General features: G+C 38.5%; 82 protein-coding genes, 2 pseudogenes and 1 riboswitch. Of the genes and pseudogenes, 12 read left to right on the top strand and 72 right to left on the bottom strand.

The genetic code is table 11. From position 1 onward, the window contains the following. Positions 1-301 precede the first annotated feature (301 nt). From LI954_RS13165 to LI954_RS13125, 9 genes are all read right to left on the bottom strand, one after another. Positions 302-907: an ECF transporter S component gene (locus LI954_RS13165; RefSeq protein WP_202066163.1), complete on the bottom strand. Its 606-nt coding sequence runs from the start codon at positions 905-907 to the stop codon at positions 302-304. A 179-nt stretch (positions 908-1,086) separates the two neighbouring features. Next, a riboswitch (FMN riboswitch) is annotated at positions 1,087-1,210 on the bottom strand. 253 nt (positions 1,211-1,463) lie between these two features. Next, positions 1,464-2,180, bottom strand: a complete 717-nt coding sequence (locus LI954_RS13160) for a pseudouridine synthase (protein ID WP_202066155.1) — start codon at positions 2,178-2,180, stop codon at positions 1,464-1,466. Between the two features lies 1 nt (position 2,181). Further along, complete coding sequence (gene scpB / locus LI954_RS13155; RefSeq protein WP_202066153.1) at positions 2,182-2,799, bottom strand: SMC-Scp complex subunit ScpB; 618 nt, start codon at positions 2,797-2,799, stop codon at positions 2,182-2,184. Continuing rightward, positions 2,796-3,578, bottom strand: coding sequence for a segregation/condensation protein A (locus LI954_RS13150; protein ID WP_202066144.1), 783 nt, complete (start codon positions 3,576-3,578; stop codon positions 2,796-2,798). The genes scpB and LI954_RS13150 overlap by 4 nt, the downstream gene beginning before the upstream one ends. 23 nt (positions 3,579-3,601) lie before the next feature. Then, positions 3,602-3,967 carry an N-acetyltransferase gene (locus LI954_RS13145; RefSeq protein ID WP_202066143.1) on the bottom strand — a complete coding sequence of 122 codons (366 nt, stop codon included), beginning with the start codon at positions 3,965-3,967 and terminating at the stop codon, positions 3,602-3,604. An 18-nt stretch (positions 3,968-3,985) separates the two neighbouring features. Continuing rightward, entirely contained in the window at positions 3,986-4,879 is an 894-nt protein-coding gene (xerD, locus tag LI954_RS13140; protein ID WP_202066141.1) for a site-specific tyrosine recombinase XerD, read from the bottom strand. A gap of 247 nt (positions 4,880-5,126) precedes the next feature. Next, positions 5,127-6,050: an alpha/beta hydrolase gene (locus tag LI954_RS13135; protein ID WP_229444691.1), complete on the bottom strand. Its 924-nt coding sequence runs from the start codon at positions 6,048-6,050 to the stop codon at positions 5,127-5,129. A 34-nt stretch (positions 6,051-6,084) separates the two neighbouring features. Continuing rightward, the gene (locus LI954_RS13130; RefSeq protein WP_229444690.1) at positions 6,085-6,237 is read right to left on the bottom strand and encodes a hypothetical protein; all 153 of its coding nucleotides are present in this window, start codon (positions 6,235-6,237) and stop codon (positions 6,085-6,087) included. 179 nt (positions 6,238-6,416) lie between these two features. Further along, positions 6,417-7,511: a DUF871 domain-containing protein gene (locus LI954_RS13125; RefSeq protein ID WP_202066138.1), complete on the bottom strand. Its 1,095-nt coding sequence runs from the start codon at positions 7,509-7,511 to the stop codon at positions 6,417-6,419. A gap of 731 nt (positions 7,512-8,242) precedes the next feature. On the opposite strand from LI954_RS13125, the gene LI954_RS13120 reads away from it, so the two are divergent. Beyond that, on the top strand, positions 8,243-8,986 hold the full coding sequence (locus LI954_RS13120; protein WP_202066137.1) for a peptidylprolyl isomerase: 744 nt from the start codon (positions 8,243-8,245) through the stop codon (positions 8,984-8,986). A 188-nt stretch (positions 8,987-9,174) separates the two neighbouring features. Here the strand turns inward: LI954_RS13120 and LI954_RS13115 are convergent, their stop codons facing one another. After that, positions 9,175-9,723, bottom strand: a complete 549-nt coding sequence (locus LI954_RS13115; RefSeq protein ID WP_229440960.1) for a TetR/AcrR family transcriptional regulator — start codon at positions 9,721-9,723, stop codon at positions 9,175-9,177. Positions 9,724-9,920: 197 nt separating this feature from the next. Between LI954_RS13115 and LI954_RS13110 the strand changes: the two genes are divergently transcribed. Together LI954_RS13110 and LI954_RS13105 are read left to right on the top strand one after the other, a co-directional pair. After that, entirely contained in the window at positions 9,921-11,261 is a 1,341-nt protein-coding gene (locus LI954_RS13110) for a DUF1576 domain-containing protein (protein WP_229444689.1), read from the top strand. Further along, positions 11,227-11,565: a hypothetical protein gene (locus LI954_RS13105; protein WP_229444688.1), complete on the top strand. Its 339-nt coding sequence runs from the start codon at positions 11,227-11,229 to the stop codon at positions 11,563-11,565. Before LI954_RS13110 ends, LI954_RS13105 begins: the two co-directional genes overlap by 35 nt. 57 nt (positions 11,566-11,622) lie before the next feature. Here LI954_RS13105 and LI954_RS13100 read toward each other — a convergent pair whose 3' ends face one another. From LI954_RS13100 to LI954_RS13085, 4 genes are all read right to left on the bottom strand, one after another. Continuing rightward, a complete protein-coding gene (locus tag LI954_RS13100) occupies positions 11,623-12,171 on the bottom strand; it encodes a TIGR01440 family protein (RefSeq protein ID WP_202066134.1) in 549 nt (182 codons plus the stop codon). 80 nt (positions 12,172-12,251) lie between these two features. After that, positions 12,252-12,497, bottom strand: a complete 246-nt coding sequence (locus LI954_RS13095; protein WP_202066133.1) for a KH domain-containing protein — start codon at positions 12,495-12,497, stop codon at positions 12,252-12,254. Positions 12,498-12,508: 11 nt separating this feature from the next. Then, positions 12,509-12,784 carry a 30S ribosomal protein S16 gene (rpsP, locus tag LI954_RS13090; protein WP_202066131.1) on the bottom strand — a complete coding sequence of 92 codons (276 nt, stop codon included), beginning with the start codon at positions 12,782-12,784 and terminating at the stop codon, positions 12,509-12,511. A 458-nt stretch (positions 12,785-13,242) separates the two neighbouring features. Further along, on the bottom strand, positions 13,243-14,052 hold the full coding sequence (locus LI954_RS13085) for a GNAT family N-acetyltransferase (protein ID WP_229444687.1): 810 nt from the start codon (positions 14,050-14,052) through the stop codon (positions 13,243-13,245). 145 nt (positions 14,053-14,197) lie between these two features. Between LI954_RS13085 and LI954_RS13080 the strand changes: the two genes are divergently transcribed. Beyond that, complete coding sequence (locus LI954_RS13080) at positions 14,198-14,749, top strand: NADPH-dependent FMN reductase (protein ID WP_229440957.1); 552 nt, start codon at positions 14,198-14,200, stop codon at positions 14,747-14,749. A 77-nt stretch (positions 14,750-14,826) separates the two neighbouring features. On the opposite strand, the gene LI954_RS13075 is transcribed toward LI954_RS13080, so the two are convergent. From LI954_RS13075 to LI954_RS13050, 6 genes are all read right to left on the bottom strand, one after another. Next, positions 14,827-14,976: a hypothetical protein gene (locus tag LI954_RS13075; protein WP_229444686.1), complete on the bottom strand. Its 150-nt coding sequence runs from the start codon at positions 14,974-14,976 to the stop codon at positions 14,827-14,829. 93 nt (positions 14,977-15,069) lie between these two features. Then, complete coding sequence (locus tag LI954_RS13070; RefSeq protein ID WP_202066119.1) at positions 15,070-15,645, bottom strand: DNA-3-methyladenine glycosylase I; 576 nt, start codon at positions 15,643-15,645, stop codon at positions 15,070-15,072. 104 nt (positions 15,646-15,749) lie between these two features. Further along, positions 15,750-17,171, bottom strand: coding sequence for a signal recognition particle protein (gene ffh, locus LI954_RS13065; RefSeq protein ID WP_202066117.1), 1,422 nt, complete (start codon positions 17,169-17,171; stop codon positions 15,750-15,752). Between the two features lie 4 nt (positions 17,172-17,175). Then, positions 17,176-17,514, bottom strand: a complete 339-nt coding sequence (locus LI954_RS13060) for a putative DNA-binding protein (RefSeq protein WP_202066115.1) — start codon at positions 17,512-17,514, stop codon at positions 17,176-17,178. Between the two features lie 50 nt (positions 17,515-17,564). Continuing rightward, positions 17,565-18,209, bottom strand: coding sequence for an NUDIX hydrolase (locus LI954_RS13055; protein ID WP_202066113.1), 645 nt, complete (start codon positions 18,207-18,209; stop codon positions 17,565-17,567). Beyond that, on the bottom strand, positions 18,202-18,678 hold the full coding sequence (locus tag LI954_RS13050; protein WP_202066111.1) for a DUF523 domain-containing protein: 477 nt from the start codon (positions 18,676-18,678) through the stop codon (positions 18,202-18,204). The genes LI954_RS13055 and LI954_RS13050 overlap by 8 nt, the downstream gene beginning before the upstream one ends. Positions 18,679-19,504: 826 nt before the next feature. Between LI954_RS13050 and LI954_RS13045 the strand changes: the two genes are divergently transcribed. Together LI954_RS13045 and LI954_RS13040 are read left to right on the top strand one after the other, a co-directional pair. Then, entirely contained in the window at positions 19,505-20,218 is a 714-nt protein-coding gene (locus LI954_RS13045) for a response regulator transcription factor (protein ID WP_229444685.1), read from the top strand. Then, the gene (locus tag LI954_RS13040) at positions 20,215-21,972 is read left to right on the top strand and encodes a sensor histidine kinase (protein ID WP_229444684.1); all 1,758 of its coding nucleotides are present in this window, start codon (positions 20,215-20,217) and stop codon (positions 21,970-21,972) included. The genes LI954_RS13045 and LI954_RS13040 overlap by 4 nt, the downstream gene beginning before the upstream one ends. Positions 21,973-22,124: 152 nt before the next feature. On the opposite strand, the gene LI954_RS13035 is transcribed toward LI954_RS13040, so the two are convergent. From LI954_RS13035 to LI954_RS13010, 6 genes and pseudogenes are all read right to left on the bottom strand, one after another. Then, positions 22,125-22,946, bottom strand: a complete 822-nt coding sequence (locus LI954_RS13035) for a YwqG family protein (RefSeq protein ID WP_202066105.1) — start codon at positions 22,944-22,946, stop codon at positions 22,125-22,127. 188 nt (positions 22,947-23,134) lie between these two features. Beyond that, positions 23,135-23,305, bottom strand: a pseudogene (locus tag LI954_RS13030) (DUF4368 domain-containing protein); the annotation flags it as partial. Between the two features lie 807 nt (positions 23,306-24,112). Then, positions 24,113-25,318, bottom strand: a complete 1,206-nt coding sequence (locus tag LI954_RS13025; protein ID WP_229444682.1) for a hypothetical protein — start codon at positions 25,316-25,318, stop codon at positions 24,113-24,115. A gap of 14 nt (positions 25,319-25,332) precedes the next feature. After that, positions 25,333-25,644, bottom strand: coding sequence for a hypothetical protein (locus tag LI954_RS13020; protein WP_229440949.1), 312 nt, complete (start codon positions 25,642-25,644; stop codon positions 25,333-25,335). Positions 25,645-26,220: 576 nt separating this feature from the next. Then, a complete protein-coding gene (locus tag LI954_RS13015) occupies positions 26,221-27,111 on the bottom strand; it encodes a phosphate ABC transporter substrate-binding protein PstS family protein (RefSeq protein ID WP_229444681.1) in 891 nt (296 codons plus the stop codon). 300 nt (positions 27,112-27,411) lie between these two features. Next, positions 27,412-28,575: a pyridoxal phosphate-dependent aminotransferase gene (locus LI954_RS13010; RefSeq protein ID WP_202066088.1), complete on the bottom strand. Its 1,164-nt coding sequence runs from the start codon at positions 28,573-28,575 to the stop codon at positions 27,412-27,414. Positions 28,576-28,749: 174 nt separating this feature from the next. Here LI954_RS13010 and hisC point away from each other — a divergent pair, with 174 nt between their 5' ends. Beyond that, positions 28,750-29,799: a histidinol-phosphate transaminase gene (gene hisC / locus LI954_RS13005; RefSeq protein ID WP_229444680.1), complete on the top strand. Its 1,050-nt coding sequence runs from the start codon at positions 28,750-28,752 to the stop codon at positions 29,797-29,799. A 107-nt stretch (positions 29,800-29,906) separates the two neighbouring features. Here the strand turns inward: hisC and LI954_RS13000 are convergent, their stop codons facing one another. The 23 genes from LI954_RS13000 to LI954_RS12890 form a co-directional block, all read right to left on the bottom strand. After that, on the bottom strand, positions 29,907-31,502 hold the full coding sequence (locus LI954_RS13000; RefSeq protein ID WP_229444679.1) for an Mbeg1-like protein: 1,596 nt from the start codon (positions 31,500-31,502) through the stop codon (positions 29,907-29,909). After that, positions 31,502-32,179, bottom strand: a complete 678-nt coding sequence (locus tag LI954_RS12995; protein WP_229440945.1) for a hypothetical protein — start codon at positions 32,177-32,179, stop codon at positions 31,502-31,504. The genes LI954_RS13000 and LI954_RS12995 overlap by 1 nt, the downstream gene beginning before the upstream one ends. Positions 32,180-32,427: 248 nt before the next feature. After that, the gene (locus LI954_RS12990; protein ID WP_202066079.1) at positions 32,428-32,718 is read right to left on the bottom strand and encodes a hypothetical protein; all 291 of its coding nucleotides are present in this window, start codon (positions 32,716-32,718) and stop codon (positions 32,428-32,430) included. A 10-nt stretch (positions 32,719-32,728) separates the two neighbouring features. Then, positions 32,729-33,016: a hypothetical protein gene (locus LI954_RS12985; RefSeq protein ID WP_202066077.1), complete on the bottom strand. Its 288-nt coding sequence runs from the start codon at positions 33,014-33,016 to the stop codon at positions 32,729-32,731. After that, positions 33,009-33,416 carry a hypothetical protein gene (locus LI954_RS12980; protein WP_202066069.1) on the bottom strand — a complete coding sequence of 136 codons (408 nt, stop codon included), beginning with the start codon at positions 33,414-33,416 and terminating at the stop codon, positions 33,009-33,011. Before LI954_RS12980 ends, LI954_RS12985 begins: the two co-directional genes overlap by 8 nt. A gap of 48 nt (positions 33,417-33,464) precedes the next feature. After that, the gene (locus tag LI954_RS12975; RefSeq protein ID WP_202066061.1) at positions 33,465-33,761 is read right to left on the bottom strand and encodes a WXG100 family type VII secretion target; all 297 of its coding nucleotides are present in this window, start codon (positions 33,759-33,761) and stop codon (positions 33,465-33,467) included. Positions 33,762-33,892: 131 nt separating this feature from the next. Further along, positions 33,893-34,789 carry a LysR family transcriptional regulator gene (locus LI954_RS12970; RefSeq protein WP_229444678.1) on the bottom strand — a complete coding sequence of 299 codons (897 nt, stop codon included), beginning with the start codon at positions 34,787-34,789 and terminating at the stop codon, positions 33,893-33,895. Positions 34,790-34,801: 12 nt separating this feature from the next. Continuing rightward, positions 34,802-35,506, bottom strand: coding sequence for a carbonic anhydrase family protein (locus LI954_RS12965; protein WP_229444677.1), 705 nt, complete (start codon positions 35,504-35,506; stop codon positions 34,802-34,804). Between the two features lie 1,173 nt (positions 35,507-36,679). Further along, positions 36,680-37,318 carry an orotate phosphoribosyltransferase gene (gene pyrE, locus LI954_RS12960; RefSeq protein WP_202066055.1) on the bottom strand — a complete coding sequence of 213 codons (639 nt, stop codon included), beginning with the start codon at positions 37,316-37,318 and terminating at the stop codon, positions 36,680-36,682. Further along, positions 37,319-38,035, bottom strand: a complete 717-nt coding sequence (gene pyrF / locus LI954_RS12955; RefSeq protein ID WP_202066052.1) for an orotidine-5'-phosphate decarboxylase — start codon at positions 38,033-38,035, stop codon at positions 37,319-37,321. Beyond that, on the bottom strand, positions 38,032-38,961 hold the full coding sequence (locus tag LI954_RS12950) for a dihydroorotate dehydrogenase (RefSeq protein ID WP_202066050.1): 930 nt from the start codon (positions 38,959-38,961) through the stop codon (positions 38,032-38,034). The genes pyrF and LI954_RS12950 overlap by 4 nt, the downstream gene beginning before the upstream one ends. Continuing rightward, entirely contained in the window at positions 38,958-39,740 is a 783-nt protein-coding gene (locus LI954_RS12945; RefSeq protein WP_202066041.1) for a dihydroorotate dehydrogenase electron transfer subunit, read from the bottom strand. The genes LI954_RS12950 and LI954_RS12945 overlap by 4 nt, the downstream gene beginning before the upstream one ends. A gap of 107 nt (positions 39,741-39,847) precedes the next feature. After that, positions 39,848-43,036: a carbamoyl-phosphate synthase large subunit gene (carB, locus tag LI954_RS12940; protein ID WP_229444676.1), complete on the bottom strand. Its 3,189-nt coding sequence runs from the start codon at positions 43,034-43,036 to the stop codon at positions 39,848-39,850. After that, a complete protein-coding gene (locus LI954_RS12935) occupies positions 43,029-44,114 on the bottom strand; it encodes a carbamoyl phosphate synthase small subunit (protein WP_202066033.1) in 1,086 nt (361 codons plus the stop codon). Before LI954_RS12935 ends, carB begins: the two co-directional genes overlap by 8 nt. Positions 44,115-44,116: 2 nt before the next feature. Then, on the bottom strand, positions 44,117-45,400 hold the full coding sequence (locus LI954_RS12930; RefSeq protein WP_229444675.1) for a dihydroorotase: 1,284 nt from the start codon (positions 45,398-45,400) through the stop codon (positions 44,117-44,119). A gap of 9 nt (positions 45,401-45,409) precedes the next feature. Next, entirely contained in the window at positions 45,410-46,336 is a 927-nt protein-coding gene (locus LI954_RS12925) for an aspartate carbamoyltransferase catalytic subunit (RefSeq protein ID WP_229440940.1), read from the bottom strand. Positions 46,337-46,479: 143 nt separating this feature from the next. Continuing rightward, complete coding sequence (gene uraA, locus LI954_RS12920) at positions 46,480-47,775, bottom strand: uracil permease (protein WP_202066023.1); 1,296 nt, start codon at positions 47,773-47,775, stop codon at positions 46,480-46,482. Between the two features lie 28 nt (positions 47,776-47,803). Beyond that, the gene (pyrR, locus tag LI954_RS12915; protein WP_229444674.1) at positions 47,804-48,346 is read right to left on the bottom strand and encodes a bifunctional pyr operon transcriptional regulator/uracil phosphoribosyltransferase PyrR; all 543 of its coding nucleotides are present in this window, start codon (positions 48,344-48,346) and stop codon (positions 47,804-47,806) included. A 327-nt stretch (positions 48,347-48,673) separates the two neighbouring features. After that, positions 48,674-49,576 carry an RluA family pseudouridine synthase gene (locus tag LI954_RS12910; protein WP_202066018.1) on the bottom strand — a complete coding sequence of 301 codons (903 nt, stop codon included), beginning with the start codon at positions 49,574-49,576 and terminating at the stop codon, positions 48,674-48,676. Positions 49,577-49,647: 71 nt separating this feature from the next. Then, the gene (lspA, locus tag LI954_RS12905) at positions 49,648-50,118 is read right to left on the bottom strand and encodes a signal peptidase II (RefSeq protein ID WP_324254761.1); all 471 of its coding nucleotides are present in this window, start codon (positions 50,116-50,118) and stop codon (positions 49,648-49,650) included. Positions 50,119-50,123: 5 nt separating this feature from the next. Then, positions 50,124-50,825, bottom strand: a complete 702-nt coding sequence (locus LI954_RS12900; protein WP_229444673.1) for a CBS domain-containing protein — start codon at positions 50,823-50,825, stop codon at positions 50,124-50,126. After that, positions 50,815-51,198 (bottom strand): hypothetical protein, encoded by a 384-nt coding sequence (locus tag LI954_RS12895; RefSeq protein ID WP_202066010.1) that lies wholly within the window; start codon positions 51,196-51,198, stop codon positions 50,815-50,817. Before LI954_RS12895 ends, LI954_RS12900 begins: the two co-directional genes overlap by 11 nt. Positions 51,199-51,794: 596 nt before the next feature. Then, positions 51,795-53,465 carry a formate--tetrahydrofolate ligase gene (locus tag LI954_RS12890; protein WP_229444672.1) on the bottom strand — a complete coding sequence of 557 codons (1,671 nt, stop codon included), beginning with the start codon at positions 53,463-53,465 and terminating at the stop codon, positions 51,795-51,797. Between the two features lie 180 nt (positions 53,466-53,645). Here LI954_RS12890 and LI954_RS12885 point away from each other — a divergent pair, with 180 nt between their 5' ends. Further along, positions 53,646-53,846, top strand: a complete 201-nt coding sequence (locus LI954_RS12885; protein ID WP_202066002.1) for a cold-shock protein — start codon at positions 53,646-53,648, stop codon at positions 53,844-53,846. 140 nt (positions 53,847-53,986) lie between these two features. Here the strand turns inward: LI954_RS12885 and LI954_RS12880 are convergent, their stop codons facing one another. The 3 genes from LI954_RS12880 to gdhA all read right to left on the bottom strand — a co-directional run bounded on the left by LI954_RS12880 (position 53,987) and on the right by gdhA (position 57,569). Further along, positions 53,987-54,124 carry a hypothetical protein gene (locus LI954_RS12880; protein ID WP_229444671.1) on the bottom strand — a complete coding sequence of 46 codons (138 nt, stop codon included), beginning with the start codon at positions 54,122-54,124 and terminating at the stop codon, positions 53,987-53,989. A gap of 349 nt (positions 54,125-54,473) precedes the next feature. Next, on the bottom strand, positions 54,474-55,823 hold the full coding sequence (locus LI954_RS12875; RefSeq protein WP_229444670.1) for a glucose-6-phosphate isomerase: 1,350 nt from the start codon (positions 55,821-55,823) through the stop codon (positions 54,474-54,476). 399 nt (positions 55,824-56,222) lie between these two features. Further along, positions 56,223-57,569, bottom strand: a complete 1,347-nt coding sequence (gdhA, locus tag LI954_RS12870) for an NADP-specific glutamate dehydrogenase (protein ID WP_229444669.1) — start codon at positions 57,567-57,569, stop codon at positions 56,223-56,225. A 135-nt stretch (positions 57,570-57,704) separates the two neighbouring features. On the opposite strand from gdhA, the gene LI954_RS12865 reads away from it, so the two are divergent. Both LI954_RS12865 and LI954_RS12860 read left to right on the top strand, forming a co-directional pair. Next, a complete protein-coding gene (locus LI954_RS12865; RefSeq protein WP_229444668.1) occupies positions 57,705-58,991 on the top strand; it encodes an NAD(P)/FAD-dependent oxidoreductase in 1,287 nt (428 codons plus the stop codon). Positions 58,992-59,422: 431 nt separating this feature from the next. Continuing rightward, a complete protein-coding gene (locus LI954_RS12860; protein WP_229444667.1) occupies positions 59,423-59,854 on the top strand; it encodes a hypothetical protein in 432 nt (143 codons plus the stop codon). Positions 59,855-59,939: 85 nt separating this feature from the next. Here the strand turns inward: LI954_RS12860 and LI954_RS12855 are convergent, their stop codons facing one another. Further along, entirely contained in the window at positions 59,940-61,685 is a 1,746-nt protein-coding gene (locus LI954_RS12855; RefSeq protein ID WP_229444666.1) for a 1-deoxy-D-xylulose-5-phosphate synthase, read from the bottom strand. A 715-nt stretch (positions 61,686-62,400) separates the two neighbouring features. Further along, positions 62,401-63,795 (bottom strand): 6-phospho-beta-glucosidase, encoded by a 1,395-nt coding sequence (locus LI954_RS12850; protein WP_202065987.1) that lies wholly within the window; start codon positions 63,793-63,795, stop codon positions 62,401-62,403. Between the two features lie 215 nt (positions 63,796-64,010). Between LI954_RS12850 and LI954_RS12845 the strand changes: the two genes are divergently transcribed. Further along, positions 64,011-65,018 (top strand): LacI family DNA-binding transcriptional regulator, encoded by a 1,008-nt coding sequence (locus LI954_RS12845; RefSeq protein WP_229444665.1) that lies wholly within the window; start codon positions 64,011-64,013, stop codon positions 65,016-65,018. 145 nt (positions 65,019-65,163) lie between these two features. On the opposite strand, the gene LI954_RS12840 is transcribed toward LI954_RS12845, so the two are convergent. The 18 genes from LI954_RS12840 to LI954_RS12760 all read right to left on the bottom strand — a co-directional run bounded on the left by LI954_RS12840 (position 65,164) and on the right by LI954_RS12760 (position 88,008). Next, positions 65,164-66,426, bottom strand: a complete 1,263-nt coding sequence (locus tag LI954_RS12840) for an ABC transporter permease (protein ID WP_202065983.1) — start codon at positions 66,424-66,426, stop codon at positions 65,164-65,166. After that, entirely contained in the window at positions 66,419-67,318 is a 900-nt protein-coding gene (locus LI954_RS12835) for an ABC transporter ATP-binding protein (protein ID WP_202065981.1), read from the bottom strand. Before LI954_RS12835 ends, LI954_RS12840 begins: the two co-directional genes overlap by 8 nt. 186 nt (positions 67,319-67,504) lie before the next feature. Then, positions 67,505-68,194: a DUF2812 domain-containing protein gene (locus LI954_RS12830; RefSeq protein WP_202065979.1), complete on the bottom strand. Its 690-nt coding sequence runs from the start codon at positions 68,192-68,194 to the stop codon at positions 67,505-67,507. After that, positions 68,184-68,507, bottom strand: coding sequence for a PadR family transcriptional regulator (locus LI954_RS12825; RefSeq protein WP_202065977.1), 324 nt, complete (start codon positions 68,505-68,507; stop codon positions 68,184-68,186). The genes LI954_RS12830 and LI954_RS12825 overlap by 11 nt, the downstream gene beginning before the upstream one ends. A gap of 98 nt (positions 68,508-68,605) precedes the next feature. After that, positions 68,606-69,067, bottom strand: a complete 462-nt coding sequence (locus tag LI954_RS12820; protein ID WP_229444664.1) for a DUF6442 family protein — start codon at positions 69,065-69,067, stop codon at positions 68,606-68,608. Continuing rightward, on the bottom strand, positions 69,064-69,273 hold the full coding sequence (locus LI954_RS12815) for a helix-turn-helix transcriptional regulator (protein WP_202065964.1): 210 nt from the start codon (positions 69,271-69,273) through the stop codon (positions 69,064-69,066). The genes LI954_RS12820 and LI954_RS12815 overlap by 4 nt, the downstream gene beginning before the upstream one ends. Positions 69,274-70,059: 786 nt before the next feature. After that, positions 70,060-71,853 (bottom strand): excinuclease ABC subunit UvrC, encoded by a 1,794-nt coding sequence (gene uvrC / locus LI954_RS12810; RefSeq protein WP_229444663.1) that lies wholly within the window; start codon positions 71,851-71,853, stop codon positions 70,060-70,062. Positions 71,854-72,065: 212 nt separating this feature from the next. Beyond that, entirely contained in the window at positions 72,066-72,377 is a 312-nt protein-coding gene (trxA, locus tag LI954_RS12805; RefSeq protein ID WP_202065958.1) for a thioredoxin, read from the bottom strand. A gap of 225 nt (positions 72,378-72,602) precedes the next feature. Beyond that, positions 72,603-74,969: an endonuclease MutS2 gene (locus tag LI954_RS12800; RefSeq protein WP_229444662.1), complete on the bottom strand. Its 2,367-nt coding sequence runs from the start codon at positions 74,967-74,969 to the stop codon at positions 72,603-72,605. Between the two features lie 105 nt (positions 74,970-75,074). Then, positions 75,075-75,623 (bottom strand): CvpA family protein, encoded by a 549-nt coding sequence (locus LI954_RS12795; RefSeq protein WP_202065941.1) that lies wholly within the window; start codon positions 75,621-75,623, stop codon positions 75,075-75,077. A gap of 18 nt (positions 75,624-75,641) precedes the next feature. Next, positions 75,642-76,094, bottom strand: coding sequence for a cell division protein ZapA (zapA, locus tag LI954_RS12790; protein ID WP_202065938.1), 453 nt, complete (start codon positions 76,092-76,094; stop codon positions 75,642-75,644). Between the two features lie 542 nt (positions 76,095-76,636). Beyond that, positions 76,637-80,989, bottom strand: a complete 4,353-nt coding sequence (locus LI954_RS12785) for a PolC-type DNA polymerase III (RefSeq protein WP_229444661.1) — start codon at positions 80,987-80,989, stop codon at positions 76,637-76,639. A 587-nt stretch (positions 80,990-81,576) separates the two neighbouring features. Then, positions 81,577-81,705: a hypothetical protein gene (locus LI954_RS16135; protein ID WP_267491498.1), complete on the bottom strand. Its 129-nt coding sequence runs from the start codon at positions 81,703-81,705 to the stop codon at positions 81,577-81,579. Positions 81,706-81,968: 263 nt separating this feature from the next. Further along, positions 81,969-83,678, bottom strand: coding sequence for a proline--tRNA ligase (locus tag LI954_RS12780; RefSeq protein WP_229444660.1), 1,710 nt, complete (start codon positions 83,676-83,678; stop codon positions 81,969-81,971). 252 nt (positions 83,679-83,930) lie between these two features. Then, positions 83,931-85,190 (bottom strand): RIP metalloprotease RseP, encoded by a 1,260-nt coding sequence (gene rseP, locus LI954_RS12775; RefSeq protein ID WP_229444659.1) that lies wholly within the window; start codon positions 85,188-85,190, stop codon positions 83,931-83,933. Further along, positions 85,187-86,350 carry a 1-deoxy-D-xylulose-5-phosphate reductoisomerase gene (locus LI954_RS12770; protein ID WP_229444658.1) on the bottom strand — a complete coding sequence of 388 codons (1,164 nt, stop codon included), beginning with the start codon at positions 86,348-86,350 and terminating at the stop codon, positions 85,187-85,189. Before LI954_RS12770 ends, rseP begins: the two co-directional genes overlap by 4 nt. A 57-nt stretch (positions 86,351-86,407) precedes the next feature. After that, positions 86,408-87,208: a phosphatidate cytidylyltransferase gene (locus LI954_RS12765; protein WP_202065895.1), complete on the bottom strand. Its 801-nt coding sequence runs from the start codon at positions 87,206-87,208 to the stop codon at positions 86,408-86,410. After that, the gene (locus LI954_RS12760; RefSeq protein WP_229440925.1) at positions 87,205-88,008 is read right to left on the bottom strand and encodes an isoprenyl transferase; all 804 of its coding nucleotides are present in this window, start codon (positions 88,006-88,008) and stop codon (positions 87,205-87,207) included. Before LI954_RS12760 ends, LI954_RS12765 begins: the two co-directional genes overlap by 4 nt. A 285-nt stretch (positions 88,009-88,293) precedes the next feature. Between LI954_RS12760 and LI954_RS12755 the strand changes: the two are divergent. Then, positions 88,294-88,505 (top strand): annotated as a pseudogene (locus LI954_RS12755) (IS30 family transposase); the annotation flags it as partial.

Here is an 88,505-nt window from a genome sequence, read left to right as displayed (position 1 = left end):
TACCAGACTGTCCTGATCAGACTACCACACACCAACTCACAATCAAATCAACAACGGAACGTAGAGATAACAGACATTTTTCACTTATTTCGAAAAGTGGCTAACTTGTTCTTGAAATTTGGGTCTTTATAAAATCACTCATCAGTCCAAATTTATACGAAAAATTATCAATAACTTTCAGTATTCAGGATAAACGAATAGTATGGCTCATGACTGTTTGACAAAGTATCTAAAAAAGACCTTCACTGCCCAAAAGAGCAGGAAGGTCTTTCTTTTACAATTTTTAATGGAGATGCTTCGCTTATTTTGCGGTTGTTTGATTGCCCAGCTGATTTTGCTTTCTGCTTAACCAAGGGAGTATCTTCACATAGAACAGCATAAACACACTGCTGATAATAACTCCTTTAATTAAGTTGAATGGAACAATTGCAGCAGCGATGTAGCTTTCCATTGATCTTCCCAAAAATTCCTGTGCACTGACTCCGTAAAGTCTCAAATACAATGGCGTAATCACAAAATAATTTGCTATGCTCATAAATACAGTCATCATCAGAATACCGGTTACAATTCCGGCTGCTTTGTTTACCAGCTTATGCGAGCCTTTATTGAAGAAATAATACATCGGCAACGTGAACATTGTAGAAGCCAGGAAGCTGGCAATATCTCCGACCATGTTCTGCGGTGACGGTCCTGTCATCAACAAATGCAGCATAGAACGAATAAATGCTGTAACGATCCCAGCAAATGGACCGAATAAAAACATGCCCACCATCACCGGTATGTCACTGAAATCAATCTTTAAAAAAGGAACCGACGGCAACAATGGAAAATCAATAAATTGCAATGCTGCACCAAGAGCAGCTAACATTGCCACGCCAACCATTTTTTGTACCTTACTGTTTCTCATGAAATCCTCCTGACAAGGATCCATCTTCAAACGAACCATTCAAAAAGCGAACTTTCTTTAGATGTTCCGCATTTAAACATCCTCTTACAAATCTTTCAACTGCAGAAAAAAACTCTATTTTTCTGCAGGGAAAAATAGAGTTAGAGTCATCTTATCTGAAAGAAAGCTATTCAAATAAGCCCTATCTTCTTTATCCAGACTTTACTGTCGGTATTGGAATTACACCAATTCGGCTACTTGCAATAAGTAGGTCGTGGACTATAACCACCGGTCGGGAATTACACCCTGCCCCTGAAGACGAACCTTTATTTAATTTTTAATACATCCCAATTATACATCACTTCTGCAAAAAAGCAATAGTTTAGCATCTCACAATCACGACAAAAGCATGAAGAAATATTTTATGAAGCGATAGAAAGTACATGGGCCTTGATCATAAAATTTGCAATTGATACATAATAACCATCTATTTTTTTACTAACTATCCGCTATCAATAAAAGTGAATAGGAAACAGGCTGGCAAAATTCGAGCACAGATTAATTATTCATTGTGCTGCTATTTTGCCTCATTAAGCAGACTGCTGATTTCTTTTTTATTCAAACTGCGATATTCCCCAGGTCTAAGTCCCTGTAATGTCAGATTTCCAAATTTTTCTCTTTTTAATTTTTGCACCGGATAACCTACAGCCTGAAACATGTCTTTGACCTGATGATTTTTCCCTTCATGGATCGTCAGTTCAACAATACCGGTGTTTGTTTTCAAGTCCACTGACAGAATTTGAAAATCTGCCGGAGCCGTTCTGTAACCTTTAACGCGAACACCTTTTTTCAAAGGCTGCAAGTCATGTTTTTTAGGAAGTCCTTTTACCTTAGCCACATACACCTTATTTACTTCGTGGCTTGGATGAATCAGCTTTTGCGAAAATTCTCCGTCATTTGTTAAAAGAATGATCCCTGATGTATCATAATCTAAACGACCAACAGGATAAATTCGCTCTTTAACACTTGGGAAAAAATCCGTAACAACTTTTCTGCCCTTATCATCAGATACAGAGGAAATAACCCCTTTTGGTTTATAAAAAAGATAATAAACATTTTCTTCCTGATAAATCGGCACATCGTCTACCTCAATCAGATCATTTCTGCTGACTTTTGTTCCCAGCTCTTTAACAATTTTTCCGTTGACCTTTACTCTTCCCCGCTCAATATATTCTTCTGCTTTTCGGCGTGAAGCAATCCCGGCATGAGCAATTACTTTTTGCAGTCTTTCCATGTTATTCTTTCTCCTCACTCTCCGGCTCTTCTAGCATCTCTGTTTCAGCAAGTTCATTCTTGTATCGATCAAAAAAGAGATCCAAAGGCAGCTCTTCGTTAATTTCCTCTTCCATATCCTGAATATCTGGAAGTTCATCCAAAGTTTTCAATCCAAAATAATCCATAAAATAATCAGTCGTACCATATAATATTGCCCGACCAGGCCCATCAACCCGACCTTTTTCCACTATTAACTGTTTAGCAGCCAGCTTTTGAATAGAGCCGGCAGACTGCACTCCACGAATTTCGTCCACTTCAACTCTTGAAATAGGCTGCTTATAAGCAATAATTGACAGTGTCTCCAACGCTGCCTGGGAAAGATTATTGGCGATTGGCGACTGAGCATATTTTTTCAGCAAAGGAGCATATTTTTTCTTTGTAGAAAGAACAAACTGATTCCCCACTTCTAATATATTTAATGCCGAACACTCATCCTGTTCATATCTTTTCATCAATTCAGATACAATTTCAAATGTTTTTGCAGTAGGTAGATTTAATAGATATGCCAGCTCTTCCAAGCTGATCCCCTCATCCCCCACTACAAAAAGAACTGCTTCGACTTGACTCATCATCGTCACGTTGTTTCCTCCAAATCATTTGTTGTTTCATTGTTGCTCTGAGCATTATACAGAAAAATCGAACCATAATTTGACTCCTGTTCAACGCGGACCAGATGTTTTTTCATCAACTCGAGTAAAGCCATAAACGTTGTTACAATTTCCTGTTTAGAATAGCTTTCAAAAAAAGAATCCAGTTCGACCGGCTCATTTGAATGCAGCGACCCGATCTTTTCTGTCAGCTCCGCAAGTTTCATCTCAATCGAAACATCCTCACCTGTCACAGTTGTCTGAACCGGCTGACGTTTTTTCCTTTTTTCAAGCATGGAATGAAAAGCCAAAAATAAATCAATGGTATTTAGTTGATTCGGTTTAAGCAATGGCTGTACTTCCCTGTATTCTTCAATATCCATCGGTTCCTTTGTATAGTACAAGCTGCGTTCCGCTTCTTTTTCATGAAGTAATCCGGCAGCATACTTAAATTTTCGGTATTCAAGAAGCTGAGTAACCAGAGCTTCTCTCGGATCTTCTCCTTCGAGTTCTTCTTCATCAGTGACTTCCAGTTCTTGTTTCGGCAGCAGCATTTTACTTTTAATCGCCATCAATGTAGCAGCCATAACAAGATATTCTCCGGCAATTTCCAGCTCCAGCGACTGCATGGCATGTATATAGCCCATATACTGTTCTGTTACAGCAGTAATTGGGATATCATAGATATCGATCTCCAGCTTTTTGATTAAGTGAAGCAATAAATCCAGCGGGCCTTCAAAGATATCTAATTTTATATTGATTTCCTGCAAAATATATCCAACTTTCTACTTTATCAATTCCCTTGTTTCTGCTTCCATTTATCCAGGTATGCCACAGTGGCATTTGTTCCGCTAATCATACAATCACTGTAATTTTCCTGAAGCTCATTTAATAAAAGAAACCCTGCCCCTTCTCCACGTAAAGACGGATTTATACTTATATCATGAAGCACCAGCATTCTTGCAGACTCCTGTTCGATTCCCAGAAGCCCCTGAATATTTTTCTCCTGAGTAGGAATCCACAGCAGCAAACTCAGATTATTGCTTTGCTCATAAATTTCTATTTCATTCAGCAGCGAATGATACTTTTCCATTTTATCATGAAAACTCAGCAGCCCTGCTGCAATCTTTTGATGTTCCTTTCGATAAGGGATCAACATAGGTGTTTCGCCTCCTCTTTAGGCTCTTGGAAAGTGTTTTTTATAGACATCAGCCATTCTTTTCTTGGTGATGTGCGTATAAATTTGTGTCGTTGAAATATCTGCATGTCCCAACAGCTCCTGAACAATTCTTAAATCTGCACCATTTTCCAACAAATGAGTGGCAAAGCTGTGCCTCAATGTATGCGGGGTGATATTTTTTTTAATTCCGGCTTCCTGAACAATTTGCTTAAGATTTTTCCAAATCCCCTGTCTCGACAATGATTTTCCATGGTGATTGACAAACAGCTGCGGTACATTCGAAGGAGACTTAATCAGATTCGGCCTGCCTTCTTCCAAATACTTTTCAATCCAGTAAATGGCATGATCTCCCAAAGGGATAATTCGTTCCTTGTCGCCCTTCCCAATCGTTTGAAGCAATCCGATCGCCAAATGAAGATCTGCCAGCTTCAGTTCAATTAATTCAGTAACGCGCAGTCCTGTGGCATACATAACTTCTAGTATTGCCCGATTTCGAATCCCCAGCGGCTTAGAAACATCCGGTGTTTCAATAAGTTGAGTGACTTCTTCCACCGAAAGAGTATCAGGAAGTTTCTGAGCTTTTTTAGGCGAATCGATATGCTGCATGGGATCATGGTCTGTGACTCTTTCCTGACGCAAAAACTGATGAAAACCTCTCAGTGTTGATATCATACGAATAACCGAGGCAGGAGAATTTTTATCATTGTGAAGTTCCTGAAGAAAATCCAAAACAGTGTAACGGTCAACCGCCTCCCAAGAAGGGATTGCTGCCTTTTCTTTTAAAAAAGTAAAATACTTTTCCAAATCCCGTTCATAACTTTTTCGAGTATTCAGAGATAGCCCTCGTTCTATCTGTAAGTAGTGCAAATACGTATTGATTGTTTCTTCCATTAGGTTATTTTACCTCATTTCACTGTACTATCATAACAATTCACCGAGACAAAGTATAGTTAATTCCATTGATTTTCTCCTGCATCTGCAAAGCCTTGGTGAAAATATCAAAATAAACACAACAGAATCAGAAAAGTGATTACACTAATTCTGCTGCTCAAATTATTCTGTCGCTTATTGCTAAAAAGCTGCTAAAATATCCATTTCTTTATCGGCTTAAGATCGGTTTAAGCAAAATGACTCATTTTCAATCAATATACTGTTCAAGAAAGTTTGAAACCCGCCTTTTATACGTTTCCGAATCTGTCGACATGGCAGTCGCATGCTTGGCGCCTTCAACAACATATTTTTCCTTCGGTGCATCTGTCGCATCATAAACCTGATCAAGCATGGAATAAGGAACAAAATCATCTTTTGTTCCATGGATAAACATTATGGGTGTTTTATTCTTTTTCAGCTGCTTCACTGAACTGGCTTCTCCCAAAAAGTAGCCTGCTCTGATTTTAGTGATACCGCTGGTTACTTCAATTAGAGGGAAGCCCGGTAAATTGTACATTTCTTTTAACTGATACGTGAGCTCATCTTTCGCTGAAGTATAGCCGCAATCCTCCACAATAGCCTTCACATTCTTAGGAAGCTTTTCTCCACTGATCATCATGACTGTCGCTCCGCCCATACTGATTCCATAAAGAGCCAGCTGACTGTCTGCTCCGTTTGCTGCAATCACTTTATCAATCCATTGAAGATAATCTTTTCTTTCAGGCCATCCAAAGCCAATGTAATGCCCTTCGCTTTTCCCATGTCCGCGTGCATCAGGAACAAGAACATTATAGCCCCAATCATAATACATTTTAGCAAATTTACCCATCGTTTCTGCATTTCCCATATAGCCGTGAGCCAGAATGGCATTTTTTGTCGTCTTTTCTTTCGCAGGTAAATAGATTGCCTGAAGTTTCAGACCGTCATTGGATGTTATATTCCAATATTCTCTGTTCGCCTCTTCCTTAAACCATGTTTTTTCGGGAGAGCCAATTTCATCTGTTCCAGGGGTATCATCCTTAATAAAATTCTTTTTTGAAGGAACAACAGCATACTGATAAAAATAAAACCCAGCTCCCGCCAAAGCAATTATCCCCATAATAATAGTAATGATAATCAGCTTTTTCCACATAATTCTAATCTCCAATTTTCCATTTCATTTTTAATTACAGAAGACTGATCTCTTTAAATAGCATCCCAATATCTTCTGCTGCATTGCGTTCTCCTGAGAGTTCCGGTTGCTCTGTTTCTTCAAATATCTTTCCTGTTTGAGCAATTCCTTGAAGTTTTGAGAATAACATTCCGAGTTCTTCTCTCAATGTTATTTCCCTCCGTGCCTCCTTTATTTTATCATTAGATGGAAAAAAATGCTTTTTTACTTTACAGGAAATTTGAAAAAGTATAGTTAAAAATGAAAAGAGCAGAACAAGGTTTTAGTTCACCTTTGTTCCACTCCAGTAATAGAAAGCTCATTTTCTTCCATAAAGCTTTAAATGTTCTATTCTTTATTTTCAATTAGTTTAAAGCTTGACCAAGGACGTAAGAAGTTTAGAAGGAAAAGCTCATCTTCTGATATCCTTCCAACAACGTTAACTCGTCCGTCATTCTTCATTTCTTTTAAAGCAATCTGTGTTTCACCCTTGTATTGCCCATACCCCTCATTATCTATCAGAATATCTCCTCTGATCATGTCTTTTGTGTTATGTGCAGGAAATTCTTTGTCCTTGTAATATATACGTGTCCTTGTTGAACGCAGGATATACTCAGAACGATCTCCCCGGTAGCTGTGCAAATTGTCAAACAGACAAATTCGTTCATTTTCAGTAATATCTGATGCCGCATCAACTTTTAATGTCGGAAAATCAGCATTGAAAGCTTCTGACATTGCTTTTAACTCCGCTTCTGATGCATAGGCATTTCCAATTGAAATATCATCAATCAAGCCAGTTAAAATTAAATGTTTTACCTGAGTGGCAATTTCCAGATCGCGGTGCTCTTCCAGTGAACACAGTCCATCTGAAGTAGGCCATGGACCAAAAGTGGCATCATGTGAATTGACAAAAGCCATTGTATTAATGTTATATTTTCTGAACTGTTCTGAGCAATATACAAAATGATCATAGCTAAGACCTGAGTAGCGATGAGGATAGAAATTGTGAGAGCCCATCAAATTTGCTGTATTTGGTGAGTAATTCATAATATTGTCAACATAACTGGTTCCTGTACTCATATTGATCTCAATTTTGATACCATATGGATTTCTGGTCATTTTTGCTTCTTCACTGCCTGTAAATCCAATATCTAAACGTACACCGTATGCACCCATTTCGTGGAAAAATGACAGGTCATCATAGGAAATATTCAATTGTGCAAATAGTTCAGGATTAATATCAACCATTACTTCCATACCCAAACTGTTGGCATAATCAACTACTTTTTTAAACTCAGCGAGAACTTTTTCTTTATCGTCTTTAATTTGAAGCAAACTGGTAAACACACGTTTAAACCCGTATTTGTGAGCGAGTTCCAAATATTCTTTGTCCTTTTCAAAAGTTGAGCGTTCTGGATAAATCGAAAGCCCTAATTTTCCCATTGTTGCTGCCTCCTAAGTTTTCTTCTTTATTGACATTGATTGTCACTGTTGATTATAACAGAAGCTAAAAAAATGGTCTACACCTTTCCTGTTATTCTCCAGGACAAAAGTATGAAGAAGACACTAGTGAAAATCATACCATTTATTTTCTGAATCCCAAATTTCTCTGGTATTTCCCATTCGCTTTTTTTGATAGCAAATAGTGAGTCAAAAAATACATAGTTACTACGTATCAATTGTAAATTTTCTGATCAATAATCATGTATTTTAGAAAACTTTCTGCAGTTTCTGAAAAATATTTCTTCATGCTTTTGTTGGAGGGCATTCACAGTCTGAAACCACCACTCAATATTATGAATACTTTATTAAGACGGAATAAAATCTGGAGTCTGCAGAAATGAAGCACGTACGCCAACCGAAAGCCCCTTGAAAAGAGCGATCTCTTTTTTTCAAGAGTTCTTCAGACCTATATAGTTCTTCCTATAAGGTTGGAAAGACTTAACTTCTCTCTATCAGTTACCTAAGATAGCTGCTTCGATTACACTTATCAACTATCTATGATTTTGAAGGGATATACATTCAGCAAGCAATTATCTGAATAATGGATGAGTTTAAACTATAAATGAAATTTTTTATGATTTTGTTCTGTTTTTTTAAAATAGTCTGGTAGTCAGGTAGATGTTTTGTTATTATATTTAGGATGACTATATTAAAGGGGATGTATTTTACACATGAAGATCAATAAACTTTTTACAGCAACAGTTTCAATTGCTGCTTCAGTTCTGCTTTTAGCTGCCTGCGGCAATGGTAATGACAGTTCAAGTTCAGCTGACAGTAATTCAAGCACTACAACTGAAAGTTCATCTGAATCAATAGATTTAAATGCGTTGGATCTTCCTCAGCTTTCAGAAGAAGTTGCAGACAACGAAGCCCTGATTGAAATGGTGACTTCAGAAGGTTCCATTGAAATTAAACTGTTTCCTGAAATTGCACCAAAAACAGTTGAAAATTTCATCACACATGCTAAAGACGGCTACTATGACGGACTTATCTTTCACCGTGTGATCGAAAACTTTATGATTCAAGGCGGCGATCCTAACGGAGACGGAACAGGCGGCGAAAGTATTTGGGGAGAACCTTTCGAGGATGAAATCAGCAATCAACTGTACAATTTAAGAGGGGCTCTTTCAATGGCGAATGCCGGACCTGGAACAAACGGCAGCCAATTCTTTATCGTACAAAACTCAGATGATATGTCTGACGGGCTTTTAAGAACAGACAAGCCTGACAAAATTATCGAAGCATACAAAAATGGTGGTACACCTCATTTGGATGGTGCACACACCGTCTTTGGTCAAGTAATCAAAGGGATGGATGTCGTTGATAAAATCGCTGCCAGCGAAACTGACAGCAATGATAAGCCTAAAAACGAAGTAACAATTGAAAAAATCAATATTTTGCAGGAAGCAAAATAAAAAAAATTGATTAGTTGGACGCATCGGGGAATTCACTGTTTGGGTGAATTCTTCCCAGATGCTTTTTTTGTAGTAAAAAGAAAGGCTGAGACAAACATCCCGGCAGCGTTCTTTGCTAACGAATGTTTGTCTCAGTCTTTCAGTATTCATACAGTTATTTATTTGAGAATACGCTTGCCATAATGAAATCATGCTGACGAATACTTTTGAATAGATTCCTCAAGCAATTGGCATACTTCATTCTCTGTTATCCCAGCTGTATTCGTAGTGTACAAAGTAGCAATTCCAGCAGCTGTTATCCATATTTTTTCATGAATCCGCTTTATTAATTCTTCCGCCAACTTCTGATATTTTAGGGATGTCTGAATTTGTTTCTCAAAGTGCTGATAAGACAATTCCTTCAGCATCTTGCCGTATCCATGATGATCAATGTATAAATACATAAAAAGTCGACGATCCTTCTTGGCAAATTCAATGATATTTATCCCAAGATCGATTACCGGGTCTCCTTTTGTTTTATTATAAAAATACTGTTTTTCCAATTGTCCATGAATCATTGTCAGCAAAGTAACTTTCAAATCTTCCATATTTGTAAATTCTAGATAGATCGGCTGTGTTGAGATTCCCATTTTTTCAGCGACATTTCTGGCAGTAATTCCTGAAAACCCTTCCTTTAAAATAATGTTATAGGAAGCATTTAAAATCTGATCTTTTGTATAGACTTTTTTTCTTACCATACTGTCTCCTTTCTATTTTTAACCCTAAAAACACTTCTCTCCACTACCCTCATCCTCATTTTACACTGTTCTTTATATTTTTTTTCTCAATAATTACCAAAAATATGGAAAATGCTGATAATTTGTTTGTTCTATATTGACTATTACTGCTCTTTATAGGTATATTAACTATAGATATTGGTTTAAGGGGGGATTTTTTGATCAAAAAAACTGACAGATTTACATTACTACATACAGAGAAATCAAAATTTCAGAAAAAAAATACGAAACAATCTTATTTTTTTATGCTCTCCTATTCATTCTTTCTAATTTTTATCGGTCTTTTCAGCGGTTCCCTGCCGCTATTATTTGACGGGACATTAAATATACTTACATCACCTAGTCATTTATTGACAGATTACATTGCATTGGGATCAATCAACAGTGCATTTTTAAATAGCGGTATTTTAACCCTGGTCAGTGTTTTATTAACCAGGCGAAACAACATACCGATCACAGGACCGCTTATAGCCGCCCTCTTTACAGTTTCAGGCTGTTCTTTCTTTGGTAAAAATCTTTACAACTCGATTCCAATTATTATTGGAGGATATATTTACAGCAAAATTGTCAAGAAGCCTTTTTCTTCAGTGATTGTTGTCAGTTTATTTGGAAGTGCCCTTTCTCCGATTATCAGCTATATCACATTTGGATTATCTTTACCCCTAATCCTTTCTATTCCTTTGAGTTATATAATCGGAATCTTTCTTGGTATTATTTTACCGCCTCTAGCTTCTCACGTACTAAATTTCCACCAAGGTTTCTCTCTTTACAATGTCGGTTTCACTTCGGGCTTGATTGCTATGCTGTTTACTAGTACACTGAAAATATTTGATAGACAAGTAGATGTTAAAAATCTGGTTTCAACTTCATTTCATGATGAAATGCTCTTATTTTTACTCGTATTATTCAGTTTAATGTTTTGTTCCGGTTTCCTCTTGAATCATTGTTCCATCAAGGGGTTGAAAACAATCAGCCAAACCTCGGGTAAATTAATTACAGATTTCATCACCATTGCAACGGTTGGGCCTACGTTGATGAATATGGCTTTAATGGGATTTCTTCTTACCGGTTTTACTGTGATTTGTCATGGAACAATGAATGGACCGATTATAGGAGCTATTCTATCTGCTGTCGGATTTAGTGCATTCGGTAATCATCCGTTAAACAGTTTACCATTACTTGTTGGCGTTTTCCTGACTGCTCAGTTCACTCCAGCATTCCAAATAGATCAGACGGTGGTTGTCATGGCTGGCATCTTCGGTACCAGCCTGGCACCTATTGCCGGTTACTATGGTCCCATTTATGGCTTAGTTGCAGGCTACCTGCATTTGTCTCTCGTCACGAATGTGAACTTTCTTCATGGGGGATTAAATCTCTATAACAATGGCTTTTCAACAGGCTTTGTGGCAGCAGTGATGGTGCCTCTGCTTGATAATATTTTACAGATTAAAAAGGAGAAAATGAATGCAGGAAAGAGAAAAAGCAAAAAGAATTATTGATGAACTGCTCACTTATTTCTTTTCTAATAATATTGATGATATTCGGATTGGATTGGATTTTACTGAGGAGGGCTTCTATATTGAAATGCAAGGTAAAATTGATGAAGAGCCGGATGGAGTCATGGACTTGCTTGAGCTCTTAAATACACCGAGAGATACAAGCATTGAATCCTATTATGATGAGCTGCTGGGAATCTCTCATCATGAAGAAAAAGATTACCGCTTGCTGGGACTGATGATCGATGAGGCAGAGATTACTTTTGATTCTTCTATTTTTGATATTAAAGTATTTCGAAAAAGATAAAAGAAAACATTCAGATGAATTTTTGTGAAAAACTGAATGTTTTCTTTTTTATCGTTTTTAGTTGTAAACAGCACGCGGACCACCGATAAGCTTAGGTCGGGAAGCCAGATAAGTGGTATGCGCTTTACCGATTTCTTTAACAGAAGTACGAACTGGAATCTGCACATGCTTTACGTGCATGCCGATAAATGTATCACCAATATCAATTCCGCCGTTGCTGACAACCTTTTCGACTATTACAGGCTTTTCAAAAGAATGATACGCCGCTGCTGTTGCAGCACCGCCTGCCTGAAGGGAAGGAATTACTGTTACTATTTCAAAATCAAATTTTTCAGCAACTGCTTTTTCAACAACCAGTGCACGATTGATATGTTCACACCCTTGAACTGCAAGGTTGAGTCCTCGTTCTGTTAATATTGATTTTAGTGTTTCAACAACAACTTGACCCACTGCCAATGTGGAATGTTTGCCGATTCGTTCACCAAGTATTTCGCTCGTACTGCAGCCTAAAACAAATATCTTTCCTTCTTCCATCGGATACTGGGCAAAATATTCGTTCATCCCGGTTTCCAGCTGCCTCTGATAAGTATAAAGCTCTTTTTCCATAACAATGCCTCCTTGTACTTATTATCCTTCAGCAAAATAGAAAAAACCAGTAAAACAATGGATGTTTTACTGGCATAAAATTACTGTCCATCTAAAATATTTAAACGAACTTTCTTTGGTCCATCTGTACGAACGCTGTAAACAATTGTACGAATCGCTTTAGCAACGCGTCCCTGTTTACCAATTACTCGCCCAATATCTTCTTGTGACACAGTCAAATTATATTCAAAAAAATTATCTGACTCTTTGATTTCCAAAGAAACAGCTTCTGGATGACTTACTAACGGACGAACAATCGTTAATACTAACTCTTTCACATCAGTCATTTTTAGTCACCTTATTTCTTTTCAAGTTTAGCTTCATGATGTTTTTTCATCACGCCTTCTTTTGAAAGGATGTTACGAACAGTATCTGAAGGTTGAGCACCTTTAGACAACCAATCCAACACTAAATCTTCTTTTAAAACTACTTCCGCAGGATCTTTTAAAGGATTGTAAGTTCCTACAGTTTCGATGAAACGTCCGTCACGAGGAGAACGTGAATCTGCTACTACAATACGGTAAAAAGGACTCTTTTTAGAACCCATGCGTTTTAAACGAATTTTAACTGCCATTTTCTATTACACCTCCATTAACTTAATCACAAATGCTAGTTTAACAGATTTACCATTAGCTGTAAAGAGTTTTTTCTTGACACCTTTATTTTTGTTGTTTTTCATGGTATTGCCATGGTATAGTGGACTCACCTTGGCAGGGGCATCTTTTTGCCTTAGCTGAATACAGGCTGAACAGGAATTGGGCTGCAATACAAAATTCCAATACATTCTGTATTCAGCTTTTTTATTCCAGATCGTGACTGAAAATTATCGGGGTCTACAAGTTGCCTGTCCCATTGTTGCAGAAACAGCTAGTGGAATGATATGTGTGCAGACATTCAATCTCCGCACTATTTAATCAACTCGATCTCCAGTCTCTGAACATAACCTAGTGCCTGTTCTGCTGAACCGTTAATCGTCTAGAGGCTCTGTGAATTGGATTAGAAACATAACTTATTTTTAATTCGGTCAACATACTAATACTTTAACACATAATAATTATATTGATTTCTCACCTGAAATCCCTCTGATAAATACAATTGGTAGGCAGGAACATTTTTAGTCTCAACTTCTAAATAAATACCAGCAGGATTTTTTTCCTTAATTGAATGAAGGACAGCAGACAGAACTTTTCTGCCTATTCCTTTGCCTCGATAATTCGCATTTACTACAAAGCCGTAAATTCCCCACAAACCAGAAGCTTCCTCCAAACGAATGCAAGCCAACAGTTCCCCTTCTTCTTTATAAATCAATGTATTGATAAGGTCTTCTTCTAAAGGTTCCCTTTCTAGCAAAAGCTCTAAATCAGGCAAATTCACCGATTTTGGTTGAACCAGAGAAACAGCTGCAGACAAGCTGTCAACCAAAGTATCCATTTGAAATTTCATATAATATTCCGAGAAAAGCAGTTTACACTGATTATTAATCAGATATTTAGTCAAAAACAAATGTGAGGAATCTGCAATAAAAAGAATTTCTTTAATGTTATTCTTCTCTGAATACAGCTTAACCTCTTTTAGCAAAACGCTAAGTACAACCTTGGAATCTGGAACAATCATTGTTGCCTCAAGTGATGATGCATCGAAGCTTGTGCACCAGACATACCCCTTCAGTTGATCCCCTTCCCAATAAAGAAGATGTGTTGCATAGGATTTTTCTTCTTCTGAAAAATTAGGATCCAACTTATGATAAACACTTTGTGTGTTTTCAACCTGCTTCAGCAATTCTGACACTTGGCGTCTTTCTTCTTTCGTCAGTTTCCTCTTCCAGATAATTTCATTTTTCAACCAGCAATCCCTCCTCACCTGTTATATCGATTATACGTGACTGAAATTCAGAATACAATCGCCTTGTAAAGCCCTTTTGCTTGCAATAATATAGCATCAGTCCTAGTATGAAGATAGAATCTTTTTCAGAATGGAGGAATTAGGTATGGTAAAAAAAATCGGATTTTTTGTAGGAAGTTTAAGAAAAGGATCTTATACTAGAAAGGTCGCAAATGCACTGGCTGGTCTGCTGCCAGATGGTTATGAAGCTGAATTTATCGATTTGGCGCCTTTAGAAATATACAATCAGGATCTAGATGATGAAAAAAGACCAACAGAGGCTTGGAAAACTTTTAGAAATCAGGTGAAACAGCTGGATGCGGTGGCCTTCTTTACGCCTGAATATAATCGTTCTGTTCCAGGAGTTTTAAAAAATGCTTTGGATGTCGGCTCGCGTCCTTATGGTCAAAATGTCTGGGATAAAAAACCTGGGCTGGTTGTCAGCGTTTCCCCCGGTGCTCTGAGTGCTTTTGGAGCAAACCATCATTTAAGACAGTCACTTGTCTTCCTTAATGTTCCGACATTGCAACAGCCGGAAGCGTATATAGGAAATGTCACTCAATTAATCACTGATGATGGAACGCTTGTTGAAGGAACGATGAGTTTCCTTCAGGTAATTGTAGATGCCTTCATTTCATTTACTGAAGCAAACAGCTAAAATTTATTCTCTCCTTTACCCGTTGTTTACATGATGATAGATAAAGGAGAGTTCTTTTCATATTTTACAAATGATTATCATATCCTAAGAAGAAATTCATTTTCATTCCAATCCTTAGCCAGCATTTTTTTATAAAATACATCCATTCCGACAGCTTCCATCGGTGCGGTAATAAGAATTGAGAGAACCACAACTGTCAACATCATTTCTCCGTTATGAATTCCCATAGTTAATGGAATACTGCCGATTGCTGCCTGAACTGTAGCTTTCGGAAGATAATAGTAATTAAGTGAAAGAATTCTGTCACGATACCTTTCATTTCAGCTGTTATTTTTAGACTGCAACTCATCATGTCGATAACATTCCACAACGTGATCATTGATTATTCCAACCGCCTGAAAATAAGCATAAATAATTGTGCTTCCAATGAACTTAAATCCCTGTTTTTTCATATCCTGACTCGCTGCATCTGATAATTCACTGGTTGCAGGAATCGGTACATTCTTATATTGTTGTGTATCCAGAGGCTTATAATCAACAAACTTCCACAGGTAATCAGAAAAGCTGCCGAACTCTTTCTGGATTTTTTTAACTATCTGAGCATTGTGAATTGCAGCTTCAATTTTTCTGCGATTACGAATAATTTCTTTATTTTTCAAAAGCTCCTCTATTTTATTCTGATCATATTCTGCAACCGTGTCGATATCAAATGAGTCAAAGGCCAGATCAAAAGCATCTGACTTATTCAGTATTGTCTGCCAGCTTAATCCTGCCTGATTGATGTCAAGAACCAGTTTGCGAAACAATAGACGGTCATCATAAATCGGCACTCCCCACACCTGATCATGGTAGAGCTCCATAGTTGAACTGACTTTTGCCCAGTCACATTTTTCCATTTGAATTCCTCCATATAAAATCCATAACCAAACCCACTTTTCTCTAAAAAAGAGGAAAGACCACTTTTTATATCGCTGTCTTTCCCCTCTATTATTAAATTTGCTTATTTTTTCTTCTTCTTTTTTTTCTTCTTGTTTTTCTTGACCATACGATTCATAGCCATTTTTCCAAGTTTTCCTTTGACACCGCCGCCGAACATTTGATCCATTCCCGGAATGTTCATATTGCCGTTGGACATCTGCTGCATCATTTTTTTTGATTCCTTGAACTGTTTAATCATTTTATTGACTTCAACAACTGAATTTCCAGACCCCGCAGCGATTCGGCGGCGTCTGCTTGGATTCAACAAATCAGGATCTTCACGTTCTGCCGGTGTCATGGATTGGACCATCGCTTTTTTGCGTGCCATATCTTTAGGATCTACCTGTATATTTTCCAGCCCAGGCATCCCGCTCATTCCCGGAATCATTTTCAACAGGTCCTCAATAGGTCCCATCCCCATAACCTGATCCATCTGCTCAATAAAGTCATTAAAATCAAAACTGTTTTCCTTCATTTTCTGAGCAAGCTCTTCAGCCTTTTTCTCATCATAGTCCTGCTGTGCTTTTTCAATCAGCGTGAGCATATCACCCATCCCCAAAATCCGACTGGACATTCTATCGGGATGGAAAATTTCCAAATCAGTCAGCTTTTCACCTGAACCGATAAATTTAATCGGCGCACCAGTCACTGCACGAATAGATAATGCAGCACCGCCTCGAGTATCTCCGTCAAGTTTTGTAATAACCACACCGGTGATACCTAGCTGCTGATTGAAACTGTCGGCTACATTAACAGCATCCTGACCAGTCATTGCATCAACAACCAGAAGAATGTCATTTGGTTTGGCAACTTCTTTAATCTGTTGCAGTTCGCCCATCAAAGCTTCATCAATATGGAGTCGTCCAGCTGTATCTATTAGAACATAATCGTTTTTCTTTTCAGCAGCTAGCGCCATCCCCTGTTTTACAATCTCAACAGGATTTGTATCTGTGCCCATATCAAAGACCGGCACATCCAACTGCTGTCCCAAAACTTTCAACTGATCAATCGCAGCAGGGCGATATACATCGGCCGCAATCATCAGCGGGCGGGCATTTTCATTTTTAATCAGCTGATTTGCCAATTTTCCGGCAAAGGTTGTTTTACCTGCCCCCTGCAGCCCCACCATCATTATTACTGTTGGGATTTTAGGCGATTTATTTAATCCAACCGTTTCAGAGCCCAGAGTTGCCGTTAATTCTTCGTCAACTATCTTAACGATCTGTTGAGCTGGCGACAAGCTTTCAAGCACTTCGACACCAACCGCACGCTCTCTGACACGCTTTGTAAAATCTTTTACTACTTGGAGATTGACATCGGCTTCCAGTAAAGCCAGTCGGATTTCTCTCATCATTTCCTTTACGTCAGCTTCGGAAACCTTTCCTTTACGACGCAGTTTGCTCATCGCCTGTTGCAGGCGTTCTGTTAAGCTTTCAAAAGCCATAGTATCATTCCTCTATTTCCTGAATTTGTTCGATCAAAGTGACTAGTGTTTCATCTTTGGGATACGTCTCTGCAGAGTATCTTTTTAGTTTATCGAGTATTTCTCCTCTTACGATATAATCAGAGTATAAATGCAGCTTTCTTTCATATTCCTCAATAATCTTTTCGGTACGTTTAATATTATCATATACTGCCTGTCGGCTGACCTGATATTCTTCAGCAATTTCGCCCAGAGAAAAGTCATCTGCATAATACAGTTCCATGTAATTCATCTGCTTTTCTGTCAGCAAAGTGGAGTAAAATTCAAACAGGGCATTCATACGGTTCGTCTTTTCGATTTCCATGCTTCTCTTCCTCCATCATAATCCCTTTTAGGTTACCGATTTCACTTCGATTAGTCAAGAGTCTTCGTTTGATTTTCAAGAATTTTTTCAAACGAGAGTATCAGCTGATCATAGTAGCTCAGAGCATTCGCACAGAAATCCTTTATTGCGAATGTCTTTCGATCAGAAAATTGCCTTCCCTCTTTTTGAGAGATTCCATCTATTGTGATAGCTGTACGTTTCCCGTAGAAGATTTCTTTGAATTGTTTTAGTCTTATCGGGTATAGTCCAGACACTTCTTCTTCCTGAAGATAAAAAGAGCCTGGTGATAATGCTTTGTTAACGACAAATACATTGGTAAACTCATTATCAACAAAATCACCTAAATCAATTTCTACAATAAATACCCCAAGCTTTTCCGGTTCATCCTGTGTTAATTTTACACCCAACTCTTCTTCTACCTCACGAAATCCGTCCAAAACAGATTCATTTGACAACAAATGTCCTGCAGCAGTAATATCCAGTTGATTGGGAAAATCTTTCTTTTGAAGGGAACGCTGCTGAAAATAAATAATCAGATCTCCCTGATCCATCGTATAGAACCAGCAATGAAACGTTTCATGCCACAATCCTTTTTCATGTGCTTCAGCACGACTTGCTGTTCCAATTTGTTCATATTTTTGATTAAATATTTTCAATTGTTCATTTTCAGCCATGTAAATTTGCTTCCTCCAAAAATTTTTTCCAGTCATTTTCCGGAACAACTTTGATTCCCTTCTGTTCAAAATATGCCGCTGCAACCCCTATCCCGTTCTTGGTTATACCAGAAAAACTGCCATCATAAATTCTCAGCTTGCCGCAAGATGGGCTGTTTTCTTTCATAAGAATACTGATTACGCCTTTTTCCTTCAGCTTTTTATAGGCCTCTATTGCTCCCTGCTTAAAAGCTTCTGTAATATCAATTCCGGAAGCTGTAATCACACGTGCATTTCCCGACCAGACATCTCGGCCGTCTCCAGTACTGATTTCTGAGGGCTCTCGAGGTGTTGATAAGCCGCCCATCACTTCTGGACAGACAAGCACTGCCTTCTTACTATCAATCAGTTTTCTCAACTCAACGATTGGTTTAGCATTTCCGTCATATCTGCAGGAGACTCCTCCCAAACAGGCACTGATTCCAATCAAGCCGCTTCTCTCCTTTTCATGTTTCCTTTATTTTCCTGTCACCAAAAACATAAGAACAGTTTCCATTTGCTGAAAAATAGTCCAGTTGATTTTTCATGAACATTGTTTTTTCTATTCAGTCTATTATACCATCAACTTAAGGTTTCCTACAGAGATAATCCTATTCTGATCCGTTAAAACTATGATAGAATAAAGAAAGACAGAAAGATTATTTTGAATGAGATTGATGCAGGTATCATCAATCGATCCTAAAAGGAGAACCGCAGTCCTTGCCGATTCATCGGCTTAGGAATGGGGCTATCGGACCAATAAAATGACAGTAACCGACTGTTGAGTATTGAAAGGCGGTTGCTTCAATAATTAAAAGGAGAACCGCAGTCCTTGCCGACTTATCGGCTTAAGAATGGGGCTATCGGACCAACAAAATGACAGTAACCGACTGTTGAGTATGGAAAGACGGTTGCTTCAATAATTAAAAGGAGAACCGCAGTCCTTGCCGACTTATCGGCTTAGGAATGGGGCTATCGGACCAACAAAATGGCAGTAACCGACTGTCGAGTATGGAAAGACGGTTGCTTCAATAATTAAAAGGAGAACCGCAGTCCTTGCCGATTCATCGGCTTAGGAATGGGGCTATCGGACCAACAAAATGACAGTAACCGATTGTTGAGTATGGAAAGGCGGTTGCTTTCAATAATTAAAAGGAGAACCGCAGTCCTTGCTGATTCATCGGCTTAGGAATGGGGCTATCGGACCAACAAAATGACAGTAACCGACTGTCGAGTATGGAAAGGCGGTTGCTTCAATAATTAAAAGGAGAACATTCATGAAACACATATTAGTTGTAGATGACGAACCATCCATTTTAACTTTATTGCAATTTACTTTGGAAAAAGACGGATATAAAGTATCCACAGCAGAAACTGGAACTAAAGCTTATGAAATGGCTTTGGCCAATGTCTATGATTTTATTATACTGGATGTCATGCTTCCCGGGATGGATGGTCTGGAGATTACAAAAGCTCTTCGCAGAGAGCGGATCGAAACCCCAATTCTAATTCTTACAGCCAAAGATGATCAGGTAGATAAAATTATTGGACTGGAAATTGGAGCAGATGATTATCTGACCAAGCCGTTCAGCCCACGGGAAGTATTGGCGCGGATGAAAGCAATTTTCCGCAGAATACAGAAACCTATATCTTCAGCTGATACGCCTTCAGAAAACCCTAAAACACAGCTTGTTGTTGGTGAAATTGAAGTTGATGAAGAAAACTATGAAGTAGTGGTGCGAGGACAAAAAATTGAACTGACACCGAAAGAATTTGAACTGCTTGTTTACTTTATGAAGAGAAAGGATCGCGTCATCAATCGGGATACCCTGCTTGAACGAATTTGGCAGTATGATTTTTCCGGTCAAAGTCGGATTGTGGATGTTCATATCAGTCATCTGCGGGATAAGATTGAAAGAGATCCAAAGCGTCCAGCGTATTTATTGACTGTTCGAGGATTTGGCTACCGTTTTCAGGAGCCTAAAAAATGAATAAAAGACAGCGTTTGGAGTATTTTCTGGCCGTTTCATTGATGCTGATTCTGTTTTTTGCCAGCATTTTTACGATTAACTCTTTTTTCAAAAGAGAATTAATGTCTCAACAAGTATCCTATCTTCAAAAGAAAACAACATTTCTAAGTAAACAGCTTACAGACAACGTATTTTTGCAGGAAAGCCTGACCGCACAGGAAAGTAATCTGCTGAAAGAGTATACAGAAAGCAATGAAGAACGAATCAGCCTGCTAAACAGCGAAGGGGAATTGTTCTATGACACAACGGATAAAAACTTGGATGAGACCAGAGCGCAACGACCGGAAATAAAAGCTGTTATTGCAGGTGCTGATTTTGGCTCATCTCATCGTATCAGTACAACCTTAAATGTTGATCTGCTCTATCTTGCATTACCAATAAAATCCGATGGTAAATTAATTGGCATCATTCGAGTTTCTGAAGAAGCAAGTAAATTCTCAGGAAGCATTCGAACCTTTCGTAATTTTCTCATCAGTATTTTTAGTTTGCTGTTTTTAATCCTCACTATTTTTATTTTATTGATGATCCGTCAGAAAAACAAACCATTATTAACGGTACTCCCTTTTTTAAAACGAATGATTAAAGATCCTGAAAAAAATAGATCTATTATTCAGGAATCTTCGGAGTGGAATGAACTTTATGAGACTGCGAATGAACTTAGCCATCAAATGAGCGAAACCTATCGAGCATATACTTCTACAGAAGAACAGCTGCATAGTTTGCTGAACGGGTTAATGATCGGGGTCTTTATCATTGATAAAAATGGTAACTTGGAATTGATCAATGCAGTTATGCGTGACTTTCTAATGTTTACCGGAAAGCCAGCGGAAAAAGAAAGTTACTTAAAAACGATTAACGATCCTACTATGATTCATTTAATTAATCAGGCAATTACTGAAGAAAAAAATGTTCAGCAGGAAATTAGTTTAGCCGGCAGTAATGAAGAAAGAATAATCGATCTGTCACTGCACTATTTTGATAATGATTTTAACAACCATCAAATTTTTGGTGTGGCTTATGATTTATCTCAAGTACGCAGATTGGAAAAAATCCAAAAGGATTTTGTAGGAAATGTTTCTCACGAACTGAAAACACCGGTCACTTCTCTAATCGGTTTTACTGAAACGCTTCTGGATGGTGCCAAAGAAGATCCGGAGACACTAAATCAGTTTCTTGAAATAATTCAAAAAGATGCGTATCGTTTGGAGCGCCTGATTCAGGAAATTATTCTTCTCTCCAGAGATTCAAAAAATTCGTATGAAAAGCAAGCGATTCATCTCTATCCGTTTACAAACGAAATCATTCAATCTTATCAAAAATCGATTGCAGAGAAAAAAATCCAAATTGAAATTGTAGGGGATCAAACGCTGTCCTTCACTACTGTTTATGAGCTGTTCCAGCCTATCATTAAGAATTTGATTGAAAATGCAATTCAATATTCTACTATAGAGGGACACATTACAGTGACTTTTGATACTATAGATCAGCACCTGAATTTCTCTGTACAGGATACTGGTTTAGGCATACCTTTAGAGGATCAAAAACGGATTTTTGAGCGATTTTATCGAGTTGATAAGGCGAGAACCCGTAATTCTGGCGGTACAGGTTTAGGATTGGCGATTGTTCAAAATTATAGTGAACTTCTTGGCGGTACAGTGACCGTTGAAAGCTATCCTGGCATTGGCTCACTTTTTACACTCTCTCTTCCACTATAAAAAAGGTTCTATATTAAAAAATATTGGCAGATTTTCCACCAACACAAAATATTATAGAACCTAAAAAGCAAAGCAGTTAGAAGGAGCGCATAAAAATGCTTCTCCCTCAACTGCTTGTTTATTTACAAATAATTTTTTATTTTCTGATAACTTCAACTGCAATCCCAGTTGTATAGGACATTGGAAAAATTTTTCTCTTTTAATTCTTGATAATTGATAAAGAAATTGCCAATACCAACATCTCCCCAGATAATTGGCCAGCTCCCATTTTTTGATTCACTATCCAATTGAAACAACAGCACATCATGGGTATCATCTGTTCTTGGATCTTGTTGTGTAAAGTATGAATAGCCGCCGATTTTACTGCCGGAAGCTCCTTTAGTCAATTTATTATAGATTTTTTCTTTCTGTTCCTCATTTTCAGCCACATCTGCCAGCCAGTCAAACAGATCTTTCCCAAATTTGTTTTCAAAATCAAAATTATCTCCGCATTGATATTGACTTTCTTTTGTTCCTTCCATTTTGAATTCTCCACTAACCACTTTATAGAGTTCGCCTGCCTCTTCTGCTTCTACCAAAATAGCAAGCTGCTGTTCTCTTGTATATGAACCTTTTGAGCAGTCTTCAAAATACAAAACTCTGAAACCGATCTGATTTGTTTGATCAGAGAAATCTAAACCCATTAAATCATCTGTGTAATCCACATAAAAGCTGAGAATTCCTTTTTGAGGAAATCCATCCAGTTTAGGCAGCTCTTCAAAGTTAATCTGAGCCAACAAAAACAAAGGTACCCCTGTATCTCTGTTTCTTGGATAGTCCTGGTCAACTGGTAAATACCCCACACCGCCAGCCTTGCTTGCAGCCAGATCAAGTGACCCCCTATCACTGATTTTCAGCTTAATAAACTCACGCTTCGTTTCTTTATAACGCTCCCACCAAATCTCAGGCAACAAATCCTTTAATTCATTTTCCAAATCTTCACGTCCCTTCCTCTCTATTGTAACTTTTTCACAAACCTCTGTAAACACTGACTTTATCAAGGGTTCAGATTGTGAATATCGTTTCCGGCTCTCTGTACTCAAAAAAGAGCAGCTTTAGCTGTCCAGTCACGTAGCAGTCGTTAATATTCAGATAAGTGAGTAACCGTAACACTACTCACTTTTTAGTCTTTCAGATTGCCGATAAAGATGTCAATAGTCAAGATGCGGTTTCGCTTTGTCCCTTCGGGCTTGTGAATCACATTCTTATCTAGTAACTCGTTAACACTCTCCACGTTTAGAGCTTCCAGTTGAGTATATTTTTTTACTCTATCCATAAACCGTGAAACATCTAAGCTTTGATTTTCCTACGTAGAAAGGCTCTCTTTGACTATTGAAATGGTTTAGCTAATTGATTCTGTTCTTTTTCTCGTAAGTCTGGCTCATCTTCATAAGGCATTCATCAGTCAGTTTTCCAGATAAATGATCTTCATACAAACGCTGGATAATTCGATCAATTTCTTCATGGCGCCGTTCATCAGAGGTTGTGACAAAGCTTCTCCATGCGACGAGTAACCGCAGGAGCAGAAGTATTCTATCTCAAGAACCAGGTAGGTATCATCTACTCTGACAGGTCAATCGTAGTGATTTATGTCAATAAGTCGGAATATACGAAAATTGTCAAGGAACACTAGTCATAAAATGACTAGCTGTGAATTGATACCTCCCTGGAGCTACTCATATTTTCAGTATCGTTCGACTTATTTCCAGAACTGCTGTCTCTACGCGTCTAACGATTCTCGAGACAAAACATTACGCTGTATCCATTTTTCTGCGTCTACGGTTTTCACTACACTTCGTTTCGATCTCATCAATTTCTAAACGGCAAATTTTTTCATCGAAAGTCTATCTGTCTATTAAAATGGACAGAACAGACTGTAGACAAAAAGGAGCTGGTTTGATTACCAACTCCTTTTTGTCTACAGTCTGTATAGCGGAAAAATAATAATAAGTCGATAAAGGATTCAACTTTCTATTTATAATCGCACACAGTGTATTTTGTTGCAACACAAGGCTATTTATTTATAATAAAGAAAAACAACTGACGGTGATGGTCAGTTGTTTTGGGTTATAGGTTATTTATTCTGACTGCTTTTACATTGCTAATAGAATAATTTTTTTCCTTTCCAAATAGCAGCTTCATATGAATACAAAGTGGACGGAACTGTTGAATAATTCATATATGTGGCAGAAGCCGTCCAACCATTTGATAATATAATGAAATTATTCATTGTTTGCCCTCGTTTACCAGTCATTGTTCCCTGAACAAATACTGTGTGACCTGAAACTCCACCACCATTTGTTTTATTATAAAAGACACTAAGTGCTACAGGATAACTCTGAGCAATAGCATTTTGAATTAACACAAAGCTTGGGGAAGGCGTTGTAGTCTGTGTTAATGTTACACCTTTCTCCCTTGCATAATTAACTAGTGCTGGTCCGATATAACGAGTTTGTGTCAAACCTTCATTACTTGTATAGGCAAGAGTCCATAATCTATCATAAGCAGCTTTATATTGACTTTCTACAGCTGTACTATAAAAATTGTAAGAACTTGCAATTGTAGCTAATGCAACTACCGCACAGGCATACTTTTTGTTAACTTTCAGCGTATAATCCTGAGTAATAGAATTAAACTGTCTAAGGTAGTATACTGAAGACATCTGAAAATCAGAAGGATAATCTATGAAAAACTCAGATGAATGACCATACATTGCTGAAGTAGCGTATTTTTGAGATTCTTCAACAACATTTAAAGCATCCTCAGCTACAGAATCTTGATAGTTCTCAAATTCTTGTAAGGTTAACTCTTCACCATCGGACCTAAATACTTCGTCTTCAACTACTACATTATACTCTGTAGGCATCGTCTCTAAAATTTCAGCATTCGTATCATCACTAACTTCATTTGAAAGCTGTTTTGTCATTTGAGTATAATAATCAGGAACTCCTCGCTCTATACTAAACTGAGAAATATAATCATCTTGCAATCTAAAATCAATGATTACATAGCCATATTGCTCTGTATCTAAATTAAAGGCAATATCATAACCAACCGTTACACCCTCAACATCCCGAATAGGAGTCGTCGAACCGATAGTTAAATCTAGCGTTGGTTCAATAGTTTTAGCAAAATCTAAAGCCAGCCTAGACGCTACCTCTTCATTTCCAACAACTTCCGCTCCTTCTTCAATTTTTGAAACATTATCATCAGAAAACGAAACAGTTTCTGCACGGGCAACATCTAAATTTATAAAAAAAGGTGCTATAACAAAAAAAATACTGAATAAAATTTTTGACCTTTTCATAAAAAATCCCCTATCTAATTTACTTTTTTTATGCTACTTAACGAGTTTATTTTATAAACTCTTGTATCAGAATCAATTGTCCCTTTTCCATATGTTAATTCTATCTGATCATTTACTGTAAACATACTAACGAATTTATTCACACTGTCTAGAGAAGCCGACTCACCATTTTTATCAAAGATAACATCAGAAAAATCTAAAACTAAAGTAGAAAGTTCCTTAGTTTTATTATTCAAAATTAAAATTTCCATCTCATTCTTTTCGGATATATATGTTATTCTACCTTCTAAAATTTCTGGAGGCTGTTCGTCAACATATGAATTCATTTGATAATTTCCTTTCTTGTTAGTACACCCTGCTAAGAATACTAGAATCAACACAACAAATATGAATAGTTTAAAAACCGTTTTCATTTATTTGTATCAACAGCTCCTCACTTATTAATAAATATAAGTTTTACTTTATTATGAGTATATTATTTTGTAAATGACATAAATGTCTTGTTAGAAACATACATATTATATCAAGGGTATTGAAATCCACTTAAAGCGACTGAAAACATCTCCAAAGAGACAATTTCAAATGTTTTGCCTATTAAAAACATTGTATGTAGGAAATAGGATAGCAAGGGAGTAATTAAGATTATGAGCGAAAAATGAATACTGTCAATTTTTTGACGAGAAAATATATTTTTAGATATTTTTGATAAGCTTGGTGCGACAAGTCATTTCAATAACTATTAGTCTGTGTAGAAGCAAAAAAGGTAGCGAAATTGACACTCGCTACCTTTTTTGGGGTTATAGGTTATTTCCGGCTCTCTGTACTCAAAAAAGAGCAGCTTTTCAGCCGCTCTTTTAATTAGGAGTTAGTTATCATTTCAAACAGTTTATTATTTGCTGCCTTTAGTTTTTGGTTACTTCACCATCAACACTTCTTTCTACTTTCATATCTGTAATCGGCAGATAGCCCAACTCTTTAACAATGGTTTGCTGAACATCGTCACTGACCATGTAATCAAGGAATTTCTTTACTCCAGCATCCGGCTCGCCATTCGTATACATATGCTCATAGGACCAGATTGGCCAAGAATTGTCAGCCACATTTTCTTCTTTTGGTTCTACTCCATCCAAGCTTAATGCCAAGGTGGTATCATCCATGTATGAAAATGCCAGATAGCTGATTGCTCCAGGTGTTTGAGCAACAATTTGTCGGACAGTTCCTGAAGAATCCTGTTCTTGCGATTTTACTGCTTGTGCTCCATCAAGTCCCCATTTTTCAAATGTTGCTCGGGTACCACTTCCTGAAGGTCGATTAATCACTGCGATTTCCTGATCTTTACCGCCAACCTCTTTCCAATTAGTTACTTTTCCTGTAAAAATTTCAATCAGCTGCTCTTTTGTCAGCTCAGTTACACCAACATCTTTGTTGGCAACCGGTCCCATACCAACAACAGCCACTTTGTGGTCCACCAGTTTAGAAGCATCGATCCCTGATTTTTCCTCTGCAAATACATCTGAATTTCCAATTGTAACAGCTCCGTCAGCAATTTGAGAAAGTCCTGTTCCGCTTCCTCCCCCTTGAACCGAAATGGAATAATTTGGTTCATCTTCAACAAACTGATCCTTAGCCGTATCAACAAGTGGCTGCAAAGCAGTTGAACCAACAGCTACAATTTTTATCGGATCGCTTGATGTCGAGCCGGAATTAGAAGCTTCACTTCCGTTAGAACTGTTACAGCCTGCTAAAAGCACCCCAGCAGTAATCACTAAAGTCGTTAATAATCCTTTTTTCATTTCGACACTTCCTTCATAATTAGTTACAAGCACAGTCTAACAGGTGATTGTTAATCCTCATCCAACTTTCTGTAAATATCACGTAAAGAATGTAAAAATTAAGTGTAGTCTACTGACTTTAGTCGACTAAAAACAAGAAAGCTCAATAAATCCATGCTGTTCTTATCTTTTGAACAGCTTCGAAAGACAGCTTTCTCTCACCTTGAACTTTCAAAAATGGTTAGCATGTAAATCAGCTGCTTCGATTACATAAGCAAAAAAATGCTGTTTCTTTTTTAGTGAGAAACAGCATTTTATCAATTATCGATTCATATAGACAGCCATACGCTTCATTGCTTCTTCCAGACGTTCCATATCAGCAGCATAGCTGATGCGGATGTATCCTTCGCCTTCCGGACCAAAGGCGATCCCGGGGATAAGTGCGAGTGCGCATTTGTTCGCCAGATCCAAACAGAATGCCATTGAATCTTGTTCATAGCCGTCTGGAATTTTAGCAAAAATATAAAAAGCTCCATTTGGCCGTGCAATCTCAAATCCCAAAGATGACATCCTATCATAGACAAAGTCTCGTCGTTTTCGATACTCTTCCTTCATAATCAGTCCATCATTCATTCCTTCAACAAGTGCTCTGACAGCTGCTTTTTGAGAAATAGTTGATGCAGCTGTAACTAAATACTGATGGACTTTAATGATTTCAGCAGTAAATTCTTTACTGGCGAAGATAAAGCCAATACGCCAGCCAGTCATTGCATGCGATTTAGAAAGACCGTTGATAACAACTGTTTGCTGTGGAATATACTCCGCAATAGACACATGAGAATTATCATAAGTCAGTTCGCTGTATATCTCATCACTAATTACAAATACCGGATATTTCTTTAAAACTTCTGCCAGAGCCTGAACTTCGGCCCGATTATACGTAACTCCAGTTGGATTACTTGGATAATTTAATATGACCGCTTTTACGGACTCCCCATGAACCGCCATCGCCTGATCAACCATTTCCGGTGTTAGCACAAAGCCATTAGAGGTTGTATCAATATAAACAGGGTCAGCCCCAGCCAACGTAATAACCGGTTCGTAGCCAGGATAGATGGGGGCAGGCAACAGTACTTTGTCCCCAGGTTCAAGAATAGCCAGCAAACTTGCTGAGATAGCTTCAGTTGCCCCAATAGTTACTAATATCTCAGAAAAAGGATCATATGAAAGTCCATATTTTTCCTTCATAAAACAGGCTGCTGCTTCTCGAACATCTGAAAGTCCGGCCATACCCGAATAGTGAGAAAAATTATTTTCGATTGCCTGCTGCCCCGCTGTTTTCACATGTTCGGGTGTATTGAAATCAGGTTCTCCCAGGGTCAGCTTCAATATATCAGGAATTGATGAAACTTGCTCATCAAATTGTCGAATAGTTGAGACAGAAATTTTATAAACCTGTGAGTTAAACTTTTGTGTTAAATCCATCATTATCGCTCCTTTTCACTTGCACATTATAGTACCATATTCTTTTTGAAAATGAAAATCCTATTTAAAATCCGAATCATTTACTATCCGTATTCTCATTTTCAGCTTGCAATTAAAGATTCTTTTCTTTATAGTAGAGAAAATTGAACCTTATAGTAGAGAGGCAGTGGACAAATGAAAGGCATTCGAAAAATAGCTCCTTATATACCGGGAACCCAGCCGAATATTTCCGGCATGATAAAAATAAACACAAACGAGAATCCCTATCCGCCATCACCTAAAGTTTCCGAAATCCTTAAGAACTTTAAAGCGGATAAGCTAAAACTTTACAGCTCACTGGATAACCAACCTTTGAAAGAGGCTCTTGCAGCAAAACACAATGTTCTTCCTGAACAGCTGATGATTGGCAATGGTTCTGATGAGGTGCTGGCTTTTTGTTTTCTGGCTTTTTTTAACAGTGGTGATCCGATTCTCTTCCCTGACATTACCTATGGTTTCTATAAAGTCTGGGCAGATTTATTCTCTATTCCTTTTAAAGAGATTCCTTTGAATGAAAACTTTGAAATTGATTTTTCCGATTACAATCAAATAAATGGCGGTCTTATAATCACCAATCCCAATGCACCGACAGGTTTATTTAAAACAAAAAATGAAATCAGAGAATTGTTAAAAAACCATTCTGATGTAATTGTTATTCTTGATGAAGCTTATATAGAATTTGCGGAAGATTCGATGACTTCTTTACTAGATGAATTTCCTAATCTGATTATTATTCATACACTCTCAAAATCCCAGTCACTTGCCGGTCTCCGAATTGGATATGCAATGGGAAATCCTGAATATATTGCTATTTTGGAAAGTGTAAAATCTTCGTTTAATCCCTATTCAGTTGACATGCTTGCTGAAGCACTGGCAACTGCTGCAATTCAAGATAGTGAGTATTATCAAAAAATAACGGGCAAGATTTGCCAAACCAGAGACTGGTTTTCTCAGAAAATTGAGGAGAGCGGCTTCCGTTCTTTACCTTCTCAAACAAATTTTGTCCTTATTTCACACGATAAAGTCAAAATGAATGAGCTCTTCCAATATCTCGAAGAAAAAAATATCTTTGTCCGCTACTTCACCAAGCCGGAACGCCTGAAAAAATTTCTTCGGATTTCTATCGGTACAGAGGAAGAAATGAAAAGAGTAGCAGCTGTATTGGCAAACTTTGTCAGTAAATAACCAAGATTGAGACAGAGAAGCTAGGTCTAATCTTAAGTATTGGATGGAAACTGAAGCAGTTCCATCAGTACAAAATTTAGATCTTTGTTCTGTCTCTTTTGTCTTTTTTAAGTAATCCTTCCGGAAATTTCTTTTAAAGACGATAAAATTTCCTCCGCGCTATTTTTAACCTCTTCCATTTCTTGAGCAAATTTTGCTTCTGTTTCATATACCTCATCAAAAATCCGATGAATCTCCATTGCAGAAATTTCCTGAATATCTATGATTTTCTGATAATAGTTCATCAGTTCCTTGCTGTTTCCCGGAAAATCTATCCCACCTAAAAAATATTGGTCAATACGATAAAAGACATCCCATTTCGTGATATCCCAAAATGGTTCGTCTTCTACTTCTTCCACTAATGTCAGCAGCTGATCTTTGGTACGGTGAGTGAAATCCCGTGTCAAGTCTGTAAAGCTTGTTCCAGTTAATCCATCATAACCATATCCTGCGATGCTGCTGATCATTAGGCTGCCAATGTTTAATCCAAGTATAGAGTTTAGAAACAAAAATACTTCGGAACTGTCGATCCCCTTTTGCTTCTGCAAATATCCTTTTGTTAAAGTCATTGCTCTCTCTATAAATCCGTCAGGCATTTTTGAATAATCTTCTCCATACGCTTTATCTCCACTCTGAACCGCAGACATTACCGAATAGCAAACGTAGCACCAATCCTCTTCACGCATATATTTATTAAAATACAGCAGTAATCTCTGTACTTCTTTCATGGCTGTGCTTTGTTCTGTGACATCATTTAGAATCAACGTATCCTGTTTCGTGACTACAAACATTGAATAGGGAGAATGCCAGGCACCTGCTTTGTGTGCAGCTATATTTCCGCCTACAATTTTTGCCCATTCCAACACAGCCTTTCCTTGGCCAAGCCTCTCCTCCCTTAACTTCTCAATAGTTACATGTTCACTGTTGCTTAGAGCGAAGGAGCTTTTGTCCATGATTCCCAGACTTGTGGTTGAAGAAATATATTTGCGATTGCCGGCTATAGGAAACAATAAAATATTTACAAAGTCATATTCGTTACTAATATTGGTGATTTTATTTTTATTTACTTCAATTTGCTGCTTATATTTTAGTAAAAAGCTCTGATTAAATCCCTGACCGTCAAACGAGTAAACATGTTCTAGCTGCTCACCTCTTAATACACCTATATATTGGGCTTTATTCCCACCTTTTGAGTGCCCGGATACATAGATTTTATCTCTTCCATGTTGAATTCTCATCTTGTCAAAATAATCTAATGCCAGTTTTTGCTGCTCTGTATCTGTTATTTTTGTATAGCCGCCAATCCCATTATCACGCCACTCCAAATCTCCAGCTGTTCCTTTATATAGGATGATTAAATCCTCCCCATACGCAACGGCCGCATTCGTTACCCTCTGAGAACCGCTTTCATTTGCGTATTGTTCATTATTTATATCTCTTACAATCATCTGATGATATATAGATTTATTTTCTTTAATTGTGTGAATGACTTTTTGAAATTCAGTTTTAGACATTTCAGCCGGTTTTCTACTGTCATCCAGATTATCTGAATCAAATTGTACCGCCCATTCATAAATACTCATGTTTTCTGCCTGATTAACAAAATCATTTGTATAAATTATGGCATTCAGAATTAGTAATTCACTTTCTGTCGGCTGTGCCACTACTTATCTTCCCTGCCTTCAGTTCTATCTACTTTTCCCCAAGATTCTCTTAACTCAAAAAGCAGGCTTTCGGTAGGATAGTTATCACCGTTCTTCTTTGTTTCAAATCTGTCATTTTCTATATCCTTCTGGTAATCTGCTTCAAGATACGCATTAATACTGATTATTCCAATAGCAACGTTTTCTTTTTTTATTTTTTCTACTATTTCAAAAAGTTTATTTTCCAGCTTCTCTTTATCCTTTTCTGATGTCACAGGAACATAAAGTACCCCCATAATTGTTGTGCTTTTGTTTGCATACTTCTGAAACTCCGGAAAGGTCGTCTCTTTTGTAAAAAAATTGGGGTAAACCTGGTTATAATGAATAACCAGCTGATATTTATCAAAATAATCTTTTATTATGTCATCAAATAATTCATAATAGAACGGCTTCATCAAATAACCGATATATCCATCTTCATAATGCTGCCCATCTTCATAACGGTAAACAACAAAAGACTCTTCAGGATCGCCTTCTTTTGGATAGGCAAGCATGCTCTCATGGTTCGGTTGAGACCATGAACGATATTCGATTGAATGAGAAATAAATTCTTCTTTATACTTTTCTTCTAAATACTGTAATATTTCTGTCTTAACTTCCTCACGCGATGGCAATTTCTGGTTGATTGTTTCGTTCATCCGTTTACATCCCCCCATTAAAAGTATGTGTACTAAAACAATGGTCACAAAAAATCTTTGCATTTTCGTCTCATCCCTAAATAGTTAAAATTGAATATATCACTCATTTTATAAAACTGCTGACATTCAAAAAGGGTCCTCTTTTCTTATCTTTTTCAGAATAGGCTTACATGTTGTGTTGTCTACATTCTGATTCCATTCATTCCAAACCCATTCCAGTTATTAGCTGCCTTTTACTTTTCTTCTATTTATTCTCCAGTTATTTTTTTAGCCTGTACCTGATCTGTTTCCGTAAATCCTTCAATGATTTCTTCTAAAAATCTGATTGATTTGTCGGTAATTAGTTGAAGCTCATCTGCACCTTTAACAAGAATAGCCAAACACTGGTTTAGCATCTCTGTTGCCTGTCCCTGACTTTGTGTAAACAAATGTTCGGTAACATATCCTCCACAGGAAATTTCATTTACTTTTACACTGATGCTCATCAAGCGATTTTTAAGCAAAGCCATTTCATCAGTCTCTAAACTTATTTTCTCCATCTCATCCTCCTTAATAAATGAATTGATCCTTTTGATCGATTTCTTCAATAAATAAATAGCTTTTTCCGTTTAATGTTTCCGCAAGATTTTCAGCTTTTCCCGCGATACAGGCTATCTGATCAGCAAACTGTTTAAGTCTTGCAGAAATCTGCTGATCCTCTAAAGCCTGCGTGGTGACAGATATAAGAATTTCCTGAACTTCATTGCATATTTCACTGATCGCTATTAAATAGGTGATTAAAGATTTTTCAGCGAAAATAAATTCGGCATCAGCAATGAGCAATTCTTTATTAGCCATATCCCTCAGCCCTTTCCAGCTTCATTAAATTAGTTAAGGAAAATAATTGAGATTCATTTCTGATTCTTTGCTGCTTTAAATCGGTTATCTCCTGTTCCAATTGATAGATGATTCGAGTAATTGCCAAGTGCTCTTCTTCTGATTTTTGATAATATTTTTTACTCTCAAGTATCAGTTTACCCATAAATTCTCTGTACCCGCGATAAAAATTCAGATCGAACGCATCGGATGAAACCTGTTCAATTCTTCTGTTTCGTTCGTAAAAGTTCCAACTGATGTCATCCATCTGTGCAGTATGTTGTTTTTTTAAATGGTATAAGTCGTTCAAATCCTGTTCCTTTTTTCTAATTTGATCCTCAATATCAAAGATCTGCTGCTGTAAAGCTCTATTCTCAAACAAATATTCTTGTTCTTTTATGCTTCTTTTCTCCTTTCCTCTATTTTGATATTAAAAGTCCAGCTTACCGGCAAGTATATGATCTCTTTCTTTCATTACCATGATCGACTCCTTGATTTGCTTCTGCAAAATTTCAATTATTTTTCGCGTCTCTTCAAAGCTTGGTTTTAGGTTCTCAAATCTTTGACAATAGGCTTCAGCTGCACTTCCTTCCCAAAATTGCGGAACTGTTAGGAGCATCTCATCCAAACTGCTTATACACTCTTCATATTTCTCTTCCTGCCTGTAAAGTTCTGAAGAAATGCGAAGTAATTCTGAATAATCAAGCTGTATTCTTATTTTAATCATCTCCTGTCGTAATAAAGATACGCAAAAAATAAATTTTTCAACAGATTATTAAAAATAAATCAAAAATCCAGATTCTCCAACTTAGGAAAATAAAAAAAGACTGAGAAAAATCTCAGTCAAACATCGTATTTTTACTTAGAGATAATTGTTTTTAGCTCATTAATAAAATAAGTTAAAATAGCACTTTTTTGTTGATTCTTCTGATAAATAATACAGATTTTGTTCTCTTCTTCCTGAACAAGAGGGATCAATTTAATCTCCTTCTTGGTAAATCCCGTAAGAATTCCAGAGCCTGAGGCATAAGAATTGGTTTCAGCCAAGATATTCATCAGCGTTCCACGATCGTTCACACTAATAACTGTATCCTGTTCATTTTCTTCCACCAGATCTTCAGACAAATATGAAAATTCACTGCCCTCCTGAATAAATCGAACCTGAGGATAATGTACCAACTGCTCAAGTGTTAATTCTTTTTTATGAGCAAGGGGATGATGATTGCCTAAAAAAATATGAGTATCAAAGCAGCCGACCACATCATATATTAAATTAGTTCCAGATAGGTGGCGTTTAATGCCAGAGCGATTGCTGCTATTTAAATACAAGATGCCAAGTTCACTGTGATAACTTTTTACATCCTCAATAACTTTCAATGTCGTTGTCTCAAAAAGACGAAATTCTTTATACTGATTGCCAAACTTCTGAACTGTTTTTGCCATTATACCACCTAAAAAATCATAATGTTGGGAAGAAATGGAAAAACGTGTTTCTTTTTGCTGATGTTGATAGCGATTTTCAAGCAGAGATAGTTGGGTCAAAATTTTTTCAGCAGATTCTAAAAAGGCAATACCCTCTTCTGTCAGCAAAGCCCCTTTATTAGTTCGTGTAAACAAGTTCACACCTAATTCATCTTCCAACTCTTTGATTCCATTAGAAAGGCTTGGCTGTGTAATAAACAGCTTTTTTGCTGCTTCACGAAAACTGCCATTATCTGCCACAGCCACCACATATTTCATTTGTTTAATATTCATGTGTTTTCTCCATTATTCAACCAAATAAATCTTTCGATTATTTCTGCTTTGTATCGGCCGATTATTAAATTCCAACATATCTTTTTTTAAGTTTTTAACCAGCTGACGATCAATTTCTTCTACTTGTCGAAAAACAAACCATGGAATCGGGCCTTTCGTAGGAGGTGTTGTCAGCGATCCTATGTAATGATAGTGTGTACGCTCATTTGGCAAAAAAAGAACAGGATTAAAAACAAAATCATGTGCTCTTTCACTCACTTCAAGCAGTCTTTTCAATTTAGAAAACTTTTCTGTTTTATCTACAAGTTCAAAAAGACAGCCGACAACCAGATTTTGTCCTTCCTCATTCATATGAACAAGGTGAAATTCTATTGGATATTGAACCTCTTGAAGCAGGTGTTCACTCGGTGTATGAAAGTGAATGTCTGTTAAACGATACTGCTGATTCTGATGAACAACATAGCTTTCTGTATTTGGCGGAACAAAATGCATGGTATTTTTAAATTCCTTTTCGGTAAAGGTTTCCTCTATATAGTGGAATGTCAGGCTGTCTACTGACGATTTTTTTTCATCTATTATTTTTTCTGAAAGCATGATTGGTGACTGATCGGGAAAAGCTGCTCCCTGAGCAAACCAGTCGCACAGAGTATGCCAGTGTTCCGTTCCTCTGTCTCCTGAATAACTCCATTCTACATCCATATTTCTAATTTTCTTCATAAAACCCTCCTGAATCAGAAAAATTTATTTTGATAACTGTAGCGTATTTCAAATTTTTAGTCAACTGATGAATACTTTGCACAGCAAACATGCAGTAAGTTTGCTGAATTGGTTCTAATAAGAGGGAAATGAAAACAGATAGCAAAGCATATATACACACTATAAAAAAGCTTCCTAATATATTTATGTTAGAAACTGAAAAAATTAAGCACGACAAGGAAGAGCTTCGTTTTCAGCACGGTAATTGCTGTTTAAGCAGTTAGAAAATTTGCTGCAACACTATGCAGATACCTTCTTCTGTCCCTGTATTGAATCAATGTGTATATCACTCTAAACTATAGCATTTTTTGAATCATTGTCTAGTGTGCTGACCGAATTAAAATTAAGCTTGGCTTCTAATCCAAGAAACGTATTGCCCATCCAGTAGTATTACATATGAGACTACTGGATAGGCAATGAGTATTTGCTAAAAGTACAGGAGTAAGCTATACAAAAAAATATTAGACATGTGCCAATATAAATGAACAGCTGCTCCTATTATGAGATGAATGTTTACACATAAAAAAATTGTCGTACGTATACAGCTGTCTCTTTGTATATGGAATAAATTTATCCCCTTCAGAGCTTCGCATACTAGTAATCTCTTAGTGATAAACATAAATGGTTGCCCATTTATTTCAACCAGAGCATTACTACCATCTCACTAGTTTATTTATCTTAGTGAGACTGGCAGCTACCTCCAAAAAGTGATTGAATGTTTACACATTCCTCAGATTGTCGGCTCGCATACCATCCCACTAGATATTCCTGCATCAGTGGGACTGGCAATTTCACTAGATATTCCTACAAAAGCGGGAAATCCTTGTATCTATGATTCTCACTACAACTACACTACACTTCGTTTCGATCTCATCAATTTCTAAATGGCAAAGTCACTAAAAATTGAAGGACTTCGTTCGATTCTTGATACAAACGTGTCTACTTGGAAAAGCGTTGGCATGTCTTGTATGTGGTTATAAGACATGCGACGAGCATCCGAAAAAGCGTAGAAGCACGCTTTTAATACAGGTTTAAAGCTGTTTGTTTTTATCATTGAAGTATACAGGTTAACATTTTCTATCATTGAACATTATTTATAAATTATTTTTAATTATAATTTATAACATTGTCAGATCACTGGTCTTTTTTCCATGCCTCCGGGTTCTTTTTCCATTCTTTCAGAAGATCCAAATCTTGCGCTTCTATATAATTTGCCTCCAATGCTGCCTCCAGCAAAGTAGAATAGTTCGTTAAGGTAACCAAATCCATACCATGTGAAGCAAAATTCTCCTGACCTTTCGGCAGTTCATAGGTGAATATTGCTGCCACTCCTAAAACATCTGCTCCTTCACGCTTGGCTGCTTCTGCAGCTTCCAATACACTTCCGCCAGTAGAAATCAGATCCTCGATAACAACCATTTTCTGACCCTCAGTGATTCGACCTTCGATCTGATTGCCTTTACCGTGTTCTTTGGCTTTGCTGCGAATATACACCATAGGCAGATTCAAAATCTCTGCGACCCATGCTGCATGAGGAATACCTGCAGTGGCTGTCCCTGCAATCACCTCTACATCGGGAAATTCAGCTTCAATTTTGTCAGCCAAGCCTTGAGCGATTTCTTTACGGATCATCGGATAACTCATTGTAATTCGATTGTCGCAGTAAATAGGACTTTTAATCCCGCTTGCCCAAGTGAATGGTTCGTTTGGACTTAGGAATACTGCTTCAATTTTCAGTAAATCTTTTGCGATATTTATTGCTGATTCAGTCATTTATTTCTCTCCATTCCATTCTTTTTTAATAGAAAGATATGCCTCATAAGGATTGTCGCTTTTTGTTACTGGTCGCCCCACGACAATATAATCCGAGCCGATTTTTTTTGCTTCCTGAGGTGTCATCACACGTTGCTGGTCGCCAATCGCACTTCCTGTTGGACGAATGCCGGGAGTCAGACAAACGAAATCCTGATTTGTTTTCTTTTTAATCCTTTCAACCTCCCAGGCGGAACAAACTACACCATCAAGGCCTGCTTTTTCAGCACATTCTGCATAGTGCACAACACTCTCTTCCAGCAAAACGCTGATCAGCTGATCTCTCTGCATTTCTTCTTCACTTGTTGATGTAAGCTGTGTAACAGCTATTAAGACTGGCGTCTCAGCACCTTCCTTAGTCCCAGCCTCAAGCCCTCTTTTGGCAGCTTCCATCATTCGTATTCCTCCAGCAGCATGAACATTGGTCATATCCACACCCAATTTGGCTAGACCTTTCATTGCATATTCCACTGTATTGGGAATGTCATGTAGCTTTAAATCTAAAAAAACAGAATGTCCGGAAGCCTTAAGCCATTTAACAATTTCCGGTCCTTCCTGATAAAACAACTCCATTCCCACTTTTACATAAAGCAATTCCTCTTTTGGAAAGTGTTGCAGAAAATCTTCTACTTCCTTTCTTGAAGGGAAGTCCAATGCAACGACAGGTCGGCTGTTCATGACTGATGCTCCTCTCTGACTTCTTTAATTAATTCTTCCAGTGATTCAATTCCTAGTTCTCCCATGCGAACAGGCAATCCCTTAATTAATTTCGGGCAAATATACGGATCAGTAAAATTAGCAGTTCCAACCCCAACTGCACTAGCTCCGGCCATAAACATTTCAAGCACGTCGTCTACTGTCTGGACTCCGCCCATGCCAATAATCGGCAGTTTGGAAATTTTGGAAACCTGATGAATCAATCGAATTGCCACAGGTTTGATTGCTGGTCCTGAAAGTCCTCCCGTACTATTGGCTAAAATCGGACGCCGCGTTTTTAAATCAATCCGCATACCAAGCAGTGTGTTGATCATTGTAAACCCATCTGCACCGCCTGCTTCAATTGCCTGAGCAATAGGAGTAATGTCTGTTACATTTGGAGACAATTTAACATACACGGGAACCTTTGCCACTTTTTTCACCGATTCAGTCAGTTGAAAAGCAACATCCGGATCTGTTCCAAAAGCGATCCCCCCATGCTTTACATTTGGACAGGAGATATTTAATTCAATTGCTTTAACATTGGGCGCATCGCCGATTTTACTACAAACCTCCACATAGTCTTCTTCGCAAGCACCTGCGACGTTGGCAATGATCGGCAAATCATATTTTTCCAAAGCTGGCAGTTTCTGGGTCATCACAGCTTCCAGACCGGGATTCTGCAGACCAATGGCATTTAACATTCCACTCGGTGTTTCAGCTACTCTAGGCGTAGGATTTCCAAAACGAGCTTCAGCAGTTGTTGCTTTTATCATGATTGAACCAAGTTGTCCGATATCATAATAATTTGCATACTCCTCTCCAAAGCCAAAACATCCGCTGGCAGGAATAATGGGATTTTTCAGTTCAAGTCCCGGCAAACTCACGGCTAATGGATTTTTCATCATAATACAACCTCCGTTGCTCTAAAGATTGGACCTTCGTCACAGACTTTAACACTTTTAACACCTGTTGCATCATCGGGAACATGACAGACACAGGCATAGCAGGCACCCATTCCACAGGCCATCCGCTGTTCCATTGACAAAAAGACATTTGGATTATCTGGAAATAACTGAGCTACAGCCTTTAACATGCCATTGGCACCGCACGCGAATACAGCAGCAGGTTCTTCATCTTTTAAAGCATCCAACAATAGATTACCGACATTTCCGTTTATGCCAAACGTTCCATCGTCTGTCGCAAAACGTGTATCCCCTAACGCAATGAACTCATTTTGAAAGTAGGAAACAGCCTTTGAAGCATATCCAAGAAAGTGGACAACCTCAACACCTTTTTCTTTTAGCTGACGGGACAGCTCATATAAGGGAGGAATGCCAATGCCGCCGCCAACAATATAAACCTTTTGTCCGGCTTCCAAAAACGATACATCAAAACCGTTACCCAGAGGTCCCATCACATCCAGTTTTTCACCAACAGACATGTTGGAAAAATAAAGGGTCCCATCACCTTCTGTTCGATAGATAATTGTACATGTTTTCTCTTCTTTATCAATCTGATTGATGCTGATTGGTCTTCTGAGCAGAAAATCTTCGCGCGGGACTTTAATGTGTAGAAACTGACCGGGAATCCCCATCTCATTAACCAGCTCACCAGATAAAGTCATTTGAAAAATCCGCGGTGCCAGTTGTTTCTGTTCAACGATTGTCATCATTTCCTGTTTCATCTGCTGACTCCCTCCATAATATTCTTGTACCTGTTGATCATTCTTTTATCCATCTTTTTTCTCACAATAGAACATCAGCTCAGAGCAAATTCTGCCCAGCCTTGATTCTAAATTGCCTCTGTTGAAAAAGCCCTGGATTCCAATACCTTTAATATGGCATTTGCCGTATCAAGAGAGGTAAATAATGGTACCCCCTGCTCAACAGACTCTCTCCGAATAATAAATCCATCCTCATTTGAAGATGACCGGTCCTTATCCATTGTATTAACTACCACCTGTGTCTGACCACTTCGGATAACATCCACAACTGTTTCGTTGTCTTCCTCTTTATCTTCAATTTTGGATACAGTCTTTACATGAAGACCAGCCTTTTCAAAATATTTTGCTGTACCGGCTGTACCAACCAGGCTATAGCCAATCGCTGTAAACCGTTTTGCCAATGCCAAAGCTTCCTCTTTGGTTTCATCTGCAATCGTAAACAACACTGCACCATAGCTTGGCAAATGAAGACCGCTGGCTTCGAAAGCCTTATAGAGTGCTTTTTCAAGACTGTAGTCTGAACCCATGACTTCTCCTGTGGATTTCATCTCAGGTCCAAGATACGTATCTACTTTTTGTAATTTGGTGAAGGAAAAGACTGGTGCTTTAATATGAACCTGTTTACTTTCAGGATACAGCCCATCTTCATAACCAAGTTCTGTCAATTTTTCACCTAAAATTGCTTTTGTCGCTACCTGTGCCATTGAGATGCCTGTGATTTTACTTAAAAACGGAACGGTGCGGCTGGCTCTCGGATTCACTTCAATCACATAAACCGTTTCTTCATGAATAACAAATTGAATATTCATCATACCAATACAATTTAAGCCTAAAGCCAGTTTTTTTGTATACTCAGTAATCGTTTCTTTAATTGTTTCAGAAAGAGTCTGCGGCGGATAAACAGCCATCGAATCACCTGAATGCACGCCGGCACGTTCAATATGTTCCATAATTCCTGGGATCAGGACGGTTTCTCCATCACAGATAGCATCAACTTCACATTCTCTTCCGACCAGATAGCTGTCTACCAGAACAGGATGCTCAGGTGAAGCCTTTACTGCATGCTCCATATAATCCTCAAGATCACGCTGATTTTCGACAATTTCCATTGCTCGTCCCCCCAGTACATAACTTGGGCGGACCAAAACCGGATAGCCGATCCGATTGGCTACTTCAACAGCCCCCTCTGCACTGACTGCTGTATCTCCCGGCGGCTGAGGAATTTCGAGTTGTTTTAAAGCTTGTTCAAACAAGTCGCGGTTTTCTGCACGATCCAGATCTTCAATCGTCGTTCCAAGAATTTTCACGCCGTTTTTCGATAATGGCTCCGCCAGATTAATTGCCGTTTGACCGCCGAACTGAACGATCACACCCTCCGGCTGCTCCAAATCAATCACGTTCATAACATCTTCAAGTGTTAAGGGTTCAAAATATAATTTGTCTGAGATTGAAAAGTCAGTTGAGACGGTTTCCGGATTGCTGTTCATAATAATTGCTTCATAGCCTGCTGCCTGAATCGCCTTAACGGAATGTACGGTTGCATAGTCAAATTCCACACCTTGACCAATTCGGATAGGACCGGAGCCAAGCACCAGAATAGATGCCTTCTCAGAACGAATACTCTCATTTTCGAATTCATATGTGCTGTAAAAATATGGTGTTTGCGATTCAAATTCAGCTGCACAGGTATCTACCATCTTATAGACAGGAATCAGATTATTATCATATCTGTACTTCCTTATTTCCTGTTCAGTCATGGACCACAGATCAGCAATTTTACGATCAGAAAAACCGTTTTGTTTTGCTTCTTTCAGTGTTTCAAAATCGTTCTTGTTTGCAGCAAGCGCTGTTTCCAATTCCACAATATGCAATAATTTATCAAGGAAGAACAAATCGACCTTCGTTAAATAAGCAAGTTCTTCAATACTATAGCCTCTTCTTAATGCTTCTGACAGATAGAACAGACGGTCATCCTGTGCCTTAACCATTTTTTCAGTCAGTAATTCATCTGAAACCTCTTTTAACTCTTTCAATTCATTGTGATAGGCTCCGATTTCCAGAGAACGAACAGCTTTCAGTAAAGATTCCTCAATATTTCGACCGATTGCCATAACTTCTCCGGTTGCCTTCATCTGTGTACCTAAAAGACGTTCACCCTTTTCAAACTTGTCAAAAGGCCAACGGGGAATTTTCGCAACGACGTAATCCAATGCCGGTTCAAACTCCGCATAGGTTGTTTCAGTTACAGGATTTTTCATTTCATCCAGCGTTAAACCAACGGCAATTTTTGCTGCAAGCTTTGCAATCGGATAGCCGGTCGCTTTACTTGCCAATGCAGAAGAGCGGGAAACTCTGGGGTTAACTTCAATTACATAATAGTTAAAGCTATGAGGATCAAGCGCGAGCTGAACATTACAGCCCCCCTCGATCTTCAAGGCACGAATAATTTTTAGTGATGCATCTCTCAGCATTTGATATTCGTAATCTGATAATGTCTGACTTGGCGCAAATACAATCGAATCTCCTGTATGAATACCCACTGGATCAAAATTTTCCATATTGCAGACCACAATGGCATTATCAGCTGAATCCCGCATTACTTCATACTCAATCTCTTTATAGCCGGCTATACTTTTTTCAATTAGACACTGCGTTGCCGGCGAAAGTTTCAAGCCGTTTTCAGCTACCACTCGCAGCTCTTCCTCATTGTCGCACATTCCGCCGCCGGTTCCGCCTAAAGTAAATGCAGGACGAACGATAATTGGATAACCAATTGTATTGGCGAAAGCAACTGCTTCTTCCACCGTGTGCACGATATCACTTTCAGGAATCGGCTGTTCAAGTTCTTCCATTAACTGTTTGAACAGATCACGATCTTCTGCCTGGTCAATCGCACTCAGCTTCGTTCCCAGCAGTTCAACATTCAGCTCTTCAAGGATGCCTGATGCTGCCAGTTCCATTGCCATGTTCAGACCAGTCTGCCCACCCAGTGTTGGAAGTAACGCATCTGGTCTTTCTTTACGCAGAATTCTCGAAACAAATTCAAGAGTGATCGGTTCGATGTAAACTTTATGAGCAATCTCTTTATCCGTCATAATTGTTGCTGGATTGGAATTGACCAAAACAACTTCGTAGCCTTCTTCTTTCAGAGCAAGACATGCCTGTGTTCCTGCATAATCAAATTCTGCAGCCTGACCAATGATAATCGGCCCGGAACCGATGACCATAATTTTCTTTATATCTGTTCTTTTAGGCATTTTCCTGCTCCTTCCATGCATCCATTAGTTCCATAAATTCATCAAAAAGGTGTAGTCCATCATGAGGACCAGGGGCTGCATCCGGGTGATACTGCACAGTAAAAGCCGGAAATTCCTTATGTCGTACCCCTTCAACTGTACCATCATTTATTTCTATATGCGTGACCATTAATTTTTCTGGATCAACTGTTTTTTCATCCACTGCGTAACCATGGTTTTGAGAAGTAAAATCTATTCTCCCAGTCGCAATCTCTCTGACCGGATGATTCAGTCCCCGATGACCGAATTTCATCTTATAAGTGTCTGCTCCGTTAGCCAGCGAAAAAAGCTGATGTCCAAGACAGATTCCAAAAATCGGAACCTTCCCCTGAATCTGCTGAATCATTTCAATTGCTTCCGGGACATCTTTTGGGTCTCCAGGTCCATTTGTCAGCATCACTCCATCCGGATGGAGATCTAAAATCGTTTGTGCATCTGTATTATAAGGTAAAACAGTCAGATTGCAATTTCTCTTGGACAGCTCACGCAGGATGCTGTGTTTCAAACCAAAATCAATCACTACTACATTTCGTCCGACACCTGGACTCGGATAGGGCTTTGTTGTTGAAACCTGAGCAACCTGATTCTTTGGCATAACTGTCGCACGAAGCTGATCAAATAGATGATTAAAGTCATCCCCTTCATCTGTCAACAGTCCTTTCATGGTTCCAACAGAACGAAGCTTTTTCGTCAATGCACGTGTGTCAATTCCTGCAATACCGGGAATTCCTTTCCTTTTGAGAAATTCATCCAGTGTCATTTGGTTGCGCCAGTTTGACGCCAGTCTTGCATACTCTTTAACGATCACTCCTTTACAGGTCGGCGAAATGGACTCATAATCATCACGATTAATGCCGTAATTCCCTATCATCGGATAAGTAAATGTGATAATCTGACCGTTAAAGCTTTGGTCCGTAATTGTTTCCTGATACCCAGTCATACTCGTCGTAAATACGACTTCACCTACTACATTCACTTCTGCCCCGAACGCTTTTCCTTCAAAAACAGTGCCGTCTTCTAAAATCAGTAATCGTTTCAACGTTATGCTTCCTCCTTAGACCAAACCAGCTTCCCATCAACAAATGTCATCAATGTATTTCCTTTTACTCTCCACCCGACAAAAGGTGTATTTACCGCAAGTGATTCAAATTTTTTATCATCAATGGCTTCCTCAAGTTCTAAATCAAATACAGCCAAATCTGCTGCCGCACCAATTTTCAGTGTTCCAGCTTTCAATCCGAATATTTCAGCCGGTTTCACAGACATCCAATCTACTACTTGTTCCAATGTGAACTTTCCTGTTTCAACAAAGTGAGTGTAAATCAGTTGAAAAGCCGTTTCACTGCCGACAATTCCAAATGGAGCTTTTAAAAATGACTGCTTCTTCTCTTCCAGACCATGCGGTGCATGGTCAGTTGCAATACAGTCAATCGTTCCATCCAACAGCCCTTCAATCAAAGCCTTGCGATCCGCTCTTCCTCTTAAGGGAGGATTCATTTTCCAAAAACCGTTATCTTCCGGGATATCTTCATCAATCAGCAGAAGATGGTGTGGAGAAACTTCAGCCGTTACATGAATTCCTGCTCGTTTGGCATCACGGATAACCCGCACACTTTCTTCTGCAGACACGTGACAGACATGATAGTGAGCGCCTGTTTCCTTTGCCAGTGTGATGTCTCGTGCAATCTGTGAAGCTTCGGTGGCACCGAGAATACCTGGAAGTCCTAGTTTTTCCGATACTTTACCGGTATGCATTACCCCGCCAAACAAAAGCGATTCATCTTCTGTATGTGCAACAAGAGCCATATTGTTTGCTGCTGCTTCCTTCATTGCCAGATACATGGTTCCTGCAGTCTGAACGCCCACACCGTCATTCGTAAATGCAAATGCACCAGCTTCTTTTAAAGCCTTTTGATCCGTTAACCGTTCACTTCTCAGCTCTTCTGTAATGGGTGCATACTGCAGCACCTTTACGACAGCCTCTTTGCTGATAGTCTTGTAGATTTCTTCCAGCTTTTCTGCGGTATCAGGTACAGGATTCAAATTCGGCATTGCACAAACAGTAGTGAAGCCGCCTCTTGCAGCTGCTTTGCTTCCTGTTGCAATCGTTTCTTTATACGTAAAGCCCGGTTCTCTCAAATGGACATGAACATCAACCAGTCCGGGTGTAATCAACTGTCCCTTTGCATCATAAACCTGCTCAAACAGTGCTTCATCAAATTTTTGACCAACTGCAAATATTTTCCCTGCTTCAATCCAAATTGAAGCTTCAGTTAATTCGTTCCCGTTTTCAACAATTTTTCCATTTTTAATTAATGTTTTCATACTTGCCTCCTATGCCTTTCCTGCTAATACAGCTTCTAATATTGCCATTCTCATGTAGACTCCGTTGTTCATCTGCTGAACAATTCTGGACTGAATACCTTCAACCAGAGAATCAGCCAGCTCCACGTCTCGATTAATGGGTGCCGGGTGCATAATAATTGCTTCTTTTTTCATTTTTTTTGCACGTTCAACAGTCAAACCGTGCTGCTGATGGTACTCCTCTTTTGAAAAGCTTTCCGTTCCGTCATGTCGTTCATGCTGTACCCGCAGCATCATCATTACATCTGCTTTTTGGACGACCTCGTCAATAGATTCGTAATCACCATAAACATCAAACTGCGCATCATACCACTCTTCGGGACCAGAGAAATAAATTTCAGCTCCAAGCCTTTTCAGCAGCTGCATATTTGATTTTGCCACTCTGGAATGTGTCAGGTCTCCAATGATACCGACCTTCAATCCTTCAAAATAACCAAATTCCTCATAAATGGTCATCAGATCCAGCAAGCATTGGGTAGGATGCTGACCACTGCCATCTCCACCATTGATAATGGAGCATTGAATCGTTTTGCTTTGAATCAGCTTATCATAATAATTCTCTTCGCCATGACGAATAACTGCTACATCTACTCCAAGAGCCGACATTGTCAGAACTGTGTCATACAGTGTTTCACCTTTTTGAACAGAGCTTGTACTGGCTTCAAATTCGATCACTTCAAGGCCCAGTTTCTTTTCAGCAACATCAAAGCTTTTATGCGTCCGCGTACTATTTTCGAAAAATAGGTTCGTTGCAAAGTACTGCTTCCTGCCGGATTGCCATATTGCTCCCTGTTTAAATTCCTGCCCTCGTCTGATCAATCCCATTACTTCCTGATCACTTAAGGCTTCAACAGTTAATAAGTGCTTTAAACTGACTCGTTCTGACGTATGAATCATTCGTCATTCCTCCTATTATTATGTCTACTCTTTCTTTAGAAACCAGATTTGATTTATCAGACAGAAAATGGTCAATTTTTCTGTCTCATTATTTCGTGTTCTATTACTAATACTAAAAGCTGCATTTACAGCTTATAAACCAATCATTCTACTTCGCTTCGTGCCTTCTCAGGTAAAATCAGATTCAATATGATTCCCAGCATGGTTGCTAATGCCATACTTGTTAATTCAAAGCTGGCAATTTTCAAATACGCTCCGCCAATCCCAATAACCAAAATGGATGATGTGATGACAAGGTTCCGTTTCTGATCATAATCGACTTTGTTGTCGATCAGTATCCGCAATCCGCTTGAAGCAATCACTCCAAACAGCAGAAAGCTGATTCCGCCGATTACCGGACTCGGAATACTCAGAATTAATGCACTGACCTTTCCGATGAATCCAGCTGCAATAGCCAGTACAGCTGCTCCGCCAATTACATAGACACTGTGAACCTTTGTAATCGCAAGTACACCTATGTTTTCGCCATAGCTGGTAGTCGGCGGCCCGCCTGTAAACCCGCCGATAATTGTTGACAGTCCGTCTGCCAACAATGTTTTATTCAGCCCCGGAGATTTAAAGACATTCCGTTTGGTGATTTTACTTAAAACCATCATGTGTCCCATATGTTCCGTCATCGTCACAAACGCAATCGGAGCCATGCTCGTCAGTGCTGCGAGTGAAAATGAGAGATCATAGTCTATGAAAGGCAGCTGAAATGCCGGCAGACTGAACCACCTTGCTTCATCAACCGCAGATAAATCCACAATGCCCATCAGCATTGCAAAAAGATAACCGCAGACGATCCCCAGTAAAATCGGAATCAGACTCATAAATCCTTTCAAATACATGTTGAAAAAGATCGTAATTCCCAAAGTAAATAATGCTACTATGAAAAATTTACTGTCATAAACAGCTTCCCCATTTGCCAGTGTTCTGAACATTGCCTGGTTCCCAGCGGTTGAAGCAAGCCCCAGTCCGATAACCATGATCACCGGTCCAACTACGACCGGGGGCAAAATTTTATTTATCCAGTCTGATCCGACTTTTGAAATAATCAGTGCGACAATCAGATAAACAATCCCCGCATAGATAATTCCCTGTGCCACAGCCGGGTACCCTTGAGTCGCCATCAATGCATTAATTGCTGAGATAAAGGCAAAGCTGCTGCCAAGATACGCAGGTACTGACCCTTTAGTGATCAGGATAAATAATAGTGTCCCAACGCCCGAACTAAATAAAGCGATACTTGGTTCGAGTCCCGTTAAAATCGGCACCAGTACATTGGCGCCAAACATTGTAAATAAGTGCTGCAGGCTTAAGCCCATCCACTGCAGGGCACCTGGTTTATCTTGTATATCCAAAACAACATCTGTATTTCTAAACTTTTTCTCATCCATTTTCTCTTTTTCCAACTTTCTATCCAGCCTATTCTGATTCTTTATTGATTAAAATTCTATCTTTTCCATCCAGCTCTTCCATCTCTACAATGATCTCTTCTTTTAAGGAGGTTGGGATGTTCTTTCCTACATAATCTGCGCGAATCGGCAGCTCTCTATGCCCTCGGTCCACCAGCACAGCTAATGAAATTTTCTTTGGTCTGCCAAGATCAATGATCGCATCCAGTGCTGCTCGAATGGTTCTTCCAGTGAAAAGGACATCGTCTATCAGAATAACCTGCTTCCCTTCTACTGAAAAAGGAATATCTGAAGAATGAAGCTCCGGCTCTTGTGATTCAGGCTCTGCAACATCATCCCGGTATAAGGTGATATCCAGCTCACCGACTGGAACATCAACATTTTCCAGTTGTTTCAAACGTTCTGCAATTCTGGCTGCGATATAAATTCCTCTGGTCTTGATTCCCACAAGAACAATATCCTGAATGCCCTTATTCCTTTCAATGATTTCATACGTGATTCGTGTTAATGCCCGTTTCATTGTTACTGCATCTACAACTTCTTTTCCTTGCATGATATATGCCTCCTTATACATTTTACTGCTTTATTCATTAGGCTGTGGTTTCAAAAACGATTGAAGTACGAATTCTCAGACACGTCCTTATAAAAATACAATTGTTGAGCTTCTTATCCTTTTTTATCAAAGTAGCTTTTTGACAATAAAAAAACTCCTGCCCAGAGGACAGGAGGATAGCTTACATAAGTGTATACTGTAATACACACAGACCTTGATTTAAGCGCACTTAAATATTTTCTGCATGTGTCCTTCTTAGCCTCACGGGACTACTCTTAAAGGAATAATATTCAACTAAAGATAGTGTACCTTTTAATAAAAAATAAATCAATCATTATTTCTTAATTGCTCCAAAGTTTTTTCAAAAACCTTTGGTAACGGCGTTTCAAACTCCATGTATTCACCGGTTGTCGGGTGAACAAAGCCCAGCGTTTTGGCATGAAGGAACTGACCATTCCCTTTCAGTGTTTTTTTGGGACCGTAAAGCGGATCGCCTGCCACAGGATAACCAATATATTTCATATGAACCCGAATCTGGTGCGTTCGACCCGTTTCAAGCTGAAGCTCTATCAGAGTATAGCCGGAAAAACGTTCGACTACCTGAAAGTGAGTGACAGCAGGCTTCCCTGTTTCAATAACTGCCTGCATTTTCCGGTCAGTTTTTGAACGTCCGATTGGGGCATTAATTTCTCCCTTATCGTGCGAAATCTCGCCATGAACCAACGCAAGATATTTTCTGACAGATGTTTTCTCTTTCAGCTGTTCCGCCAGAGACTCATGTGCTTTATCATTTTTTGCCACCATCAAAAGCCCGGAAGTATCTTTATCAATCCGATGGACAATCCCTGGTCGAATAACTCCATTAATTGAGGAAAGATCCTTAATATGATACATCAATGCATTGACCAGTGTTCCGTTTGTATGACCCGCTGCCGGATGTACCACCATTCCTTGAGGCTTATCTATGACAGCAACATCCTTGTCTTCATAGACAATAGTAAGAGCAATATTTTCAGCCTCAATCAGCAATTCCTCAGGTTCGGGAATATCAATCTCAATTTGATCCTTCTGTTTTACTTTATAATTGGATCGAACGACTTCTCCATTTACTCGGACCTGCTGTTCTTTCAACCACTGTTGAATTTGTGAACGTGAATAATCTAAATGCTCACTTAAAACTTTATCTATTCTGCCTGTTTCTGTATTGATTGTTAAGCTGATTCGCTCCATTTTTTCCATCCTTCATTTCTTTCTATTTGACGATTACTGACATACATAATCTGCTGATTCATCTTACTAAATCATTTTGCTTTTTTTCTTTTTTCTGCCCGTTCATCTAAAATCAGGTAGATAAAAATACAGCCAACTCCTATAACTAAGGACATATCAGCAACATTAAAAATCGGAAATTTCATAAAATCCGTCTGTATCATATCCACAACATAACCAAGACGCAACCGATCAATAAAATTACCGAGTGCACCCGCCAAAACCAGACTAAGACCAAATGTAAACCATTTGCTTCCATTAATGTTTTTGAAGAGTAGATATAAAATAACCCCGGCCACGATTACCGTGATTATATAAAAAAAGGTCATCTTCCCTGCCAAAATACTCCAGGCTCCCCCTGTATTTCGAACATATGTGAAAGAAATAAATCCTGAAATAAAATCTTTCGTTTCTCCTAGTTGAATATTTTTCACAGTCAAATACTTGGTCCATTGATCCAAACCAATAATCACTGCGCTAAGAAGCAAATACACTGCTAACAATCCCATCATTCCTTTTCTCCGTTTTTATACAAATCTCTTGGGCGGATAATTCCCAGTAAATTCCCATCTGGATTTCCATCCTTCGTTATTAAAACAGCTTCCAGCCGAACATTTGAAGCAAACATTTCCTCCACCTGAAAAACTTTGGTATTTTCACCAACAAATTCGTAGTTTCCTTGTTTGTAATTGTTTGCAAGTAAATCACCTGCTGTTTTTCCAGCCAGTTTTATTTCTCCTTTTGTACTTTCGACTGCCAGCCAAATTCCCAATCCTCTAACTGTAATAAATCCCTTAAATTTACCCATGTGATAGATTGGAAACTGAGAATACCGTTTTTTGGCGACAATTCTCAAAATTTCCTCCAAGGAAATAGTCATTTCAAAGCCTGTGACGGGCTTTGAAAATTTCGGTAATACCTTTTCAGGTTCAATCAGCTGATGCTCAATTTCAGTGATACGGCTTACCGCCCATTCATTAGGCTCTGCTATAACAAAATCTTTTGATATCCGTTCATGAACAATGGCATTCCTCAGCTGAGCCATCTGGAGAAGATCATTTTCAAATGACGCTACCTGAGATTGGCTCTTTTTTGCCATTCGTCTGGTCATCTCGCTAAAACCCATTGTTGCCGGGTTATTAAGCTGATCTCTCAGCCATTTTTCTATTCGATTAAAACTATTTAAAAACTGCTCAGCATTATGTCCCATCTGTTTTCTCCTTAATTACATATGCTTTTTTGAGTACTGAAAATAAAAAGATACAGTATAAAGCCAAAAGAATCAATACACCCCAATACGAACCCCGAGCAACTAGAATCAGAAAAAAGAAAAATAAATAATTTGAAACCAGAATCGGATTCATTTTTATTTCCAACTCTTTCTCCGCCGAATTATTTGCAAGAAGGAATACATCACTTTTCATAAAATAAAAGCGGACCTGCACCTCAACCTCATTTTCATTTACTTCAACCATTTTTTCTGAATTATTAGTAATGAGAAACCAGCGCTCGCCGTTTTTCATTACCTCAATTGGTGTTGCCATCCCGTAAAAACCGGTCTTCCGTGTAAAATGAACAATCATTTTTATACACCTCCATGCAACTCTTATCAAGTATATACTAAATGAAACAGCTAGAAAAGAAAAAAACAAGGATTATTCCCGCATCGGAACATCCTTTTCTTTAATCATTTTCTATTTATTATTTTAATTCCTTCATGATTTAAGCATTTTTCTTCTATAAACTTTCTCAAAAGCGAAAATTATGCACAAAAATAGTCTGACAAGCATCTTTCTCTTCGTTTCCATACACATCAGAATTGAGGTTCTTATGTCCACTCAATCCAACAATTATCAGATACCTGCCAGACCATATTCAGTTGGTAAGGAGTTTCTCAAATTCCCACGTTCCTTTCAGCTTTGCCATCTTCGGCTCCCATTTTACGATGTTCTCTCAACATCTGTTTCACTATTCCTCCGCCATAACTCTGCGGCATTATTAGGGAATTTCTATTACCCCTTACATCTATTTTATACCATATTCCAAATCGTTTTGCAAGCGCTTTAACTCGGATGATTCAGATTATTTTTATTGCCTCCACGCTATAAAAAATTCTAGGAAAAAAAGTGCATTAACACTGCTTTTCCCAGAATAAATATCTGCATTGTGCTTGATTTATTTAGAATAATCCGATCGCATTTCCGTCTTTATCAATATCCATATTTAACGCAGCAGGTTTTTTAGGCAGCCCCGGCATCGTCATAACATCCCCAATCAACGCGACAATAAACCCTGCGCCCAGTTTAGGAACCAGTTCACGAATTGTAACAGTAAAGCCTTCAGGCGCTCCCAACTTTGTCGGATCATCTGAAAGAGAATATTGCGTTTTTGCCATACAAACAGGCAAACGATCCCAGCCATATCTTGTAAATGTTTCCAGTTGTTTCTGCGCCTTCGGAGAAAATGAAACGCCTTCTCCTCCATAAATTTTCGTGACAATAGTTTCAATTTTTTCTTCCAATCCGATACCCATCGAATAAATTGTACGGAAATTGGACATTTGAGTATCAAGCGTGTGAAGCACTGCTTTAGCCAGTGCCTCTCCTCCTTCCGCCCCTTTTTCCCAAACCTGAGTCAGTTCAACTGGAACGCCAGCTTTACTGCACAATTCAAGCAGAATTTCCACTTCTTTTTTTGTGTCGCTCACAAATTCGTTAATGGCAACAACAACAGGCAATCCATAGCTTTCCATGTTTTCGATATGCTTTTTGAGATTTGCAAAGCCTTTTTTCAAAGCAAATACATTTTCCGTTCCCAATTCATTTTTTGCAACACCGCCATGCATCTTCAACGCACGAATTGTAGCTACAATAACTACTGCGTCAGGAGCTTTATTTAAATTCGGCACCTTAATATCCAAGAATTTTTCTCCACCCAAATCTGCACCAAACCCTGCTTCTGTAACAACATAGTCGCCTAATTTCAAAGCCGTTTTGGTAGCCAGAACACTGTTGCAGCCATGGGCAATATTTGCAAACGGTCCGCCATGCACAAGAGCTGCAGTCCCATAAATTGTCTGAACAAGGTTCGGCTTGATCGCATCTTTAAGCAAAAGAGCGAGTGCTCCCTGAACTTCTAAATCATTCACTGTTACAGGCTCGCGATCGAATGTATAACCGATAACAATATTTCCCAGACGAAGTTTTAAATCCTCCAGATGAGATGCAAGACAAAGAATAGCCATGATCTCACTGGCTACAGTAATATCAAATCCATCTTCTCTTGGTACTCCCTGAATCGGACCGCCTAAACCTACAATAACATGTCTGAGTTCCCGATCATTTAGATCCACGACCCGTTTCCAGATTATTCTTCTAACATCAATGTTCAATTCGTTTCCCTGCTGAATGTGATTATCCAACAACGCAGATAACGCATTGTTTGCCGTAGTAATGGCATGCATATCCCCGGTGAAATGCAGATTAATATCCTCCATTGGTAAAACCTGAGCATAGCCTCCGCCGGTTGCTCCGCCTTTGATTCCCATAACTGGTCCTAAAGAAGGCTCTCTTAAAGCAATAACTGTTTTCTTGCCAATTCGGTTTAGTGCATCCCCCAAACCAATTGTAACTGTAGATTTTCCTTCCCCTGCAGGAGTAGGGTTAATTGATGTCACTAAAATCAGTTTACCATCATCATTTCGTTCAAATTTTTTTATTGCTGGAAAATCAACTTTTGCCTTGTACTTTCCATGAAGTTCCAAATCATCCCCGCTTAAACCTATCGTTTCTGCAACTTTTTCAATTGGCAGAAGCTCTATTTCTTGTGAAATTTCAATATCTGTCTTCATTTTTACCTCTTTTCCCGAACTTTTATAAATATAAAATGCTTTTCGTTAAGTTATTTACTATTATAACGGTTATTTTTGTAGTTTTCCACGTTTATATTCTCCTATTCCAAAATGTTGACGTTTTCCTGTATAGTCTTTATAATTAGACTAGTTTCAAATTTTAAAGGGAGCGTGAAGCGAATGGAAAAAGGATTCGTCAAATGGTTTGACAATAGAAAAGGCTATGGATTTCTATCATATAATGAAGATGAAGAAATTTTCGTTCATTTCACTGCTATTGAAGAAGAAGGATTTAAACAACTGGAAGAAAATCAGGAAGTTACCTTTGAAGTTGTTCAGGGAAATCGCGGTCTTCAGGCTGCGCATGTAAAGAAAATCTAATCAAAAATAATATAAACTTTAAAACGGCTGAGAAACGAATCCACAGATTCTTCTTCAGCCGTTTTTTGGCTATTCTAATTTATTATCCAAGAAATTATATGCGACAAAATAAGCAAGCTTATTCCGATAACAAGCCAATACTAGTATTTTTTATCTTTAAACAAAATGCTGTACATTCCAGCCAAAGCTAAAGGAACAAAAACAAAACCCAACAACTCTCCTAAAGCATCTCTGACAATCATATCCTGAAAACAGCAATGCAATCCATCTTCTTTCAAATATGACCCTCCCGGAGAAATATGAGACAGCTGAAGTAATACATGTCACCAAAAACAAATACATCATATAAGCTATAAATCCATTATTACTAATTAATCGAAAAAGAACATATGATAATAGTAAAACAGATGGGATCATAAAAAAAGCCAGCTGGCATATGTTTCTAAAGTGAACCTTGAGCTACCAAAAGAAATATATAAATCTTATCGATAGGCATACAAAGACAGATGGCCTTTAAAAAGATGAGATAAAAGAGGTAATTTTAGTATTCACAGAAGACGCAGAAATTAGAAATACCCGCTAAAGTCTATTTCAAACTTTAACAGGCATCATCCATTTTTTATCTTTTTACAGACGTTCGTTCAATTCTTTTGCCAAATCTTCAAATCCAGGTTTGCCAAGTAAGGCAAACATGTTTTTCTTGTATGCTTCTACCCCCGGCTGATCAAATGGATTTACACCGTTTAAGTAGCCTGAAATTCCTACAGCAATTTCAAAGAAGTACATCACATAGCCCAATGAATATTCATCCATTTTCGGTACTTTGACAATCATATTAGGAACATTTCCGTCCGTATGAGCTAACAGTGTTCCTTCAAACGCTTTTGTATTAACAAAATCAATCTCTTTTCCTTGAAGATAGCCCAGTCCATCCAAATCTTCATCCTGCAATGGAATCGTTAATGAATGACGAGGATTCTCAATCTTCACAACGGTTTCAAATAAATTACGAAGACCATCCTGAACATACTGCCCCATTGAGTGTAAGTCTGTTGAAAAGTCAGCAGCAGCCGGGAAAATACCTTTTTGGTCTTTTCCTTCAGACTCTCCATATAGCTGTTTCCACCATTCTGAGAAGTAATGCATTCCAGGCTCATAATTAATCAGCATCTCTGTTGTCTTTCCTTTACGATATAAAATATTACGTAATGCTGCATACTGATAAGCCTGATTTTGTTTTAAGTCAGTTGTTGAAGCATATTCTTTGCGGGCATCATTTGCACCGTTCATCAATGCATCGATATCCGCTCCGCTGACTGCAATCGGCAGTAAACCTACAGCTGTTAGTACAGTAAAACGTCCGCCAACATCATCAGGAATTACAAATGTTTCCCAGCCTTCAGCATCTGCTTCAACCTTCACTGCGCCTTTTTCACGGTCAGTAGTTGCATAGATCCGTTTGTTTGCTTCTTCCTTGCCATATTTTTTAACCAATAATTCTTTAAATACACGAAAAGCAATTGCCGGCTCTGTCGTTGTACCAGATTTTGAAATAACATTGACAGAAAAATCACGGTCTCCGATTACATTGATTAAATCAACTAAATAAGTTGAACTGATGCTGTTCCCTGCAAAGAATACTTGAGGTACTTTGCGCTCTTCTTTTGTTAATGCATTGCTGAAAGAATGCTGCAGGAACTCAATCGCAGCACGAGCACCCAGATAAGAACCGCCAATACCGATAACAACCAGTACTTCTGAATCTGACTGGATTTTTTCTGCTGCTTTTTTGATACGGGCAAATTCATCTTTGTCATAATTTTCAGGCAGATCAATCCACCCAATGTAATCATTTCCGGCACCCGTTCCTTGTCTCAATGCTGCATCCACTGCATCGATTTGAGTTTGCATATATTCCAATTCATGTTCAGCAACAAAAGGTGCTAATTTGGAATAGTCAAAATTAATGTGTGACATTCCTTCTCCTCCTTGAAAATAAACTTAATACACTACTACTTTACGTTTTTTCAACATTTTAATCAAGTAAATTATGCATAGATAGACCAATTTAAAACAGAATACATCTTCATGGCTCATAACTGCGTATAAAAACTAAATCTGCTGTTTGGACTGTCAAGTGTTAATGAGAGGCCAGATTCCCTTCTGCATACTTCCAGACAAATACAGCAGCAGCTCGTTAAAGGCAGCATTCTGTCCTATACTAAAAAACGAGAGTGGGACAGAAATAAAGTTCCAAGCTCTCTTCGTATTTAGCCCCGAATAAACGGTGGGACAAACACTTATGAGGGCTATCGTCCTTCTAAGTGTTTGTCCCGACCTCAGTTTCATGCTTTTGATTTAAAACATTTGCTGATGTTACACAAGTCCCTGACTTAACATAGCTGTTGCAACTTTTTCAAAGCCTGCAATATTTGCACCCAGCACGTAATTATTTTCTGCACCATATTTTACTGCAGTATCACGACAAGTTTCGTAAATATTTTTCATAATATCATCTAACATAGCATCTACTTTTTCAAATGACCATGACAAACGTTCTGAATTCTGGCTCATTTCCAAAGCGGAAACAGCTACACCGCCCGCATTCGCTGCCTTACCTGGACAATATAAAACTTGATTTTGTTCAAAAACGTGTACAGCCTCCAAAGAACAAGGCATATTGGCACCCTCAGCAACAATTTTTGCGCCATTTTCCACTAAAACAGCTGCCTGCTCTTTGTTAATTTCATTTTGTGTCGCACATGGCAAAGCAATATCATATGCCTTCTTGAAGTCCCAAACTGACTGTCCATCGAAATATTCCGCATCCTTATGCGTTTCAACATATTTGGAAATACGTTCTCTGTTCTTTTCCTTTAGTTCTTTTACCAGTTCAACATCAATCCCATTAGGATCATAAATAAATCCATTAGAATCTGAACAAGTCAAAACAACAGCCCCTAGCTCTTTTGCTTTTTCCATTGCGTAAATTGCAACATTCCCGCTTCCTGAAACGACAACTTTCTTCCCTTCAAAAGAATCATTGCGGTCGTTCAGCAAATGGCGAACAAAGTAAACTGCACCATATCCTGTTGCTTCAGTACGTGTCTGACTTCCCCAGTATGTTAAAGGTTTACCAGTCAGAACGCCTGCATCATAATTTCTCAAACGTTTATACGTCCCATACAGATACCCAATTTCTCTGGCACCCACACCAATATCTCCTGCCGGAACATCTGTATCCGGTCCAATATGCTTTTGAAGCTCTGTCATAAAGCTTTGGCAAAAACGCATAACTTCATTGTCTGATTTCCCTTTAGGATCAAAGTCGCTGCCGCCTTTTCCTCCTCCAATCGGAAGACCTGTCAAGCTGTTCTTGAAGATTTGTTCAAATGCTAAAAACTTCAATACACTGATATTCACACTTGGATGGAAACGCAGGCCTCCCTTATATGGACCAATCGCAGAATTATATTGAACGCGATAGCCGCGGTTCACACGCCAATTTCCTTCATCATCTTGCCAAGGCACCCTAAACTGAATCACCCGTTCAGGTTCAATCAATACTTCAAGAATGTTCGCCTCAACAAATTTTGGATTTTCATTCAAGAAAGCTTCCATGCTTGGCAGAAACTCATCAATTGCCTGCAGATATTCTGTCTGCCCTCTTTCCTTATCTCCGATTTTTTCCCGAATTTCTTTTACATACTTTGTTACGTTCATATAGTCACCATCCCATTCAAGTTATTATTTATTTTACAGGAAAAAGTAGATTTTTCCACTCTAAGCATAAAAAAATCAAAAAAAACTTTTTTTATGCAGTTTATGATAAACTGTAATTTGAATTGGAGGAAAATTATGAATACGTTTGATGTAATAATTATTGGCGCCGGAACCAGTGGTCTAATGGCTTCTGTAGCGGCAGCAGAAAAAGGAAAACGAGTATTACTGGTAGAAAAAAACAAACGCATTGGAAAAAAACTTCTATTAACCGGAGGTGGGCGATGTAATGTTACTAATAATCGTTCTTCTGATGAGATTATTGCTCATATTCCCGGTAATGGTAAATTTCTATACAGTGCATTTTCACAATATGATAACCACGATATTATCAATTTCTTCGAAGCAAATGGAGTCAAATTAAAAGAGGAGGATCACGGACGCATGTTTCCTGAAACAGACCATTCTCAAACAATTGTGGAAACCCTTCATGAGAAATTAAAGGAATTGTCTGTTACATTGTACACAGAGGCAGCAGTAAGAAAAGTATTAAAAAAAGACGAACAGATTATTGGAGTGGAACTGATTAATCAAAAAGTTTATGCGCCCTGTGTCATCATTGCCACAGGCGGTAAAACCTACCCTTCCACAGGGTCAACCGGAGACGGCTACAAATTCGCAAAAGCAATGGGACACTCAATTGAGACTCTTTACCCAACAGAATCCCCTATTCGCTCTGAGGAGTCATTTATTAAAGAAAAAACATTACAGGGAATTTCTTTGAGGAATGTTGCTTTATCTGTTTTAAGTAAAAAAAATAAACCGATTATCTCTCACACAATGGATATTTTATTTACTCATTTCGGACTTTCCGGTCCGGCGGCGCTACGCTGTTCCAGTTTTGTGAACCAGCAGCTTTCTCAAGAAGGAGTCTCCACTGTCTCTTTGTCATTGGACATTTTTCCAGAAGAATCAGCGAAACAGCTGCTGAATGAACTGTCAAAAAAAATCACAGCAGAACCGGAAAAACTTTTAAAAAATACGCTGAAGCAGTTCTTGCCGGAACGTCTACTGGATTTTTTACTGACGAAACAAAAACTTATAGCTCTAAAGGGGAAGCAGGTATCCGAAGTGCAGCTCGAAACATTTGTTTCTAACTTAAAGGATTTTCGTATCGAAGCCTCAGGAACCTTCCCAATTGAAAAATCTTTTGTTACCGGCGGAGGAATTGCTTTGAAAGAAATTAATCCCAAAACTATGGAAAGCAAACGAATTGAAGGTCTTTATTTCTGTGGCGAAGTCCTGGATATCAACGGGTACACAGGAGGTTACAATATCACTGCAGCTTTAGTAACTGGACATTGTGCCGGTGTTCATGCTGCTGAAGCTTCTGAATACAGTCAGTACAGAATTGAAGGCTATTAGTTTCAAGCTGTTAACTGGAAATCTTTTTTCCTTTCCGATGTTTAAAAGCTAATTGCTCATTCATTAAAGAACAGACAAAAAGCAAGCAATAGATGAATTTTTCATCCATATGCTTTGCTTTTTTTGCTTTGTCAGCGTTTTTTTCATTTCATATAAATAATAGTTGCTTTTTCATATCTTTTTTTATATTGTAACAATAACTCGGTTACTGAAAGAATGTTCTGCAACTTTCAATTTTTCTATCCTAACTTCTTTCAATTAAAAAAATAAATCATTTTAGAGTAGAATATAGATAAAAAATCAGTATTAATAGGCTTCTATCTTTCGTCTCCTACTCCAGCATGAGAATTTACCAATGAAAAATCATTCAAAAGACTGATTTATTTTTTTGCACAACATGGGAAAATAGATTCATAAGGGAGGTGATTTTAATGAAAATCAAAATAAAAAAACAAACACATTGGGGCTGTCTTAAACCTTTAACTGTGACAGTCAATAACCAGTCAAAAGTAAAATTATTTAACTGTATTCCATTGGAAATAGAAGCTCAGCCGGGAGATGAAATCAGTTTTAAAGAAGGTATCTTTTCTTCTTTTAAGAAAATTGAAGTCACTGCCAATACACATGAAATCCTTATTACAAATTCAAATAACTTACAGCAATTATTCCTGAAATTCATGTTGCCATTCTTAGTCTTCACTGTTTCCTGTCTGATTATTCAGTCTATGTTAAATTTAGCTGCATTCGCACTTGTTCTGTTTATTGGATTTATCCATGTTTTCAGACTTCAATCTTACCAGTTTGAAATAGATGGACAACTTGAATGGTCTTCATCCAGTCATTTACTGAAACTATACAAATAAGTGCTTTCCTTGCTTAAGAGATATCCTATATAAACGAAGTCCAAGTTGAATCAGCTAAAAAGATTCAACTTGGACTTCGTTATTTTTATTTTAATAGGTGTAGGATATCTTGAGACATCAGATCAGGAGTAAGATGGAATTCTTTCATTAATTCATTTGTTGTCTGGTGAGGAAAGAACTGTTTTTCTGCTCCATAATTCAAAACCTTCATTTCATCGGCTCCATACCATCGGCTGATTTTTTCTCCATATCCACCATCCAAACTGCCATCTTCCAACGTAACAACGACACGATGACTCGTTTTTAATCCCTTTAACACAGCTTCATCCAATTCTGTAAAAGAATGGGGATTAATTACTGTAGCGGCTACACCATGTTCCAGCAGCTGTTTTTGTACTTGTCTGGCAAGAGGTAAAAAGCTTCCTAATCCCAGTAATGCCACTTCATTTCCTTGTATCTCGATTGTCCATTTTAGCGGATCAAATGGCTGATGCAGCGGCAGTGAAACGACTTTGCTTTCCGGGATTCTTATAATTACCGGACGTTCATTCTGATCCAGTGCCCAATTCAGCATCGCAGACAGCTCTTCTTTACTTGTCGGAGCAAGATAAATCAGACCGGGAATGCTTGTTATATAAGGAACATCAAAACTCCCCTGATGAGTCGGATCGCCACCGCTGATCTTCCCTCCTCTGACAATTACAACTGCTGGATTTTGATCAATTCCAAGATCATGAGACAGCTGATCGTAGGCTCTCTGCAGGAAAGTACTGGAATGGAAAACAACAGGCTTTGCTCCTGCTTTTGCCATGCCTGCTGCAAATGTAATGGAATGCTGCTCAGCGATACCGACATCCACATAATTGTCTGGATGTCTTTGTTCAAATTCTTTTAATTTGAACAGTCCCGGAATTCCGGCAGTAATTGCGAGAATCGGCATTTCAGCTTCTGTAATACGCTGAGAAAGAATCTCAAGGACTACATCATCATAGCTTTCATTTGTTCCCTTTTTAATACTCTCACCGGTTTCTAGATCAAAAGGCATGTGCCAGTGAAAACCCATTTTGTTAGAAACTGCCGGCTCATATCCACGCCCCTTTTCTGTGTGGATATGAAGAACAATCGGTTTAGACGTGTCTTTTACTTTTTCAAAAGCTGTAATCATTTCCTGAATGTCGTTTCCTTCTTCAACGTACAGGTAATTAAGCCCTAAAGCAGTAAATAGATTTGTCTTCCCATTCCCTTTTGTTTGTCTGAGTTCTTTCAAGTTTCGGTACATTCCTCCATGATTTTCTGCAATGGACATTTCGTTATCATTAAGGACAACAATCAGATTGGAGTGAAGCTCTGCTGCATTGTTCAATCCCTCCAACGCCAAACCTCCCGACAAGGAGCCGTCACCTAAAACAGCAACAATATTCTCTTTTTTATGTTGTAAATCTCTGGCTTTTGCCATTCCAACGGCTAGACTGACAGAGGTTGATGTATGTCCGACTGTAAAGAAATCATGGGGGCTTTCCTCTGGACCGGTATAGCCAGAGACCTCATGATATTTTTCTTCATTTAGCCAGGCTTCCTTTCTTCCAGTAATTATTTTGTGTGGATATGATTGATGGGATACGTCCCAGATTACTTTATCTTTTGGTGAATCAAAAACATAGTGGAAAGCGAGTGTCATCTCTACTATCCCCAAATTTGGTCCGACATGCCCGCCGGTAATGCTGACTTTTTTCAACAGCAGCTCTCTTATTTCTTCAGCTAGGTCCTCCAGCTGTTTAATAGATAAATTTTTCAAATCTGACGGGCTGTTTATTTTATTAATAATTGTCAAAATAGATCATTCCTTCTTCTTTTTAATTATTGCTTTCATCTAGTGCTCTGACCAAATTATAAATTATAATAAAAAATCATTTATAACTGATGTTCAATGATAGAAAACTTTAACTTGCATGCTTCGATGACAAGAACGAGCCGCCTCAAAAGCAACTGGGGAACTACTAGCTATTTTTACAGCTAATTTGACTCCAGTTAGGGATGAAATCGACGTTTTCTGCTGAGTTGCTCCCGGACTGACTGCACGTTTCTTGGATTGGAAGCATAGCTTAGTTTTAAGTCGGTCAACACACTAGTTGTTTGGAATCATTTTCTTTTATCTGACTGATTCTAAACGTTCTCCTTCTTCAGTTTTCAGTACTTCTTTTTTATTTTTTCTCCTTTCTGCTAATGATGCGAGCGTTTCTATATCCTGCTTAACTGCTTCTATTTCACTCGATTTATCATCTGCTGAATGTATTTGCTCTGCAAAACACTACAATAATAGTATATGAATTTGTTCATTTTTCAGACTGTCAGCATGCTTATTTTATCCTGTTTTCGTTGCTGCAAATCAATACTGACCGCTTTGACCAAATACAACATTACAAATGAACTATATCCATAATAAACGATTAAAGTTAGGTTTAGTCAATAAAAAGATGAATCTTTCCATCAAAAAAGCTGAAATCAAAATGTACTTGACCTCAGCTTAATTATTTGGTAAATGATAGTTAGTTGCTTTCCATCAGTTCAGTTACATAAGCAACCGTATCTGGCTGTTCTGCTTCAATTCTTGCTACAGTATCTGCGAATTTCGGCAGATGATCTTTATGAGCAACCAGCAGCTCATCCAGTAATGTTTTTGCCATTGTTCCTCCAGGTACCAGCGGATTCACTGTGAAAGCATGTAAAGCGGCACCATAATCACCGTCAATAGCGGCACGAATTACGGTTTCTTCCATGCCTTTCATTGATTGAATAATTCCGCGTGCTGCCGGTGGGAAAGCTCCCCAATTATATGGCTCATGACCGTGAGAAGTAACAGGACCTGAAACTTCAACTACACAGTCGTATGGTAAATCGGTGATTGTTCCATTGTTTTCAGTAGAAACAACCATATCTGTCCGTTTGTCATTGTAGATAGAGGCAATCATTTCACAGGCAGCATCACTGTAGTGAGTCCCCCCACGCTCTTCTAATTCTTTTGGTTTGTAGTCCAGTTTAGGATCTTTATATAATTCGAACAAGCGTGCTTCTGTTTCTTTGACTACCTGTGCTCTAGTTTTTCCTTCTTTAAATTCATCGATTGAGTGCTGCAGCATTTCATCTTCGATATAGTAATAGCGATGATAACCGCAAGGAAGCATACCCAAATCCTTCAGCTGTTCATAATGGAACGGAGCATCCCAAATATTTTTCAGATGGCTTTCCTGTTCTTTTTTTGGTCCATAAATAAGATCAATCAGTTCCTGCGTACGTTCTTTTCCTTCTTTGTCCCAAACACGGTGCCAGTGGAAATGGTTAATACCGGCAAATTTAAAGAACAGATCTTCTTCAGGAACACCCAATGCTTCTGCAGCCTGTTTTCTGTGTCCAATCGGTACATTACACAAACCTACTGTTTTCTTCCATCCGCCATGCTTAATCGCTGCTTCAGTTACCATACCAGCCGGGTTCGTAAAGTTTACCAGCCATGCATCCGGACATAGTTCTCCCATGTCTTTAATAATATCTAAAATAACCGGAATTGTACGGAAAGCTTTGAACATTCCGCCTGCCCCATTTGTTTCTTGACCAAGTACTCCATGAGACAATGGAATACGCTCGTCTTTAATCCGAGCATCCAAAAGCCCTACACGGAATTGAGTTGAAACAAAATCCGCATCTTTTAACGCAGCTCTGCGGTCCAAAGTCAAATGAACCTCCCAGTCCAATCCTGCTGCTTTAACCATGCGTTTTGCCATTGCTCCGACAATTTCCAGCTTTTCTTTTCCTGCTTCAATGTCTACCAACCAGATTTCTTTGATTGGCAGTTCATCTTTTCTTTTGATGTACCCTTCAATTAATTCAGGTGTATAGCTTGAACCTCCACCAATTGTTGCTATTTTTAGTGCTCCTCTTGACATGTAGTTCCCTCCTGATAGTTTTTCAGAATTAATCTGATATCGTTTACAAACATATTCTAATGTGTGGGAATGTTCCCATGTCAAGCGGTTTCAAATAATTTTTTCTTTTTTATCAGAACTCTTCTATTTTTATGGGGCTTTTTCCTGAAATTGCAGGAAGAATCATTATCCAGTATACTAAAAGAAAGCAGATCGACTTGGAGGTCGTTACATCAATGACAACAATAATTGACGTCGCAAAAGCGGCTAATGTATCCAAATCCACTGTCTCAAGAGTCCTCTCCGGAAATGGCTATGTCAGCAAGGAGAGCCGAGAAAAAATTCTGACCGCTATGGAAGAGCTTGCTTATTCTCCAAACCTGGTTGCCAGAAATCTTCAAAGCGGTGAAACAAAAACAATTGGCTTTCTAGCTCAAAGCTACATTGATCCTTTGGGTGTATTTCTAAGTAATTTTATTGCTATTGCAAAATCCTATAACTATTATGTTACCTTGTACTTCACTGATGGAGACAAAAAAAAGGAAATCGAAGCGCTGAATCAACTAAAATACAAACAAATTGACGGTATTTTCCTGCTGACTCGGGCAAACGACTGGGATGTGATTGAGCCTTATACAATGTATGGACCTATCTCCACCTGGCATAGAATAGACTCTGATCGAATCTATTCTTCCTATATTGATCATTATTCCGGTTATTTTAACTCATTAAGCTATCTCTATGAGCAAGGATATCGCAAAATCGCACACATTATGAGTAATCCCAAAAATTTGAATACAAAAGCTCGTGTAAAAGCAATTGACAGCTTTTATAAAGAAAAAAAGCTTGAACTAAATCAGGATTGGGTCTTTTATGATAGAACGCGGGAAACAAGCGGTCAAAAACTGGCTGATCAGTGGCACCGTATGGAGGATAAACCGGAAGTTATGGCCTTTTATACAGATTCAGTAGCTGCAGAATTTATTTCAGAGCTTCAAAATCTTGGTTATGATGTACCAAAAGATGTTGCCGTAATCGGTTTTGACAACAGTCAGATCAGCAAACTGATGCATATCACTACTGTAGACTATTCCATTAATCATCAAGCTGAAAATTCATTCATCCATATTTATAATCGGTTAAACGAAAAGAGTCTTCTCCCTCGTTCAATGGACATCCAGCTGATTGAGCGGAAAACAACGCCAAAAAAAGCAAGAGACAGTCTGGCTGATAAAATTAAGTGAAACGCTGTTGGATAAACAGTAAAAAACAAGAGATATAATCAATCGTTACTTATTAATTGTTTTATTATTAGTAATAGTCAGATTTAGATAAATATAAAAAAGAAACCAGGATACGAAAACCCGGTTTCTTTTTTTGAGCCCTCCATTAAGCTTTCTTACGTTCATTTTGCAGAATAGAGATTGATTGCTTCAGTGACTTGATTACGCCGCCTTCACTATATACCAGCACATTGGATTTGTACAGTTTTGCTGAAAACAGAGTTAGAATGATTCCAAATGCCAGTAAGATACCAATTGAAATCAACACCCCAGCCGTAGAAACAGTTTCTGTTGCCAAACGGATCGGCATAATAAAGGATGAAATAAACGGAATATAAGATGTAATTCTTATAATAATATTTTGTGGATCAGCTGTTCCCAATGTCAGACCGATAAAATAACCAATCATTGCCAAGTAAATAATCGGCTGAACTGCTTTTGGTGTATCTTCCGGTTTGGAAACCAATGAACCGCATAATGCCGCCAAAACTGAGTAGACAAAAATTCCCAAAATAACGAGAATAATCGTAAACCAGATAAAGCTTCCCAAAAGACTGTCCAGAGAAATTCCAGATAAGAAGTCTTTAACAATATCAATGTTTTTAAACTGATTATAACCAAGCACGGCAGCAAGAACATAGATAATAATTTGAGTAAAAGCAACCAGTATAACACCTGTCAGCTTTCCGTAGAAGTGTGTTTGCGCTTTTGTGCTTGAAAGGATAACTTCCATAATTCTTGTACCCTTTTCAGACGCAATTTCCTGAGCAATAATTGATGCATAGGTAATAATAATTATCCATAAAATGATTGTCACTGCAAATGAGATACCCGTTTGGATGCCTGTGTTATCTATCCCTGTACTCATCTGACCGTCTTCATCAAAAGTAACTTTTGTTTTTGAGAACGTTGCCGGCTGCTGCAGGCTTGCTGCCTGTTCTGGAGTTAAATTCAGTTTCCCTGCATTAACAGAAGACTGGATACTGTTCAATATTTGTTGAATCATCAGATCAGTTGTGGCACCCAAAGATGATTCAGTATAAAGAGTCCCTTTGATTTCATCATTAGCAGTATCCAAAACAAGAAATCCTTCAATGTCTTCATTTTTCAGCTGCTCCTCGGCCTCTTCTTTTGAATCAACCGCTTTAAATACAAAATTTTCGATTTCTGTTTGGCTTAACTGCTCTGCAACAGCTGGGTTATCTGAAATAATGCCAATTGTATCTGCTTCTGAAAATCCTCCAGATAAGCTAATCGCAGCATACATTACACCCATCAACAGAAACGGTGCCAAAATCATAATCAAAAAGGATACTGATTTAATATTCTTTTTATAAACGTCTAATGCGATAATCCAAAACTTACTCATTTGGTTCACCTGCTTTCATCTTAAATATTTCCTCCAATGTCGGCGGCTGCTGATTAAACATTGAAATATAGCCGAATTGAGTGGCTCTTGTAAAAATTTCCTCACCGGCCTTGGGATCGCTTAGAGTAATATCCATCACGCCATCTCCACGCTTAAAGGCAGAAGCAACACCCTCTACAGAGGATATCTCTTCAACAGTGAGTGCAGATTCCAAAAATACTTTTGTCCGACCAAAGCTTTCTCTGATTTCATGAACTCTCCCATCCAAGACAACAGTTCCGCTTTTCAACATCAGGAGATGATCACAGATTTTTTCCACATTATCCATATTATGACTGGAAAAAATCACACAAGATCCTTTCTCCTTCAGTTCAATAATACCGTCTTTCAACAGCTCTGCATTTACCGGATCAAGACCGCTGAAGGGCTCATCCAAGATAACCAGCTTTGGTTCATGAATTAAGGTTGCAATCAGCTGAACCTTTTGCTGATTTCCTTTTGACAGTGCTTTTACCTTGTCTGTTTTCTTTCCCTTGACTTTAAATTTCTCCATCCATTCGTCAATTTTTGGCTTAATTTCTTTTTTTGACTTCCCTCTAAGTTCAGCAAAATAGATCAGCTGATCTTCAATCGTCGCTTTTGGATACAATCCTCTCTCTTCCGGAAGATAACCTATATCATTATAGTCCTTATCGCTTAATTCATGTCCATTCCACAAAACAGTTCCGCTGTCCTGAGAAAGAAAATCCAGAATCAATCTGAAAGTTGTTGTCTTTCCAGCTCCGTTCTGTCCAATTAATCCCAAAATCTTTCCATCTGGAATGTCAAATGAAACATTATCCACTGCGGTATAGTCCCCAAATGTTTTAACCAAATTTTTTACTTCTAACATTCTTATCCCTCCTGAATTAAACGTATTGACCGTGCTTCACTTCATGAATCTTTGTTGTGATTTATCAAACAGCCAGGTTAGCTGAGATAAACTAAATGAAAAACTAAAATTTTTTTGGCATTCTGCTGATAGCAGCTTCCTTTCGAAAATCTTTCAAAACAACAAACCTTCATCCTATTCTCCTCTTTAAGCAATATCTCCAAACATAAAGCTTAAAATCATACCAACGATTGCTCCGAAAAACATCAAAATAATTAAATCCCGCCAGAGCCGCTGCCGTTTTGCAAAAATCTCCGGCCTATTGAAAAATTTCTTCCGATCTTTATAAAAAAGCATTGAAAACAATATATTTAACAAGACTGAAAACGGCAAAACAGTAAAAATAGTCCCGAAGAAAAAAAGCAAGGCTCGTGAAATAATATACAAAATACCGTGACTGCTGTCAGACTGTCTGGTTAAATAAGTAATAAAATAGATCAACAAACCTATTGGAACATACGTTAGACTTGATTTAAAGTTCCAAAGCCATTCCTGCCGCATTCGGACAGAATAACTGTCTTCATCAGAATAAATCGTTAACGCAGATGGCTCTGCCTGAAAATAATAATACTTTTTCTTGTAGTCGGCAACATATTCCCAGCCTGCTTCTTCATAAATAGTCAAGTACTCGTCAAGCTCTTCTTTACTGCCTGAAAAGAAATCTACTGAAAACTTTTTATCCTCAATTTCACCTTTTTCAAACACGAGAAATCCCAAAGAATTAAGCTTTATGAAATGCCAGCCATGCTTGAGCTGCTCTTTCAGCAGTTCCATTTCCTTTTCGGGATAAAAAGCAACGCCTCTGGAAAATACATAATTTTTATCCTTAATGATCATTTTTTCTACTCCTTTTTTCAGTTAATAATGACTCTCCAACCTGATAAAGAAGCTTTCTTCGATTGATATCCTTCTCAAGGATCTTTAATCCCTGTTCAGAAATCAAATAGATTTTCTTTCGTTCTGCATTTTCCTCTAATGTAATCCAACCACTTTTCTGAAGCTTTTTTAAAATAGTATACATACTTGCAGGACCAATTGTGACTTTCCCCTCTGTCAGTTCATTAACCTGCTTCATAATTGCATATCCATGCTGCGGCTCAAGCAAAGCTAATAAAATCAAGTAGCTTGAATCTGTTAGCATCTCATCCATTGAGTTTCCCTCACTATATCGTGTTTAGATATATCATCCAACGATATATCGCTTAACGATATAATAACGAACTGCTGTTTATTTGTCAATCCATGATCTTACATTTTTTTCTGATAAACGATATGACAGATAAGATAGATGATCAGGAAGACGCAGCTTATCATCGCTAAAAGTATGCTATAGGTCAGGTTGAAAAAAGCTGTAACAATTGTTGAAACTGCCAGCAAAAACATCAGTATACTTGCAGCTGCTGCCAAGGCGCGATTATTTATTTCCTGATTTCGCTCGTCATATTCTTCTCGTTTATTTTTTTCCATTTTTTGTTTGTTTTGCATCATCAAATTATTCTTTACATAAAAAATAATACCAACAGAAAGCAGACCAACCCCCATTCCTTTTATAAATGAAGCCCGCTGACTCTGTTCGTTTAAAATAAAAAGTGCAATGACCTCCAAAGCAATGCCGACTGCTATCATAGTCAGAAATAATAATCTTCTTCTTTTTAATGCAATAGTGTAATTCTTTGAAGAGGTTGAGTTAATAATTTTTTTGAGTATCATATGTTTTCTTCCTCCAAATCAAATATAAAGATATCCTCAATTGTCTGTCCAAAATACTGCGCCAGTTTATGTGCTAATACCAAAGAAGCTTTATACCGGCCATTTTCCAGTGAAATAATTGTCTGCCTAGTTACATCAACTGCTTCAGCTAATTCATTTTGAGTGACTTTCCTTTCTTTTCTCAGTTTCTGGATATTGTTTTGCACAAAATTCCTCCTTCAAAAAAGTCTAGCTTGCTTTACAAAAATAGTATAGCTGACTTTACAAAGAAAGTAAAGCGAGCTATACAAAATAATGAATGAAAAAATAAGCTTGAATCAAACTTGCTTTTTTCATAAACTTTATATAGTAAGAAAATCTGATGCCATAATAGACAATAGTATAAAAAGGGCTACATCTTAAATTTATCTTGGAAAAATAACTAGTGTCTTGTCCTAAGATTAATCACCTGTATATATCCCCTATGATTCGAATATTAACAAAGGTTTATCAACATAAAATAGAGAAGATAAATATCTGGACATAACACTAGTGCTCTGACCAAATTAAAACTAAGTGGTACTCCTAATCCAAGAAACGTGCAGCCAGCACGGGAGCAACTCGGCAGAAAATGTTGATTTCATCCCTAACTGGAGCCAAACTAGCTGTAAAGTCGTACACTATTTAACTGAGCTCGCTTCTTCCAAGGAATACTTATTGAAGCTACGCATATCATTTCACTAGAAGAGCTTACACCAGTGAAACTGACAATTCCCCAGTTGCTTTTGAGGTTGCTCGTTCTTGTCATTGAAGCATGCACGTTAACATTTTCTATCTTTGTATATCAGTTATAACCAATCATTTTAATGTAGAAAGTGAGCAAATTCAGAGCACAACAACTTAAATTCTATAGAAAAAATTCAACCTGTTTTCCTGTAAAAAAAATCCCACACAGTGAACCTATCTGCCAGCTATTTCCAGCTGCACATACGTACACCGTGTAGAACTTCCACTTACTCTTTCAACTTCTCTTCTTCTTGATGCAGGTGATTATAGACATTTTGAGCCACATTTTTAGGCAATCCGGCAGCTTTTAAATCATCCAGAGTTGCAGCAGTAATATTTTTTAATGACTTAAACTGACGCAAAAGCTCCTTTTTTCTCTTCGGACCCAACCCTTCAATATCATCCAGTTTTGAAGCAAAACTGTTTTTACTTCTCAGTTGGCGGTGGAAAGTTATCGCAAAGCGGTGAACTTCATCCTGAATCCGCTGCAGCAGAAAAAACTCCTGAGAATTTCTCTCCAATGGAACCACCGAAAGCTCTGGTCCAAACAACAGCTCACTTGTTTTATGTCTGTCGTTTTTAGCCAGACCAGCAATTGGTATGTCCAAACCCAGCTGGTTGGCAAGTACTTCTCTTGCTGCATCCACTTGACCTTTTCCTCCGTCAATCACTATCAGATCTGGGAAAGGCAATCCTTCTTTAAGTACACGAGAATAACGGCGGTAGATGACTTCTCTCATAGAGGCATAATCATCCGGTCCCTTCACCGTTTTTATTTTATATTTTCGATATTCTTTTTTGTCCGGTTTCCCATCAATAAAGACAACCATTGCTGAAACAGGGTCCGTTCCCATAATATTGGAGTTATCAAACGCTTCTATTCGAACAGGTGTAGGAATATTCATTGCATTACCCAAGCGTTCCGCAGCCCCAATTGTTCGTTCCTGTTTTCGGACAATCAGATCAAATTTTTCCTGTAGTGCAACAGCAGCATTTTTCCCAGCCAGTCTAACCAGCTTTTTCTTTTCTCCACGTTGCGGCTGTACAACAGTGGTTGAAAGCAGTGCTTCTACACTTTCCTTATCAATGTTGTCAGGAATCAGCACTTCTTTTGGAATAAAGTGTTCGTTTTCCTGATAAAACTGTCCAATGAATGTTAGAAAATCTTCTTCCGCTTCATTGTAAAATGGAAAAATGGATACATCTCTTTCGATCAGTTTTCCCTGTCTCACAAAGAATACCTGTACACACATCCACCCCTTGTCTACTGCGTACCCGAAGACATCCCGATCCACTAAATCGACATTAGTCATTTTCTGACGAGTCATCACTGTCTCAATGGACTTAATTAAATCACGGTATTCTGCTGCCTTTTCAAATTCCATCGCTTCTGCTGCCTGACCCATTTTTTCTTCGAGTTCCTTTTCAATTTCCGGATAACCGCCGTTCAAAAAACGTCGAATCTCTCCTACCATTTCAGTATATTTTTCTTTTGGTATATCAAAAACACAAGGTGCCAAGCATTGACCCATATGATAATAAAGACAAACTTCTTTAGGCAGCACCCGACATTTTCTTAATGGAAACAGCCGATCCAGCAAACGTTTGGTATCATTTGCTGCTTTCACGTCTGGATAAGGACCAAAATAAAGTGCTTTGTCTTTCAGGACTTTTCTGGTAATCAGCAGTCGTGGATAGGATTCATTAGTTATTTTTATGAAAGGGTAACTTTTATCATCCTTCAACATGATATTATATTTCGGATCATTTTTGTGAATCAGATTGATTTCCAGCAAAAGCGCCTCAATATTTGATTCAGTAACAATATATTCAAAGTCTTCAATTTCGCTGACAAGTCGTTCAGTTTTTGTATCATGACTTCCTGTAAAGTAAGAACGGACACGGTTTTTAAGAATTTTTGCTTTTCCAACATAAATAACTGTACCGTTTTTATCCTTCATAAGATAGCAGCCAGGCTGATCAGGAAGCAGTGCTAATTTATTTGCAATTCTTTCATTCAAGAAGATTTCCTCCCCCTTTTTACCTGTAGTATTATAACACGAAGTCGGTAAATACGCGACAAGATACGAATGAATGTTCTTATATTGAATAAAGCAATTGGTGAATTCAACTACCCTCCAGATCGAATTGAAATTCACAATAAAAAATGAGCTATTCCTCTCATACAAAGAAGAATACCTCAAGATTTCATTTTTTCATAAACAGCAGATAATTAAAGATACTTGCCCACTACGTCAGCCAGTTGCTCTTTTGAATGAACGCCTACCAGTCGTTCAACGACTTCGCCGTCTTTTTTCAGCATTAACGTTGGAATACTTAAAATACCGAAAGAACCCGGTGTTTCCGGATTTTCATCTACATCCATTTTCACAATTTTTAATTCATCTTCATAATCTGCAGCTAACTGGTCCAAAATTGGTGCCTGCATACGGCAAGGGCCGCACCATTCAGCCCAAAAATCAATAAGAACCAAGCCGTCAGCCGTTTCTGCTGCAAATGTTTTATCTGTAATTGCTTCAGTCATCTTTTATTCCTCCTACTTCTAAATACAAATTTATTATAGCATTTTAGGATTCGATAGACCATCATTTTGCTTATCATTAGTAAGAGATGATCAATAAGCTAGGGTGCTTAATAAAATATTTATGGCTAATTAACAGCGGTGATTTCTTCAAGAGATATATTGATTTTTCACAAACATGATGCAAAAATCCTTTTTGTATAAATAAACTTCTGCTACTACACAGCTCTATTTGAATTTAACGATGGTCGCTCCGTTTCCGCCTTGATTCCCCGGAGCAAATTCAAAGCCCTGAACACTGCGGTGATTCTTCAAATAATCAGTTATTCCGGTTCTTAAAGCCCCAGTACCTTTTCCGTGTACGATTGTGACCTGCGGATATCCTGCCAATATGGCGGCATCCAAATACCGATCGACTTCCTCCAGTGCTTCTTCATATCGTTTGCCTCGAAGGTCCAGCTGATTAGGAACATGACTTGATTCGACAGAGCGTATAGTGGTCATTTTCTGAACCGGTTCCTTTTCTTTCCCAACGAGTGTCATGTCTTCCTCACTTACAGCCATTTTCAGAATCCCCAGTTGAACCTGCCAGGTATCTGTTCCTGTTTTTTTCAAGAGTACTCCTCGTTGTCCATACGTATTGACAATCACTTCGTCTCCAGCTTTCAGCTGTTTCTGCTCTCTCGCTTTCTTCAGCACCTTGTTCTGTTTCAGGTGCCCCTCTTCCTGATGAAGATTAGACAATTTCGTTTTTGCATCGATCAATTGATGTTCTTTCACACCACCCTGATTTCCTCCTGCAAGCTGAAGTTTACGAATATCAGAAATGATTTTTTCAGCTTCTTCCTGTGCCTCGCTTACCAGCTTGTTTGCTTCTTTACGTGCTTTCGCCATTTCCTTTTCACGTTCATCAAGAAAATAATTGTAAGCTTCTTTCAAGTCTTTAAACAGACCCTGAGACTCATCCACGAAATGCCGAACTTCCAGATACTCGGTTTCGGCCATTTTTCTGCGATTTTCCAAATCTGCAATCATTTCATTCAAGTCTTGACTTTCACCGTCCATAATTTGTTTTGCTTCATTGATAATCACTTCCTCAAGACCCAGTCTTCTTGAAATTTCAAATGCATTGCTTCGTCCCGGAACACCAATAAGCAAACGATAAGTCGGACTCAAGGTATCCACATCAAATTCCATACTTGCGTTAATCGTTTTCGCTCGATTATAGCCGTACACCTTAAGCTCAGGATAATGGGTAGTTGCCACAACATATGCACTTTTGCTTCCTAAAGCATCCAGTATCGAAATAGCCAAGGCAGCTCCTTCCTGCGGATCGGTTCCAGCTCCCAGCTCATCAAACAGCACCAGAGAATTGCTGTCCACTTTTTTTAGAACATCTACAATGGTTGTCATATGAGAAGAAAACGTACTTAAACTTTGTTCGATGGACTGTTCATCCCCAATATCCGCAAAAACTTCCTTAAAGATTCCAATGACACTTTCTTCCTCTGCAGGTATCGGCAAACCAGACTGTCCCATCAGCTGCAGCAATCCCAACGTTTTTAATGTAATTGTTTTTCCACCCGTATTTGGTCCTGTAATGACGATTGCCTGATAATCCTCGCCTAAAGCAATGTCATTCGCAACAGCCATGTCCGGGTCCAACAGCGGATGACGTGCCTGTTTTAAGAAGATGTGATTTTCAAGACTCAGTTCAGGAACAATCGCTTTCAGCTCTTTCCCAAGTCGTGCCTTCGCATTAATGAAATCAAATTTTCCTATTACGTATGCATTATGGATAATTTCCTGCTGGTAAGGGACCAATTCTGCAGACAGCTCTGAAAGGATACGTTCAATCTCATTTCGTTCTGCAATCTGATGCTGGCGCAGCCGATTGTTCAATTCCACAATCTGCTTTGGTTCGATAAATAATGTTTGCCCCGAAGAACTTTGATCATGCACAACGCCGCCAAATATACCTCGGTATTCCTGCTTTACCGGAATAACATAACGTTCATTTCTCATTGTGACAATTGCATCACTCAGATAACGGGCATTCTTCCCCCGTACAATACCGTCCAGCTGTTCCCGGATAGTCTGTTCACTGCGTCGAATATTATTTCGAATAATTCTCAGCTCAGGTGAAGCTTCATCCTGAACCTGACCGTCTTCTGCAATTGATACTCGCAATTTTCTGCTGAGCTCAGGGATAGTCACCAACTGATCAAGCCATTCATAAATTCGAAGCAGCTCGATTTCGCTGTCTTTTAAATCTTCAAAAAAGCGAATTACTTCATTTACCGTGGAAAGCACCCGACCAATTTGAGCCAGTTCAAGACCATTCAAATCAGCACCGATTTCAATTCGTTTCATATGCGGTCTGATATTCTCAAGTTTTGGAATCGGGATTCCTCCCCGCAAGCGCTGAACTTTATAGCCGTCTTCAGTTTCATTCAGCCAGGATTGTATCACTTGACTATCGTCACTGGGAACCAGTTTCTCCACTTCATCTTTTCCCTGTGCCGTAACGAGATACTCTGCCATCTGCTGCTTCACTTTATCAAAGTTTAGCGTTGTTAATATTTTTTCGTTCAATTTTTTCACCTACTCTTCTTTTTTCTTCATTATCAGTACAAAAAAAGCTGAAACAAAGAACCTAACGGACATTGTCTCAACCTCTCATTAAAATTCCAGCTTGTGTTAACCGATCATTTGTTTTACCCAGAGATCATAAATCTGCTTGGAAAATATCGGTGTGTCATTTACCATAAATCTTGCCAGCCCACTGTTTTCAAACTGATTCTGTATGATATCCATGGGAATCATCGCCAGGGCATTTAAAATTAGAAATAAGCCTATATACAGTACAACCGTGCTCAAAATTCCGCCGGCTATCCAATCTGCCTGTTTTAGTATGGGCAAAAACGTCAGTCCATGAGCAAAAATTGCAATAAAACGAACGATCAGCCAGCCAATAAATAGAATGATCAAAAAGGCAATTGCTCCATAAAATGCCTTATCCAGCTCAAACACAATTTCCTGATTAAATAATACCAGCTTTGTTTCTTCCGATGCCGAAGGATACGGGATATACAGTTCAAGATGTGAAGCCAGTTCTTTATAATTGCTCTTCGCTACCAAATACGAGATAGAATAGCCCACACTATATAATATTTGTAAAACAAATCCTCGCTTAGCTCCAGTATAAAAGCCGACTGCTAAAATGAAAAGTATCAGTAATGTTAACATCCTGCCATCCTTTCAAGATTAATTTTCCTGATTTTCTTGAGTTCCTTTGTTCTGAATCTGCTGTTTACGGTTTTCATTAAGAATCTGCTGAGCTTCCATATGATTATGAATTTCAACATCCTCCTTGCCATTTTTCTTCAGAACTCCCTTTGCCTCTGCTTCAATGGCTTCAATGCGCTTAATTCTATTTTCAAGCTCCGTAACTCTAATCGTACGGCGTTTCAGCTCTTCCACTTCATGTCTTAATTTAAGCACCTCTTCCTGTTTCTTCAATTGATCGGAAACAGCATTCACTGCCAACAGGACAGAGGCCTGTTCAGTGTTGGTTTGAGGAGACATATGCTTAATTTCTGCAAGTTGTTCATTTACGATTCTGGTGACCATATCCATATGTTTTTTACTTTCCTGCCCAATGATTGTATACGTATGATTTGCTATCACGGCTTTATATCTTGTTTTCTCTTTTGCCATGTTTTTCCCCTCCTGTACTAACCCATAACCCACATTATACCATGAATCACCGCTAAAAGTTATTTCCGATGAATAATCCTATATCATTATATGCTAGTTATTGGAAAAATTAAAGGTTTAAGCCAATTATTCTTATGTGCTTTAAAGAGAATTAAAACACTTTCTTTCCTAATGAGCAATATCCTCAATAGATGTCATACAAAAAGTTTCATTTACTCTTTTGTTTTCCATTTAAGTTCTAAAATAATAACAGGAAATAAATGAACCCATGCCAGAAAAAATATACCATTATTAGATAAAATATGCTAATGTATGCTCCATATTCTTTGGAATTAATTATCATTTGATTTTAACGGATTGGTTGCAGTAAATCAGTAACGTGAACGAATAAACTGGTATTTCATTTTTGCTGTATACCACCTTTTAGTTCCACCCTTATCACCTTGCTGCCTGCTTGCTTCTCTTATCAAATCAATTCTAAAAAAAAACAAAGATGCTTTGAGTCGAGCTCGCAGCATCTTCGGTTTTTCATTAATCCTTTCTTACAGCATATCAAACAGAGACAGCTGGTTCTCATCAGGTAAATCCTTTAGAACACCATTTTCATTCATATATTCAATCAGCGTTTTAGATACCTTTCCTCTGGTCGCCAGGTCTTCTTTAGAAAGAAACGGTTCTTCTCTTGCTTCGACAATTGACTTCGCCACATTCATACCCAAACTTGGTACTGCGCGGAATGGCGCAATCAGCGTGTTCCCGTCGATAACAAAATTTTCTGCATCAGATTTGTATAAATCTATCATACTGAAATTATAGCCCCGTTCAATCATCTCATTGGCAAGCTCCAGCACCGTTAGGAGATTTTTCTCTTTCGTTGAAGCTTCCAGACCTTTATCCTGAATTTCCTTCATTCGTGCTTTAACGGCATCCTTTCCCTGTGACATAGCCACAAGATCAAAATCATCTGCACGAACTGAAAAATAGGCACAATAATACAAGATTGGGAAGTAGACCTTAAAATAGGCTACCCGCAAGGCCATCAATACATAAGCAGCTGCATGGGCTTTCGGGAACATGTATTTGATTTTTGAACAGGAATCAATGTACCATTCAGGAACATTGTTTTCACGCATCGCCTTTAGATACGTATCCCGTAAGTCATCCGGAATTTTATTCCACTGCCCTTTACGCACTGTTTCCATTATTTTAAAGGCCATACCGTCATCCAAGCCGGCATGAATCAAATACACCATGATATCGTCCCGACAGCCGATAACCTCTGCCAGAGTGGCTTCACCCTTACGAATCAGCTCTTCCGCATTTCCCAACCATACATCAGTTCCGTGAGAAAGTCCGGAAATCTGCAACAGCTCCGCAAATGTTGATGGATGTGTCTCTTCCAGCATTCCACGGACAAAACGAGTTCCAAACTCTGGAATTCCCAAAGTACCTGTTTTCGAGAATATCTGATCCGGCTCAACGCCTAAAACATTCGTCCCTTCAAAAATCCTCATCACTTCCGGATCATCTGTTGGAATTGTTTTAGGATCAATTCCAGATAAATCCTGAAGCATTCTAATTACAGTCGGATCATCATGTCCCAGTATATCCAGTTTTAATACATTGTCATGAATAGAATGGAAATCAAAGTGAGTGGTTTTCCATTCTGCATTTTGATCATCAGCCGGAAACTGAATCGGCGTAAAATCATATACATCCATATAATCCGGGATAACAATAATCCCGCCTGGATGCTGTCCGGTTGTCCGTTTAACTCCAGTTGATCCTTTTGCCAGCCGATCAATTTCTGCTCCGCGAAAATTCAAATTGTGATCCCGCTCATAACCTTTCACATAGCCATAGGCTGTTTTATCTGCTACCGTACCTATTGTACCTGCACGGTAAACATACTCTTCTCCAAAGAGAATTTTTGTATAACCATGGGCTTCTGCCTGATAATCTCCTGAAAAGTTCAAGTCAATATCGGGCACCTTGTCTCCATGGAAACCAAGGAATGTTTCAAATGGAATATCATGACCATCTTTAAATAGTCTGGCTCCGCATTCAGGACATTTTTTTTCCGGCATATCATATCCGGAACCATAGGACCCGTCTTCAAAAAATTCAGAGTACTTGCAATTTGGACAATGATAATGAGGTGCTAATGGATTAACCTCTGTAATCCCTGTCATTGTGGCCACAAAGCTGGACCCAACTGAACCCCGTGATCCTACAAGATAGCCATCCTCCATACTCTTGTGAACCAGTTTTTGAGAGATCAGATAGATTACTGAGAAGCCGTTCCCAATAATACTGTCCAGTTCTTTTTTTAAACGTTTTTCCACGATATCCGGTAATGGGTCTCCATAAAGTTCTTTCGCTCTAGAATAACTTAAATTCCTGATTTCATCCTCAGAGCCCGGAATTTTGGGTGTATATAAGTCATCCTTAACCGGTGTAATTTCTTCACACATATCAGCAATTGCGTTGGTATTCTCCACAACAATTTTTTTTGCGGTGTCTTCTCCAAGAAAGTTGAAAGCTGTTAGCATTTCATCCGTAGTTCTAAAATGAACTAACGGCAGACTATGACGATTTAACGGGTTTGCGCCTCCCATTGAGCCAATCAGAATTTTACGATAGACACTGTCTTCCTCATTCAGATAATGAACATTTCCTGTAGCTACTACAGGGATATTCAACTCGTCACCGATTTTAACAAGATTCGAGATAATTTCTTCCAAATCTGCTTCACTTTTAACCAGCTCTTGTTCAAGTAAAGGCGCATAGACAGCCTTGGGCATTACTTCGATGTAGTCGTAAAATTTTGCCCGGTTCTTTGCTTCTTCCACCCCTTTTTGCATCATTGCTTCAAAAATTTCGCCGCTTGAGCATGCCGACCCAATAATCAGCCCTTCTCTCAGTTTATTCAGCTGAGAACGTGGAATTCTCGGAATACGGAAAAAGTAATTCACATTTGACATAGAAATTAATTTAAATAAATTTTTCAGTCCAGCTTGTGTAGCAGCCAGAATTGTTGCATGGAAAGGACGCGCTCGTTTATAAGAATCACCCTCACCAATGTGCATGTTCAGCTCATCGTGATAGTGCATATTATGATTTTCTTTTGCATCTTTCAAGAAAATCCAGCAAAGATGTCCCGTTGATTCTGAATCATAAATCGCCCGGTGATGCTGTTCAAGATTGACACCAAATTTTTTGGACAGCGTATTTAATCGGTGACTCTTAAAAGTTGGATGTAAATAACGAGACAGTTCAAGTGTATCAATGACGGGATTATCTGCTTCCGGAATACCATATTTGCCGTAGCTTGTATTTAAGAAGCCCATATCAAATGAAGCGTTGTGGGCAACAAGAATCGTCCCTTCCGCAAATTCTTTAAATAACCGGAGTACTTCTTCTTCCGATTTAGAACCGCGAACCATTTCATCCGTAATCCCGGTTAAATTAATGGTTGTTTGTGACAAGGGATGTCCGGGATCAATGAATTGTTCAAATGTATCAATAATATTTCCTTTATGCATCTTGACAGCTGCCAACTCGATAATGGTATCATAAACAGCTGATAAACCAGTAGTTTCCACGTCAAACACAACATAGGTGGCATCCGTTAACTCAATATGTGCCTCGTTATAGGCAATTGGAACGCCATCATCAACAATGTTCGCTTCCACACCATAAAGAATTTTTACTCCGGCCTTTTTCCCTGCACTATGCGCATCCGGGAAAGACTGAGCTCCTCCATGATCTGTAATCGCAATTGCCTTATGCCCCCACTTGCCTGCCTGAGCAACCAGATCGCCAATATTATTGGTAGCATCCATTGTACTCATGTTGCTGTGAAGATGCAGCTCAACTCGTTTTTCCCCTTCAGGTGCATAATCTTTTCTGGCCTCGTGGCTGACTTCCATCAAGTCCTGAGCATTCATAACTAAATCACGCATAAAAGTATCTTCCTGGATACTCCCCCTGACGCGAATCCAGCTGTTATTCCTTATTGCTTCGAAAATCTGTTCATCTTTCTCACCATTTGAGAATTTCTTTACAATAAATGACGAAGTATAATCAGTAATCTTCAGGATTAAAATTTTTCGTTTTGAACGAAGCTCTCGGATTTCTTTATCAAAGATATAACCTTCAATCGTGACCCGGCGTTCTTCCTCTAAAATATTTCCCATTGGTATAATCACTTCATCATTGGGTATATTTCTTCCCAGCTTCACCGGTCCGTCCAATGCTCCGACAGCATTTTGCTTTTCTTTTTTACGCTGCTCATGTTTTACAAGAGACTCAGCTGCCTGTTGCTGAAACGCTTCAGCCTGTTCCTGTTTCCGCTCTTCAAAAAGCTTCAGTACACGTTCTGCCTGCTGCTGATCCATTTTAGGCTCAATATGAAATTTTTTAAACCCGTATTGTGTATATAAATTTTCAATGATTGGTAAATACTGCTGTTTCAAATAAGATATCACTGCTTCATTATCAACAGGTAAAATCACTCTTTGATCTTGAATAACAGGTGTTTGATTTTTTACGACACGTTGAACAAGCGGAGAATCACATTGATAATTTAACAAAGCGAGCTGCCAATAATCAGTCAGCTGCTCTTCTGAATAGCTTCCGCCGTTTAATGTCTGAAAGCTGACTGAAACACCGGCAATCTGTTGAAATGCCAGTTCAATATGCTGTATGAATGACTGATAAAGCATAACCGGCAAAATCTCAGGGATTTCCAAATGAAATTCCCATACACGGCTTTTTTGATGAACAACAACTTTTTTTATTTTTCCCTCTTGAAGAATAGGGTGTTCTCTTTCTGAATCTTCCAGTTGAATCTGATCCAACAACTTGATGAATAATTCTTTTTCCTGCTCCAAAAAATGAACCTCCTCTAACTTACTTGACTGCCATTCCTTTATTTAATTAAAAGCAAATGACCTTTATCATTCTAAATAATGAAATGAACCAAATTTCCTTTTTGTTCCAGACTGTCCTGTCTGAAAACAAAAAAAGCACACTTGATTCATAAAATAATAGGTTAAATTTTGTCTGTACTGTACAGTCCTGATCATTCTTAAGTATACTATTATTTCTCCTGAAACACAACGAAGTACATGATTTGAATTTACCCATTATTCACTAAAAATCCTATTATATCAGTAGTTACAGAAGCTGTTTCCTAAACAAATAGAATGTGCTTCGAAATACTGTTCGTTCAATGATTCTCTGTATTAGTTCCTAAAATTTGGGGTAAATTCAAAAGTGCATGGACAGCTGCCAGTGAAAATAGAAGATTCTTTCACTTGATCCAAGATCGTTTAATAGGTGGTTTAGCTGTTTGGTCAATGAGTATAAATACATTCCTTATTGAAACTTCGGCTGTTCGGAGAAGGTGCAGGAGCATGTAGTCTGTCTAGGGGCTTTTCTACATAAAATTCCTATTTTTTTATGCAGAGCTGCTTTTTTATAATTTATTTTGTTTGTTAATCCAGTGAGCCGACACAGCCATCCCTGCACGGGTTGTATTACTTTGGTCTATTGAATTCACCCCAACAAAATCATGAATCATTCCCTGAAATTGGATTTGTGTCATATCAGCTCCAGATCACTTAAATAACAGACCTGTTCTTCTCCTTCAGCTCTTAAAGTATCTGCTCTGCCATTTAGAATCATTGCTGCTGGGGGACCTTCCAAAACTTTTATTTTCTTATCACTTTTTAAATAAAAGTAGTGGAACTTACTGAATTTCAAATTAAGAAAAAAGAAAAGGCTCTGTGACATTAATATGTCCAGAACCCTTAAACCCGAATAAACGGCTTTGTTGCGACCTCTTCAAGTCTATATTCTTCAGTTATTTCATTGATCGGTATTCAATAAAATTGACAATGTGTTTTCCAGTTCTTCTTTACGAACTTCCAGCATCTCGCCGGTTTTCTTAATTTTCACTTCCACTACACCGTCTACTGCTTTTTTACCAACTGTAATTCTGATCGGACACCCAATTAAATCTGCATCAGCGAACTTAACTCCGGCACGTTCATTTCGATCATCAAGCAATACTTCATAGCCGGCCTGATTCATCATTTCATCTACTTCTTGAGCCAGCTTGCTCTGGTACTCATCTTTAATGTTCATTTGAACAACATGTAAATCAAATGGAGCAATTCCTTTCGGCCAGTTGATTCCTTCTTCATTCGCATTTTGTTCAACAATCGCTGAAAGCAGACGGCTGACGCCAATTCCATAACAGCCCATAATAACTGGGATCTCTCTGCCGTTTTCGTCCAATACATTAGCATTCATCGATTCGCTGTAACGAGTCCCCAGCTTAAAGATATGACCAATTTCAATTCCTTTGGTAAAGGCCAGTACTCCGTTTCCGTCAGGTGAAGGGTCTCCTTCCTGAACAAACCGTAAATCGATATACTTAATTGGATTAAAATCTCTTTCAGGATTGACATTTTTATAATGGTAACCAGTTTCGTTGGCGCCGGCTACTGCATTGCCCAAGTCCTGAATACACAGATCCGCAAACAGTTTGACTTCCTCTGACAGCCCAACAGGACCAATTGATCCGAACGCTGCACCAATATATTTTTCAACCTCTTCCTCAGTTGCTTCATCCATGAAATCCACACCCAGAAAGTTTTTCAGTTTTACATCATTTACTTCATGATCGCCCCGAACCAGAACCATGACCGGCTCGCCATCAGCAATAAATAAAAGTGATTTGATGATTTTTTGAGGTTCAATATCAAAAAATTCTGCAACTTCCTGAATAGTTCCAACCTTTGGTGTCGCCTCTTTTTCAAGAACCTGCTGACTCTCATGAGATTTTTTTGGTGTGTAAAGACTTGTTGCCATTTCAAGGTTTGCAGCATAATCACCTTCTGTAGAATAACAAATTGTATCTTCACCAATATCTGAAATAGCCATAAACTCTTTTGAATCTTTTCCTCCCATAGCACCACCGTCTCCGATAATTGCACGGAAATCCAGACCGCAACGTTCAAAAATTGCAGAGTATGCTTTTTCATAGTCTTTGTATGTTTCATCAAGACTATCATAACTGGAATGGAAAGAGTAGCCATCCTTCATAATAAATTCTCTTCCGCGAAGCAGACCAAAACGAGGTCTTTTTTCATCACGGTATTTTGGCTGTATCTGATATAAATTTAAAGGTAATTTTTTATATGAATTTACTTCATTTCTAATCAGTTCAGTAAATGTTTCTTCATGTGTCGGACCTAAAATATAGTCCCTGTCATTCCGATCTTTAAGCCGATACAGATTAGGTCCGTAAGTTTCATATCTTCCCGACTCTTTCCAAAGCTCGGCCGGAAGCAGTGCAGGCATCAGCATTTCCACTGCATCAATTTTTTCAAACTCTTCCCTCATAATCTTTTTCAGCTTTTCCAACACACGATTTGCCAGCGGCAGATACGAATAAAGTCCGGCAGAAACCTGACGAATATAGCCAGCACGCAATAAAATCTGATGGCTTAGAACCTCCGCATCATTTGGCACCTCACGTAAAGTAGGAATTAACATCTTTGACTGTTTCATTAAAAACTCTCCTTTGTCAGACAAGCAAAACCGCTCACTGCACTATTTTCTAATAGATTCAACTCGAAAAAACTACTTTCAGTGAAATATCCATTGTCAATCAGTCAGCAGCCTGTTACGCTTAACTACTAAATTTATTCAACTTATATATTAAAGAGCCTGACACCAGAATGGCTGTTCCAGAGCTCTTTTCTTTTGCGAAACCAACAAATTTCCCCACAAATCCAATTCACAGTAAATTGTTCTTTTTTTTTAGAAAAAGAACCGTTGAATATCATTCCAAGTGACTAAAATCATCAACAGCATGATAAAACCTACACCGATCAGTGTCAGAATCATCTCTTTTTCCTGACTAAGCGGTTTGCCTCTGACACCCTCAAAAATATTCAGTACAAGCTTACCGCCATCTAAAGCAGGAATCGGCAACAGATTTACGATACCGAGATTTACTGAAAGCATTGCCATCAGCCAAATCACTGTATCAACACCAGATTTGGATGCTTCAGAGGAAAGCTGGAACATCATAACCGGTCCACCCAGTTTATTAATGTTAAAGTTTGTAAACATTGAACCCAGTGTTTGGAAAATCGTTGTTGAATTGTTGATTGTTTCAGTCAGTCCGCCCAACAATTTATCTCCCAAGCTGTCTTTCTTCGGAACTGCAATACCAATTTTCCCTGCCCCTGAGCTGTCCTCCTCAGGAGTTACCATAATTGTCTGAGTTTCATTCCCTCTCTTTACTTCAAATTCAAGAGGCTTTTCAGGATTTTCCTGAACAATAGTTATCAAGCTTTGCCAGTCTGCTATTTTTTCTCCATCAATAAACAGGACCTCATCATTTTCTTTTAAACCAGCCTCAGAAGCAACACCATCCGGAAGTACTTCACCTAAACGATTCGTATCCGTAACAGTCACTCCGCCATTCATGAATACCCAAATGGTAAAAAGTACAATCGCCAACAGGAAATTATTCATTGGTCCGGCAAAATTAGTCAGCATTCTTTGGCTTAGCTTTGCAGACTGAAACTGGACATCTTCCGGTGCGATTCGAATTTCCACCCCGTTCGGCTCAATGATGTTTGCATCGTGATCCACAGTGTAAACCACTTCCTGCGACTCATCACCATTTTCATACCCTTTGATAAACAGCTCCTTTTCCAAATCGTACTCCAGCAATTCAATTGGAATACTGTTTGGCAGCTGAACTTTTTTACTGGTATTGATTTTGACAACTTTGTTCTCTTCATTAACCACCAGGGAGAGCATCATCCCGGGTTTAAGCTCCAGATCATCTTCTTCAGCTCCAGCCATTCGAACATAGCCGCCTACAGGTAAAATACGCAACGTATACGTTGTTCCGTCTTTTCCCTGATGAGAAAAAATCTTGGGTCCCATTCCAATTGCAAATTCACGAACTAAAATACCTGCCCGCTTTGCAAAAAAGAAATGTCCGAATTCGTGCACAATGACAAGAATCCCAAAGACAAGAATAAATGTAATAATTGTTTTCATAAATTTCCTTCTTCCTCTATCCATCTTTCTACATTGTTTCGTGTTTCTTTATCAATTTTGATTACATCATCTAAAGTTATTATCTGTTGTTCTATATGATTATCCACCGCTTTGATAATGAACACTTCAATTTGAAGATAAGAAATCTTCCCTGAAATAAAAGCCGCCACCGCCACCTCATTCGCTGCATTATACACTGTAGGATAGCCTCCGCCCAGTTTTCCAACTTTATACGCCAATTTCAGCATGGGGAAGCGTTCATAATCCATTGGTGCAAAATGTAATGCCCCCATTGTTGCCAAATCAAATGGCTTTTCATTTTTCATCGGCAGCCGCTCCGGATAAGTCAATGCATACTGAATCGGTTCTCTCATATCACTCGGACCGAGCTGAGCCAGATAAGCGCCGTCCCGAAATACAATCATTGAATGGACTGTACTTTCTCTATGTAAAACAACTTTTATTTTATCATAAGTCATATTAAATAACCAATGCGCTTCAATGACCTCAAGCCCTTTGTTCACCATTGTGGAAGAATCAATTGTTATTTTTTCTCCCATTGCCCAATTAGGATGATTCAGTGCCTGTTCCAATGTAACTTCTTTTAACTCTTCTCTGGATAATTCGCGAAAACTTCCGCCTGATGCTGTAATAACAATTTCTTTTACATTATTACAGGGCTGATTTCCTTCCAGACATTGAAAAATTGCTGAATGCTCACTGTCAACAGGAAGGATAGACACGCCTTTTCTTACTGCGGCTGCCATGACCCATTCACCAGCCATCACCAGTGTTTCTTTATTTGCTAAGGCAATATCTTTTCCTGCTTCGATCGCAGCCAGTGTAGGGCGAAGACCAATACTTCCGGAGACTGCGGTTAGAACAACATCTACTTCTGGAAGTTCTGCTGCTTCAATCATTCCTGCTTCACCGATACCGAAACGTACTGCAGGATATTCTTTTTCAAGCTGCTCTTTCATTTCAACTGTACCGACACCTACATACACAGGCTGCAGCTGTTCAATCAGCTGACGGCCTTTATCAATATTGGAATGAAAGGTTAATGAAATAATTTGAAATCGCTCAGAATAAGCGTTGACTACCTCAATTGTACTTGCTCCTATAGAACCTGTAGCTCCTAATAATGAAATTTTTTTCATGGTAATAAAGAAAAACTCTGAATGGTCAGAGTTTTTATACCTTCCCTTCCCTTATTCTTAAAACAAACCAAATAGATGCATAACAGGAAAAACAAACAACAAACTATCAAATCGATCCAAAATGCCGCCGTGTCCCGGAAGTATTTTCCCGGAATCCTTCACATCGTAATGTCTCTTAATTGATGATTCTACAAGATCTCCAAACTGTCCGACAATAGAAAAAATGACTGTTAGTACCAGCATGACAGGCAAGCTGTAGGTAAAAGCTTCTTTCCCCGGAACAAGTGCGATATAAACACCGCCAACTGCCACTGCCGACAAAATACCGCCGATTGATCCCTCAATTGTTTTATTCGGAGAAACAGAAGGCAAAAGTTTTCTATTCCCAAATTTTCTTCCTGCCATATATGCGCCTATGTCTGTTGCCCAAACAACGAAAAGTGCATAAAGTAAAACCACTAAACCTGTCTCTCTTGCAGCTACAAAATTTTGAAATCCTACACCAAGATACAAGCTGGCAATTACCGGAAAACCTGCCTGCGAAATACTGTATGTATTTTTTGAAGCAACCAGTGCGCCCAATAAGATCATAACCATTAAATAAAATAAAATAAAATTATCTGTTTTTTCAGGTAAAAAGAAGAACCAGCGGTCTTTCGGTAAAACCAATACAATCGCAGCTAATGCTGAAAGTATTCCCTCGAAGCTCAGCAGATCAAGACCCTTCATTCTAAATAATTCATAGACACCAACAACTGCTAAAGCTGCAGCTGTAAGCTCTATAGCAATACCGCCATATACAATAATTGGAATAAACAATACCAGTGCCGCAACAGCTGTAATGACCCGTTGTCTCATTTATTTTCCTCCTTATTCTGCGTCAAACCGCCAAAGCGGCGATTTCTATTCTGAAATGAAGCAATTGCAGATTCTAATAAAAAATCATTGAAGTCAGGCCAAAGCGCATCGGTAAAAAAGAACTCACTGTATGCAATCTGCCATAACAGGAAATTACTGATACGTTCTTCTCCGCTTGTTCGGATCAGCAGCTCCGGATCTCGTAGATCTTTGTCCAATATGTTTGTCATTAAATGCTTGGAAATTACTGTTTCATCAATATCCTGAGGAGTGATTTTGCCATCTGCCGCCTCTTTGGCAATTTGCTGAACCGCCGTTACTATTTCTGCCCGTGAGCCATAGTTTAAAGCAAAATTGAGCACCATTCCTGTATTATCTTTTGTCTGTTCAATTGCCCGCTTTACTGCATCCTGTGTATGGGCAGGCAGAAATTCTTTATAGCCCATCACTTCAACTCGGACATTCTCCTCAATCAGCTCAGGTACAAATGTATCAAAAAAGTCCACTGGCAGCTGCATTAGGAAGTTCACTTCTTCAGAAGGTCTTTTCCAGTTCTCTGTAGAAAATGCATACAGGGTCAGGACTTTCACTCCCAAATAACTCGCATGCTTTGTAATTTTTTTGACTGTATTCATCCCTTCTTTATGTCCGGCTATGCGAGGAAGTCTTCTGTTTTGCGCCCATCTTCCATTACCGTCCATGATAATTGCCACATGTTTAGGTATACTGCCGTTTTTATCAAATATATATTCAGATTCTTTCTGTATATACTTATCTTTCTGCGGAAAAAAACGAAACATATTTCTTTTTCCCTCCAATTTTAAAAATCTATCTAGACTATTATAGCAATAACTTTCAGAAAAACCTATGCAAAGATCAAATTTTTCTGTTTTGTTAATAAAATGAAAAGGATCTCCCAGCAAAATATTCATTCCAAGGCATTTACTCCTAAATTCTACGACCTTATAGAACTTTGTTTGTTTTTTTATAGTCGCCGATAGTAAAATTAAGCTAGACAACTAAATAAGTCATTTGTGCTACACTCAAAATAGTTCCGTCCAAAGAATTATAAGGAGTGAAGACAAATGACCTATACTCATCTTACTACAGACGAACTAGTTTTAATAGAATCTTATTTCAATACCCAGCAACCTGTTGTACAAGTTGCTAAACACTTAGGACGTGCTCGTCAAACCATCTATAACGTGTATCATTTTCTAGCAGCTGGACATACTGCGCTCGAATACTACCAACAATACAAGGCGCACAAATCCCGTTGTGGTCGTCGGTCCATTGT

This window comes from Enterococcus sp. CWB-B31 (assembly GCF_020567645.1).
Lineage (GTDB): Bacteria > Bacillota > Bacilli > Lactobacillales > Enterococcaceae > Enterococcus_L.
The sequence above is the reverse complement of the archived record's forward strand: the minus strand, read 5'-3'. Positions and strand labels throughout refer to the sequence as shown.

What these genes read in the sequence shown, in the direction of transcription:
- LI954_RS12845 (WP_229444665.1), top strand. Translation starts at nt 64,011, where the DNA reads ATGACAACAATAATTGACGTCGCAAAAGCGGCTAATGTATCCAAATCC.
- trxA (WP_202065958.1), bottom strand. Translation starts at nt 72,377, where the DNA reads ATGACTGAAGCAATTACAGATAAAACATTTGCAGCAGAAACGGCTGAC.
- LI954_RS12890 (WP_229444672.1), bottom strand. Translation starts at nt 53,465, where the DNA reads ATGAAGACAGATATTGAAATTTCACAAGAAATAGAGCTTCTGCCAATT.
- LI954_RS13080 (WP_229440957.1), top strand. Translation starts at nt 14,198, where the DNA reads ATGGTAAAAAAAATCGGATTTTTTGTAGGAAGTTTAAGAAAAGGATCT.
- rseP (WP_229444659.1), bottom strand. Translation starts at nt 85,190, where the DNA reads ATGAAAACAATTATTACATTTATTCTTGTCTTTGGGATTCTTGTCATT.
- LI954_RS13025 (WP_229444682.1), bottom strand. Translation starts at nt 25,318, where the DNA reads ATGAAAAGGTCAAAAATTTTATTCAGTATTTTTTTTGTTATAGCACCT.
- LI954_RS13160 (WP_202066155.1), bottom strand. Translation starts at nt 2,180, where the DNA reads ATGGAAAGACTGCAAAAAGTAATTGCTCATGCCGGGATTGCTTCACGC.
- LI954_RS12965 (WP_229444677.1), bottom strand. Translation starts at nt 35,506, where the DNA reads ATGAAGAAAATTAGAAATATGGATGTAGAATGGAGTTATTCAGGAGAC.
- LI954_RS12835 (WP_202065981.1), bottom strand. Translation starts at nt 67,318, where the DNA reads ATGTTAGAAGTAAAAAATTTGGTTAAAACATTTGGGGACTATACCGCA.
- LI954_RS13165 (WP_202066163.1), bottom strand. Translation starts at nt 907, where the DNA reads ATGAGAAACAGTAAGGTACAAAAAATGGTTGGCGTGGCAATGTTAGCT.
- LI954_RS12985 (WP_202066077.1), bottom strand. Translation starts at nt 33,016, where the DNA reads ATGGCTAATAAAGAATTGCTCATTGCTGATGCCGAATTTATTTTCGCT.
- LI954_RS12760 (WP_229440925.1), bottom strand. Translation starts at nt 88,008, where the DNA reads ATGTTTCGTTTTTTTCCGCAGAAAGATAAGTATATACAGAAAGAATCT.
- LI954_RS12895 (WP_202066010.1), bottom strand. Translation starts at nt 51,198, where the DNA reads ATGATTGTTCATTTTACACGGAAGACCGGTTTTTACGGGATGGCAACA.
- LI954_RS13040 (WP_229444684.1), top strand. Translation starts at nt 20,215, where the DNA reads ATGAATAAAAGACAGCGTTTGGAGTATTTTCTGGCCGTTTCATTGATG.
- LI954_RS12795 (WP_202065941.1), bottom strand. Translation starts at nt 75,623, where the DNA reads ATGTTAACATTACTGATACTTTTCATTTTAGCAGTCGGCTTTTATACT.
- LI954_RS13125 (WP_202066138.1), bottom strand. Translation starts at nt 7,511, where the DNA reads ATGGGAAAATTAGGGCTTTCGATTTATCCAGAACGCTCAACTTTTGAA.
- pyrE (WP_202066055.1), bottom strand. Translation starts at nt 37,318, where the DNA reads ATGACTGAATCAGCAATAAATATCGCAAAAGATTTACTGAAAATTGAA.
- LI954_RS13120 (WP_202066137.1), top strand. Translation starts at nt 8,243, where the DNA reads ATGAAGATCAATAAACTTTTTACAGCAACAGTTTCAATTGCTGCTTCA.
- pyrF (WP_202066052.1), bottom strand. Translation starts at nt 38,035, where the DNA reads ATGAACAGCCGACCTGTCGTTGCATTGGACTTCCCTTCAAGAAAGGAA.
- LI954_RS13115 (WP_229440960.1), bottom strand. Translation starts at nt 9,723, where the DNA reads ATGGTAAGAAAAAAAGTCTATACAAAAGATCAGATTTTAAATGCTTCC.
- rpsP (WP_202066131.1), bottom strand. Translation starts at nt 12,784, where the DNA reads ATGGCAGTTAAAATTCGTTTAAAACGCATGGGTTCTAAAAAGAGTCCT.
- LI954_RS12945 (WP_202066041.1), bottom strand. Translation starts at nt 39,740, where the DNA reads ATGAAACAGGAAATGATGACAATCGTTGAACAGAAACAACTGGCACCG.
- LI954_RS12860 (WP_229444667.1), top strand. Translation starts at nt 59,423, where the DNA reads ATGAAAATCAAAATAAAAAAACAAACACATTGGGGCTGTCTTAAACCT.
- LI954_RS12990 (WP_202066079.1), bottom strand. Translation starts at nt 32,718, where the DNA reads ATGGAGAAAATAAGTTTAGAGACTGATGAAATGGCTTTGCTTAAAAAT.
- LI954_RS12850 (WP_202065987.1), bottom strand. Translation starts at nt 63,795, where the DNA reads ATGTCAAGAGGAGCACTAAAAATAGCAACAATTGGTGGAGGTTCAAGC.
- LI954_RS12995 (WP_229440945.1), bottom strand. Translation starts at nt 32,179, where the DNA reads ATGAACGAAACAATCAACCAGAAATTGCCATCGCGTGAGGAAGTTAAG.
- LI954_RS13010 (WP_202066088.1), bottom strand. Translation starts at nt 28,575, where the DNA reads ATGGATTTAACACAAAAGTTTAACTCACAGGTTTATAAAATTTCTGTC.
- LI954_RS12950 (WP_202066050.1), bottom strand. Translation starts at nt 38,961, where the DNA reads ATGATGAAAAATCCATTAGCCGTGAGTTTGCCGGGACTTGAACTGAAA.
- carB (WP_229444676.1), bottom strand. Translation starts at nt 43,036, where the DNA reads ATGCCTAAAAGAACAGATATAAAGAAAATTATGGTCATCGGTTCCGGG.
- LI954_RS12875 (WP_229444670.1), bottom strand. Translation starts at nt 55,823, where the DNA reads ATGTCACACATTAATTTTGACTATTCCAAATTAGCACCTTTTGTTGCT.
- uraA (WP_202066023.1), bottom strand. Translation starts at nt 47,775, where the DNA reads ATGGATGAGAAAAAGTTTAGAAATACAGATGTTGTTTTGGATATACAA.
- gdhA (WP_229444669.1), bottom strand. Translation starts at nt 57,569, where the DNA reads ATGAACGTAACAAAGTATGTAAAAGAAATTCGGGAAAAAATCGGAGAT.
- LI954_RS12820 (WP_229444664.1), bottom strand. Translation starts at nt 69,067, where the DNA reads ATGATACTCAAAAAAATTATTAACTCAACCTCTTCAAAGAATTACACT.
- LI954_RS12840 (WP_202065983.1), bottom strand. Translation starts at nt 66,426, where the DNA reads ATGAGTAAGTTTTGGATTATCGCATTAGACGTTTATAAAAAGAATATT.
- LI954_RS12885 (WP_202066002.1), top strand. Translation starts at nt 53,646, where the DNA reads ATGGAAAAAGGATTCGTCAAATGGTTTGACAATAGAAAAGGCTATGGA.
- pyrR (WP_229444674.1), bottom strand. Translation starts at nt 48,346, where the DNA reads ATGCAAGGAAAAGAAGTTGTAGATGCAGTAACAATGAAACGGGCATTA.
- LI954_RS16135 (WP_267491498.1), bottom strand. Translation starts at nt 81,705, where the DNA reads ATGACACAAATCCAATTTCAGGGAATGATTCATGATTTTGTTGGGGTG.
- LI954_RS13045 (WP_229444685.1), top strand. Translation starts at nt 19,505, where the DNA reads ATGAAACACATATTAGTTGTAGATGACGAACCATCCATTTTAACTTTA.
- LI954_RS12930 (WP_229444675.1), bottom strand. Translation starts at nt 45,400, where the DNA reads ATGAAAACATTAATTAAAAATGGAAAAATTGTTGAAAACGGGAACGAA.
- LI954_RS12865 (WP_229444668.1), top strand. Translation starts at nt 57,705, where the DNA reads ATGAATACGTTTGATGTAATAATTATTGGCGCCGGAACCAGTGGTCTA.
- LI954_RS12825 (WP_202065977.1), bottom strand. Translation starts at nt 68,507, where the DNA reads ATGGATGAGATGCTAACAGATTCAAGCTACTTGATTTTATTAGCTTTG.
- zapA (WP_202065938.1), bottom strand. Translation starts at nt 76,094, where the DNA reads ATGGCAAAAGAGAAAACAAGATATAAAGCCGTGATAGCAAATCATACG.
- LI954_RS13055 (WP_202066113.1), bottom strand. Translation starts at nt 18,209, where the DNA reads ATGGCTGAAAATGAACAATTGAAAATATTTAATCAAAAATATGAACAA.
- LI954_RS13095 (WP_202066133.1), bottom strand. Translation starts at nt 12,497, where the DNA reads ATGACTGATGTGAAAGAGTTAGTATTAACGATTGTTCGTCCGTTAGTA.
- hisC (WP_229444680.1), top strand. Translation starts at nt 28,750, where the DNA reads ATGAAAGGCATTCGAAAAATAGCTCCTTATATACCGGGAACCCAGCCG.
- LI954_RS12910 (WP_202066018.1), bottom strand. Translation starts at nt 49,576, where the DNA reads ATGGAGCGAATCAGCTTAACAATCAATACAGAAACAGGCAGAATAGAT.
- LI954_RS13020 (WP_229440949.1), bottom strand. Translation starts at nt 25,644, where the DNA reads ATGAATTCATATGTTGACGAACAGCCTCCAGAAATTTTAGAAGGTAGA.
- LI954_RS12900 (WP_229444673.1), bottom strand. Translation starts at nt 50,825, where the DNA reads ATGGGACATAATGCTGAGCAGTTTTTAAATAGTTTTAATCGAATAGAA.
- LI954_RS12765 (WP_202065895.1), bottom strand. Translation starts at nt 87,208, where the DNA reads ATGAGACAACGGGTCATTACAGCTGTTGCGGCACTGGTATTGTTTATT.
- LI954_RS12780 (WP_229444660.1), bottom strand. Translation starts at nt 83,678, where the DNA reads ATGAAACAGTCAAAGATGTTAATTCCTACTTTACGTGAGGTGCCAAAT.
- LI954_RS13075 (WP_229444686.1), bottom strand. Translation starts at nt 14,976, where the DNA reads ATGGGAATTCATAACGGAGAAATGATGTTGACAGTTGTGGTTCTCTCA.
- LI954_RS13070 (WP_202066119.1), bottom strand. Translation starts at nt 15,645, where the DNA reads ATGGAAAAATGTGACTGGGCAAAAGTCAGTTCAACTATGGAGCTCTAC.
- LI954_RS12975 (WP_202066061.1), bottom strand. Translation starts at nt 33,761, where the DNA reads ATGATTAAAATAAGAATACAGCTTGATTATTCAGAATTACTTCGCATT.
- LI954_RS12830 (WP_202065979.1), bottom strand. Translation starts at nt 68,194, where the DNA reads ATGATCATTAAGGATAAAAATTATGTATTTTCCAGAGGCGTTGCTTTT.
- ffh (WP_202066117.1), bottom strand. Translation starts at nt 17,171, where the DNA reads ATGGCTTTTGAAAGCTTAACAGAACGCCTGCAACAGGCGATGAGCAAA.
- LI954_RS13145 (WP_202066143.1), bottom strand. Translation starts at nt 3,967, where the DNA reads ATGTTGATCCCTTATCGAAAGGAACATCAAAAGATTGCAGCAGGGCTG.
- LI954_RS13105 (WP_229444688.1), top strand. Translation starts at nt 11,227, where the DNA reads ATGCAGGAAAGAGAAAAAGCAAAAAGAATTATTGATGAACTGCTCACT.
- xerD (WP_202066141.1), bottom strand. Translation starts at nt 4,879, where the DNA reads ATGGAAGAAACAATCAATACGTATTTGCACTACTTACAGATAGAACGA.
- LI954_RS13135 (WP_229444691.1), bottom strand. Translation starts at nt 6,050, where the DNA reads ATGTGGAAAAAGCTGATTATCATTACTATTATTATGGGGATAATTGCT.
- LI954_RS12770 (WP_229444658.1), bottom strand. Translation starts at nt 86,350, where the DNA reads ATGAAAAAAATTTCATTATTAGGAGCTACAGGTTCTATAGGAGCAAGT.
- LI954_RS13100 (WP_202066134.1), bottom strand. Translation starts at nt 12,171, where the DNA reads ATGGAAAAAGAGCTTTATACTTATCAGAGGCAGCTGGAAACCGGGATG.
- LI954_RS12925 (WP_229440940.1), bottom strand. Translation starts at nt 46,336, where the DNA reads ATGATTCATACGTCAGAACGAGTCAGTTTAAAGCACTTATTAACTGTT.
- LI954_RS12970 (WP_229444678.1), bottom strand. Translation starts at nt 34,789, where the DNA reads ATGAATATTAAACAAATGAAATATGTGGTGGCTGTGGCAGATAATGGC.
- LI954_RS13015 (WP_229444681.1), bottom strand. Translation starts at nt 27,111, where the DNA reads ATGAAAAAAGGATTATTAACGACTTTAGTGATTACTGCTGGGGTGCTT.
- LI954_RS13060 (WP_202066115.1), bottom strand. Translation starts at nt 17,514, where the DNA reads ATGGAAATCGAAAAGACGAACCGTATGAATGCCCTGTTTGAATTTTAC.